The sequence below is a fragment of the Delftia sp. BGA-UO-ETr-SB1 genome, assembly GCF_059567865.1.
In genome coordinates this window covers 279,442-391,036 of the sequence record NZ_JCAQOW010000005.1, presented here as the reverse complement: position 1 = coordinate 391,036, position 111,595 = coordinate 279,442, and the positions used below count along the sequence as shown (strand labels likewise).

The 111,595-nt window shown below is 67.5% G+C and carries 99 protein-coding genes, 1 tRNA gene and 1 riboswitch (2 of these 101 running past the window's edge); of the genes, 51 read left to right on the top strand and 49 right to left on the bottom strand.

Going from position 1 to position 111,595, the window contains the following annotated elements; genetic code table 11:
• Both murJ and AC57B5_RS11885 read left to right on the top strand, forming a co-directional pair.
• On the top strand, positions 1-496 hold the 3' portion of the coding sequence (gene murJ / locus AC57B5_RS11890) for a murein biosynthesis integral membrane protein MurJ (RefSeq protein WP_496399593.1). The gene continues 1,070 nt to the left of window position 1, outside the view; the window shows 496 of its 1,566 coding nt (coding positions 1,071-1,566); its start codon lies beyond the left edge, outside the window; the stop codon is at positions 494-496.
• A gap of 58 nt (positions 497-554) precedes the next feature.
• Complete coding sequence (locus tag AC57B5_RS11885) at positions 555-1,400, top strand: SirB1 family protein (RefSeq protein ID WP_013803659.1); 846 nt, start codon at positions 555-557, stop codon at positions 1,398-1,400.
• A gap of 30 nt (positions 1,401-1,430) precedes the next feature.
• On the opposite strand, the gene AC57B5_RS11880 is transcribed toward AC57B5_RS11885, so the two are convergent.
• Together AC57B5_RS11880 and purM are read right to left on the bottom strand one after the other, a co-directional pair.
• On the bottom strand, positions 1,431-2,489 hold the full coding sequence (locus tag AC57B5_RS11880; RefSeq protein ID WP_012204107.1) for an AI-2E family transporter: 1,059 nt from the start codon (positions 2,487-2,489) through the stop codon (positions 1,431-1,433).
• 17 nt (positions 2,490-2,506) lie between these two features.
• The gene (purM, locus tag AC57B5_RS11875) at positions 2,507-3,559 is read right to left on the bottom strand and encodes a phosphoribosylformylglycinamidine cyclo-ligase (RefSeq protein ID WP_013803658.1); all 1,053 of its coding nucleotides are present in this window, start codon (positions 3,557-3,559) and stop codon (positions 2,507-2,509) included.
• Positions 3,560-3,882: 323 nt separating this feature from the next.
• Here purM and hda point away from each other — a divergent pair, with 323 nt between their 5' ends.
• The 4 genes from hda to folK all read left to right on the top strand — a co-directional run bounded on the left by hda (position 3,883) and on the right by folK (position 7,447).
• Entirely contained in the window at positions 3,883-4,581 is a 699-nt protein-coding gene (hda, locus tag AC57B5_RS11870; protein WP_026062235.1) for a DnaA regulatory inactivator Hda, read from the top strand.
• A gap of 88 nt (positions 4,582-4,669) precedes the next feature.
• Positions 4,670-5,371: a histidinol-phosphatase gene (locus tag AC57B5_RS11865; RefSeq protein ID WP_012204110.1), complete on the top strand. Its 702-nt coding sequence runs from the start codon at positions 4,670-4,672 to the stop codon at positions 5,369-5,371.
• Positions 5,368-6,957, top strand: coding sequence for a polynucleotide adenylyltransferase PcnB (gene pcnB, locus AC57B5_RS11860; protein ID WP_063326898.1), 1,590 nt, complete (start codon positions 5,368-5,370; stop codon positions 6,955-6,957). Before AC57B5_RS11865 ends, pcnB begins: the two co-directional genes overlap by 4 nt.
• Entirely contained in the window at positions 6,932-7,447 is a 516-nt protein-coding gene (gene folK / locus AC57B5_RS11855) for a 2-amino-4-hydroxy-6-hydroxymethyldihydropteridine diphosphokinase (RefSeq protein ID WP_496399592.1), read from the top strand. Before pcnB ends, folK begins: the two co-directional genes overlap by 26 nt.
• An 84-nt stretch (positions 7,448-7,531) precedes the next feature.
• Here the strand turns inward: folK and AC57B5_RS11850 are convergent, their stop codons facing one another.
• Positions 7,532-8,500 (bottom strand): Bug family tripartite tricarboxylate transporter substrate binding protein, encoded by a 969-nt coding sequence (locus tag AC57B5_RS11850; RefSeq protein ID WP_043781175.1) that lies wholly within the window; start codon positions 8,498-8,500, stop codon positions 7,532-7,534.
• 91 nt (positions 8,501-8,591) lie between these two features.
• Positions 8,592-9,644: a CDP-6-deoxy-delta-3,4-glucoseen reductase gene (locus AC57B5_RS11845; RefSeq protein ID WP_012204115.1), complete on the bottom strand. Its 1,053-nt coding sequence runs from the start codon at positions 9,642-9,644 to the stop codon at positions 8,592-8,594.
• 69 nt (positions 9,645-9,713) lie between these two features.
• On the opposite strand from AC57B5_RS11845, the gene AC57B5_RS11840 reads away from it, so the two are divergent.
• Positions 9,714-10,733: an SDR family oxidoreductase gene (locus AC57B5_RS11840; RefSeq protein ID WP_496399591.1), complete on the top strand. Its 1,020-nt coding sequence runs from the start codon at positions 9,714-9,716 to the stop codon at positions 10,731-10,733.
• A 1-nt stretch (position 10,734) separates the two neighbouring features.
• On the opposite strand, the gene AC57B5_RS11835 is transcribed toward AC57B5_RS11840, so the two are convergent.
• Both AC57B5_RS11835 and AC57B5_RS11830 read right to left on the bottom strand, forming a co-directional pair.
• On the bottom strand, positions 10,735-11,406 hold the full coding sequence (locus AC57B5_RS11835) for a DUF4124 domain-containing protein (RefSeq protein ID WP_043824151.1): 672 nt from the start codon (positions 11,404-11,406) through the stop codon (positions 10,735-10,737).
• A gap of 97 nt (positions 11,407-11,503) precedes the next feature.
• Positions 11,504-12,157, bottom strand: coding sequence for a hypothetical protein (locus AC57B5_RS11830; protein ID WP_013803652.1), 654 nt, complete (start codon positions 12,155-12,157; stop codon positions 11,504-11,506).
• A gap of 278 nt (positions 12,158-12,435) precedes the next feature.
• A riboswitch (FMN riboswitch) is annotated at positions 12,436-12,604 on the top strand.
• Between the two features lie 109 nt (positions 12,605-12,713).
• Here AC57B5_RS11830 and AC57B5_RS11825 point away from each other — a divergent pair.
• Both AC57B5_RS11825 and AC57B5_RS11820 read left to right on the top strand, forming a co-directional pair.
• Positions 12,714-13,256, top strand: a complete 543-nt coding sequence (locus tag AC57B5_RS11825; RefSeq protein WP_013803651.1) for a 6,7-dimethyl-8-ribityllumazine synthase — start codon at positions 12,714-12,716, stop codon at positions 13,254-13,256.
• 175 nt (positions 13,257-13,431) lie between these two features.
• On the top strand, positions 13,432-14,562 hold the full coding sequence (locus AC57B5_RS11820; RefSeq protein ID WP_013803650.1) for a branched-chain amino acid ABC transporter substrate-binding protein: 1,131 nt from the start codon (positions 13,432-13,434) through the stop codon (positions 14,560-14,562).
• A gap of 68 nt (positions 14,563-14,630) precedes the next feature.
• Here AC57B5_RS11820 and AC57B5_RS11815 read toward each other — a convergent pair whose 3' ends face one another.
• Positions 14,631-15,566, bottom strand: coding sequence for a LysR family transcriptional regulator (locus AC57B5_RS11815; protein WP_063326895.1), 936 nt, complete (start codon positions 15,564-15,566; stop codon positions 14,631-14,633).
• Between the two features lie 123 nt (positions 15,567-15,689).
• Between AC57B5_RS11815 and AC57B5_RS11810 the strand changes: the two genes are divergently transcribed.
• The 3 genes from AC57B5_RS11810 to AC57B5_RS11800 all read left to right on the top strand — a co-directional run bounded on the left by AC57B5_RS11810 (position 15,690) and on the right by AC57B5_RS11800 (position 18,136).
• Complete coding sequence (locus AC57B5_RS11810) at positions 15,690-16,343, top strand: NAD(P)-dependent oxidoreductase (RefSeq protein WP_012204122.1); 654 nt, start codon at positions 15,690-15,692, stop codon at positions 16,341-16,343.
• 79 nt (positions 16,344-16,422) lie between these two features.
• On the top strand, positions 16,423-16,812 hold the full coding sequence (locus tag AC57B5_RS11805) for a VOC family protein (RefSeq protein WP_012204123.1): 390 nt from the start codon (positions 16,423-16,425) through the stop codon (positions 16,810-16,812).
• 100 nt (positions 16,813-16,912) lie between these two features.
• Positions 16,913-18,136, top strand: a complete 1,224-nt coding sequence (locus AC57B5_RS11800) for a sugar transporter (protein ID WP_012204124.1) — start codon at positions 16,913-16,915, stop codon at positions 18,134-18,136.
• Positions 18,137-18,142: 6 nt separating this feature from the next.
• Here AC57B5_RS11800 and AC57B5_RS11795 read toward each other — a convergent pair whose 3' ends face one another.
• Positions 18,143-19,378 (bottom strand): cyanate transporter, encoded by a 1,236-nt coding sequence (locus AC57B5_RS11795; RefSeq protein WP_496400109.1) that lies wholly within the window; start codon positions 19,376-19,378, stop codon positions 18,143-18,145.
• Between the two features lie 4 nt (positions 19,379-19,382).
• Positions 19,383-19,844, bottom strand: a complete 462-nt coding sequence (locus tag AC57B5_RS11790; RefSeq protein ID WP_043824076.1) for a nucleoside deaminase — start codon at positions 19,842-19,844, stop codon at positions 19,383-19,385.
• Positions 19,845-19,961: 117 nt separating this feature from the next.
• Here AC57B5_RS11790 and AC57B5_RS11785 point away from each other — a divergent pair, with 117 nt between their 5' ends.
• Positions 19,962-20,840 carry a LysR family transcriptional regulator gene (locus tag AC57B5_RS11785; protein WP_496399590.1) on the top strand — a complete coding sequence of 293 codons (879 nt, stop codon included), beginning with the start codon at positions 19,962-19,964 and terminating at the stop codon, positions 20,838-20,840.
• Positions 20,841-20,886: 46 nt separating this feature from the next.
• On the opposite strand, the gene AC57B5_RS11780 is transcribed toward AC57B5_RS11785, so the two are convergent.
• The 3 genes from AC57B5_RS11780 to AC57B5_RS11770 all read right to left on the bottom strand — a co-directional run bounded on the left by AC57B5_RS11780 (position 20,887) and on the right by AC57B5_RS11770 (position 24,643).
• Positions 20,887-21,861, bottom strand: a complete 975-nt coding sequence (locus tag AC57B5_RS11780) for a tripartite tricarboxylate transporter substrate binding protein BugE (protein WP_012204128.1) — start codon at positions 21,859-21,861, stop codon at positions 20,887-20,889.
• 137 nt (positions 21,862-21,998) lie between these two features.
• Entirely contained in the window at positions 21,999-23,246 is a 1,248-nt protein-coding gene (locus AC57B5_RS11775) for a CaiB/BaiF CoA transferase family protein (protein WP_198818593.1), read from the bottom strand.
• A 200-nt stretch (positions 23,247-23,446) separates the two neighbouring features.
• A complete protein-coding gene (locus AC57B5_RS11770; RefSeq protein ID WP_013803645.1) occupies positions 23,447-24,643 on the bottom strand; it encodes an acyl-CoA dehydrogenase in 1,197 nt (398 codons plus the stop codon).
• Between the two features lie 229 nt (positions 24,644-24,872).
• Between AC57B5_RS11770 and AC57B5_RS11765 the strand changes: the two genes are divergently transcribed.
• Positions 24,873-25,820: a LysR substrate-binding domain-containing protein gene (locus AC57B5_RS11765; RefSeq protein ID WP_496399589.1), complete on the top strand. Its 948-nt coding sequence runs from the start codon at positions 24,873-24,875 to the stop codon at positions 25,818-25,820.
• Between the two features lie 120 nt (positions 25,821-25,940).
• On the opposite strand, the gene AC57B5_RS11760 is transcribed toward AC57B5_RS11765, so the two are convergent.
• Both AC57B5_RS11760 and AC57B5_RS11755 read right to left on the bottom strand, forming a co-directional pair.
• Complete coding sequence (locus AC57B5_RS11760; protein WP_492804671.1) at positions 25,941-26,687, bottom strand: LrgB family protein; 747 nt, start codon at positions 26,685-26,687, stop codon at positions 25,941-25,943.
• Complete coding sequence (locus tag AC57B5_RS11755) at positions 26,684-27,061, bottom strand: CidA/LrgA family protein (RefSeq protein WP_016448957.1); 378 nt, start codon at positions 27,059-27,061, stop codon at positions 26,684-26,686. The genes AC57B5_RS11760 and AC57B5_RS11755 overlap by 4 nt, the downstream gene beginning before the upstream one ends.
• A gap of 255 nt (positions 27,062-27,316) precedes the next feature.
• On the opposite strand from AC57B5_RS11755, the gene AC57B5_RS11750 reads away from it, so the two are divergent.
• Positions 27,317-27,538, top strand: a complete 222-nt coding sequence (locus AC57B5_RS11750) for a hypothetical protein (RefSeq protein ID WP_012204134.1) — start codon at positions 27,317-27,319, stop codon at positions 27,536-27,538.
• Positions 27,539-28,182: 644 nt separating this feature from the next.
• Here AC57B5_RS11750 and AC57B5_RS11745 read toward each other — a convergent pair.
• A tRNA-Leu gene (locus AC57B5_RS11745) sits at positions 28,183-28,267 on the bottom strand.
• A gap of 39 nt (positions 28,268-28,306) precedes the next feature.
• On the opposite strand from AC57B5_RS11745, the gene cysM reads away from it, so the two are divergent.
• The 3 genes from cysM (at position 28,307) to AC57B5_RS11730 (ending at position 30,146) form a co-directional block, all read left to right on the top strand.
• The gene (gene cysM / locus AC57B5_RS11740; RefSeq protein WP_017407070.1) at positions 28,307-29,212 is read left to right on the top strand and encodes a cysteine synthase CysM; all 906 of its coding nucleotides are present in this window, start codon (positions 28,307-28,309) and stop codon (positions 29,210-29,212) included.
• Positions 29,213-29,289: 77 nt separating this feature from the next.
• Positions 29,290-29,892 (top strand): NUDIX hydrolase, encoded by a 603-nt coding sequence (locus AC57B5_RS11735; protein WP_013803642.1) that lies wholly within the window; start codon positions 29,290-29,292, stop codon positions 29,890-29,892.
• Between the two features lie 26 nt (positions 29,893-29,918).
• Entirely contained in the window at positions 29,919-30,146 is a 228-nt protein-coding gene (locus tag AC57B5_RS11730) for a sulfurtransferase TusA family protein (protein WP_012204137.1), read from the top strand.
• A gap of 85 nt (positions 30,147-30,231) precedes the next feature.
• Here the strand turns inward: AC57B5_RS11730 and galU are convergent, their stop codons facing one another.
• From galU to AC57B5_RS11715, 3 genes are all read right to left on the bottom strand, one after another.
• Entirely contained in the window at positions 30,232-31,119 is an 888-nt protein-coding gene (gene galU / locus AC57B5_RS11725) for a UTP--glucose-1-phosphate uridylyltransferase GalU (RefSeq protein WP_496399588.1), read from the bottom strand.
• A 223-nt stretch (positions 31,120-31,342) separates the two neighbouring features.
• The gene (locus AC57B5_RS11720; RefSeq protein ID WP_063326887.1) at positions 31,343-34,255 is read right to left on the bottom strand and encodes a valine--tRNA ligase; all 2,913 of its coding nucleotides are present in this window, start codon (positions 34,253-34,255) and stop codon (positions 31,343-31,345) included.
• A gap of 184 nt (positions 34,256-34,439) precedes the next feature.
• Positions 34,440-35,066, bottom strand: coding sequence for a VOC family protein (locus tag AC57B5_RS11715; protein WP_034391240.1), 627 nt, complete (start codon positions 35,064-35,066; stop codon positions 34,440-34,442).
• Between the two features lie 246 nt (positions 35,067-35,312).
• Between AC57B5_RS11715 and AC57B5_RS11710 the strand changes: the two genes are divergently transcribed.
• From AC57B5_RS11710 to AC57B5_RS11700, 3 genes are read left to right on the top strand one after another with little or no spacing between them, the layout of a single operon-like run.
• Positions 35,313-36,206 (top strand): cation diffusion facilitator family transporter, encoded by an 894-nt coding sequence (locus AC57B5_RS11710; protein WP_496399587.1) that lies wholly within the window; start codon positions 35,313-35,315, stop codon positions 36,204-36,206.
• Positions 36,207-36,244: 38 nt separating this feature from the next.
• Complete coding sequence (locus AC57B5_RS11705; RefSeq protein ID WP_492804674.1) at positions 36,245-36,493, top strand: DUF1272 domain-containing protein; 249 nt, start codon at positions 36,245-36,247, stop codon at positions 36,491-36,493.
• Between the two features lie 19 nt (positions 36,494-36,512).
• Entirely contained in the window at positions 36,513-36,866 is a 354-nt protein-coding gene (locus AC57B5_RS11700; RefSeq protein ID WP_492804675.1) for a hypothetical protein, read from the top strand.
• Positions 36,867-36,881: 15 nt separating this feature from the next.
• Here the strand turns inward: AC57B5_RS11700 and AC57B5_RS11695 are convergent, their stop codons facing one another.
• The 3 genes from AC57B5_RS11695 to AC57B5_RS11685 are packed head-to-tail and all read right to left on the bottom strand — an operon-like array spanning position 36,882 to position 38,321.
• Positions 36,882-37,289 carry a ribosomal maturation YjgA family protein gene (locus AC57B5_RS11695; protein ID WP_496399586.1) on the bottom strand — a complete coding sequence of 136 codons (408 nt, stop codon included), beginning with the start codon at positions 37,287-37,289 and terminating at the stop codon, positions 36,882-36,884.
• Between the two features lie 20 nt (positions 37,290-37,309).
• Positions 37,310-37,657: an antibiotic biosynthesis monooxygenase family protein gene (locus tag AC57B5_RS11690; protein ID WP_013803636.1), complete on the bottom strand. Its 348-nt coding sequence runs from the start codon at positions 37,655-37,657 to the stop codon at positions 37,310-37,312.
• Between the two features lie 34 nt (positions 37,658-37,691).
• Complete coding sequence (locus AC57B5_RS11685; protein WP_445609510.1) at positions 37,692-38,321, bottom strand: FMN-binding negative transcriptional regulator; 630 nt, start codon at positions 38,319-38,321, stop codon at positions 37,692-37,694.
• Between the two features lie 101 nt (positions 38,322-38,422).
• Here AC57B5_RS11685 and pdxR point away from each other — a divergent pair, with 101 nt between their 5' ends.
• Complete coding sequence (gene pdxR, locus AC57B5_RS11680; RefSeq protein ID WP_496399585.1) at positions 38,423-39,943, top strand: MocR-like pyridoxine biosynthesis transcription factor PdxR; 1,521 nt, start codon at positions 38,423-38,425, stop codon at positions 39,941-39,943.
• Between the two features lie 30 nt (positions 39,944-39,973).
• On the opposite strand, the gene AC57B5_RS11675 is transcribed toward pdxR, so the two are convergent.
• A complete protein-coding gene (locus tag AC57B5_RS11675) occupies positions 39,974-44,164 on the bottom strand; it encodes a midcut-by-XrtH protein (RefSeq protein WP_496399584.1) in 4,191 nt (1,396 codons plus the stop codon).
• Positions 44,165-44,255: 91 nt separating this feature from the next.
• Between AC57B5_RS11675 and AC57B5_RS11670 the strand changes: the two genes are divergently transcribed.
• Complete coding sequence (locus AC57B5_RS11670; protein WP_156517024.1) at positions 44,256-44,489, top strand: hypothetical protein; 234 nt, start codon at positions 44,256-44,258, stop codon at positions 44,487-44,489.
• Here the strand turns inward: AC57B5_RS11670 and AC57B5_RS11665 are convergent.
• The 7 genes from AC57B5_RS11665 to hemC form a co-directional block, all read right to left on the bottom strand.
• The gene (locus AC57B5_RS11665; RefSeq protein ID WP_012204149.1) at positions 44,476-45,054 is read right to left on the bottom strand and encodes a YceI family protein; all 579 of its coding nucleotides are present in this window, start codon (positions 45,052-45,054) and stop codon (positions 44,476-44,478) included. The two genes, AC57B5_RS11670 and AC57B5_RS11665, sit on opposite strands and share 14 nt — an antisense overlap.
• Before the next feature lie 69 nt (positions 45,055-45,123).
• Positions 45,124-45,696 carry a YceI family protein gene (locus AC57B5_RS11660; RefSeq protein ID WP_034391259.1) on the bottom strand — a complete coding sequence of 191 codons (573 nt, stop codon included), beginning with the start codon at positions 45,694-45,696 and terminating at the stop codon, positions 45,124-45,126.
• Between the two features lie 92 nt (positions 45,697-45,788).
• Positions 45,789-46,382 carry a cytochrome b gene (locus tag AC57B5_RS11655; protein WP_063326881.1) on the bottom strand — a complete coding sequence of 198 codons (594 nt, stop codon included), beginning with the start codon at positions 46,380-46,382 and terminating at the stop codon, positions 45,789-45,791.
• A gap of 237 nt (positions 46,383-46,619) precedes the next feature.
• Positions 46,620-47,927, bottom strand: coding sequence for a heme biosynthesis HemY N-terminal domain-containing protein (locus AC57B5_RS11650; protein ID WP_496399583.1), 1,308 nt, complete (start codon positions 47,925-47,927; stop codon positions 46,620-46,622).
• 19 nt (positions 47,928-47,946) lie between these two features.
• Positions 47,947-49,089 carry a uroporphyrinogen-III C-methyltransferase gene (locus AC57B5_RS11645; protein ID WP_496399582.1) on the bottom strand — a complete coding sequence of 381 codons (1,143 nt, stop codon included), beginning with the start codon at positions 49,087-49,089 and terminating at the stop codon, positions 47,947-47,949.
• Positions 49,086-49,895, bottom strand: coding sequence for a uroporphyrinogen-III synthase (locus AC57B5_RS11640; protein WP_496399581.1), 810 nt, complete (start codon positions 49,893-49,895; stop codon positions 49,086-49,088). Before AC57B5_RS11640 ends, AC57B5_RS11645 begins: the two co-directional genes overlap by 4 nt.
• A gap of 13 nt (positions 49,896-49,908) precedes the next feature.
• The gene (hemC, locus tag AC57B5_RS11635) at positions 49,909-50,847 is read right to left on the bottom strand and encodes a hydroxymethylbilane synthase (RefSeq protein ID WP_496399580.1); all 939 of its coding nucleotides are present in this window, start codon (positions 50,845-50,847) and stop codon (positions 49,909-49,911) included.
• 112 nt (positions 50,848-50,959) lie between these two features.
• Between hemC and ppc the strand changes: the two genes are divergently transcribed.
• On the top strand, positions 50,960-53,809 hold the full coding sequence (gene ppc / locus AC57B5_RS11630; RefSeq protein WP_013803627.1) for a phosphoenolpyruvate carboxylase: 2,850 nt from the start codon (positions 50,960-50,962) through the stop codon (positions 53,807-53,809).
• 101 nt (positions 53,810-53,910) lie between these two features.
• Complete coding sequence (locus AC57B5_RS11625; protein WP_496399579.1) at positions 53,911-56,019, top strand: PTS sugar transporter subunit IIC/EAL domain-containing protein; 2,109 nt, start codon at positions 53,911-53,913, stop codon at positions 56,017-56,019.
• 51 nt (positions 56,020-56,070) lie between these two features.
• Here the strand turns inward: AC57B5_RS11625 and flhC are convergent, their stop codons facing one another.
• The 5 genes from flhC to AC57B5_RS11600 form a co-directional block, all read right to left on the bottom strand.
• Complete coding sequence (gene flhC / locus AC57B5_RS11620; protein ID WP_012204158.1) at positions 56,071-56,613, bottom strand: flagellar transcriptional regulator FlhC; 543 nt, start codon at positions 56,611-56,613, stop codon at positions 56,071-56,073.
• Between the two features lie 27 nt (positions 56,614-56,640).
• Positions 56,641-56,967, bottom strand: a complete 327-nt coding sequence (flhD, locus tag AC57B5_RS11615; protein ID WP_012204159.1) for a flagellar transcriptional regulator FlhD — start codon at positions 56,965-56,967, stop codon at positions 56,641-56,643.
• A gap of 320 nt (positions 56,968-57,287) precedes the next feature.
• On the bottom strand, positions 57,288-58,202 hold the full coding sequence (locus tag AC57B5_RS11610) for a sulfurtransferase (RefSeq protein WP_496399578.1): 915 nt from the start codon (positions 58,200-58,202) through the stop codon (positions 57,288-57,290).
• A 94-nt stretch (positions 58,203-58,296) separates the two neighbouring features.
• Positions 58,297-59,202: a DMT family transporter gene (locus tag AC57B5_RS11605; RefSeq protein ID WP_034391274.1), complete on the bottom strand. Its 906-nt coding sequence runs from the start codon at positions 59,200-59,202 to the stop codon at positions 58,297-58,299.
• A gap of 323 nt (positions 59,203-59,525) precedes the next feature.
• Positions 59,526-60,665 (bottom strand): aromatic ring-hydroxylating oxygenase subunit alpha, encoded by a 1,140-nt coding sequence (locus AC57B5_RS11600; RefSeq protein WP_496399577.1) that lies wholly within the window; start codon positions 60,663-60,665, stop codon positions 59,526-59,528.
• A 340-nt stretch (positions 60,666-61,005) separates the two neighbouring features.
• Between AC57B5_RS11600 and xseB the strand changes: the two genes are divergently transcribed.
• The 5 genes from xseB (at position 61,006) to AC57B5_RS11575 (ending at position 66,737) form a co-directional block, all read left to right on the top strand.
• Positions 61,006-61,242, top strand: a complete 237-nt coding sequence (gene xseB / locus AC57B5_RS11595; RefSeq protein ID WP_012204163.1) for an exodeoxyribonuclease VII small subunit — start codon at positions 61,006-61,008, stop codon at positions 61,240-61,242.
• A gap of 8 nt (positions 61,243-61,250) precedes the next feature.
• Positions 61,251-62,201, top strand: a complete 951-nt coding sequence (locus AC57B5_RS11590) for a polyprenyl synthetase family protein (protein WP_012204164.1) — start codon at positions 61,251-61,253, stop codon at positions 62,199-62,201.
• 39 nt (positions 62,202-62,240) lie between these two features.
• Complete coding sequence (dxs, locus tag AC57B5_RS11585; RefSeq protein ID WP_496399576.1) at positions 62,241-64,121, top strand: 1-deoxy-D-xylulose-5-phosphate synthase; 1,881 nt, start codon at positions 62,241-62,243, stop codon at positions 64,119-64,121.
• Between the two features lie 248 nt (positions 64,122-64,369).
• Positions 64,370-65,452, top strand: coding sequence for a TRAP transporter substrate-binding protein (locus AC57B5_RS11580; RefSeq protein WP_012204166.1), 1,083 nt, complete (start codon positions 64,370-64,372; stop codon positions 65,450-65,452).
• A 205-nt stretch (positions 65,453-65,657) separates the two neighbouring features.
• Positions 65,658-66,737 (top strand): TRAP transporter substrate-binding protein, encoded by a 1,080-nt coding sequence (locus tag AC57B5_RS11575; RefSeq protein ID WP_034391287.1) that lies wholly within the window; start codon positions 65,658-65,660, stop codon positions 66,735-66,737.
• A 146-nt stretch (positions 66,738-66,883) separates the two neighbouring features.
• On the opposite strand, the gene AC57B5_RS11570 is transcribed toward AC57B5_RS11575, so the two are convergent.
• From AC57B5_RS11570 to AC57B5_RS11560, 3 genes are all read right to left on the bottom strand, one after another.
• Entirely contained in the window at positions 66,884-68,713 is a 1,830-nt protein-coding gene (locus AC57B5_RS11570; RefSeq protein ID WP_097203080.1) for a TRAP transporter large permease, read from the bottom strand.
• Between the two features lie 17 nt (positions 68,714-68,730).
• Positions 68,731-69,339 (bottom strand): TRAP transporter small permease subunit, encoded by a 609-nt coding sequence (locus AC57B5_RS11565; RefSeq protein WP_034391292.1) that lies wholly within the window; start codon positions 69,337-69,339, stop codon positions 68,731-68,733.
• Between the two features lie 176 nt (positions 69,340-69,515).
• Positions 69,516-70,682, bottom strand: coding sequence for a helix-turn-helix domain-containing protein (locus AC57B5_RS11560; protein WP_496399575.1), 1,167 nt, complete (start codon positions 70,680-70,682; stop codon positions 69,516-69,518).
• A gap of 267 nt (positions 70,683-70,949) precedes the next feature.
• Here AC57B5_RS11560 and AC57B5_RS11555 point away from each other — a divergent pair, with 267 nt between their 5' ends.
• The 7 genes from AC57B5_RS11555 (at position 70,950) to AC57B5_RS11525 (ending at position 78,936) form a co-directional block, all read left to right on the top strand.
• Positions 70,950-71,426, top strand: coding sequence for a (2Fe-2S)-binding protein (locus AC57B5_RS11555; RefSeq protein ID WP_013803615.1), 477 nt, complete (start codon positions 70,950-70,952; stop codon positions 71,424-71,426).
• Between the two features lie 29 nt (positions 71,427-71,455).
• Positions 71,456-73,846: a xanthine dehydrogenase family protein molybdopterin-binding subunit gene (locus AC57B5_RS11550; protein WP_013803614.1), complete on the top strand. Its 2,391-nt coding sequence runs from the start codon at positions 71,456-71,458 to the stop codon at positions 73,844-73,846.
• 10 nt (positions 73,847-73,856) lie between these two features.
• A complete protein-coding gene (locus tag AC57B5_RS11545) occupies positions 73,857-74,648 on the top strand; it encodes an FAD binding domain-containing protein (protein WP_013803613.1) in 792 nt (263 codons plus the stop codon).
• An 8-nt stretch (positions 74,649-74,656) separates the two neighbouring features.
• Positions 74,657-75,595: an AAA family ATPase gene (locus tag AC57B5_RS11540; RefSeq protein WP_216295847.1), complete on the top strand. Its 939-nt coding sequence runs from the start codon at positions 74,657-74,659 to the stop codon at positions 75,593-75,595.
• Positions 75,592-76,839 (top strand): vWA domain-containing protein, encoded by a 1,248-nt coding sequence (locus AC57B5_RS11535; RefSeq protein ID WP_496399574.1) that lies wholly within the window; start codon positions 75,592-75,594, stop codon positions 76,837-76,839. Before AC57B5_RS11540 ends, AC57B5_RS11535 begins: the two co-directional genes overlap by 4 nt.
• 38 nt (positions 76,840-76,877) lie before the next feature.
• Positions 76,878-77,609, top strand: coding sequence for an SRPBCC family protein (locus tag AC57B5_RS11530; RefSeq protein WP_043824113.1), 732 nt, complete (start codon positions 76,878-76,880; stop codon positions 77,607-77,609).
• A gap of 256 nt (positions 77,610-77,865) precedes the next feature.
• Complete coding sequence (locus tag AC57B5_RS11525) at positions 77,866-78,936, top strand: XdhC family protein (protein ID WP_496399573.1); 1,071 nt, start codon at positions 77,866-77,868, stop codon at positions 78,934-78,936.
• On the opposite strand, the gene AC57B5_RS11520 is transcribed toward AC57B5_RS11525, so the two are convergent.
• On the bottom strand, positions 78,933-79,319 hold the full coding sequence (locus AC57B5_RS11520) for a nuclear transport factor 2 family protein (protein ID WP_016452483.1): 387 nt from the start codon (positions 79,317-79,319) through the stop codon (positions 78,933-78,935). The genes AC57B5_RS11525 and AC57B5_RS11520 overlap by 4 nt on opposite strands.
• 421 nt (positions 79,320-79,740) lie before the next feature.
• Here AC57B5_RS11520 and AC57B5_RS11515 point away from each other — a divergent pair, with 421 nt between their 5' ends.
• The 4 genes from AC57B5_RS11515 to AC57B5_RS11500 all read left to right on the top strand — a co-directional run bounded on the left by AC57B5_RS11515 (position 79,741) and on the right by AC57B5_RS11500 (position 89,607).
• Positions 79,741-81,384 carry an efflux RND transporter periplasmic adaptor subunit gene (locus AC57B5_RS11515; RefSeq protein WP_496399572.1) on the top strand — a complete coding sequence of 548 codons (1,644 nt, stop codon included), beginning with the start codon at positions 79,741-79,743 and terminating at the stop codon, positions 81,382-81,384.
• Positions 81,385-81,430: 46 nt separating this feature from the next.
• On the top strand, positions 81,431-84,568 hold the full coding sequence (locus tag AC57B5_RS11510) for an MdtB/MuxB family multidrug efflux RND transporter permease subunit (protein WP_496399571.1): 3,138 nt from the start codon (positions 81,431-81,433) through the stop codon (positions 84,566-84,568).
• Positions 84,569-84,913: 345 nt separating this feature from the next.
• Entirely contained in the window at positions 84,914-88,075 is a 3,162-nt protein-coding gene (locus tag AC57B5_RS11505) for a multidrug efflux RND transporter permease subunit (RefSeq protein ID WP_180317743.1), read from the top strand.
• 23 nt (positions 88,076-88,098) lie between these two features.
• A complete protein-coding gene (locus AC57B5_RS11500; protein WP_496400108.1) occupies positions 88,099-89,607 on the top strand; it encodes an efflux transporter outer membrane subunit in 1,509 nt (502 codons plus the stop codon).
• 3 nt (positions 89,608-89,610) lie between these two features.
• On the opposite strand, the gene AC57B5_RS11495 is transcribed toward AC57B5_RS11500, so the two are convergent.
• A complete protein-coding gene (locus AC57B5_RS11495; protein WP_016454686.1) occupies positions 89,611-89,976 on the bottom strand; it encodes a hypothetical protein in 366 nt (121 codons plus the stop codon).
• Positions 89,977-90,068: 92 nt separating this feature from the next.
• Here AC57B5_RS11495 and AC57B5_RS11490 point away from each other — a divergent pair, with 92 nt between their 5' ends.
• Positions 90,069-90,755, top strand: coding sequence for an ABC transporter ATP-binding protein (locus AC57B5_RS11490; protein ID WP_496399570.1), 687 nt, complete (start codon positions 90,069-90,071; stop codon positions 90,753-90,755).
• A gap of 24 nt (positions 90,756-90,779) precedes the next feature.
• Here the strand turns inward: AC57B5_RS11490 and AC57B5_RS11485 are convergent, their stop codons facing one another.
• The 4 genes from AC57B5_RS11485 to AC57B5_RS11470 all read right to left on the bottom strand — a co-directional run bounded on the left by AC57B5_RS11485 (position 90,780) and on the right by AC57B5_RS11470 (position 93,626).
• Positions 90,780-91,592 (bottom strand): LytR/AlgR family response regulator transcription factor, encoded by an 813-nt coding sequence (locus tag AC57B5_RS11485; protein WP_496399569.1) that lies wholly within the window; start codon positions 91,590-91,592, stop codon positions 90,780-90,782.
• A gap of 144 nt (positions 91,593-91,736) precedes the next feature.
• Entirely contained in the window at positions 91,737-92,825 is a 1,089-nt protein-coding gene (locus AC57B5_RS11480) for a sensor histidine kinase (RefSeq protein ID WP_496399568.1), read from the bottom strand.
• Between the two features lie 29 nt (positions 92,826-92,854).
• Positions 92,855-93,181, bottom strand: a complete 327-nt coding sequence (locus tag AC57B5_RS11475; protein ID WP_496399567.1) for a 2TM domain-containing protein — start codon at positions 93,179-93,181, stop codon at positions 92,855-92,857.
• Between the two features lie 34 nt (positions 93,182-93,215).
• Positions 93,216-93,626, bottom strand: coding sequence for a DUF2306 domain-containing protein (locus tag AC57B5_RS11470; RefSeq protein ID WP_013803596.1), 411 nt, complete (start codon positions 93,624-93,626; stop codon positions 93,216-93,218).
• A 322-nt stretch (positions 93,627-93,948) separates the two neighbouring features.
• On the opposite strand from AC57B5_RS11470, the gene AC57B5_RS11465 reads away from it, so the two are divergent.
• Both AC57B5_RS11465 and AC57B5_RS11460 read left to right on the top strand, forming a co-directional pair.
• Positions 93,949-96,114 carry a TonB-dependent receptor gene (locus tag AC57B5_RS11465; protein ID WP_013803595.1) on the top strand — a complete coding sequence of 722 codons (2,166 nt, stop codon included), beginning with the start codon at positions 93,949-93,951 and terminating at the stop codon, positions 96,112-96,114.
• Between the two features lie 18 nt (positions 96,115-96,132).
• Complete coding sequence (locus tag AC57B5_RS11460; RefSeq protein WP_496399566.1) at positions 96,133-97,362, top strand: PepSY-associated TM helix domain-containing protein; 1,230 nt, start codon at positions 96,133-96,135, stop codon at positions 97,360-97,362.
• A gap of 328 nt (positions 97,363-97,690) precedes the next feature.
• On the opposite strand, the gene AC57B5_RS11455 is transcribed toward AC57B5_RS11460, so the two are convergent.
• Complete coding sequence (locus tag AC57B5_RS11455) at positions 97,691-97,969, bottom strand: PsiF family protein (protein WP_043781210.1); 279 nt, start codon at positions 97,967-97,969, stop codon at positions 97,691-97,693.
• A gap of 193 nt (positions 97,970-98,162) precedes the next feature.
• On the opposite strand from AC57B5_RS11455, the gene AC57B5_RS11450 reads away from it, so the two are divergent.
• Complete coding sequence (locus AC57B5_RS11450; protein ID WP_034391335.1) at positions 98,163-98,990, top strand: undecaprenyl-diphosphate phosphatase; 828 nt, start codon at positions 98,163-98,165, stop codon at positions 98,988-98,990.
• Positions 98,991-99,140: 150 nt separating this feature from the next.
• Here the strand turns inward: AC57B5_RS11450 and AC57B5_RS11445 are convergent, their stop codons facing one another.
• The 4 genes from AC57B5_RS11445 to AC57B5_RS11430 all read right to left on the bottom strand — a co-directional run bounded on the left by AC57B5_RS11445 (position 99,141) and on the right by AC57B5_RS11430 (position 104,793).
• On the bottom strand, positions 99,141-100,010 hold the full coding sequence (locus AC57B5_RS11445; RefSeq protein ID WP_496399565.1) for an alpha/beta fold hydrolase: 870 nt from the start codon (positions 100,008-100,010) through the stop codon (positions 99,141-99,143).
• Positions 100,007-101,065: a proteasome-type protease gene (locus AC57B5_RS11440; protein ID WP_141829421.1), complete on the bottom strand. Its 1,059-nt coding sequence runs from the start codon at positions 101,063-101,065 to the stop codon at positions 100,007-100,009. The genes AC57B5_RS11445 and AC57B5_RS11440 overlap by 4 nt, the downstream gene beginning before the upstream one ends.
• Positions 101,066-101,120: 55 nt before the next feature.
• Complete coding sequence (mutS, locus tag AC57B5_RS11435) at positions 101,121-103,709, bottom strand: DNA mismatch repair protein MutS (RefSeq protein WP_496400107.1); 2,589 nt, start codon at positions 103,707-103,709, stop codon at positions 101,121-101,123.
• A gap of 319 nt (positions 103,710-104,028) precedes the next feature.
• A complete protein-coding gene (locus AC57B5_RS11430; RefSeq protein ID WP_496399564.1) occupies positions 104,029-104,793 on the bottom strand; it encodes a hypothetical protein in 765 nt (254 codons plus the stop codon).
• A gap of 227 nt (positions 104,794-105,020) precedes the next feature.
• On the opposite strand from AC57B5_RS11430, the gene AC57B5_RS11425 reads away from it, so the two are divergent.
• From AC57B5_RS11425 to AC57B5_RS11410, 4 genes are all read left to right on the top strand, one after another.
• Positions 105,021-105,497, top strand: a complete 477-nt coding sequence (locus AC57B5_RS11425) for a toxin-antitoxin system HicB family antitoxin (RefSeq protein WP_207444327.1) — start codon at positions 105,021-105,023, stop codon at positions 105,495-105,497.
• A 179-nt stretch (positions 105,498-105,676) separates the two neighbouring features.
• Complete coding sequence (locus tag AC57B5_RS11420; protein ID WP_496399563.1) at positions 105,677-107,668, top strand: ATP-binding protein; 1,992 nt, start codon at positions 105,677-105,679, stop codon at positions 107,666-107,668.
• 157 nt (positions 107,669-107,825) lie between these two features.
• Positions 107,826-108,452 carry a hypothetical protein gene (locus AC57B5_RS11415; protein WP_232245114.1) on the top strand — a complete coding sequence of 209 codons (627 nt, stop codon included), beginning with the start codon at positions 107,826-107,828 and terminating at the stop codon, positions 108,450-108,452.
• Complete coding sequence (locus tag AC57B5_RS11410; RefSeq protein ID WP_496399562.1) at positions 108,445-109,389, top strand: nucleotidyl transferase AbiEii/AbiGii toxin family protein; 945 nt, start codon at positions 108,445-108,447, stop codon at positions 109,387-109,389. Before AC57B5_RS11415 ends, AC57B5_RS11410 begins: the two co-directional genes overlap by 8 nt.
• Before the next feature lie 95 nt (positions 109,390-109,484).
• On the opposite strand, the gene AC57B5_RS11405 is transcribed toward AC57B5_RS11410, so the two are convergent.
• Positions 109,485-110,198: a GntR family transcriptional regulator gene (locus AC57B5_RS11405; protein WP_061289258.1), complete on the bottom strand. Its 714-nt coding sequence runs from the start codon at positions 110,196-110,198 to the stop codon at positions 109,485-109,487.
• A gap of 147 nt (positions 110,199-110,345) precedes the next feature.
• Between AC57B5_RS11405 and AC57B5_RS11400 the strand changes: the two genes are divergently transcribed.
• On the top strand, positions 110,346-111,302 hold the full coding sequence (locus tag AC57B5_RS11400) for an SMP-30/gluconolactonase/LRE family protein (RefSeq protein WP_496399561.1): 957 nt from the start codon (positions 110,346-110,348) through the stop codon (positions 111,300-111,302).
• A gap of 90 nt (positions 111,303-111,392) precedes the next feature.
• A protein-coding gene (locus AC57B5_RS11395; protein WP_496399560.1) for an acetolactate synthase catalytic subunit crosses the window boundary here: on the top strand, positions 111,393-111,595 show its beginning. It continues 1,525 nt past the right edge of the window; 203 of the gene's 1,728 nt are visible here — the first part of the coding sequence; the start codon lies at positions 111,393-111,395; its stop codon lies off the right edge, out of view.

Here is a 111,595-nt window from a genome sequence, read left to right as displayed (position 1 = left end):
CGTGGGCCAGATCGCCCTGGCGCTGGTCGGCTACGGCGCAGGCCTGGTGGGCCTGGTGGCCATCAAGGTGCTGGCGCCAGGCTACTACGCCAGCCAGGACATCCGCACGCCCGTCAAGATCGCCATCGTGGTGCTGGTCATCACCCAACTGCTCAACCTGGTCCTGGTGCCCTTCATGGCGCATACCGGCCTGGCGCTGTCCATCGGCCTGGCGGCCCTGGTCAATGCGGGCTGGCTGCTTTGGGGTCTGCTGCGCCGGGGCGTCTACCGTCCTAAGCCGGGTTGGGGCCGGCTGGGTTTGCAGGTAGTCGCGGCCAGCAGCCTGCTGGCCGTGCTGCTGACCTGGGGCAGCCAGCATTTCGACTGGATCGCGCTGCGCGCCAACGGCTGGCAGCGTGTGGGCCTGCTCGCCGCGCTGATGGCCGCCTCGGTGCTGCTGTACTTCGGTGCGCTGTGGGCGGCGGGGCTCAAGCTGCGCGCACTGCTGCGGCGCTGAGAGGCATCGCCCAAACCCGCATAATTGCAGGCTTGGGCGCTGCAATATACAAAGCATCATGAGCTGGAGTTACGAAGACACGCCAACGGCCCTGCAATACTTTGCAGCGCTGGTGCAAAGCGATGACCATCTGCCGTTGATGGAGGCGGCAATCAGCATCGCCCAGGATGCCGTGCCCGATCTCGACCTGCAGGCGGCCAGCGCCGAGCTGGACCGGCTGCAGGTGCGCCTGCTCCAGCGCCTGGCCGGCGAAACCGATTCGCTGCAGCGCCTGCGCGTGCTCAACCAGTTCTTCTATGGCGAGCTGGGCTTTGGCGGCAATCTCAACGATTACTACGACCCGTCCAACAGCTACATCCACCATGTGCTGCAGACGCGGCGCGGCATTCCCATCAGTGTGGCGCTGATCTGGCTGGAGCTGGCTGCGGCCATCGATCTGCCGGCACAGGGCGTGAGCTTTCCCGGGCATTTCCTGGTCAAGCTGCGCCTGCCCCAGGGGCAGGTGGTGATGGACCCGCTGAGCGGTGAATCCTTCTCGGCCAACAGCCTGGCTGAGCGGCTGGAGCCCTTCTGGCAGAACGCCGGCCTGTCCGCCGAGGAGGCGGCTCCGCTGGGCATGTACCTGCAGGGCGCATCGCCGCGCGACATTCTGGAGCGCATGCTGCGCAATCTGCAGGAGATCCACCATGCACGGCGCGACTGGCCGCTGCTGGTGGCCGTGCTCAACCGGCTGGCCGTGCTGCGGCCCGACATGCCGGAGATCTTCCGGGACCGGGGGCTGGCCTATGCGCAGTGGGGAGTGACCGAGCGTGCGCTCGAAGACCTGGAGCGCTTCCTGCATTCCCAGCAGGGCGCGCAGGCCGTGGCCGTGCGCGAGGTGATCCGGCGGCTCAGGGGGCTGTAGCGGCGGCAACCCCCAGGGTCGGAGCGCTGCTCAGACCAGCCGGACGGCTTCCAGCTCTTTCTTGAGATAGGCGTAGAACAGCGGCGCCGCCACCAGGCCTGCGGGGCCGAACACCGACTCGGCCACGAACATCACGGCCAGCAGCTCCCACACGCCCATGTGCGTGCGCTGGCCCACCACCTTGGCGTTGATCACATACTCGGCCTTGTGGATCAGGATCAGAAAGCCCAGGCAGGCCGCGGCGGCCACCGGGGAGACTGACAGCCCCACGATGGTGATCACCGCATTGCACAGCAGGTTGCCCACGATGGGCACCAGGCCCGCGATGAAGGTCAGCGTGATCAGGGCCGGCGTGTAGGGCAGGGTCAGGTTCCAGTGCGGCAGCACGCCCAGCAGGAAGATGGCCGTCAGGAAGGTGTTGAAGGCCGCAATCCAGAACTGCGCCGCCACGATCTGGCGGAAGGCCAGCCCCATGAGCCGGATGCGTTCGCGCAGCGCAGCCACCAGGGGCGGGCGGCGCGTGGTGATGGGGCGCACGGCGGCCAGCGCGCCGATGATCAGGCCCACATAGGCGTACAGCAGGCCGGTAAGCCAGGCGCGGCCCGCATGGGCTAGGGCGCCGGCCTTGGCCGCCAGGTAGCTGGCCAGCAGGTGCTGGATTTCCTGCGCGCCGTCCGGCAACTGGTCGGCCATGTCGGCGGGCAGCTTGTCACGCAACTCCAGCACCGTGTGGGCCAGATAGTCGAGCAGTTCGCGGTACTGCTGCGGCGCGTCGGTGATGTAGGTGCGTGTATGCGAGAGCGCGCCGCTCAGCAGGGCCAGCGGCGCAAGAATGACGATGGTGGCTGCCACCAATTGGGTCCAGCGCGGCAGCGAGCCGCGCCGGGCCTTGGGCTGGGCCCGTGCCAGCAGCCCGGCAAGGGCGCGCGTGACCAGAAAGCCCACGCAGACACAAAGCATGCCCGGCAACAGGCCCTGCCACATGATCAGCAGCAGGGCGCCTGCCATCAGCACATAGCTGGAAAGCGTCACGCCGCGCGTGGGCGCGGGCTGCGGGGAGATGATGGGCGAGGGCAGGTGCTGGGTCATGCGCTGCGGGCCCGTGGTCAGCGGACCTCGACAGGCTCGCCCTCGCCGCGTGCGGCGATGCGTCCGATGGTGTAGACCGTCTCGCCCAGCTGCTTGAGCGTGGCGGCCGTGGCTTGGGCAGCCTCTGCAGGCACGACAACGACCATGCCGATGCCGTTGTTGAAGGTGCGGTTCATTTCCACGGCGTCGATGCCCGCCGTCTTCTGCAGCCAGGCGAACAGCTCGGTCTGGGGCCAGCTGCCGGCATCCAGGTGGGCGGCCAGGCCTTCGGGCAGCACGCGGGGGATGTTCTCCAGCAGGCCGCCGCCGGTGATGTGGGCCAGCGCCTTGATGGGGTGCTGCTCCAGTGCGGCCAGCACGTTCTTCACGTACAGGCGCGTGGGTTCCATGATGGCCTGCTTGAACGGCTTGCCGTCCAGCGATTCGGGCAGGCTGCCCTGGGCTTCGGCGCGCTCAATGCACTTGCGCACCAGGGAAAAGCCATTGGAGTGCACGCCGGCCGAGGCCAGACCCAGCACCACGTCGCCTGCAGCCACGCTCTGGCCCGTGAGGATCTTGGACTTTTCGACGGCGCCCACGGCAAAGCCCGCCAGGTCGTATTCACCGGCAGGGTACATGCCGGGCATTTCGGCGGTTTCGCCGCCGATCAGTGCGCAGCCCGACAGCTCGCAGCCGCGTGCAATGCCGCCGACCACGGCAGCGGCCGTGTCCACGTCCAGCTTGCCGCAGGCGAAATAGTCAAGGAAGAACAGGGGCTCGGCGCCCTGGACCAGCACGTCGTTGACGCTCATGGCCACCAGGTCGATGCCCACGGTGTCGTGCATGTTCCACTCGAAGGCCAGCTTGAGCTTGGTGCCCACGCCATCGGTGCCCGAGACCAGCACGGGTTCCTTGTAGCGCTTGGGCACCTCGAACAGCGCGCCGAAGCCTCCGATGCCGGCCATCACGCCTTCGCGCATGGTCTTCTTGGCCAGCGGCTTGATGCGCTCGACCAGCGCATCGCCAGCGACGATGTCGACGCCGGCGTCTTTGTAGGAAATCGGGGTAGAGGAGGGGGCAGAAGAGCTCATGGATGGGTACGGTGCGGTAGGCCCGATGCCGGGCTGGAACCCCGGGATTCTACGGCGCCGGCCGCCGGCAGGCGCGCGCGCCAGTGGGCTTCGAGGGGGCTTTCGTTGCACATGCGGGCCGGCTGCCGCCGTGCCGGGCGCCGCGCAGACTAAAATCCCTCGTCCGCCCGGGAGCTCCCGGGCGTTGTCCGCCTTGCCGCAGCGCTGCGCCGAGGCGGGCCTGTCTTTGCTCTCAACCCAATGCCGTTGCCGATTCCTCTGCCTGCTTTTGCCGCATGGACCCGCCTGGATACAGGAAAGGGGGCGCTGCGCGTATGTCGCAGATGAAGCAGCTGGCTCTGGATATCAGCATGGCGTCGAGTCCGACGCTGTCGCGCTTTTTCGTCGGTCCCAATGCCGCAGTGATCGATCATCTGCGCCACTGGGTGGGCGACGGCCGCATGCAGACCGCCCGCACGCCGGTGCCCACCTATCTTTGGGGCGAGTCGGGCTCGGGCAAGACCCACCTGCTCAAGGCCGTGCGCGAGGCGCTGCGCGAGCAGGGCGCCATGGTGGGCTGGATGGATGCATCCACCCTGTTCCCGCCGCCGTTCGACGAGCGCTGGGCGGCGGTGCTGATGGACGACGTGGACATCTACACTCCGCTGCAGCAGGCGCGGGCCTTCAACTGGTTCGTGAATGCGACGAGCCCGGCCACGGGCTCGCCGCGCTGGGTGCTGGGAGCCGGCCCCCTGCCGCCGGCCGACCTCAAGCTGCGCGAGGATCTGCGCACGCGGCTGGGCTGGGGCCATGTGTTCCAGCTGCAACTGCTCGATGAAACCGCGCGCCGCGCGGTGCTACGCCAGGAGGCCGATGCCCGTGGCGTTTTTCTGGGCGACGATGTGATGGACTACATGCTCAAGCGCTTCTCACGCGACCTGGGCAGCCTGATGCAGCTGCTCGACATGCTCGACGGCTTTGCGCTTCGCAACAAGCGCGCCATCACCATTCCGTTGCTCAAGACGATGCTGGAAACCGAATGAGCCCACATTCTCGTGTGGGCAGGGACTGCGGGAGCCGGCGGAGCCTGCGTTGCAAGGGCAGCGCGGGACCCATTTTTTTAGGATATGCATGACCTCTGATCAGAAGCAACTCCGGCCCCGGCTGGCGTTGTTCGACCTGGACCATACGCTGCTGCCGCTCGATTCGGACTACGAGTGGGGCGAGTTCACGACGCGCATCGGCTGGACCGATCCGGCCGAGTTCGGCCGCCGCAACGCCGAGTTCTTCGCGCACTACCAGGCCGGCACGCTCGACGTGCACGACTATGTGCGCTTTGCCACCGAGGCCTTCTGCGGCCGTGGCGCGCAACAGGCCGGCGAGGCGCATGAGCGCTTCATGCGCGAGGTGATCACCCCCGCGATCCGTCCCCAGGCGCTGGAGCTGCTGCGCACGCACCAGCAGGCGGGCGACCAGATCATCATCGTCACGGCCACCAACGAGTTCGTGACGCGCCCCATCGCCGCCGCACTGGGCGTGCAGGAGCTGATTGCCGTGGAACTGGAACGCGACGCCCAGGGCTGGTTCACGGGCGAGATCCGTGGAACGCCCAGCATGCGCGACGGCAAGGTCCAGCGCATGCAGCAGTGGCTGGATGCGCGTGGCCTGGACTGGGGCGGCGTGGAGAGCTTCTTCTACAGCGACTCCTGGAACGACGTGCCCCTGCTCGAACGCGTGGACCATCCCGTGGCCACCAACCCCGACGCACGGCTGCGCGCCCTGGCCCAGGAACGTGGCTGGCGCATTCTGGACCTGTTTGGCGAAGCACCATGATCAAGAACATCATCGACAAGCTGCTGGGCAAGACCTCGGCGGCCCCCCGCGCCCGCAAGTCCCCCTTCGGCAAGCGCCAGGAAGTGCCCGTGCAGGTGCACGGCATCGACCCCAACCTGGTGGACCGGCGTGCCATCGACGTGGTCGAGACGCTGCAGGACGCCGGCTACGAGGCCTACATCGTCGGCGGCGCCGTGCGCGACCTGCTGCTGGGCCTGCGCCCCAAGGACTTCGACGTGGCCACCAATGCCACGCCCGAGCAGGTCAAGGGCCTGTTCCGCCGCGCCTTCATCATCGGCAAGCGCTTTCGCATCGTGCACGTGGTCTATGGCCGCGGGCGCGAGAACGAGGTCATCGAAGTCTCCACCTTCCGCGCCTTCCTGGACAACAGCGCGGCCGAGGCCGTGAGCGGCAACGAGCGCACCAGCAAGGCCCAGCTCGCCGGCATGCACCATGCGGTGGACGCCAGCGGCCGCGTGCTGCGCGACAACGTCTGGGGCCCGCAGGACCAGGACGCCACGCGCCGCGACTTCACCATCAACGCCATGTACTACGACCCGCGCACGCAGATCGTGGTGGACTATCACAAGGGCATCGACGACGCCAAGAAGCGCATGCTGCGCATGATCGGCGACCCGGCCACGCGCTACCGCGAAGACCCGGTGCGCATCATCCGCGCCGTGCGCTTCGCGGCCAAGCTGGCGGGCAAGGGCTTCAAGATCGAGCCCAAGACCGCCAAGCCCCTGGTGGAGTGCGAGCCGCTGCTGGCCGATGTGCCGCAAAGCCGCCTGTTCGATGAAATGCTCAAGCTGCTGCAGACCGGCCACGCGCTGGCCTCGGTGGAGCAGTTGCGCGGCCTGGGCCTGGCGCGCGGCATCTACTCGCTGCTGGATGTGGTGGTCGAGCGCGCGGAGCAGCCCTTTGTGCGCGCCGCGCTGACCGACACCGACCGCCGTGTCGAGGAAGGCAAGCCCGTGGCGCCCAGCTTCCTGCTGGCCTGCGTGCTGTGGCATGACGTCAAGACCGGCTGGGAGCGCCGCCTGAACCAGCGCCAGCACCCCTTCCCCGCGCTGCAGGAATCCATCGACGAAGTGTTCGACCAGCGCATCGGCGATGTCTCGGGCCGCGGCAAGCTGGCCGCCGACATGCGCGAGATCTGGGTCATGCAGCCGCGCTTTGACAAGCGCACGGGCGCCACGCCATTCAGCCTGGTGGCCCAGCCGCGCTTTCGCGCGGGCTTCGACTTCATGCGCCTGCGCGCCGACATCGGCGAGGTCGATGAAAGCCTGGCCAGCTGGTGGCAGGAATTCCAGAACGCCGACGACGCGCGCCGCGACGACCTGATCGCCCAGGCCCGCGACGAGCAGCGCGCCCGCCAGCGCAGCGCCGAGCCCAAGGTGCACCGCGTGGCCAAGGCCCGCCCTGCGCGCGAGGAGGCCGGCGCTGGCGAAGCGCAGCAGGCCGACGCACCTGCCGCCGCCTTGCCCCAGGTGGAGGGTGAGGAAGGGGCCGCGCCCAAGAAGCGCCGCCGCCGTCGCCGCAAGCCACAGGGCGGTGGTGATGGCGCCGTGGGCGGGGATGACTGAGCCGGGGCACTGGGTCGCCATTGGCCTGGGCGCCAATCTGGGCGACCGGGGCCAGGCGCTGGCCCAGGCGCTGCAGGCCATTGGCTGCCTGCCTGGCACGCGCCTTGTGGCCGTGTCCTCTCTCTACAGCACGGCGCCCGTCGATTCCAGCGGCCCGGACTACCTGAACGCCGTGGCCGCCGTGCACACCACGCTGCAGCCGCTGGCGCTGCTCGATGCGCTGCAGGCCATCGAACTGGCGGCCGGCCGTGAGCGTCCCTACCGCAACGCGCCGCGCACGCTGGACCTGGATATCGAACTGTGGGACGACGAGCGCATCGCGCTGCCGCGCCTGAGCGTGCCGCACCCGCGCATGCACGAGCGCGCCTTCGTGCTCGTGCCGCTGGCCGAGATCGCGCCTGAGCGCGTCACGCCAGGGCAATTGCAGGCCGTGGCGGGGCAGGGCATCCGCCTGGCGCACAAGCCTGGCTGGCATCTCCGACAAGCCTGAATCCCGACAGTGGCCTGAATGAAAAAGCCGCAGCGCCCTGAGGGCGGCTGCGGCTTTTTGCCAGTCGGGACGCGGTGGATCGGCTCAGTCCACCTTCGCTCCGGAGGCCTTGACGATGGGCTGGTACTTGGCGCGCTCAGCGGCCATGAACCTGTCGAATTCGGCGGGCGTGGAGGACACGGGTTCGGCCATCAGGGTCTCGAAGCGGGTCTTGGTCTCGGGCGCGGCCAGTGCATCGCCAAAGGCCTTACTCAGCTTGTCCAGCACGGGCTTGGGCGTGCCGGCCGGGGCCACCAGGCCCCACCAGGTGTCGATGGAAAAGCCGGGGAAGGTCTTGGACAGTGCGGGCACGCCGGGCAGCAGCGTGGTGGGGTTCAGCGTGGTCACGGCCAGCGCCTTGAGCTTGCCCGAGCGGATGTTGGGCGCCGCGGCGGCCAGGTTGTCGATGTTGAAGTCCACCTCGCCCGACAGCAGGGCCAGCTGGGCCGGGTTGGCTCCGCGGTAGGGCACGTGCAGCGCGAAGATGCCGGCCTTTTGCTTGAGCATTTCGCCGGCCAGGTGGCCCGCGCTGCCGTTGCCGCCGCTGCCGTAGTTGAGCTTGCCGGGGTTGGCCTTGGCGTAGGCGATCAGGTCGGCCACGCTGTGGATCTTGAGCTGCTCGGCACGGGCCGCGTTCATCACCAGCACATTGGGCACGCGCACCATCTGGGTGATGCCGGCGAAGTCCTTGCCCGCGTCATAGGGCATCTTGGCGTACAGCCAGGGATTGACGGCATGGGTGGCCGTGGCGGCCAGGCCGATGGTCATGCCGTCCGGCGTGGCGCGGGCAATGGCGTCGGCACCGATGTTGCCGCCGGCGCCGGCCTTGTTGTCGATGATCACCACTCCCAGGGAGTCACGCACCCGCTCGGCCAGCGCGCGCGAGGTGATGTCCAGCGGACCGCCGGGCGCATAGGGCACGATCAGGCGGATGGGCTCTTGCGCCAGGGCAAGCGGGGAGGCCAGGGCAGCAGCGGCCGCCATGACCGAGAGAAGGCTGTTTCTACGGTTCATAGGGGCGCTATTGTGCAAAAAAATTGCGACACCTGGCTGCGCGCAGGTATGCAGAGCAGTTTTTCTGCGTATTGATTGATCTGCCCTGGCTTCAGGCTGCCTTGTCGGCTTCCGTGGTGAATGCGTCGGCGTAGAACTCTTCGTCGGGCAGTCCACGCTGGTGCACATAGGCCTGGTGCGCGGAATCGACCACGATGGGCGCGCCGCAGGCATAGACCTGGTGGCCCGAGAGGTCGGCAAAATCGTCCAGCACGGCCTGGTGCACGAAGCCCGTGCGGCCGGTCCAGGCGTCTTCGGGCAGGGCATCCGAGACCACGGGCACGTAGCACAGCTGCGGCATGGCTTCGGCCTGTTCGCGCACCCAGGCATCCATGTAGAGGTCTTCGGGGCGGCGGCCGCCCCAATACAGGGTGACGGAGCGGTGGATGTCCTTGTGGCGGATGTGCTCCAGCAGCGCCTTGATGGGGGCGAAGCCCGTGCCCGAGGCCAGCAGGATGACGGGCTTGTCGCTGTCCTCGCGCAGGAAGAAGCTGCCGAACGGTCCTTCCACGCGCAGGATTTCCTTTTCCTTCATGGCGCCGAACACATGGTCGGTGAACTTGCCGCCGGGCATGTGGCGGATGTGCAGCTCCAGCCCCGGTGCCGTGTCCTGCACGTGGGGGGCCGTGGCCATGGAGTAGGCGCGGCGGGCGCCGTCGCGCAGGATGAACTCCACGTATTGGCCTGCGTGGTAGCGGAACTTGTCTGCGGCGGGCAGTTGCAGGCGCACCTGCATCACGTCGTGCGACTTCTTCTCCAGCGTGGCCACGCGCACGGGCATTTTCTTGATGGGAAAGGCGCTGGCATCGGTGACCTGGCGCGACTCCAGCACCACCGAGGTGGCCGGCCTGGCGCAGCAGGTGAGCACATAGCCGTCGGCCTCTTCCTGGGCGGTCAGCGCCTTGTCGGCATGCGGGCCATGGGTGACATCGCCACTGAGCTTCTTGCACTTGCAGGAACCGCAGGCACCGTCCTTGCAGCCATAGGGCAGGCCCACGCCGGAGCGGATGGCGGCGGCCAGGATGGTCTCGCTGCCCTGCGTGGCGAAGGCGCGGCCGCTGGGCTGTACGGTGATTTCGTGGGAAGCGTTGGCTATCTCGGTCATGTTCTCGGTATCCTCGGGGGCGCTGGCGGGCGCGTGGAGCGCGCCGGCGATCTTCTTTCCCGGACGGACATGCCGCTGCCGCGACCGGCGGCGCGCGGGTGGCCGCCCTCGCAACAGGCCAGGATTTTGCCCTCAAACCAAAACCCATTGGGCGCGCTGCCGGCGCGCTTTCGACGCGAACGCGTGCTCATCGTCGGCTGCGGCGACGTGGGGCTGCGCGTGGCTGGTGCATTGGCGGGCGCGCCCGGCGCGCGCTCCGGTGCCGCACGACGGGGCCCGCGCGTGCTGGCCCTGACGCGTGGCGCCGAGCGCCTGCAGGATCTGCGCGGGCGCGGCATCACGCCGCTGCTGGGCGATCTGGACGCGCCTGCCACGCTGCGCCGTCTGGCCGGCCTGGTCACGCGCGTCGTCCACCTGGCGCCGCCACCCAATCCGCCTGCCGGCGAAGAGGGCTGGTGGCTGGACCCGCGCACCACGGCCCTGCTGCGCGTGCTGCGCCGTCGCGGCCGGCCGGCGAGCCTGGTCTATGGCTCGACCTCGGGCGTCTATGGCAACTGCGAGGGCGCCTGGATCGACGAAAGCCGCCCGCCCGCACCGGCCACGGCGCGTGCCCAGCGCCGCGTGAACGCCGAGCGTGCCGTGCGCTTTGCCGGGCGCGGCGGGCTGCGCGCCAGCATTTTGCGCATCCCGGGCATCTATGCGCCGGACCGGGAAAACGGTACGCCGCGCGGGCGCCTGCTGCGCGGCACGCCCCTGCTGTGCGCCGCAGAGGATGTCTACACCAACCACATCCATGCCGACGATCTGGCCCGCGCCTGCGTGCGGGCGCTGTGGCGCGGCCGGCCGCAGCGCATCTACCACGCCAGCGACGATACGCAGCTGCGCATGGGGGACTATTTCGACTTTGCGGCCGATCTCTACGGCCTGCCGCGCCCCGCGCGCATCACGCGCGAGCAGGCACAGCGCGAGCTGCCGGCCAGCCTGCTGAGCTTCATGGGGGAGTCACGCCGCCTGCGCAACCAGCGCCTGAAGGCCGAGCTGGGCCTGCGCCTGCGCTACCCCACCGTGGAGCAGGGCCTGCGCGCGTGAATCAGCGCGGATGGATGCCGCCGTTGGTGTCGTAGCAGCGAAATACGTTGCAGTGCGAGATGGGCGCCGAAGGCGGCAGCGGCTGCGGCGGCACGGGGCGCCCGACGATCCACGGCCGGTTGATGGCATTGGGCTGCAATGCGCGCGATTGCTGCAGCTGCTCATAGGCCTTGGGGCCCAGGCAGGCCATTTCCATTTGCTGCTGGGCGGCCTGACTGCGCGGGCCCCAGGTGGCGGGATCGGGATTGGACTCGGCCAGGATGGTGTCCAGACGGCGGCGCGCCTGCTGGCAGGCAGGTGAGTCGCCGCTGTCGCGCTGCGCCGAGTTCTCGCGCTCGCGCCGGCTGCGCGCCTCGCGCTCCTGCTGTTGGGCGCGTGCGCGGCGCTCGGCCTCTTCGCGGGTCAGTTGCTGGTTCTTGCGCTCTATGGCGGCGGCAGCCTGCGCGCGCTCGCGTTCCAGCTCTTCGGGGCTGGGGGCTTCCTGCACCTGCACGCGGTTTTCGCCGTCCTTGCAACTGCTGTTGGTGTAGGTGACGCGGCCGGTCTTGGCGTCCGTGCAGCGGATGACCTGGGCCGAGGCCGGGCCTGCGGTGAGTGCCACCACCAGCGTTGCAAGCATCGGTACAAGCGCCGCCAGCGCCCGGCGCTGGCAAAGGTCTTGGGTGCGGTGCATGGCGGTTTCCTTTCCCATCACAAACGGCACAGGGATGTGGTGCATTGCCGATTATGGTGCGCAGCGCAGGGGGCTGGATATGCCGCTGGTCAGCCGTTCAACGCCAGTGGCGCGGATCCTGCGTGGGGTAGGGGTTGCCGCCGCCCTGGCTTTCGCGCTGCATGCGCTCGATGGCGCGTTGCTGCTGCTCGCGGTCACGCTGCTGCTGTTCCCGGTCGCGTTGCTGGCGTTCACGATCGCGTTGCTGCTGGCCCTGGTCGCGCTCGCGGTCCCGCTGCTGGCGCTCGGCTTCGCGGCGCTGCTGCTCCTGCATGCGCTCGCGCAACTGGCGGTCGCGGTCCTGTGCCTGGCGGTCACGGTCCCGGTCGCGCTCGCGCATTTCACGCTCGCGCTCCTGGCGGTCGCGCCAGGCGTCGCGGTTGCGCTCCTGCTGAATGCGCTCGCGCTCGTACTGCAGGCGATCGCGCTCACGCTGCAGGCGCTGGCGCTCGTACCAGCCGTTGTCGGGATAGGCGGGCTGCGTGGGATAGGAGGGGTAGATGACGCCGCCGCCAGAGGGGTAGCTGGGGTAGGTCGGATAGCTGGGATAGCTGGGGTAGCCGGAGCCCATGTCCGAGTAGCCATCGGGCGGCACGGCGCAGGCGGTGACCAGGGCGGCGAGGCCAAGGCCGGCCAGCAGGCGCAGCGTGCGCAGGGGGCGCAGGTCACGCTGCTGGTGTGACTGCGCGGTGGGGGCGTTGGAACGGGGCATGGTATGGGGTCCGGGCAAAGGCGTGTTTCCTGTCTGGATCTCTTCCTATGACGTTTGACAGGCCGTATTGGTTGACCTGGGTCGTCCTTGCAAGGCAACAAGGGCGACAGCGGAGCTTCTATTTTGATAGCAATTCGCCCATATTCTGTAGGTGTTGCCAGATGAATTGCGCAGGCGTGGTGCGCAAGGGCGCCTGCCGCCCCGATTGCGGCAATGGCTTGCGGGCGCGGCTAGAATGGCCTCTGTCTTTGGCGGTGCGCAGTCCGTGCGCCGCAAAGCAGCGTTCTCAGGGCGGGGCGAAATTCCCCACCGGCGGTATCTGGATCTGTCGTTCGGCATGTGTCCAGGAGCCCGCGAGCGCCCGGCAAGCCGCAAGGCCGGCCGGGGTCAGCAGATCTGGTGAGATGCCAGAGCCGACGGTCACAGTCCGGATGAAAGAGATCGCGCAGCACCTGCATGGCAGGCGCCATGCCAATGGTTTTCCCATGGGCTGCGCCGCGCCATGCGGCGCCATGGCGCGCGCCCTGATTCATTTGTCTCATCTTGAAAGAGCACCATGAATCAGACTCCTGTCTCCTTGAATTTCTCCGCACACGGCACGGCCTCGGGCACGCCGTGGAGGGCCGTCGCGGGCCGCAGCCGCGTGGCCGTCATCTGCGCGAGCTGGCATACCGATGTCGTGCACCAGGCGCGCGACTCCATGGCGGCCGAGCTGCAGGCCCAGGGCGTGGCCGCGCAGAACATCAGCCACTTCAATGTGCCCGGCGCCTTCGAGATCCCGCTGCTGGCCAAGAAGCTAGCCGACACTGGCCGCTTCGACGCCATCGTCGCCTGCGCTCTGGTGGTCAATGGCGGCATCTACCGCCATGAGTTCGTGTCCTCGGCCGTGATCGACGGGCTGATGCGCGTGCAGCTCGACACCGAGGTGCCGGTGTTCTCCGCCGTGCTCACGCCGCGCGACTTCCACGAGCACGGCGACCATGTGGAGTTTTTCCGCGCCCACTTCGTGAAGAAGGGCGTGGAGGTGGCACATGCCTGCCTGGCGGCCCTGGACCAGCTGGCCCAGGTGCAGGCGCTGGGCCAGGCCCGCGCGGCCTGAGTTGCAAGCGTCGCCTGCGTCGCCGGTTGCGGCGCGCCACCCAGCACAGCTTTGGGTGGGGATGGATGCTCGTAAACACTGAGTTGGAGCCGAGTGTCGCGGCCCCGTCACGCGGCATTGCCAAGCCGCGATGACGGGAATAACGTGACGGCCTGTTTCAACTGAGGAGTGCGCGATGAAGATGTCCCGGAAGTTGTGTATTGCGGCCGTCGTGGCCGGCATGGGTGGCGTGGCCATGGCCCAAGAGCAGGTGATCCGCATCGGCCACATCGGCCCGGTGTCCGGTCCCCAGGCCAATTTCGGCAAGGACAACGAAAACGGCGTGCGCATGGCCATCGACGAGCTCAATGCCAAGGGCATGGAGATCGCCGGCAAGAAGGTCAAGTTCCAGCTGGTGGCCGAGGACGATGTGGCGGATCCCAAGCAGGGCACGGCCGCCTCGCAGAAGCTGTGCGACGACAAGGTCGCCGGCGCCGTGGCCTTCCTCAACTCGGGCGTGGCCATTCCCTCGTCCAAGGTCTTCCAGGACTGCGGCATTCCCATGATCACGGGCGCGGCCACCAACCCCGACCTGACCAAGCCCGGCTGGAACACCACCTACCGCGTGATCGCCAATGACAACGCGCTGGGCGCGGCACTGGCCAAGTACGCGGCGCAGACGCTCAAGCTCAAGACCGTGGCCATCATCGATGACCGCACGGCCTACGGCCAGGGCCTGGCCAATGTGTTCAAGAAGGATGCGGAAAAGCTGGGCGTGAAAGTCGTGGCCTCGGAGTTCACGAACGACAAGGCCACGGACTTCATGGCCATCCTGACCTCGATCAAGGCCAAGAAGCCCGATGGCATCTTCTACGGCGGCATGTACGGCCAGGCCGGCCCCATGCTGCGCCAGATGGCCCAGCTGGGCCTGAACGATGCCAAGTACTTCGGCGGCGACGGCCTGTGCGTGCCCGAGCTGGCCAAGGTGGCGGCCGGTGCCAAGCCTCTGGACAACGTGATCTGCGCCGATGGCGGCGCCTCGCTGGCCAAGATGCCCGGCGGCACGGAATGGAAAAAGCGCTACGACGCCAAGTACCCCGGCCAGTTCCAGGTCTACAGCCCGTACTTCTACGACGCCACCATGATGCTGGCCGACGCCATGAAGCGCGCCAACTCCTGGGACCCCAAGGTCTACATCCCCTTCCTGCAAAAGGCCGACTACTCGGGCGTGACCTCGAAGATCGCCTTCGAGAAGAACGGCGAGATGAAGAACCCCTCGTACACACTGAGCGTGTTCAAGAACGGCCAGAAGACAGCCCTCGACTGAGCGAGCGTCCTTCCTTCGTTTTCATGCCCGCCCCGTGCGGGCTTTTTTTCGTGCGCTGTCCATGATCCTCAGGCCGGGGCCGGCGCATCGACCACGCCCGGCAACCGGGCCAGATAGGCCTGCAAGGCAGCGATGGCCTGGCGCACCTTGGCGGGCTGGGCCTGGCGCTGCGGGGTGACGGCCCAGATGTCGAGGCCGCCGAAGTCCCAGTCGGGCAGCAGGCGCACCAGGCGGCCTTCGGCCACCGTGTCGGCCACGTCCATGCTGCCCAGCAGGGCCAGGCCAAGGCCCGCCTCGCACATCTGCTGGATGGACAGCTGGTTGTTGCTGGCCACATGCGGCAGCACCTGCAGGCTGTAGGTCTCGCCCGTGTCAGGGTGGCGCGCCTCGGCACGCAGGGCCTGGCCCTGGCCCTCGCGCGCCAGGCCCAGCCAGCGCATGCTGGCCAGCGGTGCCGGGTGGCGCCAGGCCGCGCCGCCCCCCTGGGCCTGTATCCATGCGGGCGAGGCGCACAGCCAATTGCGCATGGCGCCCAGGCGCCGGGCGGCCCAGCCGGAATCGGCCAGCCGGCCGAAGCGCAAGGCCAGGTCGATGCGGCTTTGTATGAGGTCGATGGGCGCGTCGTCCACATCCAGGTGCAGGCGCAGTGCGGGGTGCCGGGCCAGCCAGTGGCCCAGGGCCGGCGCGATGTGGCGGGCAAAGCCCACGGTGGCTGACAGGCGCAGCTCGCCGCCGGGCTCGTCGCGCGCGGCCGCCAGCTCGGCCCGCGCCTGGCTGGCGGCCTGGGCCATGGCGGCGCACTGCTGGTAGTAGCGCTCGCCCGTGTCGGTCAGCGCGATCTGCCGGGTGGAGCGGTGCAGCAGGGTGACGCCGCCATCGCGTTCGAGCTGGCGCACCTGCTGGCTCACGGCCGAGGGGCTCATGCCCAGGGCACGCGCGGCGGCGCTCATGGAGCCGTGCTGCACCACGGCGGCGAAAACGGCCATGCGTTTGTAGTCATCCATGGGCTGTATTGTGAAGCTGCACTTCAAGGTCTTGGTAAAAATTGCCGTCTACCGCATGCATTGTGAACGGCGTAATCTCAATGCCATCGTGAACAGGCGCCCTGGCGCCATAAAGGACCGAAGATGAAAGTGGCATTGATTGGCGCAACCGGCTTTGTGGGTTCGGCGGTATTGAAGGAGCTGCTGCAGCGCGGCCATGAGGTCGTGGCCCTGGTGCGCGACCCCGCCAAGCTGGCGGCCCAGCCGCGGCTGCAGGCCGTGCAGGCCGATGTACTGGACGCCGCCGCCGTGCAGCGCGCCGTGGCGGGCGCGGACGCCGTGGTCAGCGCCTACAACGCGGGCTGGGGCAATCCCGACATCTATGAGGATTTCATGCGCGGCTCGCGCGCCATCGTGGCGGGCACCAAGGCGGCCGGCATCAAGCGCTACCTGGTGGTCGGCGGCGCAGGCAGCCTCTACATCGCACCCGGCAAGCAACTGGTGGACACGCCCGAGTTCCCGGCGGCCATCAAGCCTGGCGCCTCGGCTGCCCGCGATGCCCTCAACGATCTGCAAAAGGAGCAGGGCCTGGACTGGACGATGCTGAGCCCGCCCATTGCCCTGCATCTGGGCGACCATGGCGAACGCACAGGCCAATACCGCACGGGCAAGGATGAGCCGCTGATGCAGGCCGATGGCCAGCCCGGCACGATTTCGGCAGCGGACCTGGCCGTGGCCCTGGTCGACGCGCTGGACAAGGGCCTGCACCTGCGCCAGCGTTTCACCGTCGCTTACTGAACACCTGCGCCAGTCCACTGGTGCCGCAGCGGTCTCCATGGCATGCTGGTGTCCGTCATGAACAGGCAGGAGCACAGCCATGATCGACCACACGGGAATCCTCGTATCGGACTTCGAGCGCAGCAAGGATTTCTATGCACGCGCCCTGGCGCCGCTGGGCTATGAAATCCTCATGGAGCTTTCTGCCGAAGTCACGGGCCATACGGACACTGCGGGCTTCGGCGAGCCGCCCAAGCCCGATTTCTGGATCAGCGGGGGCACGCCCAATCAGCCTCCCATCCATGTGGCCTTCCGCGTGGACAACCGTCACATGGTTGACGACTTCCATGCGGCGGCCCTGGCGGCAGGCGGGCGCTGCAACGGCGAGCCCGGCCTGCGACCGCACTACCATGACGACTATTACGCAGCATTTGTGCTCGACCCCGACGGCCACAACATCGAGGCCGTCTGCCACCTGCCGCCGGCCTAAGTCCCCCTGGCGGCACTGGGGCCTGCGCGGCAGCTGACATCAGGCGGTCGCATGGCGCAGCACAATATTGCGCTGCAACAAAAAAGGCCCCACGTTCCCCATGCCCCCTTCCGTCTCCGCTGCGGCCGGCTCCGTTTCCGCGTCATCCACACCCACGGCCGCCCAGGCCTGGCTCAGCGTGATCGCGCTGGCGCTGGGCGCCTTCGTCTTCAATACCACCGAGTTCGTGCCCGTGGGCCTGCTCAGCAGCATTGGCGCGAGCTTTGGCATGCCCACCGAGCAGGTCGGGCTGATGCTGACCATCTATGCCTGGATCGTGGCCCTGGCCTCGCTGCCCTTCATGCTGCTCACGCGCAATGTGGAGCGGCGCAAGCTGCTGATGGGCGTGTTCGCGCTGTTCGTGGCCAGCCATGTGCTGTCGGGCGTGGCCTGGAGCTTTGCCTCGCTCATGGTCAGCCGCATCGGCATTGCGCTGTCGCATGCGGTGTTCTGGTCCATCACCGCCTCGCTGGCCGTGCGCGTGGCGCCGCCCGGCAGGAAGGCCGTGGCGCTGAGCCTGCTGGCCACCGGCACCTCCATGGCCATGGTGCTGGGCATTCCGCTGGGCCGCATCGTGGGCGAATGGCTGGGCTGGCGCACGACGTTCCTGGCCGTGGGCGGGGTGGCCGCCATTGTCATGGTGGCCCTGGCCCGGCTGCTGCCGCGCCTGCCCAGCGAGAACGCGGGCAACCTGGCCAGCGTGCCCATGCTGCTGCGCCGCCCGGCGCTGCTGTCCATCTACATCCTGCTGGTGGTCGTGATCACCGGGCAGTTCACGGCCTACAGCTATATCGAGCCCTTCGTGCAGGACATCGCGGGCTTCGAGGGCAAGGTGACCACGGCCGTGCTGCTGCTGTACGGCGGCATGGGCATCGTGGGCAGCGTGATGTTCAGCTGGTGGGGGCTGCGCCATCCGCGCGGCTTTCTGCTGGCCGCCATTGGCGTGCTGTCGGCCAGCCTGCTGATGCTGGTGCCGGCCTCGGGCCATGAGGCATCGCTCTACGTGATGAGCTCGGTCTGGGGTGTCGCCATGATCTGCTTCGCCCTGGCCATGCAGTCCCAGGTGCTCAAGCTGGCGGCCGACGCCACCGATGTGGGCATGTCCATGTTCTCGGGCATCTTCAACATCGGCATTGGCGGCGGTGCGCTGCTGGGCAGCCAGGTCAGCATGCATGCGGGCATGCAGAACATCGGCTGGATCGGCGGCGGCCTGGTGGCGCTGGGCCTGGCCTGGTGCATCTGGGCCTTCGTGCGCTGGTCGGCCGGCTTCCAGGCCGCGCACTGAAGCGGGTCAGTCGCCGGGTGCCCGCATGGCCTGGGCGTAGCGCTGCGGCGCCAGGCGTGACACCAGTACGCAGACCACGAGCACGGCGGCCATCTGGGCCAGCCAGCCGGCGCCGAATCCGCCCGTGAACTGGTGCAGCCGGGCGATCACATAGGGCGCCAGCGCCGCAATCAGAAAGCCGCCGCCCTGCATCAGTGCGTTGAGCGCACCGGCCTGCGTGGGGTGGGGAAGATGGTCCAGCGCCACCACCATCATCAGCGCGAAGCAGCCACCGAGGCCGATGCCGAGGATGACGATGTTGAGCAGCGGCGCCGCATCAGGCCACCAGGCCAGCGCGGCCAGGCCGATGATCTGGCACAGCAGCGTGAACCCCAGCCACGGCCGCCGGTCGGCATGGCGCGCAGCCAGCACGGGCAGTCCCAGCGCGGCGCTGGCCTGGGCCACCGACAGCAGGGCCACCAGGCCGCCGCTTTGCGCGGGGCTCCAGCCGTGCGTCTGGTAGAAAGGTGCAAGCCAGGCCACCATGGCCGCATAGCCGCCATTGATGAGGCCGAAGCAGGCCATCAGCAGCCAGGTGCGCGGGCGCCGGCGCAGCCAGCCGGTGTCTTGCGAGGCATGGGTCGCCATGGGCGCCGGACCCGGCAATGTGCTCAGCGCATGCCGCGCCAACACCAAGGCCAGCAGGGCGGGCGCAGTCCAGAGCGCCAGCGCAAAGCGCCAGTCCAGTCCCCATTGCACGGCCAGCGGCGAAATCTGGGCACCGAGCGCCCCTCCGCCCATGAGCGCGGCCGAGTACAGCCCCATCATCTGGGCCATGCGTGCGGGCGACTGGCGCTTGATCAGGCCCGGCAGCACGCCTTGCACCAGGGCCACACCAGCGCCGCACAGCGCGGACGTGGCCAGCAGGGTGGCCGCACTGGAGCCCGCCACGCGCAGCGCGCAGCCCAGCGCAATCACCGCCAAGGACCCGACCACGGCGCGGCGCGGACCCAGGCGCCGCAGTGCGGCCGGGGCCAGCCAGGCGCCCACACCCATCAACGCCATGGGCAGCAGCGTCAGCCAGGACAGCGTGGACAGATCCATGCCGGTGGCGGACTGTATCTGCGGGCCCAGCGGGCCGATGGCCGTGAGAAACGGGCGCAGGTTCAGTGTGACCAGGACCACGGTGGCCAGCCACAGCGCCGTTGGAATGGCGTGCGCTGCGGCAGGCGCCTCGGTGCGTGCAGGCGCAATGGACGACATGGCTTCAGGCCCAGGGGGCGTTGCCATACAGCTGGGCCGCCGTGATGCCCGTGTCCAGCCGAACCAGGGGCAGCGGTGGCGGCTGCAGCGGCATGCGCAGCCGCTGGTAGGCGCCTTCGCTGGACAGGCCGTAAGGCTGGGCATCCGCGTTGTCGAAGGCGAAGAAAACCTGCTCGGCCCCGGCCATCACCAGCGCCGCCAGGCACATGGGGCAGGGGTGGCCGCTGGCGTAGATGGTGCAGCCAGCCAGGCTGGGGTTGGCCTGGGCGCGCGTGCCTGCGCGCAGCGCCTGCATTTCGGCATGGGCGCTGGGATCATGGCTTTGCACGATCTCGTTGACGCCCGTGGACAGGATCTGCCCCTCGCGCGCGAGCAGGGCGCCGAAGGGCCGGCCGCCCCGCAGGCGGTTGTCGTGCGCCAGCTGCACGGCATGGCGCAGCAGGCGGATGTGTTCTTGTTCTTGCATGGGGATGGCTGGGCAATCGGGAGCTGAGGCCGCAGTCTAGGACGGGGGCCATCAATTGGAAAATTAAATGATCAAATGCTGGGCAGTGACAAAGCCACTGAAATTTGCCTAAGCCCCATGCAACCCTCTTCCATAGACCCCACCCTGCTGCGCAGCTTCTGCGCCGTGGCCGAAACCGGCAGCTTCACGCGCGCGGCGCAGGGCGTGCATCTGACCCAGTCCACGGTCAGCCAGCAGATCCGCAGGCTGGAGGAGCAAATGGGCTGCACGCTGCTGGACCGCAGCGGGCGCCATGTGGAATGCACGCTGGAAGGAGAGCGCTTGCTGGCCTATGCGCAACGCATCCTGGCCCTCATGGACGAGGCCGTGGAGCAGTTGGCAGGCGCCACCGAGGCCGTGCTGCGCATCGGCGTACCAGAGGACTTTGCCGGCCATGCCTTGATGCCCGCCTTGGGCGCGCTGGCGCGCAGCCAGCCGCAGTTGCGCCTGGAGCTGACCAGCGGGCTGTCGCAGGCGATATGGCAGCAACTGCAGGCCGGCGAGCTGGACATGGCCATCGTCAAGCAGCGCAGCGGCAGCACGCCCGGCATGGCGCGCTGGCCTGAACCGCTGGCCTGGATAGACAGTGCGCGGCATCCCTGCCACGGGATGGATCCCTTGCCCCTGGTGGTATTTCCGCAGGGCGGCCTGTACCGCAGCGAGATGACGCATGCGCTGGATACCGCAGGCCGGCGCTGGCGCCTGGCCTATGTGAGCGCCAGCCTGGCGAGCCTGGACGCCGCCGTGGAGCAGGGACTGGGCATCAGCCTGCTGCCGCGCCGGCTGGTCGGGCCCGGCCACCGCCTGCTCGACGGCATGGCCGGCTTCGCCCCCGTGCCTGATGTGGAAGTGGCACTGCATGTGCGCGCCCAGTTGTCGGCGCCGGGCCGGCGTCTGGCTGAGCGCCTGTGCGAGGTGTGCGAGGCGTTGCTGTCGCCTGCCGCTGGCGAAGCCTGAAAAAATCCCCGCCGTGGCGGGGATGGTCGGTGGGTGACGCGCAGGCTCAATCCATCGTCAGGTTCTGCTTTTGCACCACGTCCTTGTAGACCGCCAGTTCGGCCTTGATCTCTTCAAAGAAATGCTCGGGCGTGTCGGCCACGATCAGCGAGCCGGTTTCCTCGATGCGCTTCTTGATGGCCGGGTCCTGCAGCACCTTGCGCGTGGCGGCGTTGACCTTGTCCACGATGTCGCGCGGCAGGTTCTTGGGGCCTACGATGCCGTAGTAGGCCATGCGGTTGACGGGGGCCAGGCCCACTTCCTTGAAGGTGGGCACATCGGGCAGGGCGGCCAGGCGCTGGGGCGCGGCCACCACGATGGGCACCAGGCGCTTTTCCTTGACGAAGCCCAGGGCCGAGGGCAGGTTGTCGAAGATCAGCGGAACCTGGCCGGCCACGGCGTCGTTCAGCGCGGGGCCGCTGCCACGGTAGGGCACGTGGGTGATGTCGGTGCCCGTGGACAGCTTGAACATCTCCATCATCAGATGGGTGATGCTGCCGTTGCCGGGCGAGGCGTAGGAGTACTTGCCGGGGTTCTTCTTCACCTCGGCCAGGAACTCCTGGTAGTTCTTGCCCGCGAACTTGGGGTTGGCCGCAATGATGTTGGGCGTGGCCGCGATGTTCACGATGGGCGTGAAGTCGGTCAGCACGTTGTACGGGATCTTGGGGTTGATCGCCGGGTTGGTGGCCGTGGTGGACACGGTGGCGATGCCCAGGCTGTAGCCATCGGGCTGGGAGCGCGCCGTCTCGGCCGCGCCGATGCTGCCGCCGCCGCCGCCCTTGTTCTCGACCACCACGGGCTGGCCCAGGGCACGGCCCAGCGGCTCGGCCACGATGCGCGCGATCAGGTCGGTGGTGCCGCCGGCCGCGAAGGGCACGAGCAGCTTGATGGGCTTGGTGGGGTAGCCCTGGGCATGGGCTGCGCCCGAAAGCGCGAGGGCGCCGAGGATGCCGGCGAGCGCGATGCGGGAGGTGTGAGTCATGGTGTTGTCTCCTTGAATGGATGTTGTGGACGTTTGTTGTGAGGCACCGACGGGTGGGAGGGCGTGATTCTTTAGGACATTCGTATGGCGGTGCTTGGGCTGAGAAATGTGGAGGCGGTGTTGCGCGGCGCTGGCGATCAGACCACGCCGCGCGAGCGCAGCGCCTGGATGGCCATGGGCGCAATGCCCAGCTCGCCCAGCACTTCATCGGTGTGCTGGCCCAGGGAGGGCGGTGCGCTGCGCAGCACGGGCGGGGTATCGCTCAGCCGCATGGGGCTGGCCACGCCGGCGATGCGCGAGATGCCGTCGCCGGCCTCGCGCGGCAGCTCGACGCGTATGCCGCGTGCGCGCACCTGCGGGTCGTCGAATGCCTGGGCGATGGTGTTGATGGGGCCGCAGGGCACGGCCTTGTCTTCCAGCAGCGCAATCCATTCGGCCGTGCCGCGTGTCTTCATGAGGGGCACCATCCGCTCCAGCAGCGCCTGGCGATTGCGCACGCGCGCGGTGTTGGTGGCAAAGCGCTCGTCCTGCGCCCAGCCGGCTTCGCCGACGGCGGCGCAAAAGCGCGCGAACTGCCCGTCATTGCCAATGGCCAGCAGCACGTTGCCGTTGGCCGTGGCGAAGTCCTGGTAGGGCGCCAGGCTGGGGTGGATGTTGCCGGCGCGGCCCGGCGATTCGCCCGTGGCCAGAAAGCCGGCGGCCTGGTTGGCCAGCACGGCCATGCCCACGTCGAGCAGGGCCATGTCGATGTGCTGGCCCCGGCCCGAGGCCTGGCGCGCATGCAGCGCGGCCAGGATGGCATTGCTGGCATACAGGCCCGTGAAGACGTCGATCACGGCCACGCCCACCTTGAGAGGGCCGCCTCCGGGCGCCTCGTCGGCATGGCCGGTGATGCTCATCAGCCCGCACATGGCCTGCACCATGAGGTCGTAGCCCGCGCGCTCGGCATACGGGCCGGTCTGGCCGAAACCCGTGACCGAGCAATAGATCAGGCGCGGGTTGAGCGCCTTGAGGCTTTCGTAGTCCAGCCCGTACTGCGCCAGGCCACCGACCTTGAAGTTCTCCACCAGCACATCGGCCCCGGCCGCCATCTGGCGAATCAGCTGCTGCCCATCAGGGGTGGACATGTCGATGGTGACCGAGCGCTTGTTGCGGTTGCAGGCCGTGAAATAACTGGCCTCCTGCGTGGCCTGCCCATCGTCGCGCGGCAGGAACGGAGGCCCCCAGTGGCGCGTGTCATCGCCGGCCACGGGCCGCTCGACCTTGATCACATCGGCACCCAGGTCGGCCAGTGTCTGCGTGCACCAGGGCCCGGCCAGCACGCGGGAAAGATCAAGCACCTTGATGCCGGCCAATGCGGCCGGCGCGGGGGATGTGGAGGACATGAGAGGGAAGAAATATGAGCGCGCCCGATGCCGCTGGTAGTTCAGCTCAGGGCTTGAGCTTCCATCACCCATAGCGTGTGACACGGGCGTGGAACAGGCCAGGGACGCCGAGCAAGAGCCGCCTCGCGGCGAGGGCGTCGTCCCCCTCCCTTGCGGAGCAAGTAGAGAGGGGGAAGCCGCGCAGCGGCTCAGGGGGAGCTTCAGTTCGAAAACGCTGCGATGCCGGTCTGGGCGCGGCCCAGGATCAGCGCATGCACATCGTGCGTGCCTTCGTAGGTGTTGACCACTTCCAGGTTGACCAGGTGGCGGGCCACGCCGAACTCGTCGCTGATGCCGTTGCCACCCATCATGTCGCGCGCCATGCGGGCAATGTCCAGCGACTTGCCGCAGTTGTTGCGCTTGATCAGCGAGGTGATCTCGATCACGTTCTGGTGCTCGTCCTTCATGCGGCCCACGCGCAGCGCAGCCTGCAGGCCCAGGGTGATCTCGGTCTGCATGTCGGCCAGCTTCTTCTGGATCAGCTGGTTGGCAGCCAGGGGGCGGCCGAACTGCTTGCGGTCCAGCGTGTACTGGCGCGCCGTGTGCCAGCAGAACTCGGCTGCGCCCAGGGCGCCCCAGGCGATGCCGAAGCGTGCGCTGTTCAGGCAGGTGAAGGGGCCCTTGAGGCCGCGCACCTCGGGGAAGGCGTTTTCCTCGGGAACGAAGACGTCGTCCATCACGATCTCGCCCGTGATGGAGGCGCGCAGGCCCACCTTGCCGTGGATGGCCGGGGCCGACAGGCCCTTCATGCCCTTGTCCAGGATGAAGCCGCGGATCTCGCCCACATGGCCGTCCTCGGTCACTTCCTTGGCCCAGACCACGAACACGTCGGCCACGGGGCTGTTGGTGATCCACATCTTGTTGCCCTTGAGACGGTAGCCGCCGTCCACCTTGTAGGCCCGGCTGGACATGCTGCCGGGGTCGGAGCCGTGGTCGGGTTCGGTCAGGCCGAAGCAGCCGATGAACTCGCCGCTGGCCAGCTTGGGCAGGTACCTGTTCTTCTGGTCTTCGGTACCGAATTCATTGATGGGCACCATCACCAGCGAGCTTTGCACGCTGGCCATGGAGCGGTAGCCCGAGTCCACGCGCTCGATCTCGCGCGCCACCAGGCCGTAGCTGACGTAGTTCAGGCCCGCGCCGCCGTACTGCGTGGGGATGGTGGGGCCCAGCAGGCCCAGCTCGCCCATCTCGCGGAAGATGCTCACGTCGGACTTTTCGTGGCGGAACATTTCCAGCACGCGGGGGGCCAGCTTCTCCTGGCAGTAGGCATGGGCCGCGTCGCGGATCATGCGCTCGTCTTCGCTCAGTTGCTGGTCGAGCTGGAAGGGGTCATCCCATTGGAAGCTGTTGCGGGCCATGGCGTGGTTTCTCCAAAAAACAAAGAGGTCAAGGGCGGGTCGCTGCCATATGCCAAAGCCGGGCAGGCTGTGGCCATGGGGCGTTGTTGCGACGCATCTTAGAAGCGGGCCTGCGCGTTGCGCAAACGATGTTTGTTCATCCATGAATGCGTAAAGCGCATGTATGGATCCCATGTTGCGGGTTATTCCCTATGATGTGTGCCATTGGAGTGCGTTGAATTCATGAGATATGCGTAGAGCCCTGCCATCCACCCAAGCCCTTGCCTGCTTCGAGTCGGCCGCCCGGCACATCAGCTACACGCGTGCGGCGCAGGAACTGTCGCTCACGCAAAGCGCGGTATCGCGCCAGATCATTGCGCTGGAGGAGTTCCTGGGGGTGCAGCTGTTCCGGCGCACGCGCCACGGCGTGCTGCTGACGGAGGCGGGCACGCAGTACGCCCAGCAGGTCTCGCGCTGGCTGCACGGCCTGGAGCGCGACACGCTGGACATCATGGCCCACCAGGGCGAAGGCGGCCCGCTCAACCTGGCTGCCGTGCCCACCTTCGCCACGCGCTGGCTGCTGCCGCGCCTGCCCCAGCTGGCGCGCGAGCATCCCGAGGTCACGGTGCACATCGACGTGCAGACGCGGCCCTTCCTTTTCGCCGATACCGTGTTCGACGCCGCGCTCTATGCAGGCACGCCCGAGCAGGTGGCGCGCTGGCCCGGCGTGCAGGCGCAATGGCTGATGGATGAAGAGGTGGTGCCCGTGTGCAGCCCGCAACTGCTGGCCACGGCGCAGGCGCGCGAGCCGGGCCGCGCCTGGCTGCCCGTGGGGGCAGATATCGTGGCCCGGATGCCGCTGCTGCAGCAAAGCACGCGGCCCTACGGCTGGCAGCAGTGGTTCGATGCCATGGGCGTGGTCGCGCCGCGCGCGCTGGATGGCATGCGGCTGGAGCTGTTCTCCATGCTGGCTGTGGCCGCCAGCCAGGGCCTGGGCGTGGCGCTGATGCCACCCATGCTGATCGAGCAGGAACTGGCCCGCGGCGACCTCATCATTGCCTGCCCCCAGCCACTGCGCGGCAACCGTGCCTACTACCTGGTCACGCCGGCCCTGGCGCCCGATGCGCAGCCCGCGCCCGCCCTGCGCGTGTTCTCTTCATGGCTGCAGCAGCGCGCCAGGGAGCACCGGCCTGCCTGAAAATTAAGCAGGCTTTGGATTGTTCAACGATGACAGTCACTTAACTGACTTATCCTTGCTGCTGGCGGCGCTTGTCCACAGGCTTGTGGGGGTGTCTCTGGGGAAAACCCGCAATCGCGCTCAAAACCAGGGCAGCACGGCCAGGCACAGCGGCATGACCACGGCCGTGGCCACGCCGTTCAGGCCCATGGCCAGGGCCGAGAAGGCGCCCATGGTCGGATTCACCTGCAGCGCGCGTGCCGTGCCGATGGCGTGGGCCGTAAGCCCCAGGGCAAAACCCTGCACGGCCGGGTCATCGCTGCGCACCAGGCGGATCAGCAGCGGCGCCATCATCGTGCCCGCAATGCCGGTGATGGCCACGGCCACGGCCGCCAGCGAGGCCGGCCCGCCAAAGCGCTCGGCCATGGGCAGGGCGATGGGAATGGTGGCCGACTTGGGCGCCAGCGCCACCAGTGTCTGCACCGTCGCTCCCAGGCTCCAGCCGATCAGCAGTGCCGACAGCAACGCCACCACGCAGCCCACGGCCAGCGCCACGCTGATGGGCAGCCACAGCGCGCGGATGCGCTCGCGCTGGGCGTACAGCGGAATTGCCAGCGCGACGGTGGCCGGGCCGACCAGCAGCCCCAGCAGCGAGACGCCGCTGCGGTAGCTGGCATAGGAGGTACCCGTGGCCAGCAGCACGCCCACGATGACGACCACGGCCGTGAACACGGGAATCAGAAGCGGATGGTTGCCGCTTCTGCGGTACAGCGCCATGGCCGCCAGGTAGACGGCCATGGTCAGCACCAGCCAGGGCAGATGGGCGGTGGAGGCGTTGCCGGACAGCGACTGCCAGGCGCTGTGCCAGTGGGTGGTGAGCGCGCTCATGCCTTGTCTCCCTGGCTGGCAGCCGCTTCGCGGGCGCGCTGGCGCTCCAGGCACCAGCGGAAGGTGAAGGCCGTGGCCAGGAAGGTGATGGCCGCACCGGCCACGCAGGCGATCACGAAGGGCTGCCATTCGCGCGACAGCCGGTCGAACTCCAGCATCACGCCTGCAATGACGGGAATGAACAGCAGCATCATGTTCTGCAGCAGCACGCCGGCGGCCTTCTCCAGCGACTCGGGCAGGCGGCCGTGCAGCAGCAGCGCCGCCAGCAGCAGCAGCGTGCCCACGAGCGCGCCCGGAAGCGGCAGCCCCGTGAGCTGGACGATGGCCTCCCCCAGCAACTGGAAGGCGAACAAGGCGGTGATGGCGTACAGCATGAAAACCTGAATTCCTGGGTCAGATGGTGAGGGAGCGGCCAATGGGGCGGGTGCGGCAAGAGCGTGGATCGCCCGTTGTCAGGCCGGGGCCTGGCCCTGGCGCCTGTGGGACGCCGCCGCAAAGCGTGCAATCATCGCCCACAACTCGAAAAAAGGTGCGGCCACCGATTGCGCGGCTCCCGGGCCAAGGCTATGTTTGGGTCCGTGCCCCCTAGAGTCCTGGGGCATGAGACTTTGAATAGCGAAGGAGTAGCGATGGCCGAAACCACATATCACGCACCCGTGTACGAGCCGACGGTGGATGAACTCGAAGTGCTCAAGAAGCTGGAGATGGGCGAGCCCGTGTCGCTGGAAAGCGCGGCGCGCGAGCATCTGTCCAAGAGGCTGCGCGAGCGTGGACTGGTCGAAGTGGACAGCAGCCATCAATGGCACATCACGGCGGCAGGGCGCGCGCAGATCCGCCGCACGGATGCCTGAGGCGAGGTGTGTCAGGCGCCTTCCGAATCGAGGGTTTTCCCTTGGATCTGGAGGTTGCCTGATTTGCAGGCAGCTTAGCCTGCGGCCAGTGAATGCAAGCACTTGGACGCCTCGTTCACTTGCTGTTCACTGATTATCCACAGGGTTGTTCAATGGATCTGTGGAGAAAGAAAGCCACCTCAGGGTGGCTTTTTTCATGGGCTTTTACAGGACCGAACCGTGGGCGCACCGGGCTGGTGCCCGCGCTGGGCAAGGGCTGCATGACGGTGGTGCAAGTGGCGGTTTTCAGAGGGAAAGTGCTGAATTTGACGCAGGGCTGCAGCCCTGCTTGCGGGCTGGGATGGTGCTGCTTCAAGCAGGCTTCAGCATGGGCTAAGGTCCAGGCCTGGCAGGCCTTGAGAGGCGGTTGATGCCAAAGTTGTACACAGGTTGGGCCCTGTGCGGCGAAAAGCGCGCAGGCGTCATCCCGCCCAAGGCATGAGGACGCAGGATCGGTGCAGGCTGGAAGGCCTTGAAATGCAGTGCAGCCGTTGAACACGGCTGGATGCAAAGGGGCTTGAGGTTTGTGCGGACGCTGTGAAGACAGCGGCCGGAAAAGAAATAGCCGAAAAAGCAGGGGACTGCTTTTTCGGCTACGTAATCTCTGGTGCCCGGGGCCGGAATCGAACCGGCACGCCTTGCGGCGGGGGATTTTGAGTCCCCTGCGTCTACCAATTTCACCACCCGGGCTACTTAGCGCAGGGGCGAATTATGGCACAGTGTGAGGCTATGAAAATTTATCCGACCATCGAAGACGCCATCGGCCGCACGCCCCTGGTGGCATTGCAGCGCATCGGTGCGCAGTCTCGCCAGGAACGTGGCAACGTGGTGCTGGGCAAGCTGGAAGGCAACAACCCGGCCGGTTCGGTCAAGGACAGGCCGGCCCTGTCGATGATCCGCCGCGCCGAAGAGCGCGGCGACATCAAGCCCGGCGACACGCTGATCGAGGCCACCTCGGGCAATACCGGCATTGCGCTGGCCATGGCCGCCACGATCAAGGGTTACCGGATGGTGCTGATCATGCCCGAGGATTTGTCCATCGAGCGTGCCCAGACGATGAAGGCCTATGGCGCCGAGCTGATCCTCACGCCCAAGAGCGGCGGCATGGAATATGCGCGCGACCTGGCCGACCAGATGGTGGCCCAGGGCAAGGGCGTGGTGCTCGACCAGTTCGGCAACCCCGACAACCCGCGTATCCACTACGAGACCACCGGCCCCGAGCTGTGGGAGCAGACCGGCGGCGAGATCACCCATTTCGTGAGCGCCATGGGCACCACGGGCACGATCACCGGCGTGGCGAAGTTCCTCAAGGAAAAGAACCCGGCCATCCGCATCGTGGGCGCCCAGCCGGCCGAGGGCTCGCGCATCCCCGGCATCCGCAAGTGGCCCGAGGAATACATGCCCAAGATCTACGACGCCTCGCTGATCGACGAGACCGTGCTCGTGGGCCAGGACGATGCCGAGGACATGGCGCGCCGCCTGGCGCGCGAGGAAGGTATCTTTGCCGGCATCTCGGCGGCGGGCGCCTGCTGGGTGGCCCAGCAGATTGCCGAGCGCGAGAACAACGCCACCATCGTCTTCGTGGTCTGCGACCGCGGCGACCGCTATCTGTCCACGGGCGTCTTTCCCGCCTGACGCAGCGACAGGCCCGCCTTCCGGCGGGCCTTCCTGTTTGCATAGAGCCAGGACAGCAAAAAACCAGGAACAGCCCCATGCACTATGAAACCCGCTATTGCACGCACTGCGCAACGCCCCTGCAGTGGGTGATCCAGGCCGAGGACGGCGGCGATGTATCGCGCCTGCGCTGCCCCGAGTGCGGCTGGACGCACTGGAACAATCCCACGCCGGTGCTGGCCGCCATCGTGGAGCTGGACGGCAAGGTGCTGCTGGCGCGCAATGCGGCCTGGCCCGAGAAGGTCTTCGGCCTGATCACGGGCTTCATGGAAGCTGGCGAGTCGCCCGAGGAGGGCGTGGCACGCGAGGTGGCGGAGGAAACCGGCCTGCAGGCCGAGTCGCTGGAGCTGATCAGCGTGCATGAGTTCCTGCGCATGAACCAGGTGATCATCGCCTTCCATGTGCGCGCCAGCGGCCAGGTGCGGCTGTCGCCCGAGCTGCTCGAGTACCGCCTGCTGGAGCCTGAGAAGGTGCAGGCCTGGCCTTCGGGCACCGGCATGGCGCTGGCCAAGTGGCTGCGCAGCCGGGGGCATGATCCTGTGATCCGTGACTTCTGGAAGCGTGCCGAGCAGGCCCAGGAGGCTGAAGCGAGTCGCGCCGATCAAGACACTGCTGCCGGCCTCAGCCGCGATGCCGCCTAGAATCCCAGGCTCAAGAGGTGCATCCGATGGAAATTCACAAGGAAATCGACACGCGCGGGCTCAACTGCCCGCTGCCCATTCTCAAGGCCAAGAAGGCGCTGGCCGAACTGGACAGCGGCCAGCTGCTCAAGGTGGTGGCCACTGACACGGGCTCGCTGCGCGACTTCCAGGCCTTTGCCAAGCAGACCGGCAATGAACTGGTGGAGCAGCAGACCGTGGGTGCGGAGTTCATCCATATCCTGCGCCGGCGCTGAGCGGCTGCACGCGGTTCGCTCCAAAGAAAAAGGCCTGCTTTCGCAGGCCTTTTGCATGGGGCAGGGGCGGCTCTGAGGCCGGGCCTCAGATGCTCAGGCCCTGCAGGTATTCGCGGAAGCTCGCGCCCACATCCTCGTGCTGCAGCGCCAGTTCCACCGTGGCCTGCAGAAAGCCTTCCTTGCTGCCGCAGTCGTAGCGCTTGCCCTGGTACTGGAAGGCGTAGACGGCTTCATGGGCCATCAGGCGTTCGATGGCGTCGGTCAGCTGGATCTCGCCGCCCACGCCCTTGGGCTGGTTGCGGATCTCCTCGAAGATGGCCGGTGTCAGCACGTAGCGGCCAGCCACGCCCATGCGCGAGGGGGCCCTCTCGGGCGCGGGCTTTTCCACGATTTTCTCGATGCGCATCAGCGAACCGCCGGCCGGCTCGCCAGCCACGATGCCATAGCGCTTGGTCTGCTCCAGCGGCACTTCCTGCACGGCCAGCAGGGAGCGGCCCTGCTTGTGGAAGGCCGATGTCATCTGCGCCATCACGCCGGGGCCGCCAGGCTCGCCCACCATCAGGTCGTCGGCCAGCAGCACGGCAAAGGGCTCGTTGCCCACCAGTGGCTCGGCGCACAGCACGGCATGGCCCAGGCCCAGGGAGCGCGGCTGGCGTACGAACAGGCAGTTCATGTCGGCCGGGCTGATGCTGCGCACCAGCTCCAGCATGGCCTGCTTGCCGGCGTTCTCCAGCTCGTTTTCCAGCTCGTAGGCGGTGTCGAAATGGTCCTCGATGGCGCGCTTGCTGCGGCCGGTGACGAAGATCATGTCGCGGATGCCGGCCTCGTAGGCCTCTTCCACGGCGTACTGGATCAGCGGCTTGTCCACCACGGGCAGCATCTCCTTGGGAGAGGCCTTGGTGGCGGGCAGAAAGCGCGTGCCGAGCCCGGCAACGGGAAACACGGCTTTGCGGACACGGGTCTGATTACTCATGAAAATCTTGGGATTCAGGTGATGGAAAAAGCGTGCGGCTTTGCGTCTTCTTCGCTAAGTGTCTCAGCTTTCATTGTGCGACTTGATGCCCTCGGACGATGAAACTGGCGCAGCCCAAGATCAGGGACACCGAGGAAGGGCCGCCCCGCGCCGAGGGTGTCGTCCTCCTCCCGCGAAGCGAGAGAGGGGGAAGCGGCACAGCCGCTCAGGGGGAGATTCCATGTCAACCCAGGCGGGCGAGTTGTTCCTGGATGCGGATCAGCGTTGCGCCGAAGTCGGCCACGCGCTTCTTTTCCTGGTCGATGACGGCCGGGGGCGCCTTGGCCACGAAGGCCTCGTTGCCCAGCTTGGCATTGGCCTTGGTGATCTCGCCTTCCAGGCGTGCGGCTTCCTTGGACAGGCGGGCCTTTTCGGCGGCCACGTCGATCTCCACGAACAGCGCCAGGCGCGCCTCGCCCACCACGCAGACCGGGGCGGCCTGGGCGGCCTCGGCCCAGGCGGCCTCGTCGTCGAACACCTTGACCTCGCTGAGCTTGGCCAGGTTTTGCAGCACGGCAGCATTGGTGCGCAGGAACTGCGACTCATCGGCCGAGCTGGCCACGGCCAGCAGCGGCAGGCGCTGTGCGGGCGACACGCCCATCTCGCCGCGCAGCGTGCGGCAGGCGTCGATCATCTGCTTGATGCGGCCCACGTAGGCGATGGCGGCCTCGTCGATCTTCTCGGGCTGGGCCTCGGGGTAGCGGGCCACGGCCACGGACTCGCCGGGCAGGCCGGCGACCGGGGCGACCTTCTGCCACAGGGCTTCGGTCACGAACGGGATGATGGGGTGGGCCAGGCGCAGGATGGCCTCCAGCGTGCGGATCAGCGTGCGGCGCGTGGCGCGCTGCTGGGCCTCGTTGCCGGTCTGGATCTGCACCTTGGCGATTTCCAGGTACCAGTCGCAGAACTCGTTCCAGACGAAGTCGTACAGCGCGTTGGCCACGTTGTCCAGGCGGAATTCGGCAAAGCCCTTGGCCACTTCGGCCTCGACCTTCTGCAGCTGCGAGGCGATCCAGCGGTCGGGCTGGCTGAACTGCATGTAGCCCGCGAACTCGCCGCCGGCCTGGCATTGCTCCTTGGTGTGGGGCAGCAGGCCGCAGTCATGGCCTTCGCAGTTCATCAGCACGAAGCGGCTGGCGTTCCACAGCTTGTTGCAGAAGTTGCGGTAGCCCTCGCAGCGCTTGCTGTCGAAGTTGATGGAGCGGCCCAGCGAGGCCAGGGCCGCGAAGGTGAAGCGCAGCGCGTCGGCGCCGTAGGCGGGAATGCCCTCGGGGAATTCCTTTTGCGTGTTCTTGCGCACCTGGGGCGCGGTCTCGGGGCGGCGCAGGCCCTGCGTGCGCTTGTCCAGCAGGGTGTCCAGGTCGATGCCGTCGATCAGGTCCACGGGGTCGAGCACGTTGCCCTCGGACTTGCTCATCTTCTTGCCCTGGGCGTCACGCACCAGGCCATGCATGTAGACATGGCGGAAGGGCACGCGGCCCGTGAAGTGCGTGGTCATCATGATCATCCGGGCGACCCAGAAGAAGATGATGTCGTAGCCCGTGACCAGCACCGAGCTGGGCAGGTAGAGGTTGTAGTCATCGTCGGCCGCCTCGGTCTGGTTCGGCCAGCCCATGGTGGAGAACGGCACCAGGGCCGAGGAGTACCAGGTGTCCAGCACGTCCTCGTCGCGCGTGAGCGTCTTGCCGGGGGCCTGGGCGCGGGCTTCTTCCTCGGTGCGGGCCACGTAGACCTTGCCGTCCTCGTCGTACCAGGCGGGAATCTGGTGGCCCCACCACAGCTGGCGCGAGATGCACCAGTCCTGGATGTTGTTCATCCACTGGTTGTAGGTGTTGACCCAGTTCTCGGGCACGAACTGCACCTGGCCGCTGGAGACGGCATCGATGGCCTTCTGCGCGATGGACTTGCCCGTGGCATCGCCTTCGCCGACCTTGTTCATGGCCACGAACCACTGGTCGGTCAGCATGGGCTCGATCACCTGGCCCGTGCGCGTGCAGATGGGCACCATGAGCTTGTGCTTCTTGGTCTCGACCAGCAGGCCGGCCGCGTCCAGGTCGGCCACGATGGCCTTGCGCGCCACGAAGCGGTCCATGCCGCGGTACTTCTCGGGCGCCTCGTCGTTGATGGTGGCCGTCAGCGTCAGCACGCAGATCATCGGCAGGCCGTGGCGCTGGCCCACGGCGTAGTCGTTGTTGTCATGCGCAGGCGTGACCTTGACCACGCCCGTGCCGAACTCGCGGTCCACGTAGTCGTCGGCAATGATGGGGATCTCGCGGCCCACCAGGGGCAGGATCACGGTCTTGCCGATCAGCGCCTGGTAGCGCTCGTCCTCGGGGTGCACCATCAGGGCTGCGTCGCCCAGCATGGTTTCCGGGCGCGTGGTGGCCACCACGAGCTGGCCCGAGCCGTCGGCCAGCGGGTAGGCGATGTGCCACAGCGAGCCGTCCTTTTCCTCGTTCTCGACCTCGAGGTCGGAGACGGCGGACATCAGCTTGGGGTCCCAGTTCACCAGGCGCTTGCCACGGTAGATCAAGCCCTGCTGGTACAGGCGCACGAAGGTCTCGTTGACGATGGACGACAGCTTGTCGTCCATGGTGAAGTACTCGCGGCTCCAGTCCACGCTGTCGCCCATGCGGCGCATCTGGCCGGTAATGGTGTTGCCGCTCTGGTTCTTCCACTCCCAGACCTTGCTCACGAAGTTCTTGCGCGCCTCGGGAGGCGTCGCGCCCATGTCGTGGCGGCTGGCGATGCCCTGCTCCTGCAGTTGGCGCTCCACCACGATCTGGGTGGCGATGCCCGCGTGGTCGGTGCCGGGCACCCAGACCGTGTTGTGGCCCTTCATGCGGTGGTAGCGCGTGAGGCTGTCCATGATGGTCTGGTTGAACGCATGGCCCATGTGCAGCGTGCCCGTCACATTGGGCGGCGGCAGCTGGACGGAGAACGATGGCTGGGATGCATCTGCCTGGCCCGTGCCGCGCACGCCGGCTGCGCCGTAGCCGCGCTTTTCCCATTCAGGGCCCCATTGGGCCTCGATGGCTGCGGGTTCAAACGATTTGGACAGGCTGTCGAGGCCTGGCTGGGCAATGGTGTCGCTCATGGCTTGCTTGCGGGGAATTGTGCGAATGGCGTTTGGCAAATGAAAACGGCATCCGTTGAAGGGATGCCGTCTGCATATGCGAAATGGATGACGGTTTGACGGGGATTCTACCGACCCCGTCCGCCTGCCTGTTCGCCGGGTTTTATTGAGAGCGTGTTGTGCACTCTAAAGTGCACAACACGCTCTAGGCCGCATCGGGCACGAACTCGGGCCTGTCGTTGCTCTGGGGTTTGAGCGGCTGGGCGGCCTTGCCTTCGGCGCGCTCCTTGCGCCATTGCTCCTTGCGTGCCGTCCACTCGTTCAGGCGGGCGTGGGCGGTGGTGCTTTCGCGCGCCATCTGCACTTCGTCGGCCAGCTGGGCCGACAGCTCCAGGCGGATGCCGTTGGGATCGAAGAAATAGATGCTCTTGAAGATGTGGTGGTCGGTCACGCCCAGCACCTCGATGCCATGCGCCACCAGGCGGGCCTTGGTGTTCTCCAGTTCCTCGACGGTGTCCACGCGGAAGGCGATGTGGTTGATCCACAGCGGCGTGTTGGGCGAGGGCAGGGCCTTTTCGTCGTCGCCGATGTCGAAGAAGGCGATGAACGACCCATCCTTCAGGCGGAAGAAGAAGTGCGTGTAGGGGCAGTACTCGCCCGTGCTGGGCACGTAGTCGCTCTGGATGATGTGATAGAGCGGCAGGCCCAGGATGTCCTCGTAGAAGTGGCGGGTCTCCTCGGCATCGCGGGCCTTGTAGGCGTAGTGGTGCAGCTGCTGCACGGCGGCGGGCGGTGGCAGTGTGGACAGGTCGGGACGGGCGCTTGTGTTCATCGAATGTCTCCTTGGTGGATGATTTGATTCTACTATTCGTAATCAATTTACCTAAATGAAATGTTGCGATGGATGCAGGGATATGCGCGCTACGGCGTCCGGGCCACCTGCGGTGCCAGGTTGCCGGCAGCACTTGACCTTCAAGTCACTTCACGCTTTCTCATGGAGGTCCGTGCCCCTGCCTGCCATGGACGCCATCGGTGCAGCGGCCCTCTGTTCACAACCGTTTTCAAGTCAAGGAATCTCATGAGCGACAGCCATCAGCACGGCGACGTGCGTGCCCTGCCGGAATCCCGCCTCTGGTTTGCCTTCGGATTGACCGGCACCTTCATGGTGGTGGAAATCATCGGCGGCATGGTCACGGGCAGCCTGGCCCTGATCTCCGACGCCATGCACATGCTGACCGATGCGATGGCGCTGCTGCTGGCCCTGGTGGCCATACGCGCCGGCCGCAAGGCAGCCGACCTGATGCGCACCTACGGCTATGCGCGCTTCGAGATCCTGGCCGCCGCCATCAATGCGCTGGTGCTGCTGGGCGTGGCCTTCTACATCCTGTATGAGGCCTACCGCCGGCTGTCGGCGCCTGCAGAAATCCAGTCCCTGGGCATGATGGCGGTGGCGGCCGTGGGGCTGGTGATCAACCTGCTCTCGATGCGCCTGCTGTCGGGTGGCAAGGATGAGAGCCTGAACGTGAAGGGCGCGTACCTGGAGGTATGGGCGGACATGCTGGGCTCGGTCGGCGTGCTCGCCGGTGCCGCGCTGATCTGGCTGACGGGCTGGCGGTGGATCGACTCGGCGGTGGCCGTGGGCATCGGCTTCATGGTGTTCCCGCGGACGTGGACCCTGTTGCGCGAGTGCATCAACATCCTGCTGGAAGGCGTGCCCTCGGGGATGAGCCTGCAGGCGGTGCGCGAGACGATTGCGGGCACGGCGGGCGTGGCAGCGATCCACGATGTCCACCTGTGGGCGGTCACGCAGAGCAAGCCCATGCTGACCGGCCATGTGGTGCTGCTGCCCGGCGCGGACGGCGAGCAGGTGCGCCGCGATATCGAGGACAGGCTGCAGGCCGGCTTCGACCTGCACCATACGACGCTGCAGATGGAGCGCGAGGACCGCTCACTGGCAGAGCACATCCACTAGGATGCCCAGTCTTCATGGACCCCACCCGGAGTACACCGATGCTTGAGCTTCGACCCAACTGCGAATGCTGCGACAAGGACCTGCCGCCAGAGTCTGCCGAGGCTCGCATCTGCACCTTCGAGTGCACGTTCTGTGCCGGCTGTGCGGATCATGTGCTGCACGGCGCCTGCCCCAACTGCGGTGGGGAGCTGGTGGCCAGGCCGCGCCGGCCGATGGACAAGCTGGAGCGGCATCCGGCCTCGACGAAGCGGGTGCTCAAGGCCGGCGGTTGCGCTGTACGGGCCTGATCCGGCGCGGAGCCATCGATTGCAGTACCAGTACCACGATGGATTGCTGGAGCAGGTGCGCCTGGATGTGGCGGCCCGGAGCGTGGAACTGTGCTTCTTTCTCTATGCCGTGTTCGACAGGCCGCAGGCCAGGGTAGCCATTCGCTTGGAGCGGATCGTCAACTTTCCTGCCGTGCAGGCGTACTTTGCCGACGTCCAGCGCGACGCAGCCGCAGAGATGGATGACTGCCTGGACCGCTGCGAAGTGCTGCAGCGGGATACGAAGAGGCCTTCGTCAGCAAGGGCGCAGCATCTGTTCTTGCAGCTGTCCCACTATGGGCGGCTGAAAATCCACTGCGAATCCGTTGTCGAGGAGCTTGTTCCAGAGCCGTAGCGGACCGCTGCGGGTTTATGCCGTGAAGGCGGGGCGCCTGCGGCCACGGAACGCAGCCTCCACCACCAGCACGGCTGCAAAACCCATCACATAGGCCAGCACATCCCACCAATCGGCCGTGCTGCCCAGCACGATGCGCAAAGCGCGGTTGGGAATGTGCAACTGGAAGGTCGATGCCAGGAACTGGCCCAGTTCCACCAGCAGGCCCACGCACAGCGCGGCCGACGCCAGCGGCAGCACGCGCGCGGCGATCACGGTCTTGAACACGGCATAGACCCAGGCCACGGCCAACACGTCGCCGAAGAAGCTGCGCACCCAGCCCCAGTGCGCGCCGACGGTGGCCAGCAGCACGAGCAAGACAAACAGGGCCACCGCCCACGCCAGGGAAACAGGATCAAAACGCCATCGCATGGCCGCCATCATCGGGCCAAAAGCGGGTCCGGTCAGCGAGCCGGGTGCGCAGTGCCTTGCGCAGCGGTGGCCAGCGGGTGCGCTATCCCGCCATCGCCGTAGCTGCCCACCACCTGGGCGATCACCACCTGGTAGCCCTTGAGCCAGCGCGCCTGTTGCTGCTTGGCTTCGAGGTGCGCAGGGTGGCGCATCAGTTGCTGCAGCGCCTCCCAGGTCTGCCAGTAGTAGACGTTGGAGACCAGGCCTGTGGCGGGGTTCTCCCAGGCCTCTTCGCCCAGGTAGCCGGGGATGGCGCGGGCGATCTCGGCGATCCGGCCGTCAAGGGCGTGGAATGGCGCGTCGTATTCGCCCGGCGCGAAGGTGAAGGTGGAGGTGTACATGGGTGGTTGGCAATCTGTGTGAGTGTGGCTGGCGCTAGATGCGCGGCGCCGCATCCATGGCGCTGGCCAGCGGCTCCTGTCCGCGCTCGCGCAGCGCGCCGATGGCGCCTTCCAGGTCGCGGGCCTGCCGGTTCTGGCTGAGCTTGGCCTTGCCCTCCAGGCGGGTGATGCGGATCTGCAGGCCGACGATGGCCTGCAGCATGCCGTCGATGAATTCACGCGGCGAGTCGGACATCTTCCAGGGCTGGGCCTGCGATGCCTCATGGACCCGCGTGAGCCGCCCGACCAGGCCGCGCACGAATTTCTCGTCGTCATGGATGCTGATTTGCCCGTGCACATGCACGGCCTCGTAGTTCCAGGTGGGCACCAGGCGGTGCGTCTCGTGCTTGCTTGGATACCAGCTGGGCGAGATATAGCCTTCGGCGCCACGGAAGACGACCAGCACCTCGGCGCCGTCGCGGCACTGCTGCCACAGCGGATTGGCGCGGGCCACATGGGCGCTCAGCGTGCCCATCTCCCCGGGGTCCGCATCCAGCAGGAACGGCAGGTGGTTGGCGTCCAGCACGCCGTTGGCCTGGGTGACGAGCGTGCCCAGGGGGTGGCTGCGGATCAGGCCGTGCAGGCTGTCGGAATCGGTGAGGGAGAAATGGGCGGGCGTGTACATGGGCGCTTCCTGGGCTGGTGTGCCGGCATCGGGGGAAACCGGACTATCCACCATCCCTGGCACAATGAAAAATCCAATTTCGTGATTTTTTGGCAGACCAGTTGAAATCCGCTTTCACCCGCCATGCCGGCGCAGCGCCCGGCGCCCGCACCCTCCACGAATGGCTGAAATCACAGGTGGCCGACGGCAGCCTGGCCGTGGGCGCACGCCTGCCCTCCACCCGCGCCCTGGCGCTGGACCTGGGCGTGTCGCGCACCACCGTCACAGCGGCCTACGAGCAGCTTGCGGCCGAAGGCTATCTGGAGACCGCTCCAGGCAGCAGGGCGCGCGTGGCGGCTGGCGCGGCGCAGCGCAGCCGTGCGCGCAGCATGCCGTCAGCGGCCCAGCAGCATGGCCGTCCCCGGCTGTCTTCCTATGGGCAACGGGTGGATGCGCTGGCGTCAGCCCTGCCACCGGCAGCAGGCGATGGTGGGCCGGCCCCGATCGACTTTCTCTACGGCGCCCTGGCCTTTGACGACTTTCCAACGCTGGCCTGGCGGCGCGCCTACAACCGCGCCATCGTGCAGCGCCAGTCTTCCCTGTCCTACGACGCGCCCGAAGGCGAGCCGGCGCTGCGCACGGCGCTGCAGGGCTATCTGCGCCGGGCGCGGGGGCTTGTCTGTTCGGCCGATCAGATCGTGGTGGTGCAGGGCTCGCAGCAGGCCATCGACCTGTGCGCGCGCGTGCTGGTCGATCCGGGCGAGACCGTGCTGATGGAAGAGCCCTGCTACCTGATGGCGCGCCGCGTGTTCGAGGCCCAGGGCGCATGCCTGCAGGAAATGGCCGTCGATGAACAGGGCCTGGATACCTCGGCGCTGGCCGGGCGCCAGGCGCGGCTGGCCTATGTCACGCCCTCGCACCAGTTTCCGCTGGGCGGCGTGCTGCCCATAGGCCGCAGGCAGCAACTGCTGGCCTGGGCGCGCGCCACGGGTGCCTGGATTCTGGAGGACGACTACGACGGCGAATTCCGCTACGGGCTGCGCCCCATCGACGCCCTGCAGTCCATTGACGAGGTGGGTTGCGTCATCCATGTCGGCACTTTCTCCAAGGCCTTGTCCCCGCAGATGCGCATGGGCTACCTGGTGCTGCCGCCGTCCCTGGTGCCCGTGTTCCGGGAAGCCCGGCAGCTGGCCGACCGGCATGCGCCGCGCCTGGACCAGCTGGTGCTGGCCGCGCTGATCGAGGACGGCAGCTACGAGCGCCATGTGCGCGCTGCCCGCCGCCGCAACGAAGGCCGGCGGGCGGCATTGCTGCAGGCGCTGGAGCGGCACTTGCCGGGCGCGGTGCAGGTCGAAGGCTCGGCCTCCGGCCTGCATGTGGTGGCCTGGGTGCCTGCCGTGCATCAGCGCGATGAGATTGCCCTGGTGCGGTTGGCGCGAGAGCGTGGCGTGGGCGTTCGCCCCATCTCGCCGCTCTATGCGGCCGGCGATGCCCATCGCCGCCAGTCCTGCGCCGGGCTGGTCCTGGGTTATGCGAGCCTGCAGCCGGAGGCCATAGAGCAAGGGGTGCGCAGGCTGGCAGGCGTGGTGCGGGATGGACAGAAAAAAGGCGGGGCCTTCGAGGCCCCGCCTTGCCGACGCTGAGGTTTCCGGGTGTTGCCGCAGCGCCTGCAATCAGGTGGCGCTGCAGAGAACGAGCGTGGAACTCACGCTGCCAGCGGGCTTCCCGCCTGTGCCCGCATAGCCGTTGGGCAGCGTCGTCGAGCCATTCAGCGTGAAGGCGACGCTGATGGACAGCGTGGTTCTGAACGCGATCGTGGCCCCAGCCGGCAGTGCCGAGGTCAGGGTGACCTGGCGGGAGGTTGCGGAAAGTACCGCCACACTGGCTGTGCCTCCCGTCACACTGAACACACCGATGTTGGCAACTCCCGAACCGATGATGGTCACCGTGGTGCCGACGGGAAGCGGCGCAGAGCCTGCCGTGAGGGTGAAGCCGGGGCCAAGGACGCCAAGCACACCACAGCTGCCATCGAGGTGGTAGGCGCCAATGTCGATGGAACCCGAGACCGTGATCGACAAGGCTGCGGTGTCGGTGTTGCTGCCCTGGATGGTGACATTGGTCGGCCCCTCGTCCGCACCTGCGGTGAAGGTCACCGTGCAAGTCCCCCCGGCCGGCAGCGACAGCCCGCAGGTGTTGCCGGAAACGGACAGCCCACTGCCGCCGGGGATGGTGGCGCCGATATTGGCGGCGGCATTCGATCCCGTGTTGGTGATGGTCACGAAGCCCGTGCCGCCAGGAGCAATCGTCAGGGTCGATGCGGAGATCCCCAGCGTGGTCGTGGTGCTGGGCGCCGTCACGGTGAATAGCACGGTCGTGGCAGACGTGTTGCTGCCCGCAAAGCTGACCGGCGTAGGACCTTCCGCTGCGCTTGCGGTCAGCGTGATGATGCAATTGGCCCCCGCTGCCAGCGATGAACCACAGGTGTTGGCCGACACCGTGATGCCGCTGCCTGCCGGAATCGTGGCCTGAACGTCGAGCGCAGGGGCCCCACCGTTGTTGGTGATGGTCACCGAGCCCGTTGTCCCTGTGTTGAACGACACGGGCGTGGTGGACATGCCCAGCGTGGTCGGGGTGACGGGCGCCGTCACCGTGACCGGCACGGTCGTGGCCAGCGTATTGCTGCCGCCGAAGCTGATGGCCGTGGGGCCTTCGGCGGCGGCCGCAGTCAGGGTGATGCCGCAGCTGGCCAAAGAGGCGAGTGCGGCACCGCACGTGTTCGACTGCACGGTGATTCCGCTACCGGCCGGCGCCGTGGCGGTCACGTTGAAGGCCGCAGAAGCGCCGGTGTTGCTGATGAGGACCGTTGTCGAGCCGCCCGCAGCGAACGACAGCGGAGCGCTGGGTATCGAAAGCGTGGCCGTGGGAACGGGCACCGTCACCGTGACCTGCACGGTCGTGGTGGGCGTATTGCTGCCGCCAAAGATGACCGCGGTCGGGCCTTCTGCGGCCGCAGCCGTCAGCGTGATCGTGCAGTCGGCCCCGGGGGCCAGGGAGATGGGGCAGGTGCTGGACGCCACCGTGATGCCGCTGCCGACCGGAATGGTGGCTTGCACGTTGAACGCCGGTGCGGATCCGTTGTTGGTGATGGTCACCGTGCCCGCTCCGCTGGTGCCAAACGACACGGGTGCGGCGGGAATGTCCAGCGTAGTCGGCGCGACGGGGGCAGTCACTGTCACAGGCACGGTCGTGGTCGGCGTGTTGCTGCCGCCGAAGCCGATGTCGGTCGGGCCTTCGGCCGCAGCGGCCGTCAGCGTGATCGTGCAGCTGGCAGCGGGGGCCAGGATGGCGGGGCAGGTGGTGGTGGACACCGTGATGCCGCTGCCGGCCGGGATGGTGGCCTGTACGTTGAACGCGGGTGCGCTTCCGCTGTTGGTGATGGTCACCGAACCTGCACCGCCGGTGCCGAACGACAGGGGTGTCGTGGGAATGTTCAGCGTGGTGGGCACGACGGGGGCTGTCACCGTGATCGGCACGGTCGTGGCCGGCGTGTTGCTGCCGCCGAAGCCGATGTCGGTCGGGCCTTCGGCCGCAGCGGCCGTCAGCGTGATCGTGCAACTGGCAGCGGGGGCCAGGATGGCGGCGCAGGTGGAGTTGGACACCGTGATGCCGCTGCCGGCCGGAATGGTGGCCTGTACGTTGAACGCGGGTGCGCTTCCGCTGTTGTTGATGGTCACCGAACCGGCGCCGCCAGTGCCGAAGGACACGGGGGCAGTGGGAATGTTCAGCGTAGTCGGCGTGACAGGGGTCGTCACCGTGACAGGCACCGTCGTGGCCGGCGTGTTGCTGCCGCCAACGCCGATGTTCGTGGGGCCTTCCGGTCCTGCCGCCGTCAGTGTGATGGTGCAGCTTGCGCCCACCGGCAGTGACGCCGGGCAGGTGGAGGAGGCCACCGTGATGCCGCTGCCGACCGGAATGATGGCCCGCAGATTGAACGCAGGCGCCGTTCCGTTGTTGGTGATGGTCACCGAGCCTGCGCCGTAGGCGCCGAACAGCACGGGTGCCGGGGGAACGGTAGGCGCGGTTGGCGCGACGGGTGCGGTGACCGTGACCTGTGCGGTAGCGGCGGGCGCATTGCTGCCGCCGAAGCCGATGTTGGTCGGGCCTTCCGCCGAGGGGGCTGTCAGCGTGATCGTGCAATTGGCCGAGGGGGCCAGGATGGCGGCGCAGGTGGTGCTGGACACCGTGATGCCGCTGCCCGCCGGAATGCTGGCCTGCACATTGAACGCAGGTGCGCTGCCGCTGTTGGTGATGGTCACCGAGCCAGCACCGTTCGCTCCGAAGGACAGGGACGCCGAGGGAATGGTCAGCGTCGCGGGCAGGACGGCAGTCGTCACCGTGACGGGCACGGACGTGGAAGCCGTGTTGCTGCCGCCGAAGCCGATGGGGGTCGGGCCTTCCGCCGAGGGGGCTGTCAGCGTGATCGTGCAGCTGGCCGAGGGAGCCAGGATGGCGGAGCAGGTGGTGTTGGACACCGTGATGCCACTGCCCCCTGGAATGCCGGCCTGCACATTGAGCGCAGGTGCGCTGCCGCTGTTGGTGATGGTCACCGAGCCGGCGCCGCCCGCTCCGAAGGACACGGAAGTCGCAGGAATGTTCAGCGTGGTGGGCGTGCCGGTTGCCGACACCGTGACCGGCACGGAAGTGGACGCCGTATTGCTGCCGCCGAAGCCGATGGCGGTCGGGCCTTCCGCCGAGGGCGCGGTCAACGTGATCGTGCAGTTGGCAGAGGGTGCCAGGGCGGCAGGGCAGGTGGTGTTGGACACCGTGATGCCACTGCCTGCAGGAATGCTGGCCTGCACATTGAGCGCATTTGCGCCGCCGCTGTTGGTGATGGTCACCGATCCCGTGCTGCCCGCCGCAAACGACAGCGGCGTGGCGGGAATGCTCAGCGTGGTGGTCGGGGCCGGGCCACCTGTCACGGTGACCGGGGTGGTGGTGGCTGCGGCGTTGCTGCCGGCAATGCTGACCGTGGTCGGGCCTTCCGCCGCGGGTGCCGTCAGGGTGATGGCGCAGCTGGAGCCCGCAGGCAGCGTTGCCGCGCAGCTGTTGGAGGCGATGGTGATGCCGCTGCCTGCGGGAATGGTGGCCTGCACATTGAGCGCTGCCGAGCCGCCGCTGTTGCTGACGTTCACCGTGCCGGTGCTGCCTGCGGCAAATGACAGGCCCGCGCCGGGAACGCTGAGCGTGGTGGGGCTGGCGCCGGCCGTGGCCTGGGCTGCCTCGGCGCGGCAAATGGTTTCCACATTCACCCGGCATGTGCCATTGGGCGCAATGGTGTTGCCCACGGCGCAAAGAGGCGGGGGCGATGCGGGCGGTGCCCCTGGCGGCATGAGATGGGTGAAGCCCGAGGGAAAACACTGATTCAAATTCGGTGGCTGAATGGCGGTGATTTTGAGTGCCACACCGGAATCATTGGTGAAATCTTCTGCAGAAAATCCATTGATATTGCCGCCATTGACAATTTGCGCAACGAGCAATGGCCGTGTCTCGCCCGCCGGGTTGGTAAAGCTGCCCGTCAATTGGGCACGCAGATCGGGGCTGTGCCACAGCGTGGCGCACACGATGGCGCTGGTGCACAGCGCCATGAAGAGCGCCCGGTGCTGCCGGTTGCGCAGCACCAGCCAGGCGGCCATGGCCAGCCCTATGGCAAGGGCCAACAGACTCCAAGGGTTGTCCACCGGAATCGCGGTTGCCGCGACGGCGGCAGCCGGAGCGACCGTGATGCTTTGGGCATTGGCGGCCATTGGGAATGAATGGGCGGCAATGGCGGCGACAACGGCGGGGGCAATGGAGATCTGCTTCATGGGTGAATGCCAGGGAGTGATCGGAAAATGAAATTTAAAGTAAGTTTTTTGGGGTATGTCTATTTGTATCTATCGATATCGAGGAATCGTTATGCTGCGACTTCTCAATGACCGTGAAATCGCTATCAATTTGATGCATTTGCAAAGGCCGCCAATGTGCTTGCTGTACCTCTGTGGAGCGGGTGCGAATGGAGGGCATTGGCAAGGTCTTTTCCGGGAATTCAGAAAAGGCAAAAAAAAGCCCGTGACCGGCTTGCGGATCACGGGCTTTGAGCGGCAGCGCCCTGAAAGGCACTGCGGCGAATGCGGTTTTACTGCTGCTTGACCGCTTCGATGGACATCACCAGGCGCACTTGCTTGGGGAAGCCATAGTCCACGCCGTAGTTCACGCCGAAGGCGGTGCGGTCGATCACGGCTTCGAAGTCGCCGCCGCAGGTCTCACGCTTTTGCAGCATGGCGTTGGGGTAGCAGGTGAACTTGTTGGCCTTGATGGTCACGGGCTGGGTCTTGTCCAGGATGGTCAGGTGGCCGGTGACTTCCTTGAGCTTGTCGCCGTCGAAGACGAACTTGTCGGAGACGAACTTGGCCTGGGGGAACTTGGCCACGTTGAAGATGTCGGCGCTCTTGAGGTGCTTGTCGAAGGCGGCGGTGCCCGAGCTCAGCGATTCCATTTCCAGCACGACTTCGACCTTGCCGGCCTTGGCGTCACGGTCGAATTCCACGGTGCCGCTCTTCTTGTCGAAGCGCACGCGGTTGGTCGAGGCGCCGTTGTGGTCGATCTCGAACGTGGCGAAGGTGTGCGTCGGGTCGATGGCGTAGGTTGCGGGAGCAGCCTGGACAGCGGTGGCGAACAGGCCGGCAATGGCCAGGGCAAACACGGAAGTGCGCATGAAAGAACTCCTAGGTTGGGGTTGCACGAAACGGGAAAGAAAATGGCCGATCTTGGGCAGGGACGCGGCTTACAGCTTGCCCACGCCGGTCAGTGCCAGCTTGAACTGCACCTGCACCTCGTCGGCCACCATGGAGGTATCGCCCCATTCGCCTTCGCCGATCTTGAATTGCAGGCGCTTGAGCGGCAGCGTGCCGGTGGCCGTGGTCGTGGTGCCGGACTGGGCCAGTTGCACGGGAATGCTCACGTTCTGGACCTGGCCCTTGATGCTGAGCTTGCCGTCCACCTGGTACTTGCCGCCGCCCAGCGCCTTGACGGCGGTGGAGTCGAACACGGCCTGCGGGAATTTGGCGACGTTGAACCAGTCCGCCTTGGGCAGTTCGGCGTCGGTTTCCTTGGCGCCCATGGTGGCGCTGCCGGTGTCCACGGTGAAGCGGATCTTGCTGGTATCGGGCTTGGCCGTGTCGAACTGGACCTGGGCATCGAACTTCTTGAAGTGGCCCTGCAGGGGCACGCCCATCTGCTTGGCCGTGAAGTTCACGGCGCTCTGGGCGGGCACGAGCTTTTGCTCGGCCAGTGCCGCTTGGGAAGCCAGGGCCGCAGCGGCCAGGGCGATGGTGGTCAGCGTGGAGGAAAAGCGCATGGCGAGACTCCTAGGGGTCGGGAAAATCCGGTCAGGGGGTGGCTGGGGCCGGATGGACACCGGCCCTGGCTGGCGAGAGGTTGGCGAAAGGTTCAGGCGCGGCCCGGCAGCATGCGGGAGATCAGGCCGTCGCGGTCGATGAACTGGTGCTTGAGGGCGGCGCCCACATGCATGGCAATCAGCACGACCAGGGCCCAGGCTGCCCAGCCGTGCAGGGGCTTGAGGGTTTCCGCCAGTTCAGGGCTGGCGCTCACGAAGTCAGGCAGGGGCAGCATGCCGAGGAAGACGATGGGAAAGCCGGCCGCCGAGCTGTAGGCCCAGCCCAGCAGGGGCACGGCGAAGAACAGCAGGTACATGGCGTGGTGGGTGCCGTTGTGGGCCCAGTGCTGCCATTGCGGCATGGCGCGGGCCACGGCGGGCGGCAGCTCGGGCGGGCGGTGGGTGACGCGCCAGAGCAGGCGCAGCAGGCTCAGCGTCAAAAGCGTGACGCCCAGCCACTTGTGCCAGTTGTACAGCTTCAGGCGCGAGGGGGAGAACGGCAGGCCGGTCATGTACCAGCCCAGGCCCAGGGCGGCGATCAGGCCCAGTGCCAGCACCCAGTGGGCGGCCATGGCCACGCCGGTATAGCGCGTGGCTCTGGAGGAGGATTTTGCTGGCGCGTTGGCGCGGGCTGAGGACTCTGTCATGGATGGCGGCAGGCTTTGGAACCGTTCAGGGCCCCTGTGAAGGGGCCCTGGATGGCAAAAAGGGTGCGGTGCGCTCTGCGAGAACTTCGTGCACTGCGGACAACGTGCAGTGTAGGAAGCGGCAAATCCAAAAGAGTTCAGCGGTATTGACGGCTCAATTCAAAAAAGATGAAGGCCGCACCACCGGTGGTACCCGCAGTACCCGCAGCACCCGCGTTACGCGTGGGCTGCAGGAGTTCAGGGCCGGGCGGGATCGGCGGGCAGCATGACCAGGGCCTGCGCCGCCTGCTTCCAGGCGGCGGCTGCTGCGTCGGCATCGCCCCGGTGCTCGGCCATCAGGGCCAGGCGCTGCCAGGCACGGGTGCGCAGTGCGCTTTCCTGCAGATGGGGCGCAGCGCGCAGCAGCAGTTGCTGGGCCTTGCCCCAGAGCTGGCGCTGCACGCAGGCCATGCCGGCCAGGTATTGCAGGCGGGGTTCGCGCGGATGGCTGTTGGTGGCCGCCTCGATGCGTGCCAGCCAGGTGCCGTCCAGGCCGTCCAGGCAGGGCTCCAGCACCTGGACCAGGCGCGGCAGATGCGATTCGCTGCGCGGGCCGGCATGGGACAGCAGGCGTTCCCACACGGGCAGCAGCCAGGCGCGGGCCTGCGCGGCCTCGCCGCCCAGGGCCATGAGGCGCGATGCGGCCGGCAGCGCGATCTCGGGCATGGCACGTTCCTCACCGTCCAGCGACAGCCAGAAGTGCTGCAGCTGCGTTGTGTCGCGTGCCTCGTTGATGCTCTCCAGCACCAGGCCGCGCACCACGCTGGCGGCGGCCGCGGGCGAGAAGGCGCGGTGCTTGGCCAGCAGGCGCGCCGTGTCCAGCGCCGTCGATGTCTGGCCGGCCAGGCGCGAGGCCTTCAGGCGGATGCGCAGCGCGATCGTGCGGCGTGCCGCGCCCTGGGGCAGTTCGGCCAGGCGGCGCAGCGCGTCAGCTGCGTCGCGGTCGTCCAGGGCCCAGCGCGCGGCGCGCATCTGGGCGCCTTCGCGCATTTCCTGCTCCTGGGCATTGCCCTGGGCCGGTGCATTGGCCAGGACTTCGCGCCAGTGGTGGTCGCGCTGCGGGCTGTCCTGCAGGGCGTGGGAGGCATCGGCGGCCACCATGTGGGCGGCCGCACGCAGCCGCGTGCCGTGTGGCACGGCGGCATGGGCCTCGGCCAGGGATTCCTCCATCGCCAGGGCGGCCAGTGCCGACTTGCGTGCACGCAGAAAGCGGCCGGCCTGCTGGTGCGACAGGGCTTCCAGCAGGCTGTGGTGCATGGCGCGCTCTTTTTGCTGGCTGCGCCAGCGCCGTGCCTGGTGCGGCATCTGCAGCAGCGCAGCCAGGGCGCGCAGCGCGGCATACAGCAGCACGAAGGCCAGCACGATGATGGCAATGGCCAGGTTCAGGGACAGGTCCAGCCGGTAGGGCGCCCAGAACAGGGTCACCGTGCCCTGGTTGGAGCCCGCGAACAAGGCGGCCGCAACGGCCATGCCGAACAAACCGATCAACCACAGTGCAGCGCGCATTCGTCTGTCTCCCGGCTGCTCAGCGGCCTGCGGCGGCCGTTGCCAGCGCCGCCAGGGTTTCCTGCAGCGCAGGCTGTTCGGTGGTGCGCAGATTGGCCTGGATCTGCTGCAGCTGGGCCTGCACGATCTGGGTGCGGCGCGCGGCAGGATCGAAGTATTTGTTCACGGCCATGCCCGAGGCGGCCAGGTCGGCACGCGCCGCATCCCACTGGCGCGACAGCAGGGCCAGGCGCGAGTTCAGCAGCTTGAGCTTGAGGTTCTCGCGCAGGAAATAGGCCTGCTCGGGCGCCAGCAAGATGGCATCCGGGTGGTCGATGCGGCTGACGCGCAGCAGGTCCTGGGCCTCTTCGCGCACGGCCGTCCAGCCGCGCTCGCCCCAGGACTGCCACCAGCTCCACTCGGTGGGGCTGCCCTCGATGGGGGCGGGCTCGGGCTGGCGGGCCGCCTGGCCGGCCACGCCGCGATGGCGGCTGGCGCGTGGCTGGGCCACGGCGTTGAGCAGGGGCATCTCGTCGACCAGGCGCACCAGATCCTCGATGCGGGTGAGCAGGCCGGCCGTGTCGGTCACGCTCATGCGGGCCAGCCGCTCCAGGTCGCGATCCAGCGCGCGCATCACGGGAGCCAGACGGGGCTGTGCGGCACGCTCTATGCGCTGGCGGGCGTTCTTGAGCGTGGCCACCAGCGGCTGCAGGCTGCCGGACAGCTCGGCCTGCTGCTGGGCCAGGCGGATGGAGGAATCTATGTCCACCACCAGGTTCTCGTCGCGCGAGCGCGACATGCTTTGCAGGAGTTCGTCGAGCTGCGTGCGCTGCAGCGACAGCTCGGCAATGCGCGCTTCCATGACCGAGGTGCGCGCCGCGCTGTCGCGGGCCAGGTCCTGGGCGTCGCGCGCCAGGGTGCGGGCCTCGACCGACTGGGAGCCGGACTGCGCTGACTGGCGGGCCAATTGTTCCTGGATATTGCCCAGGCGCTGCCAGAGCATGCCGCAGGCAATGAGCGCCGCCACGGCCACGGCGCCCACGCCCAGGACCAGGGCAGAGGAGCCGCTGCGCAGGTCTGCAGCGGGGCTGCTTTGGGCGGAGCCGGCAGCGAATGCTGCGGCGGAGGCTGGGGGCGTCAGGTTCTGCGGGGTGGGGCGGTCTTGCGCTGCGTCGGAACTCATGGCGTCGATTCTATCGACGCAACCACGTCCTCCAGAGCCGGCCGACATTGCTTGACATATCCGAATCCCAGTTGTTTGGCCTGGGCGGCGATTCGCTCGTGCGTAGCAAGCGCTCGCGCCTTTTGCCACGATTGGCCCGGCAAGAGCTGTTGCAGGTTGGCAACGGATTCGGCGCTGCTGAGCAGCCAGAGCGAGCCATCTTCGGCCGCCTGGCGTGCCAGTGCCGTCTGGGCTGTATCCCAGGCAGGCAGTTCGCGCTGGTAGACGGCCAGCATTTCGACCTGGGCACCCGCTTCGCGCAGTCGGGCAGCCAGCCAATCGCGGCCGGCGCCTGCCGTGGCCGGCACGGTCCTGGGCGCTCCTGCCTGGCTGTCGCCGCGCACGATGAGCACGCGGTCGCCCGCATGGATCTGGTCATGCACGCGCTGCCATAGCGTTTCGGATTCGAACTGGGCGGCGTCCGGTGGCGGGCCGTCGATCTGTGCTGGCGCAATGCCCAGGGCCAGCAGCGCCTGGGCCGTGCCGGGGCCGGGCGTCCAGGCGCGGGTGGAGGGCGGAAGCCGTGCGGGGTCGGTGCCGAAGAAATGCTGGACGGCATTGCCGCTGACGAACATCACGGCGCGGTAGCCTGGGCCTTCGCGCAGCGCGTTGCGGGCGGCCTGCAAGGCCTGTTGCGTGGCCGCATCGCGGCAGGGGCCTATGGCCATCAGCGCCAGCGGCTGGGCCGGCAGGCCCCGGGCCTGCAGCGCATCCACCCACGCGGCTGCGTCATGGGCCGGGCGGGTGACGAGTATGCGCGGCGGCATGTGGGCGTGCCGTCTAGAGCTTGGGGGCCGGTTGGGCGCCCGCCGCCTGCAGCAGCGCAGCCACGTGCTGGCCCAGCGCGTCTGCGCTGGCGAAGTCGGTGACGGTGGCGCCGGCGTGCACCTGCACCAGCGGCAGCCGGCCTTCCGGGTCTCCCCAGGCAGCGTCCAGGCGCAGTTGCTGGCCGTCGAATGTGCCGTGCGCCGCCAGCGGCATGGAGCAGCTGCCGCCCATGCAGCGGCTGACGGCGCGCTCGGCGGTCACGGTCAGCCAGGTGGTCTGGTGGGCCAGCGAGGCCAGCGCGTCGATCAGGTCCTGGCGGTCGGCGCGCACCTCGATGCCCAGCGCGCCCTGGCCTGCGGCCGGCAGCATGCCGGTGGGCTCGAACCTGGCGCGGATGCGGTCGGCCAGGCCCAGGCGCATCAGGCCTGCGGCGGCCAGCACGATGGCGTCGTAGTGGCCTTCGTCCAGCTTGCGCAGGCGGGTGTTCACGTTGCCGCGCAGCGGCTCTATCTTCAGGTCGGGGCGCAGGGCCTGCAGCAGTGCCTGGCGGCGCAGGCTCGATGTGCCGACGACGGCGCCCTGCGGCAGCTCGGCCAGCGTGGCGTAGCGATTGGAGACAAAAGCGTCGCGCGGGTCTTCGCGCTCCATCACGCAGGCCAGCACAAAGCCTTCGGGCAGCTCCATGGGCACGTCCTTGAGCGAGTGCACGGCGATGTGGGCGCGTCCTTCTTCCAGCGCCACTTCCAGCTCCTTGACGAACAGGCCCTTGCCACCGACCTTGGACAGCGTGCGGTCCAGGATCTGGTCGCCCTTGGTGGTCATGCCCAGCAATTCCACTTCATGCCCCCGGGCGCGCAGCAGCGCCTGGACATGCTCGGCCTGCCACAGTGCCAGCTGGCTCTCGCGCGTGGCGATCACGATGGAGTGGGGGAGAAGTGGTTTGGTGTTCATCAGGTGCCTCGGGGGGAGCGCGGGATGCTAGCATGCTGCGCCGCAGTAAACCCGGCACCAGGACCGAAGCCCAAGCAAACCGATACGCTGACCGATTCCAGGAGATTCGTTGATGGCCACCGCCCCCCGCAAGAGCAATGCGCGAGATGACAGGCGTGATGACAAGCCTGTCCGCAAGACGGACAAGGACCTGCCGCTGATCGAGGACATACGCCTGCTGGGGCGCATTCTGGGCGATGTGATCCGCGAGCAGGAAGGCGTGGCGGCCTTCGAGCTGATCGAGCAGGTGCGCCAGCTGTCGGTGACCTTCCGCCGCGATGCCGACGAGACCGCCGACCGCGCGCTCAAGCGCCTGCTCAAGGGCCTGACGACGGACCAGACGGTGAGCGTGATCCGCGCCTTCACCTATTTCAGCCATCTGGCCAACCTCGCCGAGGACCGCCACCACATCCGCCGCCGCGCCGTGCACGAGCGCGCGGGCAACACCCAGGAAGGCAGCATCGAGGTGGCACTGGCGCGCCTGCGCTGGGCCGGTATCTCGGCCGGCACCGTGGCGCAGACGCTGGCCAAGAGCTATGTGGCACCCGTGCTCACGGCCCACCCCACGGAAGTGCAGCGCCAGAGCATTCTGGTGGCCGAGCGCGACATCTCCCAACTGCTGGCTGCGCGCGAGGACATCGTGGCCCGCGCCCAGCTGTACAACAGCGCCAAGGACGCGCTCACCCCGCGCGAACTGGAACGCAACGAGGCCCAGCTGCGCGCCCGCGTCAGCCAGCTGTGGCAGACACGCCTGCTGCGCTACTCCAAGCTCACCGTGGCCGACGAGATCGAAAACGCGCTGTCCTACTACGAAGCCACCTTTCTGCGCGAGATCCCCAAGCTCTACGCGCAACTGGAGCAGGAGCTGGGCAACACCCTGCCCGTGCACAGCTTCCTGCGCATGGGCCACTGGATCGGCGGTGACCGTGACGGCAACCCCAATGTCACGGCCCAGAGCCTGGAGCTGGCGCTGTCGCGCCAGGCCGATGTGGCGCTGCGCCACTATCTGCGCGAGGTGCACTACCTGGGCGGCGAGCTGTCGCTGTCCCAGCGCCTGACCGACGTGTCCACCGAGATGCAGGCCCTGGCAGAGCGCTCGCCCGACACCAACGAGCACCGCTCCGACGAGCCCTACCGCCGCGCGCTCACCGGCATCTACGCGCGCCTGGCGGCCACGCTCAAGGGCCTGACGGGCGGCGAGGCTGCGCGCCATGCCGTGGCGCCGCAGAACGCCTATGCCTCGCCCGAGGAGTTCCTGGCCGACCTGCGCGTCATCGATGATTCCCTGAGCCGCAACCACGGCGAGGTGCTGGCGCCCCAGCGTCTGCGCCCGCTGATGCGCGCCGTGCAGGTCTTCGGTTTCCACCTGGCCACGGTGGACCTGCGCCAAAGCTCGGACAAGCATGAGGAAGTGGTGGCCGAGCTGCTGGCTGCCGCGCGCCTGGAGCCCGACTACTCGGGCCTGCAGGAAGACGCCAAGTGCGCCTTGCTGGTGCGCCTGCTGGAAGAGGCGCGGCCGCTGCGCGTGGTGGGCGCCGACTATTCCGAGCATGCGCGCGGCGAACTGGCCATCTTCGAGACCGCGCGCCGCCTGCGCGCGGCCCTGGGCGCCGAGGCCATACGCCACTGCATCATCAGCCACACCGAATCGGTCAGCGACCTGCTGGAAGTGCTGCTGCTGCAAAAGGAGGCCGGGCTGCTGCGCGGCACGCTGGACGACGGCGCCATCTGCGATGTGATCGTCGTGCCGCTGTTCGAGACCATTGGCGACCTGCGCAGCGCCTCGCCCATCATGCGCCGCTACTTCCAGCTGCCCGGCGTGGCGGCCATGGTGCAGCGCAGCGGCGGCGAGCAGGACATCATGCTGGGCTACAGCGACAGCAACAAGGACGGCGGCATCTTCACCAGCAACTGGGAGCTGTACCGCGCCGAGATCTCTCTGGTCGAGCTGTTCGACGAGCTGGCCGACAGCCATGGCATCAGCCTGCGCATGTTCCATGGCCGCGGCGGCACCGTGGGCCGGGGCGGCGGCCCCAGCTACCAGGCCATCCTGGCCCAGCCTCCGGGAACGGTGCGCGGCCAGATCCGCCTCACCGAGCAGGGCGAGGTCATCGCTTCCAAGTACGCCAACCCCGAGATCGGCCGGCGCAACCTGGAGACCCTGGTGGCCGCCACGCTGGAGGCCACGCTGCTGCAGCCGACCAAGCCGGCCACGCGCGCCTTCCTGGATGCGGCGGCCTTCCTGTCCGACGCCAGCATGGGCGCCTACCGTGCCCTGGTGTACGAGACCCCCGGCTTCACCAGCTACTTCTTCAGCAGCACGCCCATCCGCGAGATTGCCGAGCTGAACATCGGCTCGCGCCCGGCCTCGCGCAAGCCCTCGCAGAAGATCGAGGACCTGCGCGCCATTCCCTGGGGCTTCAGCTGGGGCCAGTGCCGGCTCACGCTGCCGGGCTGGTACGGCTTTGGCGCCGCGGTCAAGGCCTTCATCGACCAGCCGGGCAAGGATGGCAAGGCCCAGCTGGCCCTGCTGCAGAAGATGTACCGCCAGTGGCCGTTCTTCCGTACCCTGCTGTCCAACATGGACATGGTGCTGGCCAAGAGCGACCTGAACCTGGCATCGCGCTATGCCGACCTGGTGCCGGACGCGCGCCTGCGCCGCCGTATCTTCAGCGCCATCGAGGCCGAGTGGCACAGCACCGTCGATGCGCTGGCGCGCATCACGGGCGACAAGCAGCGCCTGGCCCACAACGAAGCGCTGGCGCGCTCCATACGCCATCGCTTCCCCTACATCGATCCGCTGCACCATCTGCAGGTGGAGCTGGTGCGGCGCTGGCGCGCTGGCCAGACCGATGAGCGCATCAAGACCGGCATCCACCTGTCCATCAACGGCATCGCGGCCGGGGTGCGCAACACGGGCTGATCCTGCTCTCTGCAGCCGCAACAGCCCTTTGCGGCCGGCGTTGTACGATGTGCTCCGGACAGGAGCGCCTGACTTCTGCCGGGAAGAAAAGGGTGGGAGCCATGGGCAACAAGAGGTCACGGGCCGGCTTTCCGGACGTGCAACTGTTCCTGACACAGCGCCTGGCCAGGCTGGCCGGCGCCAACTCCATGCGGGCCATACGCGAGGGCCTGCTCTGGCTGGTTCCCTGTCTGCTGGTCTCGGCCCTGTTCCTCATCCTGTCGGCGCTGGCGCAGATGTCCGGCCAGCCCGAACCCGTGGTGCGGGTGCTTGCGGGCCTGCACGCGGAGATCGGCAGCATCCTGCCGCTGCTGGTGGCCGCGTCCATCGGCTACATGCTCTCCATACGCCACCGGCTGCCGCGCCTGCCGGTGACCTTTCTGTGCTTCGCGCATGTGCAGATGGCCATCTATCTGCTGAGCGAGCATCCGCGCGCGGCGGCCACCCTGGTGCTGTTCATCTCCATCGCCTCCCCCCTGATCACCGTGCCCCTGATGGCGCGCCTGAGCCGGCTGCGCTGGACGCGCATCGCGCGCACCGGCTTCGTCAGCGAGAACGTGCGCGAGGTCATGAACCTCGTCGTTCCCGGCGCCCTTGTCGCCGTGCTGCTCGTGCTGCTGCTGCTGGGCCTGCAACAGGTGCTGCCGGATCTCACGCGGGCCGAACTGCCGCTGGCCATCGCGGGCCCAGAGACCCCCTACCGCAGCGGGCTGACGCTGGCACTGCTCAATTCCGTGCTCTGGTTCTTCGGCGTCCAGGGGTATTACGCCATGCAGCCCTTCTTCCAGGTGCTGGATCAGGCGGTGGTGGCCAATGCCGCCGCGATGGCGCAGGGGCTGCAGGCGCCCTGGGCGCTCAGCGGCGGGCTGATGGGCTCCTTCGTCTTCATCGGCGGCTCCGGTGCAACGCTGTCGCTGGCGCTGGCCGTGCTGCTGTTTTGCCGGGGGCGGGGCCTGCGCGTGCTGGCGCTGGCGGCGCTGCCCATCTCCTTGCTCAACGTCAACGAGATCCTGCTGTTCGGGCTGCCGATCATCCTGAACCTGCGCCTGCTCGTGCCGTTTCTCGCGGTACCCGCCATCAACCTGGTCGTGGCCGTCACGGTGGTGCAGGCCGGCTGGGTGGCACCGGCCTCCATGGTGCTGCCGCTGACTGCGCCCGTGGTCTTCAATGCCTATGTGAGCACGGGCGGGGACATGGCGGCCGTGGTGCTGCAACTGGCATTGACGGCCCTGGGAGCACTGATCTATGCGCCCTACGTGCGGGCCATCGACCGGCTGGGCCAGGACGACGGTGCCATCGTGCTGCACGCGCTGGACACCACGTTCTCGCGCCTGCCCGAAGAGGCCGGCCTGATCGTGCGCGATCCGCTGGTGCAGGCGCATCAGGCGCAGGCCCGGCGCGAGACCATGCTGGCGCATATCCGTCGCATCAGCGAGTACGAGTTCCACCTGGAATTCCAGCCCCAGGTCTCGCACCGCAGCGGCCTGTGCCTGGGCTGCGAGGCCCTGCTGCGCGCGCGGGACGCGCAGGGCCGCTTGCAGCAGCCCGGCAGTTTCCTGCGCTGGCTGGCCGATGCGGGGCTGATGCGCGAGGTGGACCTGTGGGTGGCGGGCGCTGCCGTGCGCCAGAGCCGGCACTGGCGCCAGGAGGGCTTTGCCATGCCGATCAGCATCAATGTGTCGGGTGCCACGTTGACCTCGCCCGAGCACTGCTCGCGCCTGATGCTGCTGCTGGCCCAGGCCAGGGGGCAGGTCGGCGTGGAGATCACGGAGGAAGAAATGGTGGGCGACGTGGAGGCGATCCGCCGCGCCATAGGGCAGATCCATGCGCTGGGCGCCAAGGTGTCCATCGATGACTTCGGCACCGGCTTCTCGTCCATGAGCTACCTGCACCAGTTCGATGTGGATGCCATCAAGATCGACCGCAGCTTCGTCGTGGCCAGCGGCCATGCCAAGGGCGAGCTGGTGCTGGACGGCCTGCTGCGCTTTTGCGAGGCGCTGCAACTGAACGTGGTGGCCGAGGGCGTGGAGACCGAGGCGCAGTTGCAGTCCCTGGGCTTCGAGGGCGATCTGCTGGTGCAGGGCTGGTACTTCAGCCGCGCCCTGCCGGGCGAGAAACTGCCGCAGTTCGCCAGGGACTGCGCCGCCAGGGCAGGCGGCGGGACGGTCTAGAGTTCTGGATTCCTGTGGCGGCATCGCGGGTGCGATGCGCAGTGCAGATCGTCAGTGCAGCATCAGCGAGCCGGCGCTCTTGCTCTTGCCGGCGCGTGCGGGCGGATTGCACAGGCCGCACTGGTAGTGGCGCTCGTTCTCGTAGGGCTCGGTCACGAACTGGCCCTTGCACACCGTGCACTGGGTGCGGGTCAGCATCTGCGCGTCGACGAACTTCACCAGGCGCCATGCGCGGGTGAAGGACAGCAGCGCTTCCAGTTCGGCGGCCTGGATCTGCTCGGTATAGAGACGGTAGGCCTTGGTCAATTGTTCAACGGCATCCAGCTCGGCGCCCTTGGACAGGTATTCGTAGATATTCAGGAACAGCGAACTGTGGATGTTCTCCTGCCAGGTCAGGAACCAGTCGGTCGAGAACGGCAACTGGCCCTTGGAAGGCGACTTGCCGGCGATCTCCTTGTACAGGCGGATCAGGCGCTCGTAGGACAGCGTGGTCTCGGATTCGAGCACCTGCATGCGTGCACCCATCTCGATGAGCATGGCGGCGCGCTCGATCTGCTTGGACTCGTTCAGGACACTTTTGGCGGGGGTGGACATGGCGGGCTCCAGAGTTCTTCAGGCGGATCAGAGGACTTCGGAGACGCGGCTGGCCATCAGGATGTTGGCGTGCAGCGTGTTGGTCGCACCGTTGCCGATCTTGTTGCTGCTGTGGTTGGTCAGCAAGCTCCAGACCATTTCGTCGTCGACCCGGAAGCTGGCGAGCAAGGTGTTGCGCGAGGCCAGCTTCAGCACCTGGGCTGCCGACAGTGCGGCCAGCAGGTCGCACGATTCTTCGTTCAGTCCCAGGCGGAACACCGCTTCGGCCTTGTCCTGGCGGATCAGGGTCTGGGCCAGCATCAGGTAAGTGAGGTTGGCTTCGCGGATTTCGGCAAGCAGCTGTTCATTGTTCATAGGACCATCCTTTGCATCTCGGCAGCCGCAACGCCCGGGTAGAAACAAGATGTTCAACCTGTTGCGATCTGTTGAGATGGATTGTGGAGGAGGGCCCTTCGCCGTTGAAGTCGGGGCAGGTCTGCGCCGGATGTCTGGTTGTGAGACGGCGTTTGTAAGATTTACCTTACACCTGTAGCAAGGTTTGGATGACTCTATTTCGCTCTGGCCCCGCCGTCTGGGGGCTTGGGAGCAGGCCGCTGCAGTGGTGTTGTTGCATGTCGGCCTTTTGACACAGTGCTGTCATTGTGCAGCCTCCCCAAGGGGAGGCATAAGCCGAATTAGCCGCGCTCCACCGGCCTCTTCGGGTCACTGCACCACTCGCTCCAGCTGCCCGCGAACAGCCTTGCAGGCGGCAGTCCCGCAATGCGCATGGCCAGCAGGTTGGGCAGCGCGCTCACGCCGCTGCCGCACTGGTGCACCACGCTGGCCGGATCGCGGCCTGCCAGCAACTGGTCGAACTCTGCGCGCAGCAGGGCGGCAGGCTTGAAGCGGCCGTCGGCAGCGATGTTCTCGGTGAAGGGCCGGTTGAGCGCGCCCGGGATGTGGCCGGCCACAGGGTCCAGCGGCTCGACCTCCCCGCGGTAGCGGGCCGGGGCGCGTGCATCGACCACGGTCTGGCCTGCGCTGCCCAGTGCATCGAGCACCTGCTGCGCCGTTGCCAGTTGCTGCAGCGGCTCGCGCAGCTCGAAGTTGGACTGGAAGCGCGCGCTTTCCTCGCCCGATGCCACGGGCTGGCCTTCGGCCTGCCAGGCCTGGAGACCTCCGTCGAGCACGGCCACATCGCCATGGCCGGCCCATTGCAGCATCCACCACAGGCGCCCGCAGTAGTTGGCGCCGTTGCGGTCATAGACCACGGCCTGCATGTCGTTGGAAAAACCGATGCTGGACAGCCACACGGCAAAGCGTTCGCGGTTGGGCAGCGGGTGGCGGCCGCCCGAGGCGGCCTGCTCGCTGGCCGCCACGCTGCCATGTGCGCCGGGCACGCCATGCTTGGCGCTGAGGTCATGGTCCAGATCGGCGAAGACGGCGCCTGGAACATGCGCCTGCAGATACTGGGCCTTGCCGGCCGCAGGCTGGGCCAGGTCGAAGCTGCAGTCGAAGACCATCAGCGGACGGGCGCTGGCCTGCAGCGCGGCCAGCTCCTGGACGGAGATCAGGGTCTGGTGGGTCTGGTAGGTGGTGTTGGAAGTCATGGATGCGGAACTCCGAAGGCCTGTGCAGGCGGTGGTGCGCCTGCGGCAAAAAGATCCGATCCATTATGCGACGGCCCCATGCGGGCCGGCGGCGTCAGCCGCGCGAACGCAGGGCCGTGGCCAGGGCGCCGCTGGCCACGATCAGGCCAATGCCGGCCCAGCCGATCAGCGGCACGCTTTCGCCGAACATCGCCAGGCTCAGCAGGGCCGCGAAGACGATGCCCGAATACTGCAGGTTGGCCACGACCAGGGTGTTGCGGCTGTTGCTGGCCGAGGCGTAGGCCGCCGTCATGCAGACCTGGGCCACGGCGGCCAGCACGCCCACGGGCAGCAGCCACAGCGCGCGCCAGCCCGGCCAGGCGGACACGCCCGTGAAGCACATGGCCAGGGCGCCGGCCACGGCCGAGCCCAGTGCGAAGTAGAAGACTACGCGCGCCTCGGGCTCGCCCATGCGCGACAGCGTGGCCACCTGCATATAGGCCATGGCGGCGAACACCCCGCCGATCAGGCCGCCCGCGCTGGCCACGAATTCCTGCGGCGCCGCGCTGGGGCGCAGCACCAGGATCACGCCCACGAAGCCCAGGGCCACGGTGGCGACCAGGCTCCAGGGAAACGGCGGCAGCGCGCGCAGCGCATGCGATTCGGGCTGGCGGCGCAGCTGGTGGCGCAGCAGCAGGCCCTGGCCGATCAGAAAGACCGCCATCCAGATGCTGCTCATGGAGTTGAAGGTGGCGGCCGTGGCCAGCGGCAGATGGCCGATGGAGTAGAACCAGGCGCCCATGGAGGTCACGCCCACGAAGCTGCGCCAGGCATGCTCGCGCGGGTAGCGAGTGGCCAGCGAGATGCCCTGGTGGCGCGCCAGCCACCACAGCGCCACCATGCTGACCAGCCCGCGGTAGAAGACGATTTCCGCCGCGTTGAAATCCTGGGAGGCGAACTTCACACACACACTCATGACCGCAAAAACGAATGCGGCCGCCACCATCCACAGGGCTTGCATATAAATGACCGGATAGAGCCGCACAAGGACCGCGGCGCTGGACGAGAAAAGGGTTGGGTTTTGTTTTTGGCGCATGCCGCCTGGCTGCGTACGGCCCAGGGCCGTGGCAGGGACACGCGCAAGGAACTGTATTGCATAAGCCAAGACATTGGACTTGCCTCGGGATGCATTGCCGCCGCCAGCCCTGCCCATTGGGCACATCAGGGCGCTTGCATTCAGAGGAGCTGGGCAGCGGGCCTGCCGCCTAATACAGACGGCCCGATGCAGACGGCCCAATGCAGACGGCCCGCACGAATGCGGGCCGTCGGGAGAGCCGGAGCAGATCAGCGTGCGGGGACTGCGTCACCCATCACGCCGCGATACCACTCATGGAAGTGCTGCATGCCGTCTTCCATGGGGCTCTGGTAGGGGCCGACCTCGTTGTCGCCGCGCTCGTACAAGGCCCTGCGGCCGGCGTCCATGCGCTCGCCGATCTCGTCGTCCTCGATGCAGGTCTCCATGTAGGCGGCCTTTTGCGCCTGCACGAATTCGGGCTCGAAGGCCGCGATCTCCTCGGGGTAGTAGAACTCGACCACGTTCAGCGTCCGGTCCACCGCCAGCGGGTGCAGGGTCGAGACCGTGAGCACGTGCGGATACCACTCCACCATGATGTGGGGGTAGTAGGTCAGCCAGATCGCGCCGCGTTCGGGCAGCTCGCCGTTGCGGTAGGCCAGCAGCACGTCGTGCCACTTCCTGTAGGTGTCCGAGCCGGGCTGGGCAAAGCCGGGCGCCACGCCCACGGTCTGCACCGAGTACTCCTTGGCAAACTCCCACTGCAGGTCGTCGCAGGTCACGAAGTTGCCCAGGCCCGGGTGGAAGGGGCCCACGTGGTAGTCCTCGAGGTAGACCTCGATGAAGGTCTTCCAGTTGTAGTTGCACTCGTGCATCTCGACATGGTCGAGCACGAAGCCCTCGAAGCTCAGCTGCTCGCGCAGCTTCATGCCGGCGAGGTCGGCCTCGATGTCGCGGCCGTTGTCCTCGAACAGCAGGCCGTTCCACTCGCGCAGCCGGTAGTTGTTCAGGTTCAGGCAGGGATCGTGGCTGAAGTGCGGTGCGCCCAGCAGCTCGCCGCTGGTGCTGTAGGTCCAGCGGTGCAGCGGGCAGACGATGTTGCCCCCCGCATGGCCCTTGCCTTCGGTCATCAGATTGCCCCGGCCCTTGAGCATCACGGCCTGGCGGTGGCGGCAGACGTTGGAGATCAACTCCACCTGCCCCTTGGCGTTGCGCACCAGAGCGCGGCCTTCCTTTTCCTGGGGCAGGGCGTAGTAGTCGCCTATCTCGGGAACGGCCAGTTGGTGGCCCACGTAGCGCGGGCCGCGTTGAAAGATGGTCTCCAACTCGCGCTGGAACAACGCAGGGTCGAAGTAACTGGAAACTGGTAGTTGGCTTGCGGCCTGCTGCAGTTGAAGACTTAAATCAGACATGGGTGACCTGACCTAAAGACTCCCCACAGGGAGGGTGCGCGTGCGCACGGGATTGGAAAAAGCAAAACCGGCCGTTCCTGGACATGGAGGCAGGCTTCACGACGTGAAAAGAAGTGGCGCCCGAGGCGCTGTCTCTTGTCGATGAGCCCGACCGTATGCCCAGGCAAGGGGCCGGTTTGACGGGGAATGGGATTATAGCCCGTGGGGTTATTTCCGGATGCCCGGTACGTGTATTGCGCGCGCCGGATGCCGCCTGTCAAGGGCTGTCCGGTTATTGGCGGCACGGTCATGGAGGGGCGCCTAGAATCGTCGGTTCCCCACAACGCACCGCCATCGCACCATGCCCAAGGCTGCTCCCAAGGCTCTTGCCGAGCCCACCAGTTACGAATCCGCGCTGCAGGAGCTGGAGCAGCTCATCGCGCAGATCGAGTCGGGCCAGCTGCCTCTGGAGCAGATGCTGACAGGCTACCAGCGCGCGGCGCAGCTGCTCGGCTATTGCCGCGGCCAGCTCGACGCGGTGCAGGAACAGGTCAAGGTGCTTGACGAGGGGACGCTGGCCCCGTGGAGCCAGGATTGAAGATTGCCATGAGTGCCGTGATGACTTGCGCTTCCGATGTTTCCCAGCCGGCCGGCCCCGGCGCGCTGGATTTCCCCTGCTGGATGACCGATCGCCTGGCGCGCACCGAAAGCGCGCTGTCGCAATGGGTGGGCGTGGATGCGCCTGCGGGCCTGGGCGAGGCCATGCGCTACGCCGTGCTCGATGGCGGCAAGCGCCTGCGCCCGCTGCTGGTCTGGGCCGCCGCGGAGGCCGTCGATGGCCTGCAGCCCGCCGCCGTGCGTGCCGGCTGCGCGGTGGAGTTGATCCATGCCTATTCGCTGGTGCACGACGACATGCCCTGCATGGACAACGACGTGCTGCGCCGTGGCAAGCCCACGGTGCATGTGCAGTTCGGCGAAGCCTCGGCCCTGCTGGCTGGCGATGCGCTGCAGGCGCTGGCCTTCGAGCTGCTCGTTCCCGAGCCCGATCAGGCCGGCAGCATGCCGGACGCCCTGCAGGCGCGGCTGTGCCGGCTGCTGGGCCGTGCCGCAGGCGCGCAGGGCATGGCCGGTGGCCAGGCCATCGACCTGGCCAGCGTGGGCCTGCAACTGAGCGAGGCCCAACTGCGCGAGATGCACCGCCTCAAGACCGGCGCCCTGCTGCATGCCAGCGTGCTCATGGGAGCGGCCTGCAAGGAGGGCGTGGATGCCCAGGCCTGGCAGGCGCTGTCCGACTACGGGCAGGCGCTGGGCGTGGCCTTCCAGGTGGTGGATGACATCCTCGACGTGGTGGCCGACTCGGCCACCCTGGGCAAGACGGCCGGCAAGGACGCGGCCAACGACAAGCCGACCTACGTCTCGCTGCTGGGCCTGGACCAGGCCCGCGCCCATGCCGACGAGCTGTGCGCCCTGGCGCACGCGGCGCTGGCGCGCAGCGGCCTGCCTGATACCCGCGCGTTGGCGGCGCTTGCCGACATGGTGGTGAGCCGCACCCACTGACAATACGGACCGCGGCCTTGCCGCTCCAAGATACCTAGCATGACCACGAACACCTACTCCCTGCTGCAGACCATCGACGATCCCGCGGATCTGAGGCGTCTGTCGCGTGCCGAACTCAAGGCCCTGGCCCAGCAACTGCGTGCCTATGTGCTCGACAGCGTCTCCAAGACCGGCGGGCATCTGAGTTCCAACCTGGGGACGGTGGAGCTGACGGTGGCGCTGCATGCGGTGTTCGACACGCCCTACGACCGCGTGGTCTGGGACGTGGGCCACCAGACCTATCCGCACAAGATCCTCACGGGCCGGCGCGAGCGCATGGCCTCGCTGCGCCAGTTCGGCGGCCTGTCGGGCTTTCCGCAGCGCGCCGAGAGCCCGTACGACACCTTCGGCACGGCGCACTCCTCCACCAGCATCTCGGCCGCCCTGGGCATGGCCCTGGCTGCCAAGCAAAAGGGCGAGGACCGCCGCGCCATCGCCGTCATCGGCGACGGCGCCATGACGGCCGGCATGGCCTTCGAGGCGCTGAACAACGCCGGCGTGACCGATGCCAACCTGCTGGTCATCCTCAACGACAACGACATGAGCATCAGCCCACCCGTGGGCGCGCTCAACCGCTACCTGGCCCAGCTCATGAGCGGGCAGTTCTACGCCAAGGCACGCGACATGGGCAAGAGCGTGCTCAAGCAGGTGCCGCCGCTGCTGGAGCTGGCCAAGCGGCTGGAGCAGCAGGCCAAGGGCATGGTCGTGCCGGCTACGCTGTTCGAGAACTTCGGCTTCAACTACATCGGCCCCATCGACGGGCATGACCTCGATTCGCTGATCCCCACGCTGGAGAACATCAAGAGCCTCAAGGGCCCGCAGTTCCTGCACGTGGTCACGAAGAAGGGCCAGGGCTACAAGCTGGCCGAGGCCGATCCCGTGGCCTACCACGGCCCCGGCAAGTTCGACCCCAGCGTGGGCCTGGTCAAGCCGGCCACGCCCCCGAAGCAGACCTTCACCCAGGTCTTCGGCCATTGGCTGTGCGACATGGCGGACAAGGACCAGCGCCTGGTGGGCATCACCCCCGCCATGCGCGAGGGCTCGGGCATGGTGGAGTTCCACAAGCGCTTTCCGGGCCGCTACTACGACGTGGGCATTGCCGAGCAGCATGCGGTCACCTTCGCGGCCGGCATGGCCTGCGAAGGCCTCAAGCCCGTGGTCGCCATCTATTCGACCTTCCTGCAGCGCGGCTACGACCAGTTGATCCACGACGTGGCGCTGCAAAAGCTGCCCGTGGTCTTTGCGCTGGACCGCGCAGGCCTGGTCGGCGCCGATGGCGCCACGCACGCAGGTGCGTATGACATCGCCTTCGTGCGCTGCATTCCCCACATGAGCATGGCCTGCCCGGCCGACGAGCGCGAATGCCGCCAGCTGCTGACCACCGCCTACGAGCAGGACCATCCCGTGGCCGTGCGCTACCCGCGTGGCGCGGGCGTGGGTGTGGCGCCGCTGGAGAGCCTGGAGGGCCTGCCCTTCGGCAAGGGCGAGGTGCGCCGCGAGTCTGCCAAGAAGCAGGTCGCCATCCTGGCCTTCGGCACCCTGCTGTATCCGGCCCTGGCCGCGGCCGAGGCGCTGGACGCCACCGTGGTCAACATGCGCTGGGCCAAGCCGCTGGACGAGGAACTGCTGCGCCAGGTGGCCTCCACGCACGAGCTCATCGTCACCGTGGAAGAGGGCTGCATCATGGGCGGCGCAGGCAGCGCCGTGGCCGAGTCGCTGCAGGCCGCCGGCATCACGCGCCAGCTGCTGCAACTGGGCCTGCCCGACGAGTTCATCGAGCACGGCGATCCCGCAAAGCTGCTGGCCCTGCAGGGCCTGGATGCGGCGGGCATCGAGGCCTCGGTGCGCGCCCATCTGGCACCCGAGCGCGCGGTGGCCTGAGCGGCGCCGGGCAGCCGGCCTGCCGAGCAGAACTACGCGGGGGAAAACCCCGTCCGCGCTTGCTTTGCGGCGTTTTTAGAATCGATACCACCTGATACAGTGTGAATGCACGTGCGAACGTGCGTTTTTTTTGCCGCCGGGTCGCCCCAAGGCAAAAAGCGGCCCCCTCGGGGTGGCCGCGGACCTTGCGCAGCAAGGGGGCGCGGGGGCTTTTTCTGACTGAAACAACACATCGCGGAGAGACATTCATGGACCGTCGTTCGATCATCAAACATGCGGGAATCGCTGGCGTGCTGGCTGTGGGAGCCGCACCCGCAGTCCATGCCCAGGAGGCGATCCGCTGGCGTCTGGCCGCGAGCTTTCCCAAGTCGCTGGACACCATCTTCGGCTCGGCCGAAATGTTCTCCAAGACGCTCAAGGCGATGTCGGGCGGCAAGTTCGAAGTCTCGGTGCATGCGGCCGGTGAGTTGATGCCCGCCTTCGGCGTGGTCGACGGCATTCAGAACGGCACCATCGAGATGGCGCTGACGGCGCCCTATTACTTCACCGGCAAGGACTACATCTTCGCCTTCGGCTGCGCCGTGCCCTTCGGCCTGACCGCCCGCCAGATGGATGCCTGGATGGAGCACGGCGGCGGCCGCAAGCTCATGGACGAGTTCTATGCGCAGTACAACATCAAGAGCCAGAGCGCCGGCAACACGGGCACCCAGATGGGCGGCTGGTTCCGCAAGGAAATCAAGTCGGTGGCCGATCTCAAGGGCCTGAAGATGCGCCTGGGCGGCGGCCTGTTCGGCGACGCCATGCTCAAGCTCGGCGTGGTCGCCCAGAACATGCCCGTGGGCGAGGTCTACCAGGCGCTCGAAAAGGGCACGCTGGATGCCGTGGAATTCGTGGGCCCCTACGACGACCAGAAGCTGGGCTTCAACAAGGTCGCTCCCTACTACTACTACCCCGGCTGGTGGGAAGGCGGCGCCGAGCTGGAGTTCTTCATCAACACCAAGGCGTATGCGGCCCTGTCGCCCGAGTACAAGGCCATGGTCGATGCAGCCTGCAACGTGGCGGCACGCGACATGACGGCCAAGTACGACGCCAACAACCCCGTGGCGCTCAAGAAGCTGGTGGCCGACAAGACCCAGCTCAAGGCCTTCCCCAAGGACTTCATGGATGCCGGCTACAAGGCCGTCATGGAGATCATGGCCGAGCATGACGCCAAGTCGCCCATGTTCAAGAAGATCAACCAGAGCCTGCGCACCTTCCAGCGCGACCAGCTGCTGTGGGAGCGCTTCTCGGAGTTCCGCTACAACAGCTACATGACCACGGCCAAGCTGTAAGGCCAGGTCTCCCCAGCCAGCAGCACGCACAAGGACGGTCCATGCCTTCCAAGCCTGCAGGCCAAGCCCGCGTCCCCTCTGTTGAATGCAGCAGGGGACAGCGGGCTTTTTTTGTTGTTCCGAGAAAGTATGTGGGCCGGGCTGCCAAGAGCAGTCCGGCCTTTTTTGAATGCTCTCAAGCAGAGCGAACCAGGAGGAGACAGTGATGGACAGAAGAAAAGCACTCAAGCACGCCGGTCTGGCCGGTGTGTTGACTGCCGCAGCGGCACCGGCCGTTCACGCTCAGGCGGCAATACGCTGGCGCCTTGCGTCGAGCTTCCCGCGCTCGCTGGACACCATCTACGGCTCGGCCGAGGTGTTCTCCAAGGCGATCAAGGAGATGTCGGGCGGCAAGTTCGAGGTCTCGGTCCATGCGGCCGGCGAGCTGATGCCCGCCTTCGGCGTGGTCGATGGCGTGCAGAACGGCACGGTGGAGATCGCGCACACGGCGCCTTACTACTTCTTTGGCAAGAATGAGGCCTTCGCCATTGGCGGCGCCATTCCGTTCGGCATGAACTCGCGCCAGCTCACGGCGTGGATCGTGGACGGCAACGGCGGCAAGCTGATGCGCGAGTTCTATGCCGAATACGGCATCGTCAACTTCCTGGGCGGCAACACGGGCGCACAGATGGGGGGCTGGTTCCGCAAGGAGGTCAAGACACCCGAGGACATCAAGGGCCTGAAGTTCCGCATCGGCGGCTTCGCGGGCCGGATCATCGAGCGCATGGGCGGCGTGCCCCAGAACATCCCGGGCGGCGAAATCTACCAGGCGCTGGAAAAGGGCACCATCGATGCGGCCGAATGGATCGGCCCCTATGACGACCTCAAGCTGGGCTTCAACAAGGTCGCTCCTTTCTACTACTACCCCGGCTGGTGGGAAGGCAGCCTGAACCTCGAGTTCTACGTGAACCAGAAGGCGCTGGCCGCGCTGACGCCCGAGCAGCGCGCCATGGTGCAGGCCGCCTCGCACGAGGCCCACGTGGTCACCCAGGCCCGCTACGACGCGCGCAATCCCGGCGCGCTCAAGCAACTGGTGGCCAGCAAGGCCAAGGTGCTGGCCTTCCCGCAGACCGTGCTCGATGCTTCCTACAAGACCACCATGGCGGTCTATGCGGAGCTGGCCGAGAAAAATCCTGCGTGGAAGAAGATCTACGGCGACTACCGCAACTTCCAGCGCGACGAGGTGCTGTGGTTCCGCTTTGCCGAGGCGCGCTACGACGCCTTCATGTCGGCGCAAAAGCTGTGAAGTCGCGGCGCCCTCGGGCGTCATGCGGGAAAGCCGGGCACTGCCCGGCTTTTTTCATGGGCGCAGGGGACCGGCGCACGCCGGGGTCCGAACGAAAAAAGGCCCCGCGGTTGCGGGGCCTTTGCTGTCCTTGAGGGAGCCTGCGATCAGCTGCCGGACTTGCTCTCGCCCGGCGTGGCCGGTTGCTCGCGCTGCAACTGGTCCTGCAGCGCCTTGAGTGCATCGTCCTCGCTGCCCGGGGCCGAAGGCTCGCCAGGCGTTGCTCCGGGGGCAGGCGACTGGTTCGCGCCGTCGCCGTTGAACATGGGGTCGTTGAAGTCGATGGCCTCGGGCATGGATGCCTCCATCTCCTGGCGCACCTTGTCCAGGTCGTACTCCACCTTCTTGTCCAGCCCGCTGGAGACGATGCCGGGGAAGATGATGATCAGGGCCACCATGAACAGCTGCAGCACCACGAAGGGGATGGCACCTGCATAGATCTGCATGGTGGTCACGGGCTCGGTCATCTTCTTGGTGACCTTGTCCACGTAGGCCTTGGCCGGGGCCACGCTGCGCAGGAAGAACAGCGCGAAGCCGAAGGGCGGGTGCATGAACGAGGTCTGCATGTTCACGGCCAGCAGCACGCCGAACCAGACCAGGTCGATGCCCAGCTTGTCGGCCACGGGAGCCAGCAGCGGCACGACGATGAAGGACAGCTCGAAGAAGTCCAGGAAGAAGGCCAGCACGAAGATCATGATGTTGACCACGATCAGGAAGCCGATCTCGCCGCCGGGCAGGGACACCAGCAGTTCCTCCACCCACTTGGGGCCGTCCACGCCCTGGAAGGTCAGGCCGAACATGGTCGCGCCGATCAGGATGAACATCACGAAGCACGACAGCTTGGTGGTGGACATCAGCGCCTGCTTGAGCAGGTCCATGTTCAGGCGGCCGCGAGCGAAGGCCATGATGGCCGCGCCCAGCGCGCCCATGGCGCCGCCTTCGGTGGGGGTTGCAACGCCCAGGAAGATGGTGCCCAGCACCAGGAAGATCAGCAGCAGCGGCGGGATCAGCACGAAGGTCACGCGCTCGGCCATGCGGCTGAGCAGGTGCAGGCCCGTGAGCTTGTTGAACATGGCGGCGATGAAGGCCAGGGCCACGCCGAAGCACATGGACACCACGATGGTCTCGTCCAGCGCGACCTTCTCCACCACATCGCCGGACCACCAGGTGTGCAGCTGGGGCATGTACTGTCCCACCACGATGGAGGCGGCCACGCACAGCAGCGTCAGCACCAGGGTGGAAGGCAGGCCGGAATTGCCATTGGGCTCGCGCAGCGTGCGCGCCTCGGGCGGCAGGGCGGGAACCATGGCGGGCTTGAAGATGGCCAGCACGACGATGAACAGCGCATAGCAGCCCGTCAGCATCAGGCCCGGCAGGAAGGCGCCCTTGTACATGTCGCCCACGCTGCGGCCCAGCTGGTCGGCCAGCACGATCAGCACCAGGGACGGCGGAATGATCTGCGCCAGCGTGCCGGAGGCCGCGATCACGCCCGAGGCCACCCGGCGGTCATAGCCGTAGCGCATCATGATGGGCAGGGAGATCAGGCCCATGGAGATCACCGATGCCGCGACCACGCCCGTGGTCGCCGCCAGCAGCGCGCCCACGAAGATCACCGCAAAGGCCACGCCGCCGCGCACGGGGCCGAAGAGCTGGCCCACGGTCTCCAGCAGGTCCTCGGCCATGCCGCTTCGCTCCAGTATCAGCCCCATGAGGGTGAAGAACGGTATGGCCAGCATCGTCTCGTTCTGCATGATGCCGAAGATGCGCAGCGGAAGGGCCTGCAGCAGGGCTTCGGGCAGCACGCCCAGTTCGATGCCGACAAAGGCGAAGAACAGTCCGCAGGCGCCCAGGCTGAATGCCACGGGAAAACCCACGAGCAGGAAAAGTATCAGCCCCGCGAACATGATCGGGGCCAGGTTGTGGATCACGAATTCCATGATGTCTGTTTCCCCGATCAGGCGCTTTGCCCGCTTTTGTCCTTGGCACCTGCCAGCCCGCGCAGGGCGTCGGCCAGGTCTTCCTCGGCGGTCTTCTCGCCCTTCTTGGCCGTGGGATCGTCGATCAGGCCCTTCAGGAAGGCGATGCGCTTGATCAGCTCCGACATGCCCTGCAGCAGCAGCAGCCCGAAGCCGATGGGGATCATCAGGTAGACGGGCCAGCGCACCAGGCCGCCTGCATTGCCCGACATCTCGCCGGTCTGCATGGCCTGGATCACGAACGGCGTGCCGAACCACAGGATGGCCAGCGCCATGGGGGTCAGGAAGAAGACGAAGCCGAAGATGTCGATCCAGATCTGCGTGCGCTTGGACAGGCGGCTGGCGATCACATCCACCTTCACATGCTCGCCCTGCAGCAGCGTGTAGCCGGCGGCCAGCAGGAAGGAGGCCGCGAACAGGTACCACTGCACTTCGAGGTAGGCGTTCGAGCTGGTGTGCAACACCTTGCGAACGATGGCATTGATGCCGCTGATGACCGTGGAGGCCAGGATCAGCCAGATAAGCCATCGCCCGACCAGGCTGTTGAGCCAGTCGACCCCCCTTGAGAATTTGAGCAAAGCCTGCATGGTGTCTCCAAAAAGTAGGCTGTATTGGGTCCGTCGCCGTACGCCAGCCTGTAGGCCGGCGCGCAGCGCTCTTGTCGGCGCATGGACCAAAGCCGTCGATTCTACGGAGACCCGACCGCCGCAGGCGGCCTGCTCCCCCTAAAAGAAATCCGTGTGAACCCGAGGAAACGTCCCGTTCAAGTGGTGGTGTGTGGCTTGCGGGCCCCCAGTTTGCGGTACAGCGTGGCCCGGCTGATGCCCAGCGCGCGGGCGGCCCGGGTCACATTGCCCTGGGCGTCCTGCAGGGCCTGCTCGATCAGCACGCCCTCGCTGGCGCGCAGCGGGCTGGCCTGGGCGGCGGCAGCGAGTGCCGCCGTGCCCAGCGCAGGCAGCAGCTGGCGCAGCTGGGGGCCGGGCTGCACCAGGGCCTGCAGCCGCAGGCCCGACCACAGCGGCAGGCGCAGCGGCTCGTTGGGGCGCTGGCGCGCATGGTCCACCAGCGCCGTCCAGGGCATGGCCAGCAGTTCGCTGCAGTGCAGCGGCTGGCCCGGCAGCGACAGCGGCTGGGGCACCAGCTGGCGGGCCAGGGTATTGCTGCCCGCCACATGCCCTTCGGCGTCCACGGCCAGCAGGCCTTCGCCCTCCTGGCCCAGCGGCCCGCCGGGCCAGTTCAGGTGCAGCAGCAGCGCGTGGGGCAGGGCGCGCAGCAGGCGGTCCTCGATGGCGCGGGCGCAGCGCAGCGCCAGGTGCATGAGTTCGGGCCGCTCCGGCACATCCACGCCCGTGATGTCCAGCATGCCCAGGCAGCTCCCGTCCGGGCCGGACAGCGGCGCACCCGCGCAGCTGTAGTGGCGGTTGGCCTCGAAGAAATGCTCTGCCCGGTGCAGCCAGACGGGGCCGTGTTCGGCCAGGGCCGCGCCAATGGCCGTGGTGCCCACGCCCTGCTCGGACAGGTCCACGCCCACGCGGGCGATGGCCTGCACGCGGATGTCGCTGCGCTCCAGCGGCCCCTGCACCTCCAGCACCGTGCCGCGTGCATCGGTCAGCAGGCTGAAGTAGTGCATGGCGCCCACGGCGCCCACCAGCTGGGCCATCACGGGGCGCGCGGCCTGCAGCAGCACCTCATGGCCATCACGGGTCTGGCGCAGCGCATGCGGCCCCAATGCTTCGTAGACCACGCGCTCGTCCGGGCGGCGGCCTGCCGCCAGGCAGCGCTGCCAGGAGCGCCACAGCCAGGGTGCGATGCCGGGCGGTGAGCCGGCCAGCGCCTGATCGCCGAAAACCAGGCTGCGGGCCCGGGCGACCTGCTGGTGGCGCGGATCGGCGGGGCAGGGCTGCGCGGCGTCGGGGCTCAGGGCGAACATGGGGCGGGGACTCCTGTGGCTGGCTGGCAAAGATTGCGAACGGGCTGGCAGGCTGGCACGGTCGAGGCCGGGGCGCGCAGGCGCAAGCGGTGCGGGCTGCGGCTGCGGTGAAGACTGTGTCATTTTGAGAATATCCGCGCCGCCCGGCCCGGGCTTGCGGGTCAACCCTAGAACGGGCGCCTGCGGGCAGGGCGACCATGGCAGGCGAGGTTCCCGGCGTTCCCCCACCTTCCAGATCACCGCCGATCACAGGCAGGAGACAGCACGATGAATGTCCAGCTCACCGTCAACGGGCGCGCGCAGCGCATCGACGTTCCGCCCAACACCTTGCTCGTGCATGCGCTGCGCGAGCACCTGCGCCTGACCGGCACGCATGTGGGCTGCGACACCAGCCAGTGCGGGGCCTGCACCGTCATCGTCGACGGCCACGCCGTCAAGTCCTGCGCCATGCTGGCCGTGCAGGCCGAAGGCTGCGAGGTGCGCACCATCGAAGGGCTGGCGGATATCGACGGCGGCCTGCACCCCATGCAGGCGGCCTTCAAGGAGTGCCACGGCCTGCAATGCGGCTTTTGCACGCCGGGCATGGTCATGAGCGCCGTTGACCTGTGCCAGCGCCAGCCGTGCGCGGGCGATCGCGAGATCCGCGAGGCGCTGGAGGGCAACCTGTGCCGCTGCACGGGCTACCAGAACATCGTGGCCGCCGTGAAAAAGGGCAGCCAGGCCATGGCAGGGCCTGCGGCCTGAGCGCCGCAGGCCACCACAAGGAGACAGCCATGGGTGCATCCGACTTTTCCAAGCTCCCCCACATCGGCGAGCCCGTCAAGCGCAAGGAGGACTACCGCTTCCTCACGGGCGCGGGCCAGTACACCGACGACATCGCGCTGGCCGCCCAGGCCCATGCGGTGTTCGTGCGCTCGCCGCACGCGCATGCGCGTGTGCGCTCCGTTTCCACCGATGCGGCCAAGGCCGCGCCCGGCGTCATCGGCGTGCTCACGGGCGCCGACGTGGCGGCCGACAAGATCAACGGCCTGCCCTGCGGCTGGCTGATCACCAGCACCAACGGCGAGCCCATGAAGGAGCCGCCGCACCCCATCCTGGCGCTGGACACGGTGCGCTACGTGGGCGACCAGGTCGCCATGGTCGTGGCGGAGACGCTGGAGCAGGCGCGCGACGCGGCCGAGCTGGTGGAGGTGGACTACGACCCGCTGCCCGCCGTGGTGCTGGTGGCCGACGCGGCGGCCGGCAGCGTGCCCGGCGCGGTGGTGCATGACATCGCCCCCGACAACCACTGCTACAAATGGGCCATCGGCGACAAGGCCGCCGTGGATGCCGTGTTTGCGGGCGCCGCCCACATCGCCCAGCTGGACCTGGTCAACAACCGCCTGATCCCCAACGCCATGGAGCCGCGCGCGGCCATCGGCAGCTACAGCCGCGCCAATGACGAGTACACGCTGTACGTGGCCAACCAGAACCCGCACGTCGAGCGGCTGCTGATGACGGCCTTCGTCATGGGCCTGCCCGAGCACAAGGTGCGCGTGATCGCGCCCGACGTGGGCGGCGGCTTCGGCTCCAAGATCTTCCTGTATGCCGAGGATGTCTGCCTGACCTGGGGTGCGCGAAAGCTCAACCGCAACATCAAGTGGACGGCCGACCGCAGCGAGTCCTTCCTCACCGACGCGCATGGCCGCGACCACGTCAGCCATGCCGAGATGGCCATGGACGCCAGCGGCAAGTTCCTGGCCATGCGCGTGCACACGGATGCCAACCTGGGCGCCTACCTGAGCACCTTCGCCAGCGCCGTGCCCACCATCCTCTATGCCACCCTGCTGGCCGGCCAGTACGCCACGCCCCAGGTCTATGTGGAAGTCGATGCCTGGTTCACCCACACCGCCCCCGTCGATGCCTACCGGGGCGCGGGCCGGCCCGAGGCCACCTACCTGCTGGAGCGCCTGGTCAGCCGCTGCGCCTGGCAGCTGAACCTGTCCCAGGCCGAGATCCGGCGGCGCAACTTCGTCACCAGCTTTCCCTACCAGACGCCCGTGGCCCTGCAGTACGACGTGGGCGACTATGGCGCCTGCATGGACAAGGCCGAGGCCCTGGCCGACGTGGCCGGCTTTGCCGCGCGCCGGGCCGACAGCGAGGCGCGGGGCCTCAGGCGCGGCCTGGGCTACAGCAGCTACATCGAGGCCTGCGGCCTGGCGCCCAGCAACATCGCGGGCGCCCTGGGCGCGCGGGCAGGCCTGTTCGAATGCGGCGAGGTGCGCGTGCACCCCACGGGCAGCGTCACCGTGTTCACGGGCTCGCACAGCCATGGCCAGGGGCACGAGACCACCTTTGCCCAGGTGGTGGCCGCGCGCTTGGGGATACCCGTGGAGAACGTGGACATCGTCCACGGCGACACGGGCCGTGTGCCGTTCGGCATGGGCACCTATGGCTCGCGCTCCATCAGCGTGGGCGGCGCGGCCATCATGAAGGCGCTGGACAAGATCGAGGCCAAGGCCAAGAAGATCGCAGCCCACCTGATGGAGGCCAGCGACGCCGACATCGACTTCGCGGGCGGCGAGTTCACGGTGCGCGGCACCGACAAGAAAATCCCCTTCGCCCAGATCGCGCTCACCGCCTATGTGCCGCACAACTACCCGTTGGACAAGCTGGAGCCCGGCCTCAACGAAACCGCCTTCTACGACCCCACCAACTTCACCTTTCCCGCAGGCACCTACATCTGCGAGGTCGAGGTGGACCCGGCCACGGGCGTGGTGCGCGTGGACCGCTTCAGCGCCGTGGACGATTTCGGCACCATCATCAATCCCATGATCGTCGAGGGCCAGGTGCACGGCGGCGTGGCCCAGGGCATAGGCCAGGCGCTGCTGGAAAACTGCGTCTACGACCGCGAGACCGGCCAGCTGCTCACCGGCAGCTTCATGGACTACGCCATGCCGCGCGCCGATGACTTCCCCGAATTCAAGCTAGGCACCGTCTGCACGCCCTGCACGCACAACCCGCTGGGCACCAAGGGCTGCGGCGAGGCGGGGGCCATCGGCTCGCCGCCCGCCGTCATCAATGCCGTGCTCGACGCACTGCATCCCCTGGGTGTCAGGGACCTGGACATGCCGGCCAGCCCGCACCGTGTCTGGTCGGCCATCGACGCCGCAGCCACCTCCTGAGGAGAGCGCCATGTACGCATTCACCTATGAAGCCCCCGGCACCACGGCCGACGCCGCCGCGCTGGCCGCGCAGGGCGGCCAGTACCTGGCCGGCGGCCAGAGCCTGCTGCCATCGATGCGCCTGCGCCTGGCGCGGCCCGAACAGATCGTGGACCTGAACCGCGTCCAGGGCCTGGCCGGCATTGCCGTCAACGGCCAGACCGTGGAAATCCGCGCCATGACGCGCCATGCCGATGTGGCCGCCAACCCGCAGGTCCAGGCCGCCATCCCGGCCCTGGCCGAGCTGGCCGGCGGCATCGGCGACCGCCAGGTGCGTGCGCGCGGCACCATCGGCGGCTCGCTGGCCAACAACGACCCCGCTGCCTGCTACCCCAGCGCCGTGCTGGGCCTGGGCGCCACCGTCGTCACCGACCGGCGCGAGATCGCGGCCGACGACTTCTTCCAGGGCATGTACACCACGGCGCTGGGCAGCGGCGAGCTGATCACGGCCGTGCGCTTTCCCGTGCCGAAGAAGGCCGCCTACCTCAAGTTCAAGCAGCCCGCCTCGCGCTTCGCCCTGGTGGGCGTCTTCGTCGCCCAGACCGACAGCGGCGTGCGCGTGGCCATCACGGGCGCCGGGCTCAGCGTGTTCCGCCATGCGGGGCTGGAGGCCGCGCTCAACCAGAGCTTCACGCCCGACGCGGCCGCCCAGGTGCTGATCGACCATGCCGACCTCAACAGCGACCTGCATGCCAGCGCGCGCTACCGGGCGCAGTTGATCAGCGTGCAGACGCAGCGTGCGGTATCGCAGATGCTGGGGTGACACGGCGGATGCCTTCCGAGCAAGCCATTGCCTCCATAGACGCCCTGGTCGCCGCGCTGCAGGCCGAAGGCTATTTCGCCGACCGGCGCCTGGCCACGGCCGTCTTCCTGGCCCTGCGGCTGCAGCGGCCGCTGCTGCTGGAGGGCGAGCCCGGCGTGGGCAAGACCGCGCTGGCCCAGGCGCTGGCACGCGTGCTGGCGCGCCGCCTGATCCGGCTGCAGTGCTATGACGGCATGGAGCAACGCGAGGCGCTGTATGAATGGAACTACGCGGCCCAGCTGCTGCACCTGCGCGCGGCCGAGCTGGCCTCGGCGCAGCCCGCGGCCGCACCGCAGCAGGACCGCATGCAGCGCGCCGAGCAGGAGGTGTACCAGGAGCGCTACCTGGTAAGCCGCCCGCTGCTGCAGGCCCTGCAGCAGCCCGAGCCCGGCGCCGTGCTGCTGATCGACGAGATCGACCGCGCCGACGAGCCCTTCGAGGCCTTCCTGCTCGAATACCTGGGCGAGTACCAGGTCAGCATTCCCGAGCTGGGCACGGTGGCGGCACGCGTGCCGCCCGTGACCGTGCTCACCAGCAACCGCACGCGCGACCTGCACGACGCCGTCAAGCGCCGCTGCCTCTACCACTGGCTGGACTATCCCGGGCGCGAGCGCGAGCTGGCCATCGTGCGCGCCCTGGTGCCCGGGGCCGGGCAGGCCCTGACCGCCCAGGTGGCGAGCTTCGTGGGGCGGCTGCGCAGCCAGCCCTTTGCCGACGCCTTCCAGCGGGTGCCCGGCATTGCCGAAAGCGTGGAATGGGCCAAGGCCCTGGTGGCGCTGGACACCCTGGTGGTCGATCCCGAAGTCGTGCACGACACGGCCGGCATCCTCTTCAAGCAGCGCGAGGACGTGGCCGCGCTCACGCCCGAGCGGCTGCAGCAACTGCTGGCGCCGGAGCCCGCGCCGTGAAGGCTGGTGCAGCCGGTGCCGCCGATGGGGGCGAGCGCACCAGCTGGCTGGGCGATGCGCGCAGCGGCAAGCTCGCTGGCAACCTGGTCGGCTTTGCGCGTGCGCTGCGCCGCGCGGGCGTGCCCGTGGATGGCGGGCGCATGGCGCTGGCCCAGCAGGCCCTGTCCCTGGTCGGCCTGGCGCGCGAGGACATGGCCGCAGCGCTGGAGGCCGTATTTGTGAGCAACGCCCAGGACCGCGCCGTGTTCCACGAACTGTTCGACGCCTACTTCCGCAATCCCGACGTGGCCCGGCAACTGCTGGCCCAGTTGCTGCCGCAGGCGCCCCGGCCGTCCGCGCCGCGCCACCGCCCGCGCGTGCAGGAAGCCCTGTCGCCCCGCCAGGCAGGCGAGGGTAGGGCCGCCGTCGATGAAGAGCTGAAGCTGGACGCCGCCATGACGGCCAGCGAGCGCCACCGCCTGCGCCATGCCGACTTCAACCAGCTCAGCGCCAGCGAATACCTGCTGGTGCAGCGCCTGGCCAGGGACATTGCCCTTCCCTTGCCCCGCTACCGCAGCCGCCGCACGCGCACCGGCCAGCGCGGCGCGGTGCCCGACTGGGCTGCCAGCCTGCGTGCGGCATCGCACCATGGCGGCGAAATGCTGCAGCTGCTGCGGCGCGAACGCCGGCGCCTGCCGCTGCCCTGGCTGGCCCTGGTCGATGTCTCGGGCTCCATGGAGCGCTATGCGCGGCTGTTGCTGGCCTTTCTGCACGCGGCCACCAGCACGCAGCGCCATGCGGGCCTGCGCCGCCAGGTCTTCAGCTTCGGTACCGAGCTGCGCGACCTGGGCCCGGCCTTTGCCCAGGCCGATACCGACGCCATGCTCGAGCGCGCCAACGCCGCCATTGCCGACTTTGGCGGCGGCACGCGCCTGGGCAGCAGCCTGGGCGAACTGCGCCGCCTGCATGCGCGCCACCGGGTTTCAGGCCTGGTGGGCCGGCGCACCCTGGTGCTCATCATCAGCGACGGCCTGGACACCGGCGATGCCGCCGAGCTGGACCGCGAACTGGCCTGGCTGCGCCGCCACAGCGCGCGGCTGCTGTGGCTCAACCCGCTGCTGCGCTTTGACGGGTATGCCCCACTGGCCCAGGGGGCGGCCGTGCTGCATCGTCATGCCCATGCCATGCTTGCGGTACACAACCTGGAATCGCTGCAGCAGCTGGCCGGTCACCTGGCGCGGCTGCTGGCGGCGCCAGGCCGCTGAGCCGCTTGCGGCCACCCCCATCGCAGAAAGGAATTGCCATGGAAATGCAAGCCAGCCGTTCCCTTGCCGTCAGCCAGCAGCAGGCCTGGGAGGCGCTCAACGATCCCGAAACGCTCAAGGCCTGCCTGGCCGGCTGCGACCGCTTCGAACCCCTGGGCGATGATCAGTACGCCGTGGGCATGGCGGTCAAGGTGGGGCCGGTATCGGCCAAGTTCAGCGGCAAGGTCACGCTGTCCGACATCACGCCGCCCGAGCGCTACCGCATCGCCTTTGAAGGCCAGGGCGGCGTGGCCGGCTTCGGCAAGGGCGAGGCCGACGTCACCCTCACCCCCGAGCCCGACGACGCCGCAGGCCAGCCGCGCTGCCTGCTCAGCTACAGCGTGCAGGCCCAGGTCGGCGGCAAGATCGCCCAACTGGGCCAGCGGCTGATCGACGGCGCCGCGCGCAACATGGCCGACGACTTCTTCGCGCGATTCGACACGCTGATGCAGCAGCGCCACCCGCGCGCGCCGGCAGCGCCTGCCGATGCAGGCGACACCGCCGACCTGTCCCACCTGCCTGCCGGCCTGGCCGATGAAACCGGCCACATCGAGCCCACCGTGGACGCCCAGGCCTGGGAGCACGACGCCGCAGCCGGCGTGGCCACGCCGCTGGATGCCGCACCGGCCACCGAGGCCGAGGAACGCTCGCGCCGCGCCATCCCGCTGTGGTGCTGGGGGCTGGCCATCGTCGTCGTTCTCGGGGCTGGCTGGCTGCTCTCGCGGTACTAGGGCGCTCCCCCTGAGCGGCTGCGCCGCTTCCCCCTCTCTCTCGCTTCGCGGGAGGGGGACGACGCCCTCGCCGCGAGGCGGCTCTTGCTCGGCGTCTCTGGCCTCAGATTTGTTGTGGCTTCTACGCTTCGCCCTGCGCTACCAAGCCCTTTTTACATGCTGCTGCACCCTTCTTGATGCAGAGAGACAATAGCCGCCGAAAAACGCCAGGCGCCCAGCTGCACAGGCAAGCCAGGTGCCGGCGTGGAGATTTGCAATGGAAAACCTGGATGTTCATGTTCTGCGCCACCTCGCGCAATGGCGCGCTCAGGGCGAGCGCGCGCTGCTGGCCACGGTGGTGCGCACCTGGGGCTCGTCGCCCCGGCCCATCGGCTCCATCATGGCGCTGGGGGCCTCGGGCGCCGTGGTCGGCTCCGTGTCCGGCGGCTGCATCGAGGACGACCTGATCGCCCGCTACAGCCACGCCTCGGACGCCGACGCCCTGCGCGACGGCGCACCCCGGCTGCTGCGCTACGGCGTCAGCGCCGACGAGGCCCACCGCTTCGGCCTGCCCTGCGGCGGCACGCTGGAGCTGCTGCTCGAATTCAATCCCGACGCTGCTGCGCTGCAGCAACTCGTCCAATGGCTGGACGAAGGCCGCATGGTGCGGCGCACCGTGGACAAGGCCACCGGCCAGGTCGCCCAGCAGGTCAGCGACGCACCCGAGCCGCTGGTGCATGACGGGCAGCAGGTCGCCAACAGCTTCGGGCCCGAGTACCGCATGCTGCTCATCGGCGCAGGCCAGCTGTCCGAATACCTGGCCACCATGGCGCTGTTCAACGGCTTTGCGGTCACCGTCTGCGACCCGCGCGAGGAATACAGCCGCCACTGGAGCGTGGCCGGCGTGCAGCTGTCGCGCGAGATGCCCGACGACCTCGTGCGCACCATGCGCGCCGATGCGCGCACCTGCATCATCGGCCTCACGCACGATCCCAAGCTCGACGACCTGGCCCTCATGGAAGCCCTGGAATCCCCGGCCTTCTACGTGGGCGCCATCGGCTCGCGCCGCAACACCGCGCTGCGCCTGCAGCGCCTGAGCGAGCACTTCGGCCTGGGCGGCGCGCAGCTGGCGCGCCTGCGCGGCCCCATCGGCCTGTACATAGGCAGCAAGACGCCTCCCGAAATCGCCGTCAGCATCATGGCCGAGGTCCTGGCCGCCAAGAACGGCGTGGCCCTGCCGCGCGGCATGACGGTGGAAGAAGGCAAGCTCGCCGCAGCCCAGCCCCCGCAGCCGCTGGAGGATGACGGACCCGAGGGCATTACGCCCCTGGTGTGCGGGGTGGGTTAGACCACCGCATGGAAGGCCTTGTTGGCAATCTTCCAGCCGGCCTCGGTCTTGAGCAGCACGAAGTAGTCGATGAAGGTGATGGCACCGTGCACCAGGGTGATCTTGGCGCTGGCCGCCGTGCCGCCGATGTCGATGGCGTCGATGCTGCGGCGGCGCGTGGCCTCGTCGGCGGCGGGCTGGCCCTTGAAGCGGGCGCAGTAGGTGTCGATGTCCCAGGAGGTCAGCGGGCCTTCGCGCACGCTTTCGATGCGGGCGGTGGGCATGAAGGCGGCGCGCATGTGGGCGCTGTTGTCCTCGGCATGGCCGCGCATGTACAGCTCCAGCGGCACGCGCACGGCGGCTTCTTCGGGGTGGTCGGTCAGGCGTGGGTTGGCAGTCGTCATGGTGTTCTCCTGGGACGGATGGATGGCGGCCTGCGCTTGCAGGCCGGCGGCCGCGCATCGTAGCCACAAGCGCGGGGGGCAGTCCAACGGGGGGTGAGGCGCGGGCCGCGCCGGGGTGCGGTGCAATGCCTTGTTTTCAATGGACTTTCGGGCTGATGCGCCCCGCATTGGCCGTGCCTGGGTCAACAGTGTTTTGAGCGCCGTGCCCTGTCTGAGACCCTGCCGACGGGTGCTCGACCTGTTCCGAAAACGACCATGTCAGAGCGGGTAAAGCCGGGGTAAAGCGGGGGTAATGCCTGCGTAAAACGGCGATCTGCCTCGTTTTGGAGAGCATGGGACTGGCTACCATAGCCGCATCCGCCGCCGTTCCCCGTTCCGGGGCCGGACCCACGGTTTCCTCCCACGACTTCCCGCAGTGACCATGAAACGCCTGTCAAGCAGCCCCTTTGTTGCAGATGCCCACGGCGTACGCCAGCGCGGCCGGGTACGGCCCGCCCTGATGTGGGGCGTGGTGGCACTGGCCCTGGTGGCGGGGGGCGGGCTGTGGTGGTGGAACAAGCGGGCGCCGGCCCAGGGCGAGCAGGCCTCGGCCGGTGCGCCCGGCCCGGGTGGCGGGCGTGCGGGAGGCGGCCGGCGCGGCCCCGGCGGGCCGGGTGGGCCTGGCGGCCCCGGCGCCATGGGTGCCCAGGCGCAGCCGGTGTCCGTGGGCGTGGTGGAGCGGCGCGACATGCGCGTGCTGATCAGCGCCATCGGCACCATGAACCCGCGCGCCACGGCCGTGGTGCGCGCCAAGGTGTCGGGCGAGTTGCTGCGCCTGCATTTCAAGGAAGGCGACGAGGTCAAGGCCGGCCAGCTGCTGGCCGAGATCGATCCGCGCAGCTTCCAGGCCAGCTTCAACCAGATCCAGGGCACGCTGCAGCGCGACCAGGCGCTGCTCAAGAACGCCCAGCTGGACCTGCAGCGCTACAAGGAGCTGCAGGCCCAGGATTCCATTGCCGGCCAGCAGGTCGATACCCAGGCTGCGCTGGTGCGCCAGTACCAGGGCACGGTGGCCGCCGACCAGGCCCAGGCCGATGCGGCCAAGCTGCAACTGAGCTACACGCGCATCACGGCGCCCATTGCGGGCCGGCTGGGCCTGCGCCAGGCCGACCGGGGCAATGTGGTCAATCCTTCGGATGCCAACGGCATCGTCACCATCACCCAGGTCAAGCCCATCGATGCGGTGTTTTCCGTGCCCGAGGCCCATGTGGGCACGCTGGCACGGCGCCTGGCCGAGGGGCGCGAGCTGCCCGTGGAGCTGTGGGACCGGGACCTCAAGCAGCAACTGGGGCGCGGCCGCCTCAATGCGGTGGACAACAGCATCGACATCGCCACCGGCACCATCAAGGCCAAGGCCGCCTTCGACAATGCCGAGGGCCGGCTGTTCGCCAACCAGTTCGTCAACGTCAAGCTGGAAGTGGACCGGCTGGAGCAGGCGCTGACCGTGCCGACCACGGCCGTGCAGAACAACTACGTCTACCTGGTCCAGGAGGATGGCACGGTGACGCAGCGGCGCATTGCCGTGGGCGTGACCGATGGCGACCGGGTGAGCGTGAAGGGCGAACTCAAGCCCGGCGAGCAGGTGGTGGTCGATGGCATTGACCGCCTGCGCGAAGGCGCCAAGGTCACGGTGATCGAGCCCGACAAGGTGCAGAAGGTGGACCAGGCCGTGCAGGATGCCTCCGGCCAGCCGCGCGGCATGCGCAACCTGCCGCCCGATGTGCGCGCCAAGCTGGCGACCATGAACCCCGACGAGCGCAAGGCCTACCTGCAGAAGCTGCGTGCCGAGCGCGGTGGGCAGCGCAATGGGGGTAACGGTGGCAGTGGCGGTAACGGCGGCAACGGCGGCAACGGCGGAAACGTGACCGCGCCGGCGGCCGAAGGCTCCGCGCCCGCAGGCCGGTCGCCGGCACCGTCGCCCGGATCGCCCCAGCCTTCGCCCGGCCCGGCACCTGCCGCGCCTTCTGCTCCCTCTGCGCCTGCTGCTCCGGCAACTCCCGCAGCTCCCGCTCCGGCCGGGCGCTGAGCAGCGCCCCGGCACCTGAAGACTGCAAGCCCTTCCAGGCGGCCCCATGAATCTTTCCCGCATCTTCATCCTGCGACCCGTCGCCACCTCGCTGCTGATGGTGGCGGTGCTGATCGCCGGCCTGCTGGCCTACCGGCTGTTGCCGATCTCGGCCCTGCCCGAGGTGGACTATCCCACCATCCAGGTCACCACGCTGTACCCCGGTGCCAGCCCCGACGTGATGACCTCCAACGTCACGGCGCCGCTGGAGCGCCAGCTGGGCCAGATGCCGGGACTGTCGCAGATGTCGTCCACCAGCTCGGGCGGCGCCTCGGTGATCACGCTGCGCTTTGCGCTGGACATGGCCATGGACGTGGCCGAGCAGCAGGTGCAGGCCGCCATCAACGCGGGCTCCAACCTGCTGCCCAGCGACCTGCCCATGCCCCCGCTGTACAGCAAGGTCAACCCGGCGGACGCGCCCATCCTCACGCTGGCCATCACCTCGCCCTCGCTGCCGGTGATCCGCGTCAATGACCTGGTGGAAAACCGCCTGGCGCCCAAGCTCTCGCAGGTCAACGGCGTGGGGCTGGTGGCGATTGCCGGCGGGCGCCGGCCTGCCGTGCGCATCCAGGCCAACCCGACGGCGCTGGCTGGCCTGGGCATGACGCTGGATGATGTGCGCACCGCCATCGCCGCCGCCAACGTCAAGCAGGCCAAGGGCGGCTTCGACGGCCCGGCGCGCGCCTCCACCATCGATGCCAATGACCAGCTGCAGTCGGCGGCCGAGTACCGCAACCTCATCATCGCCTTCAAGAACGGCCTGCCCGTGCGCCTGTCCGACATCGCCCAGACCGTGGACGATGCCGAGAACACGCGCCTGGCCGCCTGGGCCGGCACGCCCGAAGGCGGTTCGCGCGCGGGCGTGATCCTCAACATCCGGCGCCAGCCCGGCGCCAATGTGATCGAGACGGTGGACCGCATCAAGGCGCTGCTGCCCCAGCTCAAGGAGACGCTGCCGGCCTCGCTGGACGTGCAGGTGCTGACCGACCGCACGGTGACCATCCGCGCCTCGGTCAACGACATGCAGCTGGAGCTGATGCTGGCCATCGCCCTGGTGGTGGCGGTGATCTTCGTCTTCCTGCGCAGCGCCTCGGCCACGCTGATCCCGAGCTTTGCCGTGCCGCTGTCGCTGATCGGCACCTTCGGCGTGATGTACCTGGCCGGTTTTTCCATCAACAACCTCACGCTGATGGCGCTGACGATCTCCACCGGCTTCGTGGTGGACGATGCCATCGTGATGATCGAGAACATCGCGCGCTTCGTGGAAAAGGGCGAGCCGCCCATGCAGGCCGCGCTCAAGGGCGCCAAGCAGATCGGCTTCACCATCATCTCGCTGACGATTTCGCTGATCGCCGTGCTGATCCCGCTGCTGTTCATGGGCGACGTGGTGGGGCGGCTGTTCCACGAGTTCGCCATCACCATGGCGGTGGCCATCCTGATCTCGGCCGTGGTCTCGCTGACGCTCACGCCCATGCTGTGCGCACGGCTGCTGCGCCACCAGCCCGAAGGGGCCGAGGAGGAAAAGCACGGCCGCCTGTACCACGCCACGGGCCGTTTCTTCGACCGCACCATCGCCGGCTACGGCCGCATCCTCACCTGGGTGCTGGACCGCCGGGGCCTGACCTGGATCGTCTTCCTGGCCACGCTGGCCGTGACCGTGCTGCTGTACTTTGCCGTGCCCAAGGGCTTCTTCCCGGACCAGGACACGGGCACCATCCAGGCCACGACCGAGGCCGACCAGTCCATCTCGTTCGCCGCCATGGCCGAGCGCCAGCAGGCCCTGGCCGAGCTGCTGCTCAAGGACCCGGCCGTGCAGAGCATCTCGTCCTTCATCGGCGTCGATGGCAGCAACACCACGCTGAACACGGGCCGGCTGCTGATCGACCTCAAGCCCCATGGCCAGCGCGATGGCGTGCCCGCCGTGCTGCGCCGCCTGTCCGACGATGCGCTGCAGATCCCGGGCATACGCCTGTACGCCCAGCCCGTGCAGGACCTGACCATCGAGGACCGCGTGGCGCGCACCCAGTACCAGCTGCTGATGTCCTCGCCCGACATGGCGCAGCTGGCCAAGAGCACCCAGGCCCTGGTCGAGCGCATGCACGGCCTGCCCGAGCTGGTGGACGTGGGCAGCGACCTGCAGGACCAGGGTCTGCAGGCCTTCGTGCAGATCGACCGGGCCCAGGCCAGCCGGCTGGGCGTGACGGTCTCGGCCATCGACACGGCGCTGTACAACGCCTTCGGCCAGCGGCTGATCTCCACCATCTTCACGCAGTCCAACCAGTACCGCGTGGTGCTGGAAGTGGCGCCGCAGTTCAAGATCGGGCCCGAGTCGCTGCAGGCCATCTATGTGGCCTCCAGCGCGGGCGCGCCCGTGCCGCTGTCCTCGGTGGCCACGGTCAGCGAGCGGCCCATGGCCCTGGCCGTGAACCATGTGGGCCAGCTGCCCGCCGCCACCATCTCGTTCAACACCGCGCCCGGCGTGTCGCTGGGCCATGCGGTCAAGGCCGTGCAGGACCTGATGGCCCAGCTGCGCACCGAGGGCCATATGCCGCTGTCGGTGGACGCCGCCTTCCAGGGCGCGGCCCTGGCCTTCCAGGCCTCGCTGTCCAACACGCTGCTGCTGGTGCTGGCGGCCGTGATCACCATGTACATCGTGCTGGGCGTGCTCTATGAGAGCACCATCCACCCGGTGACCATCCTGTCCACGCTGCCCTCGGCCGGCGTGGGCGCGCTGCTGGCCCTGCTGCTGGCGGGGCTGGACCTGGACATCATCGCCATCATCGGCATCGTGCTGCTGATCGGCATCGTCAAGAAGAACGCGATCATGATGATCGACTTCGCGCTGGAGGCGCAGCGCGAGGAGGGGCATACGCCGCGCGAGGCCATCTACCAGGCCTGCCTGCTGCGGTTCCGGCCTATCTTGATGACGACCTTGGCGGCTTTGCTGGGGGCACTGCCGTTGATGCTGGGGACGGGGGTGGGCAGTGAGTTGCGGCATCCGTTGGGGGTGACGTTGGTGGGGGGCTTGCTGGTGAGTCAGTTGCTGACTCTGTTCACTACGCCTGTGATTTATCTGACTTTTGAAGGGTGGGCGCAGAGGTGGCGGGATCGTCGGGGTGCTTCTTCGGAGCAGGCCCATGCTTGAGCTTGATCTGCGCTTTTGGCTGGCGCCGCTAGCCGGGGTTCGGCCCGGCGGCCGACCTACTTTCTTGTCGCGCGACAAGAAAGTAGGCAAAGAAGCGCGCCCCACTGCCCGCGACCCCTTCGCTTCGCTGCGGGGCCACCTGCGTCGTGGCGCTTGCGGGGTTCGCCGTGAAACTCACTTCGCGCTGGCGCGCTGCGTTCAGACAATCACGGCGAGTCAGATGACGAAGCAGTCCTGTCCTTCGGCAGGACTGCAACCCCGCAAGCGCCACGACGCAGGCGCGGGCAGAAGGGGAGTTTGCTCGGGCCATCGCTTCGCTCGGCCTGGGGTTTTTGGGGCTGGGTCATGAGCCAGCTTTCCAATCTCTCGGCGCCGTTCATCTTCCGGCCCATTGCCACCATGCTGATGACCATCGGCCTGGCGCTGGCGGGGGCGGTGTCGTATTTCCTGCTGCCGGTGGCGCCGCTGCCGCAGGTGGACTATCCGACGATTTCGGTGTCGGCCAGCCTGCCGGGTGCAAGCCCGGACACCATGGCTGCCACGGTGGCGACGCCGCTGGAGCGGGCGCTGGGGGCGATTGCGGGGGTCAATGAGATCACGTCCAGCTCCAGCCTGGGCAGCACGCGCATCACGCTGCAGTTCGATCTGTCGCGCACGGTGGACAGCGCGGCGCGCGATGTGCAGGCCGCCATCAATGCGGCGCGCACGCTGCTGCCTTCGGGCATGCCGGGCAATCCTACGTATCGCAAGGTGAATCCGGCCGATGCGCCGATCATGATCCTGGCACTCACGTCCAGCGCGCTGACGCGCGGGCAGATGTATGACGCGGCGTCCACCGTGCTGGCGCAAAAGCTCTCGCAGGTGGAGGGCGTGGGCCAGGCGTCCATCAGCGGCGGGGCGCTGCCGGCCGTGCGCGTGGAGCTGGACCCGGTGAAGCTGGCGGCCAATGGCGTGTCGCTGGACCAGGTGCGTACCGCCATTTCGGCCACGAATGCCAACCGGCCGCTGGGCGCGGTGGAGCGCGAGGACCATTATTGGCAGGTGACCGCCAATGACCAGGCGCGCGTGGCGGCCGACTATGCGCCGCTGGTGCTGCGCTGGAGCAATGGCAATGCGATCCGGCTGCAGGACGTGGCCGATGTCACGGATTCGGTGCAGGACGTGCGCAACTACGGCGTGGCCAATGGCAAGCCCGCCATCCTGCTGCAGATCTTCAAGCAGCCGGACGCCAACATCCTGGAGGCCGTGGCGCGCGTGCGCTCTTTGCTGCCGCAGCTCAAGGCGTCCATTCCGGAGGCCATCGATCTGACCATCGTGTCCGACCGCACGCCCACGCTGCGTGCCTCGGTGGTGGAGGTGGAGCGGGCGCTGTTGATCGCCGTGGCGCTGGTGATCCTGGTGGTGTTCCTGTTCCTGCGCAATGGCCGGGCCACGCTGATTCCGGCCGTGGCCGTGCCGGTGTCGCTGGCGGGCACGTTCGGCGTGATGTACCTGGCCGGCTATACGCTGGACAACCTGTCGCTGATGGCGCTGACCGTGGCCACGGGCTTTGTGGTGGACGATGCCATCGTGGTGCTGGAGAACGTGATGCGCCACATGGAGCGCGGCAAGACCGCGCTGCGCGCGGCGCTGGACGGGGCGCGCGAGATCGGGTTCACCGTGGTGTCCATGAGCCTGTCGCTGATCGCGGTGTTCGTGCCCATCCTGTTCATGGGCGGCATCGTGGGGCGGTTTTTCCGCGAGTTCGCGGTGGTGATGTCGGCGGCCATTCTGATCTCCATGGTGGTGTCGCTGACCACCACGCCCATGATGTGCGCGGCGCTGCTGCGCCCGCAGCGTGTCGCTCAGCCGGGCCGGCCGCGCAATGGCCTGCAGCGTGCCTGGGACCGCTTCGGCGCCTGGGTGGGCCGGGCCGAACGGCGGGCCATGTCCGGCTACCGCGCAAGCCTGGCCTGGTGCCTGCGCCACCAGCCGCTGGTGCTGCTGGTGCTGGCCGGCGTGGTGGCGCTGAACGTGCACCTGTACATGGCCATCGACAAGGGTTTCATGCCCAGCCAGGACACGGGCCGCGTGATGGGCTTCATCCGGGCCGACCAGTCCACCTCCTACCAGGCCATGGAGCAGCGGCTCAAGCGCTTCCTGTCCATCGTGCAGGAAGACCCGGCCGTGGAGTACGTGACGGGCTTCACGGGCGGCGGCCAGCGCAATGCGGCCAACATGTTCATGTCGCTCAAGCCGCTGGCCGAGCGCAAGGTATCGTCCGACGAGGTGATCAACCGCCTGCGCGACAAGCTCAAGAACGAGCCCGGCGCGCGGCTGTTCATGGTCACGCAAAGCGATATCCGCATCGGCGGGCGGCAAAGCTCGGGCTCGTATGACTACACGCTGCAGGCCGACGACATCCAGGACCTGCGCACCTGGGAGCCGCGCATCCGCCAGGTGCTGTCGCAGCTGCCCCAGCTCACGGACGTCAACAGCGATGTGTCCGACTTCGGCCTGCAGACCTCGCTGGTGATCGACCGCGACGCGGCCACGCGCCTGGGGCTGACCGTGTCGCAGATCGACGGCACGCTCAACAACGCCTTCGGCCAGCGCCAGGTGGGCGTGATCTACAACCCGCTCAACCAGTACCGCGTGGTGATGGAGGCCGCGCCCCGCTACCTGCAAAGCCCAGAGACGCTGCGCGGTTTCTTCTTCGTGAACAACCAGGGCGTGCAGGTGCCGCTGACCTCGTTTGCGCGTATCACCACCACCAACACGCCGCTGGCCGTGAACCATGACCGGGGCACACCGGCCAGCACCATCAGCTTCAGCCTGGCCGAGGGCGTGGCGCTGTCGGACGCCAGTGATGCCATCCGCGCGGCCGTGGCCGATCTGGGCGTGCCCGTGTCGGTGCGCGGCAGCTTCAGCGGCACGGCCGGGGCCTTCCAGCAGGCGCTGTCGGGGCAGCCGCTGCTGATCCTGGCGGCCATCATCACCATCTACCTGGTGCTGGGCGTGCTCTATGAGAGCCTGGTGCATCCGCTGACCATCCTGTCCACGCTGCCTTCGGCCGGCGTGGGCGCGCTGATGGCGCTGATGCTGTTCAAGACGGAGTTCTCGCTGATCGCGCTGATCGGGGTGATATTGCTGATCGGCATCGTCAAGAAGAACGCCATCATGATGATCGACTTCGCGCTGGAGCGGCAGCGCGCCGGCCATGCCACGGCCGCCCAGGCCATCTACCGCGCCTGCGAGTTGCGGCTGCGCCCCATCCTCATGACCAGCCTGGCGGCCATCTGCGGCGCGCTGCCGCTGGCCCTGGGCCGGGGCGATGGCGCCGAGCTGCGCCAGCCGCTGGGCATTGCCATCGTGGGCGGCCTGATGCTGAGCCAGCTGCTCACGCTCTACACCACGCCCGTGGTCTATGTGCTGCTGGACAGGCTGCGCCAGCGTGTCATGGGCCTGCGTGGCCGCGTGCAGGGCAAGGACCGTGGCACCCCTGTGCCCGCCGCATCACCCCAGTGAACCGAATCCGAAAGCCCAAGCTGATGCAGTCCAAGACACTTCACTCCCCGGCGATCTGGCTGGCCGCCGCGCTGCTGGCCGGCTGCTCCACGCAGAGCGCCTACCAGCGCCCCGCACTCGAGGTGCCGGCCCAGTTCAAGGAAGCCACGCCCGAGGCGGCCGAGGCCGGCATCTGGCGGCCCGCCGATCCGTCGCGCGCGCAAGTGCCCGACAACTGGTGGGAGCTGTTCGGCGACGAGCAGCTCAACCGCCTGCAGCAGCAGGCCGCCACCGGCAACCAGAGCATTGCCCAGGCCGCCGCGCGCCTGCGTGCCGCGCAGGCGGCCGTGGCCAGCAGCCAGGCCGGGCTGTTCCCCACGCTGGGCAGCACGGCCGGCGCCACGCGCTCGCGCAGCGGCGGGGCCTCCGGTGCATCGGGTGGATCAGGCACGGGCGGCAACACCGGCAGTAGCGGCAGTAGCGGCAACATCTCGACCAACTACTCGCTGGGCCTGAACGCCAGCTGGGAGCTGGACCTGTGGGGCCGCGTGTCGGGCACGGTCAGCGCCAGCCAGGCCAGCGCCCAGGCCAGCAGCGACGACCTGGCCGCCGCGCGCCTGTCGGCCCAGGCATCGATCACGCAGACCTATTTCTCGCTGCGCGCGGCCGATGCCAGCGTGCGGCTGCTGCAGGAAACGCTGCAGGGCTACGAGCAAAGCCTCAAGCTCACCAACAACCGCTACCGCGCGGGCGTGGCCTCGTCGGCCGACGTGGCCCAGGCCGAGGCGCAGTACAAAAGCACCCAGGCCCAGCTCATCGAGGCACAGACCAGCCGCGCCCAGCTGGAGCACGCCCTGGCCGCGCTGCTGGGCCTGCCGCCTGCGGCCTTCAGCCTGGAGGCCGGCGCCGAACTGCCGCTGCCGCCCGAGGTGCCGGCCATGCTCTCGTCCCAACTGCTGGAGCAGCGCCCAGACATTGCGGCGGCCGAGCGCCGCGTGGCCGCCGCCAACGCCCAGGTAGGCGTGGCGCGCGCTGCCTTCTTCCCGGCGCTCACGCTGTCGGCCACGGCCGGCTACCGGGGTGCATCGCTGTCCAACCTGGTGAGTGCGCCCAACCTGTTCTGGTCGCTGGGCCCGTCGCTGGCGCTGGCGCTGTTCGACGGCGGCGCGCGCACGGCGGCCGTGGAGTCGGCGCGTGCCTCGCTGGACCTGGCCGCCGCCACCTACCGCCAGACCGTGCTGACGGCGTTGCAGGAGGTGGAGGACAACCTGGTCACCGCATCCGCCCTGGCGCGCGAGCAGCAGGTGCAGATCGAGGCCGTGGCCGCCGCGCAGAAGGCGCTGGATGTCGTCAACAACCAGTACCGCGCGGGTACGGTGGCCTATCTGAATGTGCTCAGCGCCCAGACCACGGTGCTGTCGGCACGGCGCAGCCTGATCGATGTGCGCAACCGGCGGCTGGCCGCCGTCAACACCTTGCTCAAGAACGTGGCCGGGCGCTGGGAGCCGCTGGGGCCGGCCTCCGTGCAGGGGCCGCAGGCTGTCGCGCGCTGATGTTCAGTCCTGCAGCTCGAAGGCCTGGCGCAATGCTTCGCCGAAGGCCGCGCTGCCGCTGATCGACAGGTTCACCGTGGTGCGGCCATCCCCGGCCGCCACGGATTGCAGGCGCGCCGTGGCTGCGTCAAAGCGCCAGTCCAGCGGCTGGCCGCCGTCGTCCTGGGCCTGCAGCTCGTAGTCCCAGTCGCCGCCTTCCTCGATGGGGCCGCGCCGGCCCTTGAAGCGGCGGTGCGCCCAGGCCAGCAATTGCTCCACCTCGGCCGCCAGCGCCGGCACGCGCGTGGCGGGCACGCTGGCCATGGCGTCCCAGCAGCCCGTGCCTTCGTCGTCTTCGCTGTAGTCGAAATCCAGGTAGTCGAGGGTCATGTTGGGGTCCGCCTGCGTGATGGGAAAAGAGAAAGCCCGGCATTGTGCCGCGTGCACAATCGCCCGCATCGCAGAACCGGAAAGACATTCAGATGGACACCGCACAGCAAACGATGGCGCCGCCGATGGTGAGCGCGCAGTCCCTGCGCTTCGGGCAGCCGGGCCTGCTGCTGTGGGATGGCGCCTCGCACGACTGGCCCGTGGGCCTGTGCCTGGTGCGCGGCGGCGAGGGCTGCGGCAAGACCAGCCTGCTGCAAATGCTGGCCGGCCAGTTGCCCTTGCAGGGCGGGCGCCTGGCGTATCCGCAGCAGCCGGACCCCTCGCAGCGCCCCGCGCTGTTCTGGCGCGACCCGCGCGCCGAACTGTCCAATGCCGAGCGCGCCCGGCCCGCGCAGGAATGGGTGCAGGCACAGCGGCAGTTGCACCCGGCGTGGAGCGAGGCGGCATGGCAGGCCCATGCCGACGGCCTGGGCCTGGAGCCCCACCTGCACAAGCCCCTGCTGGCCCTGTCCACGGGCAGCCTGCGCAAGCTGTGGATGGCGGCGGGTTGGGCCAGCGGCGTGCCGCTGCTGCTGATCGACGAGCCACTGGCCGCGCTGGACCGGGGGTCGATCGACCATGTGCAGCGCACGCTGGCGGGGCTGAACCGGGCCGGCCAGCAATCTGCGCCCGTGGCCGGGCATGGCCCCCGCTGCGTGATCGTCGCCCACTGGGACGAGATGCAGGGCGTGGCCTGGGACGACGTGCTGGACCTGCCCGATCAGCCGCCGCTGCGCTGACGGAGCCGGCGTCTACATCGCCACCTACATCGCCTTGAACCGCTGCGCGTAGAGGCGGCTCACGGCCAGTTTTTCCCCTCGCTCGCGCAGCTGCAGCCACAGCCGGCCGGCCTCGTCGCGCTGGGCATTGGCAATGGCCGCCGCACGCACCACCGTGCCGCGGTGCACCTGCCAGAATTCCTCGGCATCCAGCCGGGGCAGCAGCTCCTTGAGCGGCGTGCGCACCAGGTACTCATGCGAGGCCGTGAGCACGCGCACGTACTTGTCGGCCGCCTCGAAATAGACGACGTCCTGCACGGGCACCATCTGGATCTGCGTGCCCACGCCGGCCTGGATCATCTGCAGCGGCGGCTCGGTAGCGGTGGCGGCGGGGGCCGTGGCACCGGCCAGGTGCCGCAATTGCTCCAGCGCCTGCGCCAGCGCAGCGCCGGCCGGGGCCGCCGTGCGCTGGGCCAGCAGCTCGCGCAGGCGCTGCACGCTGCGCGCCAGCCGCTCGGGCTGCACGGGCTTGAGCAGGTAGTCCACGGCCTGGGCCTCGAAGGCGTCCATGGCGTACTGGTCATAGGCGGTCACGAAGACCAGGATGGGGAAAGGCTGCGCCTCTGGCCAGGCGTCGGCCAGTTCGGCGGCGGCCTCCAGGCCGCTTTGGCCCGGCATGCGGATGTCGAAGAACAGTACATCGGGCTGCAGCGCCAGCGCCTGCCGGGCAGCACTCAGGCCGTCGCCCACCATGGCGGCAATCTGCAGCTCGGGCCAGGCGCGGGCCAGGGCCTGGCGCAGGTCCTCGGCCAGCAGGGGTTCGTCTTCGGCGATCAGGGCGCGGGGGGCGTAGGTCATTTCAGTCTTCTATTTCACTTGCGCATTGCCGACAGCGTATGAAACTGGCGCGGCCCAACTCAGGGACACCGAGGAAGGGCCGCCCCGCACCGAGGGTGTCGTCCCCCTCCCGCGCAGCGAGAGAGGGGGAAGGCGCGAAGCGACTCAGGGGGTGCATTTGAGGGTGATTCTGGCCAGCGTGCCGCCTTCGGGCAGGGCGGCCAGTTCGAAGTGCGCGGCGTCGCCATAGCGGCTGGCCAGGCGCTCGCGCAGCTGGGCCGTGCCGAAGCGGCTGCCGGGCAGGGCGGGCGCACCGGAATCCAGGCCCATGCCGTTGTCGGCCACGGTCAACTCCAGCTGGCCACCGGCGGTGCGGCGCGCGCGCACGGCGATATGCCCGCCTTCCAGCTTGGGCTCCAGTCCGTGGCGTATGCAGTTTTCCACCAGGGGCTGCAGCAGCAGCGGCGGCACGGGTACCTGGGCCAGGTCCTCGGGCAGGTCCAGCGTGTATTGCAGGCGCGGGCCCATGCGGATGGACATCAGCGCCAGGTAGTCGCGCAGGCGTGCGAACTCTTCGCCCAGCGCATGCTCGGTGCTGCGCGAGCCGCCCAGCGTGGCGCGCAGGTAGGCGATCAGATGGTCCAGCATGGCCTGGGCGCGCTGCGGGTCGCTGGCCACCAGCACGCGCAGGTTGGCCAGGGTGTTGAACAGCATGTGCGGCTCCAGCTGGGCCTGCAGCAGGGTGAGTTTGGCCTCGGCTGCCTGGCGTCGGGCCTGTTCGGCCTGCATCTGCAGGTGGCGCGAGTAGCCCAGCAGGAAGAAGGCCAGCGACATCACCGTGCTGGCGACGATGGTGACGGCCAGCGGTATCCACAGCCGGTGCATCAGGGCCGTGCTGGCGTCGGGATCGGCCCACTTCCTGTAGGCCGTGCCGATCAGCGACCCGATCACGAACCCCGTCACGATGCCGGCCACCACCAGCGCGGCGCCGCGCCAGCCGCCGGGCCAGGGAATGTCCTGGCCCCGCGTCAGGCGCCAGCGGCCCAGTTCGATGGTGAGCCAGCTGGTCAGGCCGATCGACAGCGAATAGATGAGGTTCACGTCCCAGCGGCCGTGGTTGCTCAGGCTGAATGCGGCGGCAATCAGGGCGCAGGCCGAGGTCGTTGCGATGCCGTGGCGCAGCAGCGTGGTCCGTTCCACGATGTGGCCCTGTGCGGCCCGCTGGGATGGGGCGTTGGATGCGAGGTCGGGCATGGAGAGCAATGGTAGTCCCATGGCGTCGTTCAGCGGGTGCGGTCCTGGCGTGACTGCAGTGCCTGCCGCTCGCGCTCCACCATGCGCCCGTGCCAGCCGTTGCCCGGCAGGGCCAGCCAGACCACGGCCCCGTGGATGGCCAGCCCCAGGCCCCAGCCCAGGGCCGGGAAGATGGCCCAGTGCCTGCCCTGGGACAGCGACAGCGCTGCCAGCCCGAGGTTGACCAGCACATAGACGCTGGCGTGGATCATCCAGCCCATCTTGGCGCCTGCGCGGCGGCGCGCCATGCGCTCCAGGGCATCGTCGTCGTGGCGGGCAGAGGGATCGCGGGGATCAAGGGTATCGAGGGTGCGCATGGGAAGTTCTCCGTCAGGAGGAAGGAAAGCGGCTTCAGGCCAGGCCCAGCTGCTGCCACAGCAGGTCGCCCAGGTAGCGGCCGGGCAGCAGGGTGAACAGGCCCGCCACGACGCAGGCGCCGATGTAGACGCTGCGCATGATCTTGCGGTGGCCGGCGATGTTGCCGTGGTACAGGTGCCAGAACGAGCGGCCCAGGCCGGCAAAGGTCAGCGGCACCAGCAGGTGGACGGGCGTGTAGCCGGCCCAGTTGGGCAGGCGGTAGTCGCGGATGAAGCAGGCGGACACCGCCGCGCAGACCATGAGCGTGACGAAGGCGTAGCCGGCCGCGCGGTGCAGGCGGGGATGGACGGCGGCCTGGCGGCGTGCCAGCAAGGCGATGGCACCCGTGGCCGTGGCCCCGAGGGCGGCGCTCATGTGGATGGCGATCAGCGGTGTCATTTGCATGGCGGTGTCCTGGCGTGCGGCCCGGTTCTGCGGGCCTGTATGGGACAGGACTGTCGCTGCCGGGCGCCGCCGGGGCCAGCGCCATGCGACGGACGGGCGCGGGCAGGGTGCCAGATGCATCGGGGCGCCGCGAGCTGCAGGGATCTCCGTGGTCGTTGGAAGATTGCGGCTATGGGGAGTGCGCACAAACTATTGCGAAGGGCCTTTGAATTCAATCACTTGGAGGATTGCTTCGATGCAACAGATTGAGAAAATTCATAGCAGCGCCCTAACGTGGTTGGTAAGCTAACGGATTCTGTAAATCATTCTCAGTATCATCCTCATGCCCTCCATTCGCCCGATTTCCCTGGCCGTTCTCTGCCTGTGCAGCCAGCAGGCCCTGATTGCCCAGACCCGGGGCGGCGACCCCGTGCTGGAGGCCGTGACGGTGGAGGCCAGTGCCGACGCATCGGCCCAGGGCCTGTCCAAGCCCTTCGCAGGCGGCCAGGTGGCCACGGGCGCGCGCAACGGCGTGCTGGGCACGCTGGACTGGAAGAACTCCTCGTTCTCCACCACCAGCTACACGCAGCAGCTGATCGAAGACACCCAGTCCAAGAGCGTGGGCGATGTGCTGCTCAACGACCCGGGCGTGCGCCAGGCGCGCGGCTTCGGCAACTTCCAGGAGCTGTATGTGCTGCGCGGCTTCCCGGTGTACTCGGACGACATCGCCTACAACGGCCTGTACGGCCTGCTGCCGCGCCAGTACATCGCCTCGGAGTTCTTCGAGCGCGTGGAGGTGCTGCGCGGCGCCAATGCCTTCCTCAATGGCGCAGCACCGGGCGGCAGCGGCATTGGCGGCACCATCAGCCTGCTGCCCAAGCGCGCCGGCAACGATGCGCTGACGCGCGTGGGCGCCGGCATACAGACGGGCGGCCAGGCCTTTGTCTCCACCGACATCTCGCGCCGCTTCGGCCCTGACCAGAGCACCGGCATCCGCCTGAACGCCGTGCGCCGCGACGGCGGCACGGGCGTGGATGGCGAAGACCGCTCGCTCACCGCCCTGGGCGTGGGCCTGGACTGGCGCAGCCGCAACGTGCGCCTGTCGGGCGATGTGGGCTACCAGCGCAACAGCTACAACGGCGGCCGCCCCAGCGTGACGCCGGGCAGCTTCATCCCGGCCGTGCCCGACAACAAGACCAACTACGGCCAGAACTGGTCGTACTCCACCGAGCGCGACCTGTTCGCCACGCTGCGCGCCGAATGGGACATCAACGACACGACCACGGCCTGGGCCGCCGGCGGCCTGCGCCGCGGCAAGGAAGACAACTCCCTGAGCGGCGTGACCGTGAGCAATGCGGCCGGCGACACCACGGGCACGCGCTTCGACAACAAGCGCAAGGACAGTGTGGGCACGGGCGAGGTCGGCATCCGCACGCGCCTGGCCACGGGCAGCGTGGGCCACGAGCTGGTGGCCACGGCCAGCACCTACTCGGCCACCGAGCGCAATGCCTGGGGCATGGGCTTTGGCGTGGTCAACAACATCTACAACCCCTGGAGCAGCGCGCGCCCCGCCATGACGCTGTTCGGCGGCAACCTGGCCGATCCCACGCGTGCGGGTGAAACCCAACTCAACAGCTTTGCCATCGGCGACACGCTGACGATGCTGGACGAGCGCCTGCGCCTGACCGTGGGCGTGCGCCGCCAGAGCATCGAGCAAAGCAGCTACGACTACAACACGGGCGCGCAGACCGACAACTACAAGAAGTCGGCTACCACGCCCATGCTGGGCCTGGTGTTCAAGACCAGCGAGAACACCTCGGTCTACGCCAACTACATCGAAGGCCTGACCAAGGGCGCCGTGGCGCCGCAGACGGCCAACGACCTGCCCGTGTCCAACGGAGGCCAGGTGTTCGCGCCCTACAAGTCGCGCCAGAAGGAAATCGGCTTCAAGTGGCAGGGCCAGCAGCTGGGCGCCACGGTGGCGCTGTACACCACGGACATGCCTTCGGCCTATGTGGCAAACCAGGTCTTCGGCCAGTACGGCAAGCAGCGCAACAGCGGCCTGGAGGCCACGGTCTTCGGCGAACCCGTCAAGGGCCTGCGCGTGCTGGGCGGCGTGACCTTCAGCGAGGCCAAGATCCGCGAGGCCGCCGATGCCACCACCATCGGCAACTACGCCATCGGCGTGCCCAAGCGCCTGCTCAACCTGGGCGTGGACTGGGATGTGCCCGGCGTCTCGGGCCTGGCCCTCAATGCGCGCGTGATGCACACCTCCAGCCAGTACGCCAACGGCGCCAACACGCTGAAGGTGGCCTCGTGGACGCGCACCGACATCGGCGCGCGTTATCTCATGGACATCGGCAACAACCGCCTGCTGACCCTGCGCGCGCGCATCGACAACCTGTTCGACAAGGGCTACTGGTCGTCCGTGGGCGGCTACCCGGGCGCCAACTACCTGGTGCAGTCCATGCCGCGCACCTTCTCGCTGAGCGCATCGGTGGACTTCTGAGCCGGAGCGATCTGAAGCATGCGCGCGTTGTGGACGGTGGTGCACCGCTGGATAGGCCTGGTGCTGGCCGGTTTCCTCACCATGGCCGGCCTCACCGGGGCCGTGCTGTCCTGGGACCATGAAATCGACGAATGGCTCAACGCCGACATGCTGGAGACCCCGGCACGCGGCCCGCTGAAGACCCCGCTGGAGCTGGCCGCCGCCGTGCAGGCCAGCGAGCTGCGCGCCGAGATCAGCTACATGACCCTGGGCCTGGTCGAGGGCGAAGCCGCCATGTTCATGGTGCGCCCCCGGCCCGACCCGGCCACGGGCCAGGCGCCTGCGCTGGGCTATGACACGGTCTTCGTCGATCCCGTCAGCGGCCACATCACCGGCCAGCGCAACGGGCGCAGCTTCGCGCTCAGCCAGCGCAACCTCATGCCCTGGCTGCGCCACCTGCACGAAAGCCTGCTGGCCCCGCGCTTTTGGGGCACGGACCGCTGGGGCTACTGGTTCATGGGCAGCCTGGCCCTGCTGTGGGTGGCCGACAGCTTTGTCGCGCTGCTGCTGACCTTTCCCGTCAAGCTCAGGAAAGGCGCCCCGCGCCTGACGGCGGCCGTGGGATCGTGGTGGCGCCGTTGGCTGCCCTCATGGCGCGTGCGCTGGGGCGGCGGCGCCTACAAGCTCAACTTCGACCTGCACCGCGCGGGCGGCCTGTGGGTCTGGGCCGTCATCGTCATCGTGGCCTTCACCTCGTTCTCGCTGAACCTGTACCGCGAAGTCTTCTACCCGGTGATGAGCACCGTCTCCACCACCACGCCCGGCCCCTACGAAACCCTCAAGCCCGCGCCCCAGGGCACGCTCCTCGTGCCCCAGGTCTCGTTCGCTCAGGCCATCGCCATCGCCCAGAGCGAGGCCAAGCGCCTGGGCTTCGCCCAGCCCGCAGGCGGCATCTGGTGGGGCGGGGACTTCCCGTTCTACAACATCTCCTTCTTCGACCCGCACGACGAAACCGGCGCCATGGGCATGGGCCTGTCCAACATCTACGTCAGCTCGGACAACGGCGAAGTCCTGGGCACCTACCGCCCCTGGCACGGCACGGCCGCCGACGTCTTCGTCCAGCTGCAACTGCCCCTGCACAGCGGCCGCATCCTCGGCACCCCCGGCCGCGTGCTCATGTCCTTCGTCGGCGTGCTCGTCGCCGTCCTGTCGATCACCGGCGTCATCATCTGGTGGCGCAAGCGCAGAGCTAGGAAGATGACCCCCTGAGCGGCTGCGCCGCTTCCCCCTTCTCGCTTCGCGGAGGGGGACGCAGCCCTCACTGCGGGGCGGCCCTTGCTCGGCTGCCCGCGCTTGAGCCCTGCGAGTTTGAACGGCTGTCGGTAGTGCACGGCTCCATTGATAGCCAAATCAGAAAACTATCCGCCTAAACAGCAAAGCCACCGAAAACGGTGGCTTTTTGCAATGCTTGACGGGCTCAAGGCCATCCCGACTGGCGCGCCCTAAAGCGAGGGACACCGAGGAAGGGCCGCCCCGCACCGAGGGTGTCGTCCCCCCCGCGCAGCGAGAGGGGGAAGGCGCGCAGCGCCTCAGGGGGTCAGTCCTTCTTCAAGCATTCACTCATGAACGCCTTGCGCTCATCACCCTTCTTGCCCGTGGCGTCCACGTTGCAGGTCTTCATGCGTTCCTGCTGGCGCTTCTTGCCGTCGGACAGGCAGGACTTCATGAACTCCTTGCGTTCGTCGCCTTTCTTGCCGGTGGCTTCGGTGTTGCAGGTGCCCATCAGCTTTTGCTGGGCCGTGGGAGCCTTGTCCCCTGCGGCCATGCCCATGCTGCAGGCCAGGGAGACAACTGCCAGAACAACGATTTTTTTCATGATGGAATGGTTTTGAAGGCGCGCTGAAGTCCAGCGCACCCACATTGCAGCACAGTGCCGGGCGCGCAGCAACGTCGCGGGCCCGGCGTTGTAAAAGTTTGCGATTGCCGCTGACAGGCGGGCAGGCGGACACCGGCAGGCCATGGCCAGCGCAGATAATGGCCCACTTTTGCATTGCGACAGGACGCTTGCCGTGGACATTCTTTTGCTGGTCAAGGCCGCCATCATGGGCATCGTGGAAGGGCTGACGGAGTTCCTTCCCATCTCTTCCACCGGGCACCTCATCCTTGCAGGCTCGCTGCTGGGCTTCGACGATGCCAAGGCCAAGGTCTTCGACATCGCCATCCAGACCGGCGCCATCTTCGCCGTGGTGCTGGTGTACTGGCAAAAGATCCGCTCCACCGTGGTCGACCTGCCCACCAGCCGCCAGGCGCAGCGGCTCACGCTGAACGTCATCATCGGCTTCCTGCCGGCCGTGGTGCTGGCGCTGATCTTCGGCAAGTTTATCAAGGCGCACCTGTTCACGCCCACCGTGGTGGCCACCACCTTCATCCTGGGCGGCTTCGTCATCCTGTGGGCCGAGCGCCGACCCGCCTCGGCCATGCGCGTGCAGACCGTGGACGAGATGACGCCGCTGGACGCCCTCAAGGTCGGCCTGGTGCAGTGCCTGGCCATGATTCCCGGCACCAGCCGCAGCGGCGCCACCATCATCGGCGGCATGCTGATGGGCCTGTCGCGCAAGGCGGCCACCGACTTTTCGTTCTTCCTGGCCATTCCCACGCTGATCGGCGCCGGCGTCTACAGCCTCTACAAGGAGCGCGCCCTGCTGTCGGTGGCCGACATCCCCATGTTCGCCGTGGGCCTGGTGTTTTCCTTCATCAGCGCCTGGCTGTGCGTGCGCTGGCTGCTGCGCTACATCTCCACCAACAGCTTCGTGCCGTTTGCCTGGTACCGCATCGCCTTCGGCATCATCGTGCTGGTGACGGCCTTCACCGGGGTCGTGTCCTGGAGCGAGGCCTGACAGCCTGCGCCGCCCATGCAAAAAGCCACCCCAAGGGTGGCTTTTTTTGTCGCCGGGCCGCCCCAAGACAAAAAGCGGCCCCCTCGGGGGGCAGCGGACCTTGCGCAGCAAGGGGAGCGTGGGGGTCTTTTTTGTGCCTGAAGGTCCGGTTCAGGCCTCGGAGCCCAGCAGGTTCAGCAGCGAGGCCTCGATGGCCGCGGCCGTGGCGTGGGGCCGCTCCATGGGGAACAGGTGGCTGCCGTCCAGCATCATCACGCGCCCGCGCGTGATGCGGCGCGTAAGGTCCATGCCCACCTGGCGCATCTCCACCGAGGCACGCCCGCCGATGAAGGCCGCCGGGCAGCGCAGCGGATGGTGGTGCAGCAGCGAGGCCAGGTTGTGCGGCAAGGTGTTGTAGATGGCGGTCTCCACCTCGCGCGTGAAGTTGAGCATGCGCCGGCCGTCCACATCGGCCAGGCCGCCCTGCACATAGTCCTGGAGCACCTGCGGGTGCCATTGCGCAAACACCTTCTTGGCGCGGAAGTAGGCCAGCGCCTCCTCGTCGCTGTCCCAGGCATTGCGGCGGCGGGCGCTGATCTTGCCCGGCGAGACCGAGCCCACCAGCTGGGTGCGCTTGGCTACGCCCACGGCATTGGCACGCCAGCCGCTGAGCAATGGCGAGTCGATCAGCAGCACGCCGCGCGCCAGTTCGGGGTGGCGCGCAGCCGTCATCACGCTCAGGAAACCGCCCAGCGAATGCCCGACCAGAAAGACCGGACCGCCCACGCGCTCCACCTCGGCGCGCGTGAATTCGGCCAGTTGTTCGACCAGGTGCGGCCAGTTGTTGGTGACGGGAAAGCGCGGGTCATGGCCGAAGCGCTCCACCCCCTGCGCCGCGATCCCGCGCTCGGTCAGCAGCGAGAACAGCAGCCGGTAGGTGGGCAGCGCAAAGCTGTTGGCATGCGAGAAGACCACGGGCAGCGGTGCCGACCCCGTGCCCGCATCGCTGTCGGCCCGCAGCGCGGGCCGGGCCGCGTTCACGGCTGGGGCTCCTGGCCGGTTCGGTCCGCAGCATCCGGCATGCCTTGCTGGTGGCCGGAGGGTTGCCCGGCGTCCGGCCGCATGGGCGATGCCGGGCCCGGCTGCAGGGGCGTCATGGGCGAGGTGGCCAGCCCGTCGGCCGTGGAGGTGCCCAGGCCTGCACCCGTGCCGCTGTGATAGGGCTGGCGCAGCGCCGCAGGCGGCAGCCGGCCCATGGTGCGCGCGTTGGCGCGCAGGGCGCCGGCCGGCGCGGTGACCTTGGTCAGCGGCTGGGCCTGGCGGCTGTGCACGCGAATGGGCACTGCGGAATCGCCGCCATCCCAGGCCGGGTCCTCGATGCTGTCGAAGACATGGCGCAGGCGCTCGCCCCAGCTGTCGTGCAGCATGCGGAAATACGGATTGCTCTCGTCGATGCTGACGATCTTGTCGGAGGCGAAGCGGTCCTTCTCGTACACGATCAGGTCCAGCGGCAGGCCCACCGAGAGGTTGGACTTGAGCGTGCTGTCCATGGACACCAGGGCGCACTTGGCGGCCTCGTCCAGCGGCGTGCGCGGCGTGATCACGCGGTCCAGCACAGGCTTGCCGTACTTGGACTCGCCGATCTGGAAGTAGGGCGTCTCGCTCGTGGCCTCGATGAAGTTGCCTGCCGAGTAGACCTGGAACAGCCGCATGTTCTCGCCCTGGATCTGGCCGCCCAGCACCAGCGAGATATTGAAGTCCACGCCCGACCGGGACAGCGCCACGCCGTCGCGCTCGAACACATGGCGCACGGCCGCGCCCAGCACGCGGGCCGCGTCGAACATGCTGCGCACGTTCCAGATGGTCAGCATGTCGCCCGTGGCCTCGTCGCGCAGCTGCTGGCTCTCCAGCAACTCGCGCACCGATTGGGTGATGGACAGGTTGCCGGCCGACAGCAGCACCATGAAGCGGTCGCCGGGGTTCTCGTAGACCATGAGCTTGCGGAACGAGCTGATCTGGTCCAGGCCGGCATTGGTGCGCGAGTCGGCCAGGAAAACCAGGCCGGCGTTGAGCTTGATGGCAACGCAATAAGTCATGGGAACATCCGAAACTGCGGGATCGACAAGTTTAGTGGGAGGCGATTGACCGCGTTCAGGCGGCGATCTTCTTGAGCTGGTAAAGGGCTTCCAGCGCCTCGCGCGGGCTCAGTGCGTCGGGATTGATGGCGGCCAGTGCCTGGGCCAGCGGGTCGTGGCGGCTTTCGGGCTCGGGCATGTCGGGCGCATCGAACAGGTCCACCTGCAGGCGGCCCTCGTCGGCATGGGCCTCCAGTGCCTCCAGCGCATGGCGCGCGTGGTGCAGCACGCCGGCCGGCATGCCCGCCAGCTTGGCCACCTGGATACCGTAGCTGCGGCTGGCCGGGCCGGGCTGTATCTCGTGCAGGAAGACGATGTCCTGGCCCGACTCCGCAGCGCTCACATGCATGTTCACGGCCGCGCGTGCCTTGGCCGGCAGCTCGGTCAGCTCGAAGTAGTGCGTGGCAAACAGCGTGAAGGCGCGCGTCCTGTCGTGCAGCTGGGTGGCGATGCCGCTGGCCAGCGCCAGGCCGTCGAAGGTGCTGGTGCCCCGGCCGATCTCGTCCATCAGCACCAGGCTGTGCGGCGTGGCCGAATGCAGGATCTGGGCGGCCTCGGTCATCTCCATCATGAAGGTGGACTGGGCATTGGCCAGGTCGTCGGCCGCGCCGATGCGCGTGTGGATGGCGTCAATGGGCCCCAGCCGGCAGCTGGACGCCGGCACATGCGAGCCCATGCTGGCCAGCAGCACGATCAGCGCCACCTGGCGCATATAGGTCGACTTGCCGCCCATGTTGGGGCCCGTGATGACCTGCATGCGCGTGTTGGCGTTCATGCGCGTGTGGTTGGCGATGAAGCTGCCGCTGGAGGTCTCGGCCATGCGGGCCTCCACCACGGGGTGGCGCCCGGCCTCGATCTCGATGCAGGGATGGTTCACGAACTCGGGCGCGCACCAGTTCAGCGTCAGCGAGCGCTCGGCCAGCGTGCACAGCACGTCGATGGCGGCAATGGCGCCGGCCACGCGCGTGAGCGCGGGCACATGGGGCTGCAGCTGGTCCAGCAGCTGCTCGTAGAGGAATTTCTCGCGCTGCAGCGCGCGCTCCTGCGCGGACAGGGCCTTGTCCTCGAAGGCCTTGAGCTCGGGCGTGATGTAGCGCTCGGCGTTCTTCAGCGTCTGGCGGCGGCGGTAGCGCTCGGGCACCGCGTCCTTGTAGCTGTTGGTGATCTCTATATAGAAGCCGTGCACCTTGTTGAACTGCACGCGCAGGTTGGGAATGCCGGTCAGCAGCTTTTCCTTGGCCTCCAGCTCCAGCAGGAAGTCGTCGCAGTTGTTCTGGATGGCGCGCAGCTCGTCCAGCTCGGCGTCGTAGCCCGTGGCAAACACGCCGCCGTCGCGCACCAGGGCGGCCGGCTCTTCCATGATGGCGCGCACCAGCAGCTCGGCGCAGCCCTCGGGCGGCTGCAGGTCGGCGAACAGCTGGGTCAGGTGGGCCGAGGGCGTCTGCCCGGCCTGGGCCAGCACGGCGGCCTTGTGCAGCGTGCGGCCCAGTCCCACCAGCTCGCGCGGGCGCACCTGGCGCAGCGCGATGCGCGCGGTGATGCGCTCCACATCGCTCACGCCCTTGAGCTGCTCGCGCAACTGCTGCCAGGGCGCGGCCATGCCGCCTGCGCTGGCGCCCTGCAGCGCCCGCGTGGCCTCCAGCCGCGCCATGGCCTGCGTGCGGTCGCGGCGCGGCTCCAGCAGCCAGGCCTTGAGCAGGCGGCTGCCCATGCCCGTCATGCAGGTGTCCAGCAGAGAGAACAATGTGGGCGAATCCTCACCGCGCAGCGTCTTGACCAGCTCCAGGTTGCGGCGCGTGGCCAGCGGCAGCGCAATCAGCTCATCGTCGCGCTGCACCTGCAGAGCGTGGATGTGCGACAGGCTGCGGCCCTGCGTGTGCTCCGCATACGACAGCAGCGCGGCGCTGGCGCCATGGGCCAGCGGCAGGTCCTCGGCCTCCCAGGCCTTGAGGCTGGCGGCGCCCAGCAGCTCCAGCAGCTTGCGCTCGCCCAGGCCGCCGTCGAACTGCCAGTCGGGCCGGGGCGACAGCGGGCAGGCAATGGAGCCGCCATGGCGCAGCGCGAACAGGCTCTGCTCGAAGCGCTCGGTCACGCCCGCGCTGTAGATCAGCTCGCTGGGCGCAATGCGCGAAATCCAGGCGCCCAGCTCGTCGTGGGAGCACTCGGCCAGATGGATGCGCCCCTGCGTCACCGCCATCCAGGCCAGGCCGCAGCGCTGGCGCCCGGCCGTGTGCAGGGACAGCAAAATGGCCTCGCTCTTGTCCGACAGCAGCTCACTGTCGGTCAGCGTGCCCGGCGTCACCACGCGCACCACCTTGCGCTCCACCGGGCCCTTGGCTGCGCCCACCTCGCCCACCTGCTCGCAGATCGCCACCGACTCGCCCAGCTTGATCAGCCGGCCCAGGTAGTTCTCCAGCGCATGGAAGGGCACGCCCGCCATCGGAATCGGCTGCCCCGCCGTCTGCCCGCGCGTGGTCAGCGTGATATCCAGCAGCCGCGCCACCTTCTCCGCATCCCCGAAGAACAGCTCGTAGAAATCCCCCATGCGGTAGAAAACCAGCGTGTCGGGGTAGTTGATCTTGATGCCCAGGTACTGCTGCATCATGGGCGTGTGCGCCGACAGATCAGGGGCCGGAGAGGGCTGTGTGCTTTGCGAAAGGTCGCTCATTGGCTTGGGAATCAACAGGTTGCGGCGGCGCGAAGGCGCCGGGCAAGGCCTGCCTGGGAGGCGCGGGGCCGCAGGAAGGCGCAAATGTTCTTGTGTCGTGCTGCCCGCCTCGGGCCGTATCCATCGTGTGGGGCATGGTGGCGGGCAAAGGTCACATTATTGACTACCCGAGGTTGGACGCCGCGCCAAGGGGGCGTAGATCGCGGCACACAAATGCGCTGCGCTCAATCCAAGGGACCATTTCCGCCGTACGTCGTCACAGGGCTCCTTCTGGCAACTGCTTGGCTCCTTGGTACAGGGCGTGCTGCGCATCCGCCAGGGTGATCACTTCGTCCCCGGTGAGATGGCTCATCAGAACACTGTTGAGTTTCGCGATGCGTGCGCCATAGCAGCGAATCAGTGAGGCGATCTGAATCTGCTCCGGTTCCGTGATCTGATCGCCCAGCGCTGTCACGGCGTGGGCTGCTGCCTCGATGTCGAACGAGCAACGAATGAGCAACTCACTGGCCCGGTGGCCGCTTCCAAGCAACGGCGATGCCGCTGTGACTGGTGATGCTGTATCTGCCTGGCTGCCGAATGTATTGATACCGTTGCCAGCCTCCTTGGCTGCAGCAAAGCTGGCCAGGAAACGCAGGTCGTCCAAGGAGTGGGGCAGCTCGTTGTAGGCCCCGAACAGCCTGTCTGCAAATTCAAAGGCGTGTTCCAGCAGTCCATGAACAAAGGCCGTTTCGTCTGCTGCACTGAACCGGTTCTCTCGGAATGTGTCGCTTGCGAACTCCAACTCCGAGCTGATGAGTGCGAGCGGTGAAAGCAGATCCACCCGCACCAGCTCATGCGGACTGGTTGCCGGGTAGCAACCGGGAGCAGGAAGCTGGTTGAGCGCTGCAAATGCCCGGTTGAGGTGAGGGCAGGAGTAGCGCTCCTGTGCTCCGTCGTACAGGATGCTTTTCACCGTGTGCTTGAGCACTCCTGCTGCGAAGAGGACTGCTTGGTGGGCATCGGCAAGAGAGGCTCGGGCCATGCTGTTTCTGGATGGGGTGGGCTTGCTTGCAGAGGCTGATGGGTCATTCCTTGCCATGGTTCTCCTCCATTGCCGGGTGCTGTGTGAAGGGGGCTGCACGGATTGCGCGAAGCCCTATACCTGCTCACTGCTTGATGTTTGGCTTCAAAATGAAGTCAATTTTGAATGTATTTTGACTTCATTTTGGTGTCAATACTATTTTGAAGCCGACCCATAGAATTTGTGCCATGGCACAAGACGACTACATCCGCACCGCACTGCGCGTGCCACCTGAGCTGCATCAGGCCCTACACGAGGCGGCGGACAGGACCAGCAAGAGCTTCAATGCCGAAATCAACGAGCGCCTGCAGAGGACCTTCGATGACGAGCGCTTGGCCGCCCAGCGCTTGGCGGCTGAAGCCGGTCTCATGGGCCTCCAAGCCATGCTGGCGATTCATTTGAAGGAGTTCTTCGAACTCCTGCCCGTGGAGGAGCAAGGTAAGCCCGTCAATAAGGCCGTACGGGACGTGGCACAGGCGATCAGCCAGAGCTCTGCGAAGGAGATCGAAGATGCTCTGGGTCACTATGTCCGCATGGAGGATGAGGAACCCATCAGCCGCATGGCGAGCGCGATTGCGCGTCATCGGGTGGGTTCGCGGGAGCAGGGCGAGCCTATGGTGGACGGGTCTGGCGTAAAGCGGGTGAAGCGCAACACCAGATCCTGAGGGGGAGCCCGCTGGCCGGAGTTTGCAGGCAGAAGTTAGGCAGCTGTGCCGCTTAGGTGAGCCTGACATCCAACAGGAGATGGACGGTTTGCCTCAATACGGGGGGACCGTGCAGTCAGCCATCCTCAACGAGGCGGCCACCCTGCTTCCCAGGCGCAATTACAAAAGGGAGATTTTCCATGGCCCAGCAACAGTATCCGGTCGAAGTTCAATCGGATTTCTTGGAGAAGATCACTCGCGCGAAGCCGGTGCAGGCTTTGGCGGAACTCATTTGGAATGGCTTGGACGCCGATGCCGGCCGAGTTTCCGTCTCGTTTGAGCACAACGAGATGGGCACCTTGTCGGAAGTCATCATTCGCGACGATGGCAATGGCATTCCGAGGGCGAGCGCTCCTGAGTTTTTTCGACGCCTCGGCGGCTCATGGAAGAAGCCGGGAGGCTCCACCGAGACCGGAAGGTTCTTGCACGGCCAAGAGGGCAGGGGCCGCTTCAAGGTGTTCGCCATTGGGACCCGAGCCGAATGGGCCGTCGCATACAAGCGCGACGGGAAGCTCTGGAAGTATTCGATCACGATGTCGGCCAACGACATCCGCCATGTGAACATCTCCGACGAGATCGAAGTCGCCAAGCCGACCGATGCCGGCGTCACGCTGACGATCTCCGATCCGCACAAGGACTTCCGCTCCTTTGTGAGCGACTCGGGCATCCATGTCTTGGCCGAAGTCTTCGCCCTCTATCTGGCCGACTATCCCGATGTCAACGTGACCATCGGCGGCAGGCGCATCGACCCGGCCCAGATGATCGCCAGCAGGAAGGCCTTCAACCTCGCCGACATCGAATCAGGCGGCAAGGCGCATCCCGTCCGGCTTGAGATCGTCGAATGGAAGGGGCTGTCCAACCGGGCTCTGTTCCTCTGCAACGAGAAACGCTTTCCTCTCGTGCAGGTCGATCGCCGATTCCACATTGGCGACTTCCAATTCACCGCGTATCTTGAATCCACGTATCTGACGGTGGCGCAGAAAGATGGGACCGTGGACCTCGCGGAGATGCAGACGCCGGTCGTGGCTGCGATCGACGAGGCCCAGAAGACGATCAAGGACTACTTCCGGCAGCGCTCCGCGATAGAGGCCCGCAGCTACGTCGAGGAATGGAAGACCGAGAAGGTGTATCCCTTCGATGGCGATCCGGCCACGCGCGTGGAGGAGGTCGAGCGGCAAGTGTTCGAGATCGTGGCCGTCAGCGTCGCCAAGAACCTGCCAGAGTTCGCCAGCTCCGCCCAGCAAAACAAGTCTTTCCAGCTTCGCATGCTCAGGCAGGCGATCGAAAAAAGCCCCGAGGAGCTGCAGGTCATCTTGAACGAAGTCCTGCGGCTGCCCAAGCGCCAGCAGGAGGAGCTCGCCGAGCTGCTGCGCGACGTGTCGCTGTCTTCGATCATCAGTTCCGCCAAGATTGTGGCGGATCGTTTGAAGTTCCTGACCGGCATCGAGGCGGTGCTGTTCGATCCCGCGCCTAAGAAGAGGCTGCGCGAGCGAACCCAATTGCACCGCATCGTCGCCCAAAACTGCTGGATGTTCGGCGAGGACTTCATGCTGTCTGTCGATGACCAGTCGCTGACGGAAGTCCTACGGTCGCACAAGAAAATCCTCGGGGAGGATATCGTCATCGACGCCCCGGTCAAGCATGTCTCGCAGGAGCGTGGCATCGTGGATTTGATGCTGTCCCGATCCACGCGGCGGCACAACTCGGACTCGATCACCCACTTGGTGGTCGAGCTCAAGGCGCCCAAGGTCAAGGTCAACACCGATGAGATATCGCAGATCGAGGGCTACGCCGCATCGGTCATGGATGACCAGCGGTTCCGCAACGTCAAGGTGTCATGGGTGTTCTGGGTCATCAGCGACGATGTCGGCCCGCACGCGAAATTCCGCATGACCGACGAGTCCGGGCTGATCCACAAGAAGGACGACGTCTGCATCTACGTGAAGACTTGGGGCCAGGTCTTGGCGGAGAACCGGAGCCGCATGAAATTCTTCCAAGAGCGGCTCGAATACCAAGCCGACAAGGGCGCCTCCCTCAAGCATCTGCAGGAGCATTACGCCAAATACTTGGAAGGCGTCTTCGATGCTGAGCCGGTTCCGGCCAGCGGAGAGGAAGTCGCGGCGGCCAAATGAGCAGGCCGCCTCCTTGCGGTCGCCTGCAAGCGTCGATTCGCTGGCGGTTATTGGGCAAAGTTTGAGGATGGTGTTCGTGGCGGCGCTGCTCCAGAGCAACGCGTGGAACTGGGAATGTTTCCCATCTCCTGCAGATGCTAGGATGCATGAAACTTCAATGAAAAATCCAGCCATCATGCGTGTCGCTCGTTCTTCTGTTGAACCCTTGCGGGGAGGCGCTGCACTCCTGGCGGAAGAGCTGCGCCCCGGCGGCGTGTACCGACGCGAAGACCTGGCACCGCTTTCCACGGCAGTCGACCGGCATCTGAGTGAGTTGGTGGCTGGCGGAAGATTGAAGAAGTTGGCGCAAGGGCTGTATCACGCACCCAAGCAGTCCGATTTCGGGCCGCTGCCACCTGCTGACGATCAAGTGGTCCAGAGCTTTCTGCGGGACAGCGATTTCCTGTTGTTTTCGCCTTCCGCCTTCAATGCGGTGGGTGTCGGTACCACGCAGCTGTACAACAGCACCTGGGTCTACAACCGCAAGCGGCACGGCATCTTTCGGTTGGGCAATCGTGATTTCGACTTTCGGGTAAAGCCCCGTTTTCCAAAGAAACTCAGCCCCGAGTTCCTGTTCGTGGACTTGCTCAACAACCTGGATGAGCTGGCTGAAGATGGGGAACTGGTTCTTGGGCAGGCGCGCAAAAAGATGCCGTCCTTTGATGCCGAGCGCCTGCGTCAGGCGATTGAGCGCTATGCCAACGCGGCTACGCGAAAAATCTTGAGGGAGTGGAGCGGTGGCTGATTTTCTTCACGAGCGCAGGGATTTCGATCAACTCCTCTCGTTGGTGGCCGACGAGCGTGGTTTGGCTCCTGTGCTGGTGGAAAAAGACTACTGGATCATGCATTGCCTCTGGGGTCTTCAGGCCCAGGGGGTGCGGTTCGAGCTGAAGGGCGGCACATCGCTGTCCAAGGGCTTCGGTGTCATCCATCGTTTTTCCGAAGACATCGATATCCGCATCGACCCGCCGCAAGGAATGGACGTCAAGACAGGCCGCAATCACGACAAGCCCGCTCACGTCGAATCACGGCGAGCCTATTACGACGCGCTTGCGCAAACCATCTGCATTCCGGGGGTGGTCGAAGTTCAGCGGGATCGCCTGTTTGACGATGACAAGATGCGCAGCGCCGGGATCCGGTTGATCTACACGCCAAGAACGGCGGCGCTTGCGGGGATCAAGGACGGCATCCTGTTGGAATTGGGATTCGATGACACGGCACCCAATCGCGCAGTGACCATCTCTTCGTGGGCCTTGGAGGCTGCCATGGAGCGCGATATCCCGCTGCGGGACAACCGTGCGGTGAATGTGCCTTGCTATGCACCGACGCACACTTTCGTCGAAAAATTGCAGACCATCTCCACCAAGTACCGCAGGCTGGATGCAAGCCGGGCATTTCCTGCCAACTTCCTGCGGCATTACTACGATGTGTATTGCCTCCTGGGCATGGAGGAAGTGCAGGGCTTCATCGGAACACCGGCCTATCAGCAACGCAAGATCGAGCGGTTCCGTTCCGGAGATGAGCTGGCCATCTCCCTCAACCCGGCATTTGTGCTGGCCGATGCTGCTCAATGCGACCGTTTTGCGCAGGAGTACCGCAAGACACGGGCCTTGTATTACCAAGGACAGCCGGATTTCGACCTTCTTCTGGCCCGCATCCGCGAGCACATCCATGTGCTGTGATGGGCACAGGAATCCTTGATGAAAAAGGACTCAATAGTCCTCATGGGCTTGCATAGGAATGGCCCGCCTGCCTGACTGGCAAGTCTCCGTGTTCCCTAAGCCCGCAGCCCCGCCACCACCCACTCCTGCGGAAACTCCATCCCATCATCCTTGGCAATCTTCCTGAGGATATGCAGGCAGGCGCTTTGCAGGTCCTGCACCACGGCCTGCCGGGCGGCGGGGCCATCCCTTTGCTCCAGCGCATGGATCAGCCGGATGTGCGGATGTTCGGCCGCGCGGGCGTAGGTGCCCCGGTACAGGTAGCGCACGGAGGGGCCGCACTTGAGCCATAGCAGGCCGATGAGGCTGGCCAGCACGGGCTGCTGCGCGGCTTCGATGATGGAGAAGTGGAAGCGCTCGTTGGCGATCAGCGTGGCGTCGTCGTCCACGGCAATGGATTTTTCCAGGTCCTGGTGCAGGCGGGTGAGGGTGTCGATGAAGCCCTGGCCCGGATGGCGGCTGGCGGCGGCTGCGGCGGCGCGGCCTTCCAGTTCGATGCGCAGGGCGATGATTTCCACGTACTGCTCCACGCTGAGCACGGGCACGGTGGCCACGCCGCGGTCGTCCAGGTCCAGGGCGCCTTCGGAGGCCAGCCGCTGTATGGCATCGCGCACGGGCGTGGGGCTGATGCCGAACTCTTCGGCCAGGCTGCGATAGACGAGGCGCTGCGCGGGTTGCAGCTGGCCTCTCACGATGGCGTCACGGATCTGCAGATAGGTTTTTTCGGCAAGGGTCTGATTGGTTCGGATCTGTGAAAAAACGCTGGACATCGGGCCTCCGCAACTGCTTGGGCGCAATGGTACCTCCCGAGGAAGGACGGTTTGCCCATGGCCACGGAGTGCGGCTGTGCCAAGGGCTAACCCTGTAATTGGTGTTTGATGCATCAAGTACCATGCATCATATCTAAGGGGGGGTGCATGCGGACATACACGTTGGAAAAAGCAGAACCAAGGATTCGTGAGCTGGCCGACGGCCTGGAGTTTCCCGAAGGCCCGGTGGCCCTGCCCGATGGAGCGGTCGTGCTGGTGGAGATCGCCAATGGCTGGCTGACCCGGGTGACGGCCGATGGCACAAGGCGGCAGCTCTTCCACCTGGGTGCAGGCCCGAACGGTGCCGCCATAGGCCCCGGCGGCAAGCTGTTCATCTGCAACAACGGTGGCTTCCAGTGGCACCGCAGTGCGGAGCATGGGCTGCGGCCCATAGGCCAGGCCAACGACTATTCAGGCGGGCGCATAGAGGCCGTGGATCTGGCCTCGGGCCAGGTCGAATGCCTGTACACGCAAAGCGGCAGCGGACCCTTGAAGGGGCCCAACGACCTGGTCTTCGACCGGCATGGCGGGTTCTGGTTCACCGACCACGGCAAGGTGCGCCCGCGCGAGGTGGACCGGGGCGGCGTCTGCTACGCGCTGGCCGATGGCAGCGCCATCCGCGAGGCCGTCTTCCCGCTGTGGTCGCCCAACGGAATCGGTCTTTCTCCCGATGAGAAGACGCTCTATGTGGCGGAGACCTTCACGGGGCGGCTGTGGGCCTTCGACATCGGCGAGCCCGGGCTCATCCTGGCCCGGCCCTGGCCCGATTCGCCCAATGGCGGGCGGCTGGTCTGCCGCCTGCCGGGCCTGCAGAACATCGATTCCCTTGCCGTGGATGCCGAAGGGAACATCTGCCTTGCCACGCTGGGCGAGGGCGGCATCACCGTGGTCTCGCCGGCTGGGCAGGTGCTGCACAGGGTCGAGTTGCCCGACCCCATGACCACCAACATCTGCTTTGGCGGCAAGGACCTGAAGACGGCTTTTGTCACCCTGTCTTCCACGGGGCGGCTGGTGGCGCTGGACTGGCCGTGTCCTGGATTGCCTTTGAATTTCCTGAATAGATAAGTTCCCCCTGGCTTCCCTTTCCGTATCGCTGGCGATTGCCATGGCGAGGGAGCCGCTACGCCTTTTTTTGTTGAACGGAAACCGCAACCCATGTCGAAACCCCTGAGCAACCCTGGATTGAACAAGCAGGACACCGTAGGCCACCTGGTGGCCCGGGTCCTGAAGCGGCACGGCATCACGCAGTTCTTCGGGCAGAGCCTGCCCAGCATGTTCGTGCTGGCCGCCGAGGAACTGGGCCTGCGCCAGATCGCCTACCGCACCGAGAACGCGGGCGGCTACATGGCCGATGCCCA

Excerpts from the sequence above, each read along its gene's own strand:
- AC57B5_RS11425 (WP_207444327.1), top strand. The coding sequence starts at position 105,021 with ATGGCACAAGACGACTACATCCGCACCGCACTGCGCGTGCCACCTGAG.
- AC57B5_RS11570 (WP_097203080.1), bottom strand. The coding sequence starts at position 68,713 with ATGGAATTCGTGATCCACAACCTGGCCCCGATCATGTTCGCGGGGCTG.
- pcnB (WP_063326898.1), top strand. The coding sequence starts at position 5,368 with ATGATCAAGAACATCATCGACAAGCTGCTGGGCAAGACCTCGGCGGCC.
- AC57B5_RS11805 (WP_012204123.1), top strand. The coding sequence starts at position 16,423 with ATGATCGACCACACGGGAATCCTCGTATCGGACTTCGAGCGCAGCAAG.
- AC57B5_RS11765 (WP_496399589.1), top strand. The coding sequence starts at position 24,873 with ATGCGTAGAGCCCTGCCATCCACCCAAGCCCTTGCCTGCTTCGAGTCG.
- AC57B5_RS11505 (WP_180317743.1), top strand. The coding sequence starts at position 84,914 with ATGAGCCAGCTTTCCAATCTCTCGGCGCCGTTCATCTTCCGGCCCATT.
- AC57B5_RS11775 (WP_198818593.1), bottom strand. The coding sequence starts at position 23,246 with ATGTCCTCCACATCCCCCGCGCCGGCCGCATTGGCCGGCATCAAGGTG.
- dxs (WP_496399576.1), top strand. The coding sequence starts at position 62,241 with ATGACCACGAACACCTACTCCCTGCTGCAGACCATCGACGATCCCGCG.
- AC57B5_RS11500 (WP_496400108.1), top strand. The coding sequence starts at position 88,099 with ATGCAGTCCAAGACACTTCACTCCCCGGCGATCTGGCTGGCCGCCGCG.
- AC57B5_RS11720 (WP_063326887.1), bottom strand. The coding sequence starts at position 34,255 with ATGAGCGACACCATTGCCCAGCCAGGCCTCGACAGCCTGTCCAAATCG.
- AC57B5_RS11760 (WP_492804671.1), bottom strand. The coding sequence starts at position 26,687 with ATGAGCGCGCTCACCACCCACTGGCACAGCGCCTGGCAGTCGCTGTCC.
- AC57B5_RS11850 (WP_043781175.1), bottom strand. The coding sequence starts at position 8,500 with ATGAACCGTAGAAACAGCCTTCTCTCGGTCATGGCGGCCGCTGCTGCC.
- AC57B5_RS11710 (WP_496399587.1), top strand. The coding sequence starts at position 35,313 with ATGAGCGACAGCCATCAGCACGGCGACGTGCGTGCCCTGCCGGAATCC.
- AC57B5_RS11770 (WP_013803645.1), bottom strand. The coding sequence starts at position 24,643 with ATGGCCCGCAACAGCTTCCAATGGGATGACCCCTTCCAGCTCGACCAG.
- AC57B5_RS11415 (WP_232245114.1), top strand. The coding sequence starts at position 107,826 with ATGAAAAATCCAGCCATCATGCGTGTCGCTCGTTCTTCTGTTGAACCC.
- cysM (WP_017407070.1), top strand. The coding sequence starts at position 28,307 with ATGAAAATTTATCCGACCATCGAAGACGCCATCGGCCGCACGCCCCTG.
- AC57B5_RS11560 (WP_496399575.1), bottom strand. The coding sequence starts at position 70,682 with ATGTTCGCCCTGAGCCCCGACGCCGCGCAGCCCTGCCCCGCCGATCCG.
- AC57B5_RS11645 (WP_496399582.1), bottom strand. The coding sequence starts at position 49,089 with ATGAGTTCCGACGCAGCGCAAGACCGCCCCACCCCGCAGAACCTGACG.
- ppc (WP_013803627.1), top strand. The coding sequence starts at position 50,960 with ATGGCCACCGCCCCCCGCAAGAGCAATGCGCGAGATGACAGGCGTGAT.
- AC57B5_RS11470 (WP_013803596.1), bottom strand. The coding sequence starts at position 93,626 with ATGCAAATGACACCGCTGATCGCCATCCACATGAGCGCCGCCCTCGGG.
- AC57B5_RS11540 (WP_216295847.1), top strand. The coding sequence starts at position 74,657 with ATGCCTTCCGAGCAAGCCATTGCCTCCATAGACGCCCTGGTCGCCGCG.
- AC57B5_RS11650 (WP_496399583.1), bottom strand. The coding sequence starts at position 47,927 with ATGCGCGCTGCACTGTGGTTGATCGGTTTGTTCGGCATGGCCGTTGCG.
- AC57B5_RS11510 (WP_496399571.1), top strand. The coding sequence starts at position 81,431 with ATGAATCTTTCCCGCATCTTCATCCTGCGACCCGTCGCCACCTCGCTG.
- AC57B5_RS11550 (WP_013803614.1), top strand. The coding sequence starts at position 71,456 with ATGGGTGCATCCGACTTTTCCAAGCTCCCCCACATCGGCGAGCCCGTC.
- hemC (WP_496399580.1), bottom strand. The coding sequence starts at position 50,847 with ATGAACACCAAACCACTTCTCCCCCACTCCATCGTGATCGCCACGCGC.
- AC57B5_RS11840 (WP_496399591.1), top strand. The coding sequence starts at position 9,714 with ATGCCGCTGCCGCGACCGGCGGCGCGCGGGTGGCCGCCCTCGCAACAG.
- hda (WP_026062235.1), top strand. The coding sequence starts at position 3,883 with ATGAAGCAGCTGGCTCTGGATATCAGCATGGCGTCGAGTCCGACGCTG.
- AC57B5_RS11780 (WP_012204128.1), bottom strand. The coding sequence starts at position 21,861 with ATGACTCACACCTCCCGCATCGCGCTCGCCGGCATCCTCGGCGCCCTC.
- AC57B5_RS11785 (WP_496399590.1), top strand. The coding sequence starts at position 19,962 with ATGCAACCCTCTTCCATAGACCCCACCCTGCTGCGCAGCTTCTGCGCC.
- AC57B5_RS11695 (WP_496399586.1), bottom strand. The coding sequence starts at position 37,289 with ATGATGGCGGCCATGCGATGGCGTTTTGATCCTGTTTCCCTGGCGTGG.
- AC57B5_RS11655 (WP_063326881.1), bottom strand. The coding sequence starts at position 46,382 with ATGACAGAGTCCTCAGCCCGCGCCAACGCGCCAGCAAAATCCTCCTCC.
- AC57B5_RS11420 (WP_496399563.1), top strand. The coding sequence starts at position 105,677 with ATGGCCCAGCAACAGTATCCGGTCGAAGTTCAATCGGATTTCTTGGAG.
- AC57B5_RS11815 (WP_063326895.1), bottom strand. The coding sequence starts at position 15,566 with ATGGATGACTACAAACGCATGGCCGTTTTCGCCGCCGTGGTGCAGCAC.
- AC57B5_RS11735 (WP_013803642.1), top strand. The coding sequence starts at position 29,290 with ATGCACTATGAAACCCGCTATTGCACGCACTGCGCAACGCCCCTGCAG.
- AC57B5_RS11480 (WP_496399568.1), bottom strand. The coding sequence starts at position 92,825 with ATGCCCGACCTCGCATCCAACGCCCCATCCCAGCGGGCCGCACAGGGC.
- xseB (WP_012204163.1), top strand. The coding sequence starts at position 61,006 with ATGCCCAAGGCTGCTCCCAAGGCTCTTGCCGAGCCCACCAGTTACGAA.
- AC57B5_RS11825 (WP_013803651.1), top strand. The coding sequence starts at position 12,714 with ATGAATCAGACTCCTGTCTCCTTGAATTTCTCCGCACACGGCACGGCC.
- AC57B5_RS11440 (WP_141829421.1), bottom strand. The coding sequence starts at position 101,065 with ATGACTTATTGCGTTGCCATCAAGCTCAACGCCGGCCTGGTTTTCCTG.
- AC57B5_RS11675 (WP_496399584.1), bottom strand. The coding sequence starts at position 44,164 with ATGAAGCAGATCTCCATTGCCCCCGCCGTTGTCGCCGCCATTGCCGCC.
- AC57B5_RS11795 (WP_496400109.1), bottom strand. The coding sequence starts at position 19,378 with ATGTCGTCCATTGCGCCTGCACGCACCGAGGCGCCTGCCGCAGCGCAC.
- AC57B5_RS11555 (WP_013803615.1), top strand. The coding sequence starts at position 70,950 with ATGAATGTCCAGCTCACCGTCAACGGGCGCGCGCAGCGCATCGACGTT.
- AC57B5_RS11865 (WP_012204110.1), top strand. The coding sequence starts at position 4,670 with ATGACCTCTGATCAGAAGCAACTCCGGCCCCGGCTGGCGTTGTTCGAC.
- AC57B5_RS11820 (WP_013803650.1), top strand. The coding sequence starts at position 13,432 with ATGAAGATGTCCCGGAAGTTGTGTATTGCGGCCGTCGTGGCCGGCATG.
- AC57B5_RS11485 (WP_496399569.1), bottom strand. The coding sequence starts at position 91,592 with ATGACCTACGCCCCCCGCGCCCTGATCGCCGAAGACGAACCCCTGCTG.
- AC57B5_RS11845 (WP_012204115.1), bottom strand. The coding sequence starts at position 9,644 with ATGACCGAGATAGCCAACGCTTCCCACGAAATCACCGTACAGCCCAGC.
- AC57B5_RS11605 (WP_034391274.1), bottom strand. The coding sequence starts at position 59,202 with ATGCAAGCCCTGTGGATGGTGGCGGCCGCATTCGTTTTTGCGGTCATG.
- AC57B5_RS11640 (WP_496399581.1), bottom strand. The coding sequence starts at position 49,895 with ATGCCGCCGCGCATACTCGTCACCCGCCCGGCCCATGACGCAGCCGCG.
- AC57B5_RS11690 (WP_013803636.1), bottom strand. The coding sequence starts at position 37,657 with ATGTACACCTCCACCTTCACCTTCGCGCCGGGCGAATACGACGCGCCA.
- AC57B5_RS11590 (WP_012204164.1), top strand. The coding sequence starts at position 61,251 with ATGAGTGCCGTGATGACTTGCGCTTCCGATGTTTCCCAGCCGGCCGGC.
- AC57B5_RS11405 (WP_061289258.1), bottom strand. The coding sequence starts at position 110,198 with ATGTCCAGCGTTTTTTCACAGATCCGAACCAATCAGACCCTTGCCGAA.
- AC57B5_RS11565 (WP_034391292.1), bottom strand. The coding sequence starts at position 69,339 with ATGCAGGCTTTGCTCAAATTCTCAAGGGGGGTCGACTGGCTCAACAGC.
- AC57B5_RS11465 (WP_013803595.1), top strand. The coding sequence starts at position 93,949 with ATGCCCTCCATTCGCCCGATTTCCCTGGCCGTTCTCTGCCTGTGCAGC.
- folK (WP_496399592.1), top strand. The coding sequence starts at position 6,932 with ATGGCGCCGTGGGCGGGGATGACTGAGCCGGGGCACTGGGTCGCCATT.
- AC57B5_RS11885 (WP_013803659.1), top strand. The coding sequence starts at position 555 with ATGAGCTGGAGTTACGAAGACACGCCAACGGCCCTGCAATACTTTGCA.
- AC57B5_RS11660 (WP_034391259.1), bottom strand. The coding sequence starts at position 45,696 with ATGCGCTTTTCCTCCACGCTGACCACCATCGCCCTGGCCGCTGCGGCC.
- AC57B5_RS11755 (WP_016448957.1), bottom strand. The coding sequence starts at position 27,061 with ATGCTGTACGCCATCACCGCCTTGTTCGCCTTCCAGTTGCTGGGGGAG.
- AC57B5_RS11455 (WP_043781210.1), bottom strand. The coding sequence starts at position 97,969 with ATGAAAAAAATCGTTGTTCTGGCAGTTGTCTCCCTGGCCTGCAGCATG.
- AC57B5_RS11665 (WP_012204149.1), bottom strand. The coding sequence starts at position 45,054 with ATGCGCACTTCCGTGTTTGCCCTGGCCATTGCCGGCCTGTTCGCCACC.
- AC57B5_RS11800 (WP_012204124.1), top strand. The coding sequence starts at position 16,913 with ATGCCCCCTTCCGTCTCCGCTGCGGCCGGCTCCGTTTCCGCGTCATCC.
- AC57B5_RS11625 (WP_496399579.1), top strand. The coding sequence starts at position 53,911 with ATGGGCAACAAGAGGTCACGGGCCGGCTTTCCGGACGTGCAACTGTTC.
- AC57B5_RS11575 (WP_034391287.1), top strand. The coding sequence starts at position 65,658 with ATGGACAGAAGAAAAGCACTCAAGCACGCCGGTCTGGCCGGTGTGTTG.
- AC57B5_RS11490 (WP_496399570.1), top strand. The coding sequence starts at position 90,069 with ATGGACACCGCACAGCAAACGATGGCGCCGCCGATGGTGAGCGCGCAG.
- AC57B5_RS11580 (WP_012204166.1), top strand. The coding sequence starts at position 64,370 with ATGGACCGTCGTTCGATCATCAAACATGCGGGAATCGCTGGCGTGCTG.
- AC57B5_RS11670 (WP_156517024.1), top strand. The coding sequence starts at position 44,256 with ATGCTGCGACTTCTCAATGACCGTGAAATCGCTATCAATTTGATGCAT.
- AC57B5_RS11830 (WP_013803652.1), bottom strand. The coding sequence starts at position 12,157 with ATGCCCCGTTCCAACGCCCCCACCGCGCAGTCACACCAGCAGCGTGAC.
- AC57B5_RS11460 (WP_496399566.1), top strand. The coding sequence starts at position 96,133 with ATGCGCGCGTTGTGGACGGTGGTGCACCGCTGGATAGGCCTGGTGCTG.
- AC57B5_RS11475 (WP_496399567.1), bottom strand. The coding sequence starts at position 93,181 with ATGCGCACCCTCGATACCCTTGATCCCCGCGATCCCTCTGCCCGCCAC.
- AC57B5_RS11495 (WP_016454686.1), bottom strand. The coding sequence starts at position 89,976 with ATGACCCTCGACTACCTGGATTTCGACTACAGCGAAGACGACGAAGGC.
- AC57B5_RS11880 (WP_012204107.1), bottom strand. The coding sequence starts at position 2,489 with ATGACCCAGCACCTGCCCTCGCCCATCATCTCCCCGCAGCCCGCGCCC.
- AC57B5_RS11685 (WP_445609510.1), bottom strand. The coding sequence starts at position 38,321 with ATGTACACGCCCGCCCATTTCTCCCTCACCGATTCCGACAGCCTGCAC.
- AC57B5_RS11520 (WP_016452483.1), bottom strand. The coding sequence starts at position 79,319 with ATGACGACTGCCAACCCACGCCTGACCGACCACCCCGAAGAAGCCGCC.
- mutS (WP_496400107.1), bottom strand. The coding sequence starts at position 103,709 with ATGATGCAGCAGTACCTGGGCATCAAGATCAACTACCCCGACACGCTG.
- AC57B5_RS11705 (WP_492804674.1), top strand. The coding sequence starts at position 36,245 with ATGCTTGAGCTTCGACCCAACTGCGAATGCTGCGACAAGGACCTGCCG.
- AC57B5_RS11400 (WP_496399561.1), top strand. The coding sequence starts at position 110,346 with ATGCGGACATACACGTTGGAAAAAGCAGAACCAAGGATTCGTGAGCTG.
- AC57B5_RS11790 (WP_043824076.1), bottom strand. The coding sequence starts at position 19,844 with ATGCAAGAACAAGAACACATCCGCCTGCTGCGCCATGCCGTGCAGCTG.
- flhC (WP_012204158.1), bottom strand. The coding sequence starts at position 56,613 with ATGTCCACCCCCGCCAAAAGTGTCCTGAACGAGTCCAAGCAGATCGAG.
- AC57B5_RS11515 (WP_496399572.1), top strand. The coding sequence starts at position 79,741 with ATGAAACGCCTGTCAAGCAGCCCCTTTGTTGCAGATGCCCACGGCGTA.
- AC57B5_RS11750 (WP_012204134.1), top strand. The coding sequence starts at position 27,317 with ATGGCCGAAACCACATATCACGCACCCGTGTACGAGCCGACGGTGGAT.
- AC57B5_RS11610 (WP_496399578.1), bottom strand. The coding sequence starts at position 58,202 with ATGACTTCCAACACCACCTACCAGACCCACCAGACCCTGATCTCCGTC.
- AC57B5_RS11730 (WP_012204137.1), top strand. The coding sequence starts at position 29,919 with ATGGAAATTCACAAGGAAATCGACACGCGCGGGCTCAACTGCCCGCTG.
- galU (WP_496399588.1), bottom strand. The coding sequence starts at position 31,119 with ATGAGTAATCAGACCCGTGTCCGCAAAGCCGTGTTTCCCGTTGCCGGG.
- AC57B5_RS11835 (WP_043824151.1), bottom strand. The coding sequence starts at position 11,406 with ATGCACCGCACCCAAGACCTTTGCCAGCGCCGGGCGCTGGCGGCGCTT.
- AC57B5_RS11525 (WP_496399573.1), top strand. The coding sequence starts at position 77,866 with ATGGAAAACCTGGATGTTCATGTTCTGCGCCACCTCGCGCAATGGCGC.
- AC57B5_RS11810 (WP_012204122.1), top strand. The coding sequence starts at position 15,690 with ATGAAAGTGGCATTGATTGGCGCAACCGGCTTTGTGGGTTCGGCGGTA.
- AC57B5_RS11545 (WP_013803613.1), top strand. The coding sequence starts at position 73,857 with ATGTACGCATTCACCTATGAAGCCCCCGGCACCACGGCCGACGCCGCC.
- AC57B5_RS11430 (WP_496399564.1), bottom strand. The coding sequence starts at position 104,793 with ATGGCCCGAGCCTCTCTTGCCGATGCCCACCAAGCAGTCCTCTTCGCA.
- purM (WP_013803658.1), bottom strand. The coding sequence starts at position 3,559 with ATGAGCTCTTCTGCCCCCTCCTCTACCCCGATTTCCTACAAAGACGCC.
- AC57B5_RS11600 (WP_496399577.1), bottom strand. The coding sequence starts at position 60,665 with ATGTCTGATTTAAGTCTTCAACTGCAGCAGGCCGCAAGCCAACTACCA.
- flhD (WP_012204159.1), bottom strand. The coding sequence starts at position 56,967 with ATGAACAATGAACAGCTGCTTGCCGAAATCCGCGAAGCCAACCTCACT.
- AC57B5_RS11715 (WP_034391240.1), bottom strand. The coding sequence starts at position 35,066 with ATGAACACAAGCGCCCGTCCCGACCTGTCCACACTGCCACCGCCCGCC.
- AC57B5_RS11530 (WP_043824113.1), top strand. The coding sequence starts at position 76,878 with ATGGAAATGCAAGCCAGCCGTTCCCTTGCCGTCAGCCAGCAGCAGGCC.